The sequence below is a fragment of the Streptomyces sp. P3 genome (assembly GCF_003032475.1).
In the GTDB taxonomy this organism is placed as follows: domain Bacteria; phylum Actinomycetota; class Actinomycetes; order Streptomycetales; family Streptomycetaceae; genus Streptomyces.
In genome coordinates this window covers 634386-748422 of record NZ_CP028369.1, presented here as the reverse complement: position 1 = coordinate 748422, position 114037 = coordinate 634386, and the positions used below count along the sequence as shown (strand labels likewise).

The 114037-nt window shown below is 71.9% G+C and carries 99 protein-coding genes, 4 pseudogenes and 1 riboswitch (2 of these 104 only partly in view); of the genes and pseudogenes, 50 read left to right on the top strand and 53 right to left on the bottom strand.

Going from position 1 to position 114037, the window contains the following annotated elements:
- The 6 genes from C6376_RS03130 to C6376_RS03105 all read right to left on the bottom strand — a co-directional run.
- A protein-coding gene (locus C6376_RS03130; protein WP_107441982.1) for a ribonucleotide-diphosphate reductase subunit beta crosses the window boundary here: on the bottom strand, nucleotides 1-56 show its 5' portion. Its footprint begins 970 nt before the window's first position; only the first 56 of its 1026 coding nucleotides appear in the window; its start codon is at nucleotides 54-56; the stop codon falls past the left edge of the window.
- Nucleotides 56-2431, bottom strand: a complete 2376-nt coding sequence (locus C6376_RS03125; RefSeq protein ID WP_107441981.1) for a ribonucleoside-diphosphate reductase subunit alpha — start codon at nucleotides 2429-2431, stop codon at nucleotides 56-58. Before C6376_RS03125 ends, C6376_RS03130 begins: the two co-directional genes overlap by 1 nt.
- Before the next feature lie 145 nt (nucleotides 2432-2576).
- Nucleotides 2577-2666, bottom strand: a riboswitch (cobalamin riboswitch).
- Between the two features lie 77 nt (nucleotides 2667-2743).
- Nucleotides 2744-3250: a GNAT family N-acetyltransferase gene (locus C6376_RS03120; RefSeq protein ID WP_107441980.1), complete on the bottom strand. Its 507-nt coding sequence runs from the start codon at nucleotides 3248-3250 to the stop codon at nucleotides 2744-2746.
- A 216-nt stretch (nucleotides 3251-3466) separates the two neighbouring features.
- Nucleotides 3467-5095, bottom strand: a complete 1629-nt coding sequence (gene mctP / locus C6376_RS03115; RefSeq protein WP_107441979.1) for a monocarboxylate uptake permease MctP — start codon at nucleotides 5093-5095, stop codon at nucleotides 3467-3469.
- Nucleotides 5092-5367 (bottom strand): DUF3311 domain-containing protein, encoded by a 276-nt coding sequence (locus C6376_RS03110; protein ID WP_107441978.1) that lies wholly within the window; start codon nucleotides 5365-5367, stop codon nucleotides 5092-5094. Before C6376_RS03110 ends, mctP begins: the two co-directional genes overlap by 4 nt.
- A gap of 99 nt (nucleotides 5368-5466) precedes the next feature.
- Nucleotides 5467-6231, bottom strand: coding sequence for a GntR family transcriptional regulator (locus tag C6376_RS03105; RefSeq protein ID WP_107441977.1), 765 nt, complete (start codon nucleotides 6229-6231; stop codon nucleotides 5467-5469).
- Nucleotides 6232-6580: 349 nt separating this feature from the next.
- Between C6376_RS03105 and C6376_RS03100 the strand changes: the two genes are divergently transcribed.
- From C6376_RS03100 to C6376_RS03085, 4 genes are all read left to right on the top strand, one after another.
- Entirely contained in the window at nucleotides 6581-7861 is a 1281-nt protein-coding gene (locus C6376_RS03100) for an extracellular solute-binding protein (RefSeq protein ID WP_107441976.1), read from the top strand.
- Nucleotides 7862-7935: 74 nt separating this feature from the next.
- Complete coding sequence (locus tag C6376_RS03095; RefSeq protein WP_107441975.1) at nucleotides 7936-8919, top strand: carbohydrate ABC transporter permease; 984 nt, start codon at nucleotides 7936-7938, stop codon at nucleotides 8917-8919.
- Nucleotides 8916-9764 (top strand): carbohydrate ABC transporter permease, encoded by an 849-nt coding sequence (locus tag C6376_RS03090; protein ID WP_107441974.1) that lies wholly within the window; start codon nucleotides 8916-8918, stop codon nucleotides 9762-9764. The genes C6376_RS03095 and C6376_RS03090 overlap by 4 nt, the downstream gene beginning before the upstream one ends.
- 7 nt (nucleotides 9765-9771) lie before the next feature.
- Nucleotides 9772-11271, top strand: a complete 1500-nt coding sequence (locus C6376_RS03085) for a glycoside hydrolase family 3 protein (RefSeq protein ID WP_107441973.1) — start codon at nucleotides 9772-9774, stop codon at nucleotides 11269-11271.
- Nucleotides 11272-11366: 95 nt separating this feature from the next.
- Here the strand turns inward: C6376_RS03085 and nagB are convergent, their stop codons facing one another.
- Nucleotides 11367-12152, bottom strand: coding sequence for a glucosamine-6-phosphate deaminase (gene nagB, locus C6376_RS03080; RefSeq protein ID WP_107441972.1), 786 nt, complete (start codon nucleotides 12150-12152; stop codon nucleotides 11367-11369).
- Between the two features lie 511 nt (nucleotides 12153-12663).
- Here nagB and C6376_RS03075 point away from each other — a divergent pair.
- On the top strand, nucleotides 12664-14139 hold the full coding sequence (locus tag C6376_RS03075) for a sensor histidine kinase (protein WP_107441971.1): 1476 nt from the start codon (nucleotides 12664-12666) through the stop codon (nucleotides 14137-14139).
- Nucleotides 14140-14340: 201 nt separating this feature from the next.
- Here C6376_RS03075 and C6376_RS03070 read toward each other — a convergent pair whose 3' ends face one another.
- Together C6376_RS03070 and C6376_RS03065 are read right to left on the bottom strand one after the other, a co-directional pair.
- Nucleotides 14341-14598 (bottom strand): WhiB family transcriptional regulator, encoded by a 258-nt coding sequence (locus C6376_RS03070; RefSeq protein WP_006380970.1) that lies wholly within the window; start codon nucleotides 14596-14598, stop codon nucleotides 14341-14343.
- Nucleotides 14599-14917: 319 nt separating this feature from the next.
- Nucleotides 14918-15886 (bottom strand): diacylglycerol kinase family protein, encoded by a 969-nt coding sequence (locus tag C6376_RS03065; protein WP_107441970.1) that lies wholly within the window; start codon nucleotides 15884-15886, stop codon nucleotides 14918-14920.
- 126 nt (nucleotides 15887-16012) lie between these two features.
- Here C6376_RS03065 and C6376_RS03060 point away from each other — a divergent pair, with 126 nt between their 5' ends.
- Nucleotides 16013-16453, top strand: coding sequence for a hypothetical protein (locus C6376_RS03060; protein ID WP_107441969.1), 441 nt, complete (start codon nucleotides 16013-16015; stop codon nucleotides 16451-16453).
- Nucleotides 16454-16491: 38 nt separating this feature from the next.
- Here the strand turns inward: C6376_RS03060 and C6376_RS03055 are convergent, their stop codons facing one another.
- The 3 genes from C6376_RS03055 to C6376_RS03045 all read right to left on the bottom strand — a co-directional run bounded on the left by C6376_RS03055 (nucleotide 16492) and on the right by C6376_RS03045 (nucleotide 18606).
- Nucleotides 16492-17601, bottom strand: coding sequence for a SigB/SigF/SigG family RNA polymerase sigma factor (locus tag C6376_RS03055; RefSeq protein ID WP_107441968.1), 1110 nt, complete (start codon nucleotides 17599-17601; stop codon nucleotides 16492-16494).
- Nucleotides 17598-18011, bottom strand: coding sequence for an anti-sigma regulatory factor (locus C6376_RS03050; RefSeq protein ID WP_004925829.1), 414 nt, complete (start codon nucleotides 18009-18011; stop codon nucleotides 17598-17600). Before C6376_RS03050 ends, C6376_RS03055 begins: the two co-directional genes overlap by 4 nt.
- 334 nt (nucleotides 18012-18345) lie before the next feature.
- Nucleotides 18346-18606, bottom strand: a complete 261-nt coding sequence (locus C6376_RS03045) for a UBP-type zinc finger domain-containing protein (RefSeq protein ID WP_057603359.1) — start codon at nucleotides 18604-18606, stop codon at nucleotides 18346-18348.
- A gap of 57 nt (nucleotides 18607-18663) precedes the next feature.
- On the opposite strand from C6376_RS03045, the gene C6376_RS03040 reads away from it, so the two are divergent.
- Nucleotides 18664-20262, top strand: coding sequence for a Na+/H+ antiporter (locus C6376_RS03040; protein ID WP_107441967.1), 1599 nt, complete (start codon nucleotides 18664-18666; stop codon nucleotides 20260-20262).
- 70 nt (nucleotides 20263-20332) lie between these two features.
- On the opposite strand, the gene C6376_RS03035 is transcribed toward C6376_RS03040, so the two are convergent.
- On the bottom strand, nucleotides 20333-21238 hold the full coding sequence (locus tag C6376_RS03035) for a 1-aminocyclopropane-1-carboxylate deaminase/D-cysteine desulfhydrase (RefSeq protein ID WP_107441966.1): 906 nt from the start codon (nucleotides 21236-21238) through the stop codon (nucleotides 20333-20335).
- Between the two features lie 156 nt (nucleotides 21239-21394).
- On the opposite strand from C6376_RS03035, the gene C6376_RS03030 reads away from it, so the two are divergent.
- Together C6376_RS03030 and C6376_RS03025 are read left to right on the top strand one after the other, a co-directional pair.
- Nucleotides 21395-22801 (top strand): family 2B encapsulin nanocompartment shell protein, encoded by a 1407-nt coding sequence (locus C6376_RS03030; protein WP_107441965.1) that lies wholly within the window; start codon nucleotides 21395-21397, stop codon nucleotides 22799-22801.
- Complete coding sequence (locus tag C6376_RS03025) at nucleotides 22798-23910, top strand: family 2 encapsulin nanocompartment cargo protein polyprenyl transferase (RefSeq protein WP_173985567.1); 1113 nt, start codon at nucleotides 22798-22800, stop codon at nucleotides 23908-23910. The genes C6376_RS03030 and C6376_RS03025 overlap by 4 nt, the downstream gene beginning before the upstream one ends.
- A gap of 225 nt (nucleotides 23911-24135) precedes the next feature.
- Here C6376_RS03025 and C6376_RS03020 read toward each other — a convergent pair whose 3' ends face one another.
- Nucleotides 24136-24729 carry a TetR/AcrR family transcriptional regulator gene (locus C6376_RS03020; protein WP_107441963.1) on the bottom strand — a complete coding sequence of 198 codons (594 nt, stop codon included), beginning with the start codon at nucleotides 24727-24729 and terminating at the stop codon, nucleotides 24136-24138.
- 120 nt (nucleotides 24730-24849) lie between these two features.
- On the opposite strand from C6376_RS03020, the gene C6376_RS03015 reads away from it, so the two are divergent.
- The gene (locus C6376_RS03015; RefSeq protein ID WP_107441962.1) at nucleotides 24850-25437 is read left to right on the top strand and encodes a dihydrofolate reductase family protein; all 588 of its coding nucleotides are present in this window, start codon (nucleotides 24850-24852) and stop codon (nucleotides 25435-25437) included.
- 53 nt (nucleotides 25438-25490) lie between these two features.
- Nucleotides 25491-25685 carry a hypothetical protein gene (locus tag C6376_RS03010; RefSeq protein ID WP_107441961.1) on the top strand — a complete coding sequence of 65 codons (195 nt, stop codon included), beginning with the start codon at nucleotides 25491-25493 and terminating at the stop codon, nucleotides 25683-25685.
- A 101-nt stretch (nucleotides 25686-25786) separates the two neighbouring features.
- Here C6376_RS03010 and C6376_RS03005 read toward each other — a convergent pair whose 3' ends face one another.
- The 3 genes from C6376_RS03005 to C6376_RS02995 are packed head-to-tail and all read right to left on the bottom strand — an operon-like array spanning nucleotide 25787 to nucleotide 27478.
- The gene (locus C6376_RS03005; RefSeq protein WP_107441960.1) at nucleotides 25787-26578 is read right to left on the bottom strand and encodes a VOC family protein; all 792 of its coding nucleotides are present in this window, start codon (nucleotides 26576-26578) and stop codon (nucleotides 25787-25789) included.
- A gap of 43 nt (nucleotides 26579-26621) precedes the next feature.
- Nucleotides 26622-27056, bottom strand: coding sequence for a VOC family protein (locus C6376_RS03000; protein ID WP_107448747.1), 435 nt, complete (start codon nucleotides 27054-27056; stop codon nucleotides 26622-26624).
- 11 nt (nucleotides 27057-27067) lie between these two features.
- Nucleotides 27068-27478 carry a helix-turn-helix transcriptional regulator gene (locus C6376_RS02995; protein WP_107441959.1) on the bottom strand — a complete coding sequence of 137 codons (411 nt, stop codon included), beginning with the start codon at nucleotides 27476-27478 and terminating at the stop codon, nucleotides 27068-27070.
- Nucleotides 27479-27727: 249 nt separating this feature from the next.
- Here C6376_RS02995 and ppk2 point away from each other — a divergent pair, with 249 nt between their 5' ends.
- Nucleotides 27728-28660: a polyphosphate kinase 2 gene (gene ppk2, locus C6376_RS02985; RefSeq protein ID WP_107441957.1), complete on the top strand. Its 933-nt coding sequence runs from the start codon at nucleotides 27728-27730 to the stop codon at nucleotides 28658-28660.
- A 306-nt stretch (nucleotides 28661-28966) separates the two neighbouring features.
- Here ppk2 and sodN read toward each other — a convergent pair whose 3' ends face one another.
- Entirely contained in the window at nucleotides 28967-29362 is a 396-nt protein-coding gene (sodN, locus tag C6376_RS02980; protein WP_107441956.1) for a superoxide dismutase, Ni, read from the bottom strand.
- A 145-nt stretch (nucleotides 29363-29507) separates the two neighbouring features.
- Here sodN and sodX point away from each other — a divergent pair, with 145 nt between their 5' ends.
- Nucleotides 29508-29942 (top strand): nickel-type superoxide dismutase maturation protease, encoded by a 435-nt coding sequence (gene sodX / locus C6376_RS02975; RefSeq protein WP_107448746.1) that lies wholly within the window; start codon nucleotides 29508-29510, stop codon nucleotides 29940-29942.
- Here the strand turns inward: sodX and C6376_RS02970 are convergent.
- Complete coding sequence (locus C6376_RS02970; RefSeq protein WP_107441955.1) at nucleotides 29846-30475, bottom strand: ABATE domain-containing protein; 630 nt, start codon at nucleotides 30473-30475, stop codon at nucleotides 29846-29848. The two genes, sodX and C6376_RS02970, sit on opposite strands and share 97 nt — an antisense overlap.
- Nucleotides 30476-30680: 205 nt before the next feature.
- Between C6376_RS02970 and C6376_RS02965 the strand changes: the two genes are divergently transcribed.
- Together C6376_RS02965 and C6376_RS02960 are read left to right on the top strand one after the other, a co-directional pair.
- The gene (locus tag C6376_RS02965; protein WP_107441954.1) at nucleotides 30681-31169 is read left to right on the top strand and encodes a sigma-70 family RNA polymerase sigma factor; all 489 of its coding nucleotides are present in this window, start codon (nucleotides 30681-30683) and stop codon (nucleotides 31167-31169) included.
- On the top strand, nucleotides 31166-31897 hold the full coding sequence (locus tag C6376_RS02960) for a hypothetical protein (RefSeq protein ID WP_107441953.1): 732 nt from the start codon (nucleotides 31166-31168) through the stop codon (nucleotides 31895-31897). The genes C6376_RS02965 and C6376_RS02960 overlap by 4 nt, the downstream gene beginning before the upstream one ends.
- A gap of 65 nt (nucleotides 31898-31962) precedes the next feature.
- Here the strand turns inward: C6376_RS02960 and C6376_RS02955 are convergent, their stop codons facing one another.
- From C6376_RS02955 to C6376_RS02945, 3 genes are read right to left on the bottom strand one after another with little or no spacing between them, the layout of a single operon-like run.
- Nucleotides 31963-32724, bottom strand: a complete 762-nt coding sequence (locus C6376_RS02955) for an amino acid ABC transporter ATP-binding protein (RefSeq protein ID WP_107441952.1) — start codon at nucleotides 32722-32724, stop codon at nucleotides 31963-31965.
- Complete coding sequence (locus C6376_RS02950) at nucleotides 32721-33689, bottom strand: amino acid ABC transporter permease (RefSeq protein WP_107441951.1); 969 nt, start codon at nucleotides 33687-33689, stop codon at nucleotides 32721-32723. The genes C6376_RS02955 and C6376_RS02950 overlap by 4 nt, the downstream gene beginning before the upstream one ends.
- Before the next feature lie 40 nt (nucleotides 33690-33729).
- Complete coding sequence (locus tag C6376_RS02945; protein ID WP_107441950.1) at nucleotides 33730-34692, bottom strand: ABC transporter substrate-binding protein; 963 nt, start codon at nucleotides 34690-34692, stop codon at nucleotides 33730-33732.
- Between the two features lie 634 nt (nucleotides 34693-35326).
- Here C6376_RS02945 and C6376_RS02940 point away from each other — a divergent pair.
- The 4 genes from C6376_RS02940 to C6376_RS02925 all read left to right on the top strand — a co-directional run bounded on the left by C6376_RS02940 (nucleotide 35327) and on the right by C6376_RS02925 (nucleotide 38854).
- Entirely contained in the window at nucleotides 35327-36556 is a 1230-nt protein-coding gene (locus C6376_RS02940) for an NADP-dependent malic enzyme (RefSeq protein ID WP_107441949.1), read from the top strand.
- 401 nt (nucleotides 36557-36957) lie between these two features.
- On the top strand, nucleotides 36958-37923 hold the full coding sequence (locus C6376_RS02935) for a zinc-binding dehydrogenase (RefSeq protein ID WP_107448745.1): 966 nt from the start codon (nucleotides 36958-36960) through the stop codon (nucleotides 37921-37923).
- A 122-nt stretch (nucleotides 37924-38045) separates the two neighbouring features.
- A complete protein-coding gene (locus tag C6376_RS02930; protein ID WP_018571396.1) occupies nucleotides 38046-38255 on the top strand; it encodes an HTH domain-containing protein in 210 nt (69 codons plus the stop codon).
- The gene (locus tag C6376_RS02925) at nucleotides 38255-38854 is read left to right on the top strand and encodes a Clp protease N-terminal domain-containing protein (protein ID WP_107441948.1); all 600 of its coding nucleotides are present in this window, start codon (nucleotides 38255-38257) and stop codon (nucleotides 38852-38854) included. The genes C6376_RS02930 and C6376_RS02925 overlap by 1 nt, the downstream gene beginning before the upstream one ends.
- 28 nt (nucleotides 38855-38882) lie before the next feature.
- Here the strand turns inward: C6376_RS02925 and C6376_RS02920 are convergent, their stop codons facing one another.
- From C6376_RS02920 to C6376_RS02910, 3 genes are all read right to left on the bottom strand, one after another.
- A complete protein-coding gene (locus C6376_RS02920) occupies nucleotides 38883-40028 on the bottom strand; it encodes a helix-turn-helix transcriptional regulator (protein WP_107441947.1) in 1146 nt (381 codons plus the stop codon).
- A 1-nt stretch (nucleotide 40029) separates the two neighbouring features.
- The gene (locus C6376_RS02915) at nucleotides 40030-41043 is read right to left on the bottom strand and encodes a DUF4097 family beta strand repeat-containing protein (protein ID WP_107441946.1); all 1014 of its coding nucleotides are present in this window, start codon (nucleotides 41041-41043) and stop codon (nucleotides 40030-40032) included.
- Between the two features lie 166 nt (nucleotides 41044-41209).
- On the bottom strand, nucleotides 41210-41392 hold the full coding sequence (locus C6376_RS02910; protein ID WP_019058231.1) for a DUF6104 family protein: 183 nt from the start codon (nucleotides 41390-41392) through the stop codon (nucleotides 41210-41212).
- A gap of 232 nt (nucleotides 41393-41624) precedes the next feature.
- Between C6376_RS02910 and C6376_RS44665 the strand changes: the two genes are divergently transcribed.
- From C6376_RS44665 to fxsT, 8 genes are all read left to right on the top strand, one after another.
- Nucleotides 41625-42269 carry a CU044_2847 family protein gene (locus C6376_RS44665; RefSeq protein ID WP_107441945.1) on the top strand — a complete coding sequence of 215 codons (645 nt, stop codon included), beginning with the start codon at nucleotides 41625-41627 and terminating at the stop codon, nucleotides 42267-42269.
- On the top strand, nucleotides 42266-44590 hold the full coding sequence (locus C6376_RS02900; RefSeq protein ID WP_107441944.1) for a trypsin-like peptidase domain-containing protein: 2325 nt from the start codon (nucleotides 42266-42268) through the stop codon (nucleotides 44588-44590). The genes C6376_RS44665 and C6376_RS02900 overlap by 4 nt, the downstream gene beginning before the upstream one ends.
- Before the next feature lie 108 nt (nucleotides 44591-44698).
- Complete coding sequence (locus C6376_RS02895; protein ID WP_107441943.1) at nucleotides 44699-45721, top strand: MoxR family ATPase; 1023 nt, start codon at nucleotides 44699-44701, stop codon at nucleotides 45719-45721.
- Nucleotides 45722-45728: 7 nt separating this feature from the next.
- A complete protein-coding gene (locus C6376_RS02890) occupies nucleotides 45729-49223 on the top strand; it encodes an SAV_2336 N-terminal domain-related protein (protein ID WP_173985566.1) in 3495 nt (1164 codons plus the stop codon).
- Nucleotides 49224-49249: 26 nt separating this feature from the next.
- Nucleotides 49250-49465, top strand: a complete 216-nt coding sequence (gene fxsA, locus C6376_RS02885) for an FxSxx-COOH cyclophane-containing RiPP peptide (RefSeq protein WP_107441942.1) — start codon at nucleotides 49250-49252, stop codon at nucleotides 49463-49465.
- A gap of 230 nt (nucleotides 49466-49695) precedes the next feature.
- Nucleotides 49696-50946, top strand: coding sequence for an FxsB family cyclophane-forming radical SAM/SPASM peptide maturase (locus tag C6376_RS02880; RefSeq protein ID WP_301554688.1), 1251 nt, complete (start codon nucleotides 49696-49698; stop codon nucleotides 50944-50946).
- Nucleotides 50946-52439, top strand: coding sequence for an HEXXH motif-containing putative peptide modification protein (locus C6376_RS02875; protein ID WP_107448743.1), 1494 nt, complete (start codon nucleotides 50946-50948; stop codon nucleotides 52437-52439). Before C6376_RS02880 ends, C6376_RS02875 begins: the two co-directional genes overlap by 1 nt.
- Before the next feature lie 133 nt (nucleotides 52440-52572).
- Nucleotides 52573-55614, top strand: coding sequence for an FxSxx-COOH system tetratricopeptide repeat protein (gene fxsT, locus C6376_RS02870; protein ID WP_107441941.1), 3042 nt, complete (start codon nucleotides 52573-52575; stop codon nucleotides 55612-55614).
- Between the two features lie 156 nt (nucleotides 55615-55770).
- Here the strand turns inward: fxsT and C6376_RS02865 are convergent, their stop codons facing one another.
- From C6376_RS02865 to C6376_RS02850, 4 genes are all read right to left on the bottom strand, one after another.
- Complete coding sequence (locus C6376_RS02865) at nucleotides 55771-59568, bottom strand: multifunctional oxoglutarate decarboxylase/oxoglutarate dehydrogenase thiamine pyrophosphate-binding subunit/dihydrolipoyllysine-residue succinyltransferase subunit (protein WP_107448741.1); 3798 nt, start codon at nucleotides 59566-59568, stop codon at nucleotides 55771-55773.
- A gap of 302 nt (nucleotides 59569-59870) precedes the next feature.
- The gene (locus C6376_RS02860; RefSeq protein WP_107441940.1) at nucleotides 59871-60986 is read right to left on the bottom strand and encodes a HAMP domain-containing sensor histidine kinase; all 1116 of its coding nucleotides are present in this window, start codon (nucleotides 60984-60986) and stop codon (nucleotides 59871-59873) included.
- A complete protein-coding gene (locus C6376_RS02855; RefSeq protein ID WP_020130720.1) occupies nucleotides 60983-61723 on the bottom strand; it encodes a response regulator transcription factor in 741 nt (246 codons plus the stop codon). Before C6376_RS02855 ends, C6376_RS02860 begins: the two co-directional genes overlap by 4 nt.
- Nucleotides 61724-61845: 122 nt before the next feature.
- Nucleotides 61846-62532 (bottom strand): spermidine synthase, encoded by a 687-nt coding sequence (locus C6376_RS02850; RefSeq protein ID WP_107441939.1) that lies wholly within the window; start codon nucleotides 62530-62532, stop codon nucleotides 61846-61848.
- A 284-nt stretch (nucleotides 62533-62816) separates the two neighbouring features.
- On the opposite strand from C6376_RS02850, the gene C6376_RS02845 reads away from it, so the two are divergent.
- On the top strand, nucleotides 62817-63647 hold the full coding sequence (locus C6376_RS02845; protein WP_107448740.1) for a rhomboid-like protein: 831 nt from the start codon (nucleotides 62817-62819) through the stop codon (nucleotides 63645-63647).
- Between the two features lie 147 nt (nucleotides 63648-63794).
- On the opposite strand, the gene C6376_RS02840 is transcribed toward C6376_RS02845, so the two are convergent.
- Entirely contained in the window at nucleotides 63795-64814 is a 1020-nt protein-coding gene (locus C6376_RS02840) for a DUF5954 family protein (RefSeq protein ID WP_107441938.1), read from the bottom strand.
- 346 nt (nucleotides 64815-65160) lie between these two features.
- Here C6376_RS02840 and lon point away from each other — a divergent pair, with 346 nt between their 5' ends.
- Nucleotides 65161-67575, top strand: coding sequence for an endopeptidase La (lon, locus tag C6376_RS02835; RefSeq protein ID WP_107441937.1), 2415 nt, complete (start codon nucleotides 65161-65163; stop codon nucleotides 67573-67575).
- A 218-nt stretch (nucleotides 67576-67793) separates the two neighbouring features.
- Nucleotides 67794-68234, top strand: a complete 441-nt coding sequence (locus tag C6376_RS02830; RefSeq protein WP_301554738.1) for a MarR family winged helix-turn-helix transcriptional regulator — start codon at nucleotides 67794-67796, stop codon at nucleotides 68232-68234.
- Between the two features lie 75 nt (nucleotides 68235-68309).
- Here C6376_RS02830 and C6376_RS02825 read toward each other — a convergent pair whose 3' ends face one another.
- Nucleotides 68310-69101 (bottom strand): hypothetical protein, encoded by a 792-nt coding sequence (locus C6376_RS02825; protein WP_107441935.1) that lies wholly within the window; start codon nucleotides 69099-69101, stop codon nucleotides 68310-68312.
- A gap of 368 nt (nucleotides 69102-69469) precedes the next feature.
- Between C6376_RS02825 and C6376_RS02820 the strand changes: the two genes are divergently transcribed.
- The 6 genes from C6376_RS02820 (at nucleotide 69470) to C6376_RS02795 (ending at nucleotide 76888) form a co-directional block, all read left to right on the top strand.
- Entirely contained in the window at nucleotides 69470-72523 is a 3054-nt protein-coding gene (locus tag C6376_RS02820; protein ID WP_254075821.1) for a nitrate- and nitrite sensing domain-containing protein, read from the top strand.
- Nucleotides 72520-73023: a roadblock/LC7 domain-containing protein gene (locus tag C6376_RS02815; protein WP_107441933.1), complete on the top strand. Its 504-nt coding sequence runs from the start codon at nucleotides 72520-72522 to the stop codon at nucleotides 73021-73023. The genes C6376_RS02820 and C6376_RS02815 overlap by 4 nt, the downstream gene beginning before the upstream one ends.
- Complete coding sequence (locus C6376_RS02810; protein WP_107441932.1) at nucleotides 73020-73442, top strand: DUF742 domain-containing protein; 423 nt, start codon at nucleotides 73020-73022, stop codon at nucleotides 73440-73442. Before C6376_RS02815 ends, C6376_RS02810 begins: the two co-directional genes overlap by 4 nt.
- Entirely contained in the window at nucleotides 73423-74067 is a 645-nt protein-coding gene (locus tag C6376_RS02805) for an ATP/GTP-binding protein (RefSeq protein WP_107441931.1), read from the top strand. The genes C6376_RS02810 and C6376_RS02805 overlap by 20 nt, the downstream gene beginning before the upstream one ends.
- 24 nt (nucleotides 74068-74091) lie before the next feature.
- Nucleotides 74092-75345, top strand: coding sequence for a styrene monooxygenase/indole monooxygenase family protein (locus C6376_RS02800; RefSeq protein WP_107441930.1), 1254 nt, complete (start codon nucleotides 74092-74094; stop codon nucleotides 75343-75345).
- Between the two features lie 67 nt (nucleotides 75346-75412).
- On the top strand, nucleotides 75413-76888 hold the full coding sequence (locus tag C6376_RS02795) for a hypothetical protein (protein ID WP_107441929.1): 1476 nt from the start codon (nucleotides 75413-75415) through the stop codon (nucleotides 76886-76888).
- Here C6376_RS02795 and C6376_RS02790 read toward each other — a convergent pair.
- The 10 genes from C6376_RS02790 to C6376_RS02745 all read right to left on the bottom strand — a co-directional run bounded on the left by C6376_RS02790 (nucleotide 76861) and on the right by C6376_RS02745 (nucleotide 87206).
- Nucleotides 76861-78189 (bottom strand): NlpC/P60 family protein, encoded by a 1329-nt coding sequence (locus C6376_RS02790; protein ID WP_254075820.1) that lies wholly within the window; start codon nucleotides 78187-78189, stop codon nucleotides 76861-76863. The two genes, C6376_RS02795 and C6376_RS02790, sit on opposite strands and share 28 nt — an antisense overlap.
- 103 nt (nucleotides 78190-78292) lie before the next feature.
- On the bottom strand, nucleotides 78293-78655 hold the full coding sequence (locus C6376_RS02785; RefSeq protein WP_107441928.1) for a hypothetical protein: 363 nt from the start codon (nucleotides 78653-78655) through the stop codon (nucleotides 78293-78295).
- A gap of 14 nt (nucleotides 78656-78669) precedes the next feature.
- Nucleotides 78670-79320 carry a TetR/AcrR family transcriptional regulator gene (locus C6376_RS02780; RefSeq protein WP_107441927.1) on the bottom strand — a complete coding sequence of 217 codons (651 nt, stop codon included), beginning with the start codon at nucleotides 79318-79320 and terminating at the stop codon, nucleotides 78670-78672.
- A 35-nt stretch (nucleotides 79321-79355) separates the two neighbouring features.
- Complete coding sequence (locus C6376_RS02775; protein WP_107441926.1) at nucleotides 79356-80294, bottom strand: diiron oxygenase; 939 nt, start codon at nucleotides 80292-80294, stop codon at nucleotides 79356-79358.
- A 94-nt stretch (nucleotides 80295-80388) separates the two neighbouring features.
- Nucleotides 80389-81843: a penicillin-binding protein 2 gene (locus C6376_RS02770; RefSeq protein WP_107441925.1), complete on the bottom strand. Its 1455-nt coding sequence runs from the start codon at nucleotides 81841-81843 to the stop codon at nucleotides 80389-80391.
- Nucleotides 81840-83396 (bottom strand): FtsW/RodA/SpoVE family cell cycle protein, encoded by a 1557-nt coding sequence (locus C6376_RS02765; protein ID WP_254075819.1) that lies wholly within the window; start codon nucleotides 83394-83396, stop codon nucleotides 81840-81842. The genes C6376_RS02770 and C6376_RS02765 overlap by 4 nt, the downstream gene beginning before the upstream one ends.
- A gap of 53 nt (nucleotides 83397-83449) precedes the next feature.
- Nucleotides 83450-84118, bottom strand: coding sequence for an SH3 domain-containing protein (locus C6376_RS02760; RefSeq protein WP_107441924.1), 669 nt, complete (start codon nucleotides 84116-84118; stop codon nucleotides 83450-83452).
- A gap of 70 nt (nucleotides 84119-84188) precedes the next feature.
- Complete coding sequence (locus C6376_RS02755) at nucleotides 84189-85583, bottom strand: ATP-binding protein (RefSeq protein ID WP_107441923.1); 1395 nt, start codon at nucleotides 85581-85583, stop codon at nucleotides 84189-84191.
- Entirely contained in the window at nucleotides 85580-86395 is an 816-nt protein-coding gene (locus tag C6376_RS02750; RefSeq protein ID WP_107448738.1) for a hypothetical protein, read from the bottom strand. Before C6376_RS02750 ends, C6376_RS02755 begins: the two co-directional genes overlap by 4 nt.
- A gap of 301 nt (nucleotides 86396-86696) precedes the next feature.
- On the bottom strand, nucleotides 86697-87206 hold the full coding sequence (locus tag C6376_RS02745) for a dual specificity protein phosphatase family protein (RefSeq protein WP_107441922.1): 510 nt from the start codon (nucleotides 87204-87206) through the stop codon (nucleotides 86697-86699).
- Between the two features lie 110 nt (nucleotides 87207-87316).
- On the opposite strand from C6376_RS02745, the gene C6376_RS02740 reads away from it, so the two are divergent.
- On the top strand, nucleotides 87317-88120 hold the full coding sequence (locus tag C6376_RS02740; RefSeq protein ID WP_107441921.1) for a nuclease-related domain-containing protein: 804 nt from the start codon (nucleotides 87317-87319) through the stop codon (nucleotides 88118-88120).
- A 275-nt stretch (nucleotides 88121-88395) separates the two neighbouring features.
- Here C6376_RS02740 and ligD read toward each other — a convergent pair whose 3' ends face one another.
- Entirely contained in the window at nucleotides 88396-89277 is an 882-nt protein-coding gene (ligD, locus tag C6376_RS02735; RefSeq protein ID WP_107441920.1) for a non-homologous end-joining DNA ligase, read from the bottom strand.
- A 60-nt stretch (nucleotides 89278-89337) separates the two neighbouring features.
- Here ligD and C6376_RS02730 point away from each other — a divergent pair, with 60 nt between their 5' ends.
- Entirely contained in the window at nucleotides 89338-90471 is a 1134-nt protein-coding gene (locus tag C6376_RS02730; protein WP_107448737.1) for a Ku protein, read from the top strand.
- A 286-nt stretch (nucleotides 90472-90757) separates the two neighbouring features.
- Here the strand turns inward: C6376_RS02730 and C6376_RS02725 are convergent, their stop codons facing one another.
- On the bottom strand, nucleotides 90758-92173 hold the full coding sequence (locus C6376_RS02725) for an acyltransferase (RefSeq protein ID WP_107441919.1): 1416 nt from the start codon (nucleotides 92171-92173) through the stop codon (nucleotides 90758-90760).
- Nucleotides 92174-92581: 408 nt separating this feature from the next.
- On the opposite strand from C6376_RS02725, the gene C6376_RS02720 reads away from it, so the two are divergent.
- The 3 genes from C6376_RS02720 (at nucleotide 92582) to C6376_RS02710 (ending at nucleotide 97276) form a co-directional block, all read left to right on the top strand.
- Nucleotides 92582-93754, top strand: coding sequence for a sugar MFS transporter (locus C6376_RS02720; protein WP_173985852.1), 1173 nt, complete (start codon nucleotides 92582-92584; stop codon nucleotides 93752-93754).
- 305 nt (nucleotides 93755-94059) lie between these two features.
- Nucleotides 94060-95916 carry a glycoside hydrolase family 35 protein gene (locus C6376_RS02715; protein ID WP_107441918.1) on the top strand — a complete coding sequence of 619 codons (1857 nt, stop codon included), beginning with the start codon at nucleotides 94060-94062 and terminating at the stop codon, nucleotides 95914-95916.
- A gap of 259 nt (nucleotides 95917-96175) precedes the next feature.
- On the top strand, nucleotides 96176-97276 hold the full coding sequence (locus tag C6376_RS02710; protein WP_107441917.1) for a LacI family DNA-binding transcriptional regulator: 1101 nt from the start codon (nucleotides 96176-96178) through the stop codon (nucleotides 97274-97276).
- A 145-nt stretch (nucleotides 97277-97421) separates the two neighbouring features.
- Here the strand turns inward: C6376_RS02710 and C6376_RS02700 are convergent, their stop codons facing one another.
- Nucleotides 97422-98252, bottom strand: coding sequence for a hypothetical protein (locus C6376_RS02700; protein ID WP_107441916.1), 831 nt, complete (start codon nucleotides 98250-98252; stop codon nucleotides 97422-97424).
- A 347-nt stretch (nucleotides 98253-98599) separates the two neighbouring features.
- Entirely contained in the window at nucleotides 98600-99250 is a 651-nt protein-coding gene (locus C6376_RS02695; protein WP_107441915.1) for a dihydrofolate reductase family protein, read from the bottom strand.
- Nucleotides 99251-99679: 429 nt separating this feature from the next.
- Between C6376_RS02695 and C6376_RS02690 the strand changes: the two genes are divergently transcribed.
- From C6376_RS02690 to C6376_RS44965, 3 genes are all read left to right on the top strand, one after another.
- Nucleotides 99680-100321: a hypothetical protein gene (locus C6376_RS02690; protein WP_107441914.1), complete on the top strand. Its 642-nt coding sequence runs from the start codon at nucleotides 99680-99682 to the stop codon at nucleotides 100319-100321.
- A gap of 247 nt (nucleotides 100322-100568) precedes the next feature.
- Nucleotides 100569-103676, top strand: a complete 3108-nt coding sequence (locus C6376_RS02685) for a helix-turn-helix transcriptional regulator (protein WP_107441913.1) — start codon at nucleotides 100569-100571, stop codon at nucleotides 103674-103676.
- A gap of 163 nt (nucleotides 103677-103839) precedes the next feature.
- Complete coding sequence (locus C6376_RS44965) at nucleotides 103840-104487, top strand: hypothetical protein (protein ID WP_254075818.1); 648 nt, start codon at nucleotides 103840-103842, stop codon at nucleotides 104485-104487.
- A 24-nt stretch (nucleotides 104488-104511) separates the two neighbouring features.
- On the opposite strand, the pseudogene C6376_RS44960 reads toward C6376_RS44965, so the two are convergent.
- Nucleotides 104512-104623: pseudogene (locus C6376_RS44960) on the bottom strand (IS5/IS1182 family transposase); the annotation flags it as partial.
- Nucleotides 104624-104695: 72 nt separating this feature from the next.
- Here C6376_RS44960 and C6376_RS02670 point away from each other — a divergent pair.
- Nucleotides 104696-105079 (top strand): hypothetical protein, encoded by a 384-nt coding sequence (locus C6376_RS02670; RefSeq protein WP_107441912.1) that lies wholly within the window; start codon nucleotides 104696-104698, stop codon nucleotides 105077-105079.
- A gap of 432 nt (nucleotides 105080-105511) precedes the next feature.
- Nucleotides 105512-105991 (top strand): hypothetical protein, encoded by a 480-nt coding sequence (locus tag C6376_RS02660; RefSeq protein WP_107441911.1) that lies wholly within the window; start codon nucleotides 105512-105514, stop codon nucleotides 105989-105991.
- A 57-nt stretch (nucleotides 105992-106048) separates the two neighbouring features.
- On the opposite strand, the pseudogene C6376_RS44955 reads toward C6376_RS02660, so the two are convergent.
- The 3 genes and pseudogenes from C6376_RS44955 to C6376_RS02650 all read right to left on the bottom strand — a co-directional run.
- Nucleotides 106049-106153: pseudogene (locus C6376_RS44955) on the bottom strand (IS5/IS1182 family transposase); the annotation flags it as partial.
- Between the two features lie 231 nt (nucleotides 106154-106384).
- Nucleotides 106385-107125: a hypothetical protein gene (locus C6376_RS02655; protein ID WP_107441910.1), complete on the bottom strand. Its 741-nt coding sequence runs from the start codon at nucleotides 107123-107125 to the stop codon at nucleotides 106385-106387.
- A 307-nt stretch (nucleotides 107126-107432) separates the two neighbouring features.
- Nucleotides 107433-108244: pseudogene (locus tag C6376_RS02650) on the bottom strand (transposase family protein); the annotation flags it as partial.
- A 323-nt stretch (nucleotides 108245-108567) separates the two neighbouring features.
- Between C6376_RS02650 and C6376_RS44950 the strand changes: the two are divergent.
- Nucleotides 108568-108762, top strand: coding sequence for a hypothetical protein (locus tag C6376_RS44950; protein WP_254075817.1), 195 nt, complete (start codon nucleotides 108568-108570; stop codon nucleotides 108760-108762).
- Nucleotides 108763-108959: 197 nt separating this feature from the next.
- Here the strand turns inward: C6376_RS44950 and C6376_RS02640 are convergent, their stop codons facing one another.
- The 3 genes from C6376_RS02640 to C6376_RS02630 form a co-directional block, all read right to left on the bottom strand.
- The gene (locus C6376_RS02640) at nucleotides 108960-109325 is read right to left on the bottom strand and encodes a type II toxin-antitoxin system death-on-curing family toxin (protein ID WP_254076326.1); all 366 of its coding nucleotides are present in this window, start codon (nucleotides 109323-109325) and stop codon (nucleotides 108960-108962) included.
- 24 nt (nucleotides 109326-109349) lie between these two features.
- On the bottom strand, nucleotides 109350-109547 hold the full coding sequence (locus C6376_RS02635) for a hypothetical protein (RefSeq protein ID WP_107448734.1): 198 nt from the start codon (nucleotides 109545-109547) through the stop codon (nucleotides 109350-109352).
- 137 nt (nucleotides 109548-109684) lie between these two features.
- A protein-coding gene (locus C6376_RS02630) for an IS5 family transposase (protein ID WP_107441902.1) occupies nucleotides 109685-110502 on the bottom strand; the annotation gives its coding sequence in 2 pieces (ribosomal slippage) (nucleotides 109685-110160 and nucleotides 110160-110502; 819 coding nt in all).
- Between the two features lie 157 nt (nucleotides 110503-110659).
- On the opposite strand from C6376_RS02630, the gene C6376_RS02625 reads away from it, so the two are divergent.
- A complete protein-coding gene (locus tag C6376_RS02625) occupies nucleotides 110660-111217 on the top strand; it encodes a hypothetical protein (protein ID WP_216825569.1) in 558 nt (185 codons plus the stop codon).
- Here C6376_RS02625 and C6376_RS02620 read toward each other — a convergent pair.
- Nucleotides 111144-111965: an IS5 family transposase gene (locus tag C6376_RS02620; protein ID WP_254075816.1), complete on the bottom strand. Its 822-nt coding sequence runs from the start codon at nucleotides 111963-111965 to the stop codon at nucleotides 111144-111146. The two genes, C6376_RS02625 and C6376_RS02620, sit on opposite strands and share 74 nt — an antisense overlap.
- 785 nt (nucleotides 111966-112750) lie before the next feature.
- Here C6376_RS02620 and C6376_RS02610 point away from each other — a divergent pair.
- A complete protein-coding gene (locus tag C6376_RS02610; protein ID WP_107441908.1) occupies nucleotides 112751-113173 on the top strand; it encodes a hypothetical protein in 423 nt (140 codons plus the stop codon).
- A 383-nt stretch (nucleotides 113174-113556) separates the two neighbouring features.
- Nucleotides 113557-114037: pseudogene (locus C6376_RS02605) on the top strand (IS1380 family transposase) (its annotated part continues 684 nt past the right edge of the window); the annotation flags it as partial.

The window sequence follows — 114037 nt, the reverse complement described above, 5'->3', positions numbered from 1 at the left end:
AGCTCGAAGCCCGGGTCGAGCAGGTTCTTCTCGGTCTTCTCGGGTGCGGTGGTCATTACTGGCAGGCCTCGCAGGACTCGGGGTTCTCCAGGGAGCAGGCGACGGCGTCGGGGTCGGCGGCCTGCTGCACGGGGATGGTGTTCTCCGGCTGCGCCTGGGCCTGAGCGGCCCGGGCGATCCGGGTGGCCGGGCGCGAACGCAGGTAGTACGTCGTCTTCAGCCCCGACTTCCACGCGTACGCGTACATCGAGGAGAGCTTGCCGATCGTCGGCGTCTCCAGGAACAGGTTCAGCGACTGCGCCTGGTCCAGGTACGGGGTACGGGCTGCGGCCATGTCGATCAGGCCGCGCTGGGGGATCTCCCACGCCGTGCGGTACAGGGCCCGCACCTCGGCCGGGATCCACGCGAAGCCCTGAACCGAGCCGTTCGCCTCGCGCAGCGCCTCACGGGTGCGTGCGTCCCAGACGCCGAGCTCCTTGAGCTCGCGCACCAGGTACGAGTTGACCTGGAGGAACTCGCCGGACAGCGTCTCGCGCTTGAACAGGTTCGACACCTGCGGCTCGATGCACTCGTAGACGCCCGCGATGGAGGCGATGGTGGCGGTGGGCGCGATGGCGAGCAGCAGGGAGTTGCGCAGCCCCGTGGAGGCGATCCGCTCGCGCAGCGCCGCCCAGCGCTCGGGCCACGCGAACTCGACGCCGTAGTGGTCCGGGTGCAGCACGCCCCGGGCCGTACGGGTCTTCTCCCAGGCCGGCAGCGGGCCGCTCCGCTCGGCCAGGTCGGCGGAGGCCTCGTAGGCGGCGAGCATCACCCGCTCGGCGATGCGGGTGGAGAGGGCCTTGGCCTCGGGCGAGTCGAAGGGCAGCCGCAGCTTGAAGAAGACGTCCTGGAGGCCCATCGCGCCCAGCCCGACCGGACGCCAGCGAGCGTTGGAACGGCCCGCCTGCTCGGTCGGGTAGAAGTTGATGTCGACGACGCGGTCCAGAAACGTGACCGCGGTGCGGACGGTCTCGTCCAGCCGCTCCCAGTCGATGCCGCCGTTCGCCGTGTCGACGAACGCCCCCAGGTTCACCGAGCCCAGGTTGCACACCGCCGTCTCGCCGTCGTCCGTGACCTCCAGGATCTCCGTGCAGAGGTTGGAGGAGTGCACGACATGGCCCGGCTCGGCCGTCTGGTTGGCGGTGCGGTTGGCGGCGTCCTTGAAGGTCATCCAGCCGTTGCCGGTCTGCGCGAGGGTGCGCATCATACGGCCGTACAGGTCACGGGCCGCGATGGTCTTCCTCGCCAGACCGGCGGCCTCGGCCCTGCGGTAGGCCGCGTCGAACTCGTCGCCCCACAGGTCGACCAGGTCGGGCACGTCGGCCGGGGAGAACAGCGACCACGGCTCGTCGGCGTTGACCCGGCGCATGAACTCGTCCGGGATCCAGTGCGCCAGGTTCAGGTTGTGCGTACGCCGGGCGTCCTCACCGGTGTTGTCCCGCAGTTCCAGGAACTCCTCGATGTCGGAGTGCCAGGTCTCCAGGTAGACCGCCGCCGCGCCCTTGCGCCGGCCGCCCTGGTTCACGGCGGCGACCGAGGCGTCCAGGGTCTTGAGGAACGGCACGATGCCGTTGGAGTGCCCGTTGGTGCCGCGGATCAGCGAACCCCGGCTGCGGATCCGGGAGTACGACAGACCGATGCCGCCGGCGTGCTTGGAGAGCCGGGCCACCTGGTGGTAGCGGTCGTAGATCGAGTCCAGTTCGTCCAGCGGCGAGTCCAGCAGGTAGCAGGACGACATCTGGGGGTGCCGGGTTCCGGAGTTGAAGAGCGTGGGGGAGGACGGGAGGTAGTCCAGGCGGCTCATGAGCCGGTAGAGAGCCGCCACTTCGTCCAGCGCGCGGGTGCCGTCGTCCTCGGCCAGGCCGGAGGCGACCCGCAGCAGGAAGTGCTGGGGCGTCTCGACGACCTTGCGAGTGATCGGGTGCCGCAGGAGATAGCGGCTGTGCAGGGTGCGCAGCCCGAAGTAGCCGAAGCGGTCGTCGGCCGCGGTGTCGATCAGCGCGTCGAGGCGGGCCGCGTGGACGCGCACGAACTCCGCGGTGCGGTCCGCGATCAGGCCCTCGCGGTGCCCCACGGCGACCGACGCGGTGAACGACGTGACGCCCTGGGAGGCGGCCTCCGCGGCGATGCCGATGGTCAGCAGCCGGGCGGCCAGCTTCGAGTAGGCGGGGTCCTCGGAGATCAGGCCGGCGGCCGCCTCCGTGGCCAGCTCGCGCAGCTCCGCCTCGTCGGCCCGGGCGGACCGGCCGCGCAGGGCGGCGGCCGCGACGCGGCCCGGGTCGGCGTCGGGCAGATCGGCGGTCAGCTCGGTCAGGGTACGCAGCAACGCGGTCCCGGGACCGTCGGTCCTCAGCTCGGTGACTGAGGCCGGTTCGGCTGGCGCGATGGTCACGTGGGGCACTCCCTCGCTCGGCAAGGGGCCTGGTGCGGGGCGGGAGGCAGCACACGAGCGCGCGGGGGCGTCGCGTCCACCGGCCCACTCCACGAGGCCCGGACGTCAGGGCACCCGGACCGGACGGCCGGGCGCGCTGTCGGCAGGACCTCGGACTGAACAGGCGTGCCCATATGGGTAGGGATGCACGCGAGTACACCGTTGCGGGACAGTTCCGGATTCGCACCGGATTCCCCTGCGGTGACAGCGAGCATGAGCATACATCTTGTGCTCACCCGTCACGCCAGCCCCAGATGTTGTGTCGGGGTGGGTTCAGAGGGTCAACTGGTAGGTGAGGAGAGTGACATCGTCCAGGTGCGGTACGGGGCTCCAGTCCCGCTCGGGTGTGCGGACGAAGCCGAGACGTTCGTAGATGCGGTGCGCGGTGTGCATGCCGCGCTGGCTCGACAGGACGACGGCCGTGCAGTCCCGCGTGGCCCGCGCCCGCTCGAGACAGGCCCGCACGAGCGCCTCCCCGACACCCCTGCCGCGCGCCGTGTGCGTGACCGCGAGCGCACGGATCTCGGCCTCACCGGGCCGCGCGATGTCGGCGACCGGGCCGGGACCGGACACGAAGGTGACGCCGCCGAGCAGCCGGTCGCCGTCCACGGCCACCAGTACCTCGGCGGCGGCCGCCCGCGCGGCGACGTCCTTCAGCACCGGCAGATACGGGTCCTCCTCGCCGAAGTCGAGGAGACCGTCCCGGAGATAGGCCTGGGCGGTGATGTCGCCCAGGGTCTCGTGCTCGCCGGGCGTGATCCGCCGTATCGCGATGTCCATGGCTCCGAGTCTGCCGGACGCCCGGGTTGCGGAGGCTGTCGGGGTGCTTCCACGGAGGCAGGTCGTCGACGTCGCGTGATTCCCCTCGTCTCCCGGTTCGTGGTGCGGTCCTCGCCGCGTCCATCGCCGCCGCCCGCTTGCTGGTCCCGACGGACACGAGACCGGTGCCGGTCTCGTGTCCGTCCTGCCGTCCGTCCTCCGGTTCGTCCTTTCGCCCTAGTGCAACGTGCCCGCGGTCGCCGGGGGCAGCTCCACCTGGACGCCCGGATCGCCCGCGTCAGCCGTGTAGTCCGACGGGTTCGTCTCGTCGACGCCGTCGGGGGCGTTGGCGGCCTTCAGGACGAAGGTCAGGACCACCGTGACGACCACGTTGAGGACGAACGCCGTCAGGCCGATGTAGCCGATCTCGCCGATGCCCGGGATCTCCTTCGCCGAGCCGCCGAAGTGCTTCTGCGTCGGGGAGGCGACCCCGTACGCGGCGAAGGTGCCGTAGACCATGCCGACGGCCCAGCCGGCGAGCAACGCCCAGCGGTGGAACCAGCGGGTGAAGAGGCCGCCGACCAGCGCGGGGAACGTCTGCAGGATCCAGATGCCGCCCAGCAACTGGAAGTTGATGGCCACCGTCTTGTCCATGGTGAGGACGAAGACCAGCGCCCCGACCTTCACCAGCAGCGAGACCAGCTTGGAGACGCGGGTCTCCTCCCTGGGCGTCGCGTCCGGCTTGATGAAGTCCTTGTAGATGTTGCGGGTGAAGAGGTTCGCGGCCGCGATCGACATGATGGCGGCGGGCACGAGCGCGCCGATGCCGATCGCCGCGAACGCCACGCCCGCGAACCAGGACGGGAACATGTCCTCGAACAGCTGCGGGATCGCCAGCTGTCCGTTGGTGACCTTGACCCCGGCCGCGATCGCCATGAAGCCCAGCAGCGCGAGCAGGCCCAGCATCAGGGAGTACAGCGGCAGGATCGTGGTGTTGCGGCGGATCACCTCACGGCTGCGCGAGGACAGCGTCGCCGTGATGGAGTGCGGGTACATGAACAGCGCCAGCGCCGAGCCCAGCGCGAGCGTCGCGTACGTCCACTGGCCCGGTTCGGCCGGGGTCAGCGCACCGCGCGGCTTGCCCGTCGCCGGGTTGGTCTGGCTGAACGCCTCGCCCGCCTTGGCGAAGATGTCGTCGAAGCCGCCGAGTTTGATCGGGATGTAGATGATCGCCACCGCGATCACGATGTAGATCAGCGTGTCCTTCACGAACGCGATCAGCGCGGGGGCCCGCAGACCGGAGGAGTAGGTGTAGGCGGCCAGCACGCCGAACGCGATCAGCAGCGGCAGGTCCTTCACGAACCAGTTGGTGTTCTCGCCGCCGCCGACGCCCATCACGTCCAGCACGGCCTGGATGCCGACCAGTTGGAGGGCGATGTACGGCATCGTCGCGAGGATGCCGGTGACGGCGACCGCCAGCGACAGGCCCTTCGAGCCGAACCGGCCCCGCACGAAGTCCGAGGTCGTCACGTAGCCGTGCTTGTGGGACACCGACCACAGGCGGGGCAGGAAGGTGAAGATCAGCGGGTAGACCAGGATCGTGTACGGCACCGCGAAGAATCCGGCCGCGCCCGCCGCGTAGATGGCCGCGGGCACCGCGACGAAGGTGTACGCGGTGTACAGGTCGCCGCCGAGCAGGAACCAGGTGACCCAGGTGCCGAACGACCGGCCGCCCAGGCCCCATTCGTCGAGGCTGTGCTCGTTCTCGGCCTTGCGCCAGCGCGCGGCCAGGAAGCCCATGACCGTGACGGCCAGGAAGAAGAAGATGAAGACGGCGAGCGCCACGCCGTTCACGCCGTCCTTCACCGCGACGCACCGCCCTTCGCGGACGAGGAGCCCCTACGACCGCGCTGGTCGAGCCGCCACAGCCGGTACGCGACGACCGTGAGCACGGTGGAGATCAGCACCCACAGCATCTGGTACCAGTAGAAGAACGGGATCCCGATGAACGCCGGATCCACCTTCGCGTACGAACCCACCCACAGCATCGCCACGAAGGGCGCGAACAGACAGAGGCCGATGGCGACGCGCAACGGCGTCACCACCGGCCCCCTGGTCACTTCCGGGCTCTCTGACATCGGCGGCTCCGCCCCTCACTCGATCGCCTTGATCACAGATGTAATGCGCAGGCAATGTAAGTGACGGATAAGCCCAGCGGAAGGCCCTCCACAGACCCTCTACTGGGCGGGCCGTTTCAGCCGCGCCACGAACTTGTACCGGTCCCCCCGGTACACCGACCGCACCCACTCCACCGGCAGCCCCGTGCGGTCCAGCGAGTGGCGGGACAGCATCAGCATCGGCAGCCCCACGTCGGTGCCGAGCAGGCCGGCCTCGCGCGGCGTGGCCAGCGAGGTCTCGATGGTCTCCTCGGCCTCGGCGAGATGGACGTCGTAGACCTCGGCGAGGGCGGTGTACAGCGAGGTGTACTTGGCCAGCGACCGGCGCAGGGCCGGGAAGCGCTTGGCCGACAGATGGGTCGTCTCGATGGCCATCGGCTCGCCGTTGGCCATCCGCAGCCGCTCGATGCGCAGCACCCGGCCGCCGGCCGTGATGTCGAGCAGTCCGGCGAGGCGGTCGTCCGCGGTGATGTAGCCGATGTCCAGCAGCTGCGAGGTCGGCTCGAGGCCCTGGGCGCGCATGTCCTCGGTGTACGAGGTGAGCTGGAGCGCCTGGGAGACCTTCGGCTTGGCGACGAAGGTGCCCTTGCCCTGGATGCGCTCGAGCCGGCCCTCCACGACGAGCTCCTGCAGCGCCTGCCGGACGGTCGTGCGCGAGGTGTCGAACTCGGCCGCCAGCGTGCGCTCCGGCGGGACCGGGGTGCCCGGCGACTGGGTCTGCGTCATGTCGAGCAGGTGCTTCTTCAACCGGTAGTACTTGGGCACACGCGCGGTACGGACGGTCGCCCCACCCTCGTTCGCCGCACTGCTGACGTCGGTGCTCATGTCCTGCCTTCCCGGCCTCGGATGCGGGTCACATCGTGGCACGGCCGCGGGCGCTGTCGCCCCGCCGTCCCGTGATCCCCTCTGTATACCGTCGCAACCCTTGCTGGTCTAGTCCACCAGGTCAAATGGTCTACCGGAGCGACGGCCTCCGATGTCGAGGTTTTCGAGGGCTTCTTACTTAAAGGTTCCTGCATATGTAGGTCCCATAACGGCTGGTCGGAGGGGATTCGGCCACCCTTGACAGGCCAGGTGGTCTGAGCCAAGCTCTGCGCACTGGTCTACACCATTGGTCCAGAGATCGAGGTCCCGGCCCGTGGGCGGGGGGTGTGGCATCCCTGAGGAGGATGGCGTGAAGCGCAAGCTGATAGCCGCGATCGGTATCGCGGGCATGATGGTCTCCATCGCGGCGTGCGGGGACGACAGCGGGAGCGGGGACTCGAAGGGCACCGACGCCAAGGAGCTGACCGTCTGGCTCACCGTCGACGCGCAGAACAACTGGCCCGAACTGGTGAAGGCCGCCGACGCGGCGGTGCAGAAGGCGCACCCCGGCGTCAAGATCAACCACGAGTACTACGGCTGGCCGGACAAGAACGCCAAGCTGGACGCCGTCCTCGCCACCGACAAGGCCCCCGACGTCGTCGAGATGGGCAACACCGAGATGCTCGGCTACATGGTCAAGGGCGCCTTCGCCCCCCTCGACGCGGGCAAGTTCGACAACTCCTCCGCCTGGCTCGACGGCCTCAAGGCCTCGGTGACCTACGACGGCAAGACCTACGGCGTGCCGTACTACGCCGGCGGCCGCGTCGCCAACTGGCGCAAGGACGTCTTCGCCGCCGCCGGGGTGACGTCCGCCCCGAAGACCTACGCGGAGCTCACCGCGGCGCTCGACAAGGTGCAGAAGAAGGAGGGCGACAAGTTCTCCGCGTGGTACCAGCCCAGCCGTGACTGGTACGCGGCCATGTCGTTCGTCTACGACGCCGGCGGCTCCATCGCCAAGGAGGACGGCGGCCAGTGGAAGGCCGACCTGTCCTCGCCGGAGTCGATCAAGGGCCTCAACGAGTTCAAGAAGGTCCTCGACACGTACATGCACGGCGACAAGACCAAGGACGAGTCCGACCGCTACATCGTCTACGGCCAGGGCAAGTCCGGCATGATCTTCGCCCCCGCCTGGGAGGGCGCGACCGCCGCCGCCAAGGAGAACGACAAGACCGGCAAGCTCGCCGGCAACGTCGAGAACTTCGTGATGCCCGGCCCGTCCGGCAAGAACCTCCCCGTCTTCCTCGGCGGTTCCGACCTCGCCGTCCCGGTCAAGTCCGACGCACAGGGCCTCGCCGCCGAGTGGATCAACGCCTTCACCGGTCCCGCCGGACAGAAGGGCCTGATCGGCAAGGGCAACCTGCCCAACAACAAGACCGACCTCGCGACTCTCAAGAACGACCCGGCGACGGCGGTCCCGGCCACCGCGGCCGAGTCCAACTGGTTCGTCCCCATGGCCCCCGGCTGGGGCCAGGTCGAGAAGGCCCAGGTGCTCCAGACCATGCTCCAGAGCATCGGCACCGGCAAGAAGACGGTCGAGGCCGCCGCGAAGGACGCGGACACCGCGATCGACAAGGTCATCAACACCAAGTGACCTGAGGGCAGGGCCCCGTGACTCACCGGGCCCTGCCTCCCGTACGACCCGAAGGACCGCTGAGGAGCGCGCGGATGAGTGCCGCAGACACGACCACCCCTGCCAAGGCGCCGCCGCGGCGGCCGTCACCGCCACCGCCCGCGCCACCGGGCGGACCACGGGCGAAACGCACGTCCGCCGGAACCCCCTGGCTGCTCCTCGCCCCCTGCCTGCTGGTGCTCGCCCTGGTGATGGGCTATCCGCTGGTCCGGCTCGTCACCCTCTCCTTCCAGAAGTTCGGGCAGTCCCAGCTGTGGGGCTTCCAGCCGGCCGAGTCGGTCGGGTTCGACAACTTCGCCGGCGTGCTGGGCGACGGCGAGTTCTGGCAGGTCGTCCTGCGCACGATCGTCTTCGCGGCGGGCTGCGTGATCCTCACGATGGTCCTCGGCATGATGGTCGCGCTGCTCCTGCAGCGGGTCTCCGGCTGGGTGAGGACCCTCGTCAACATCGCGCTCGTGGCCGGCTGGGGCATGCCGGTCATCGTCGCCACCACCGTCTTCAAGTGGCTGTTCGACTCCGACTACGGCATCCTCAACGCCGTCCTCAGCAGGCTGCCCGGCGTCGAGCTGATCGGCCACAACTGGTTCGCGAGCGGGCCGCAGGGCCTCGCGGTGATCATGCTGCTGGTGATCTGGGGCGCGGTGCCCTTCGTGGTGATCACCCTCACCGCCGGCCTCACCCAGGTTCCCGCCGAACTGGGGGAGGCCGCCCGCCTCGACGGCGCCGGCGCCTGGGGCGTCTTCCGGTACGTCACCCTGCCCGTCCTCAAGCCGGTCATCGTGATGCTCACGACCCTGTCGGTCATCTGGGACATGGGTGTCTTCCCCCAGGTCTTCGTCATGCGCAACGGCCACCCCGAGGCCGAGTTCCAGCTCCTGACGACGTACTCCTACGACCGCGCCTTCGTCGTCAACGACTACGGCCAGGGCTCGGCCATCGCGCTGATCACCGTGCTGCTGCTGCTCGGGGTGGTCGCCGTCTACATGCGCCAGATGCTGAAGATCGGAGAGGTGGAATGACCAGCGTGCGCACCCTCGCCGCGCCGCGCCGGACGTCACGGCTCGGCTGGAACCTCCTCGGCCTGCTGGTCTTCGCCGTCGCGGGCTTCCCCGTCTACTGGATGCTCAACACGGCGTTCAAGCCGGCGAAGGACGCGATCGACCCGGATCCCAGCCTGCTGCCGACACACCTGACCTTCGACAACTTCGGCCGCGCCCTGCACATCGCCGACTTCTGGGGGCCGGTGGGCCGCAGCCTGCTCGTCTCCCTCGCGGTCGTCGCGATCGGCGTCGTCGTGGGCATGCTGGCCGCGCTCGCCATCTCCCGGTTCGCCTTCCGCGGCCGCAAGATCGTCATCGTCGGCATCCTGGCGGTGCAGATGGTCCCGCTCGTCGCCATGATCATCCCGGTCTTCCTGCTGCTGAACGACCTGGACCAGTACGACAAGCTGTCCGGCCTGATCATCACCTATCTGACCTTCATCCTCCCGTTCACGGTGTGGACCCTGCGCGGCTTCATCGTCAACATCCCCAAGGAGCTGGAGGAGGCCGCGATGGTCGACGGCTGCTCCCGCACCGGCGCCTTCGTCCGGGTCGTCTTCCCGCTCCTGGCCCCCGGCATGGTCGCCACCTCGGTCTACGGCTTCATCCAGGCCTGGAACGAGTACCTGTACGCCCTGATGCTGCTCAGCCAGAAGAACCAGACGGCGACCGTGTGGCTCAGCAACTTCTCCACCAAGCACGGCACCGAGTACGCCCCGATGATGGCCGGCGCCACGATGATGGCGCTGCCGATCGTCGCCCTCTTCCTCCTCGTCCAGCGCAAGATGGCCGCGGGGCTGACCGCGGGCGCCGTGAAGGGATGACGCCCCGATGACGACACTCGCCAACGGCACCGACACACTCACCCGCGACGCCCTGACGGTCCTGCAGCCCGGCTTCCCCGGCCACACCGCCCCCGACTGGCTGCTGCGCCGGCTCGGCGAGGGACTGGCGTCGGTCGGCCTGTTCGGCAGGAACATCGCCTCGCCCGGACAACTCGCCGCCCTGACCGCCCGGCTGCGCGCCGAACGAGGCGACGTCCTGGTCGCGATCGACGAGGAGGGCGGCGACGTCACCCGGCTCGAGGTGCGCACCGGCTCCAGCTTCCCCGGCAACCACGCGCTGGGCGCGGTGGACGACGTCTCGCTCACCCGGGAGGTCGCCGCCGAGCTGGGCCGCCGCCTCGCCGCATGCGGAGTCAACCTCAACTGGGCGCCCTCCGCCGACGTCAACTCCAACGCCGCGAACCCGGTCATCGGCGTGCGCTCCTTCGGCGCCGACCCCGCCCTGGTCGCCCGGCACACCGCCGCCTACGTCACCGGCCTGCAGTCGGCGGGCGTCGCGGCCTGCACCAAGCACTTCCCGGGCCACGGCGACACGGCCGTCGACTCCCATCACGCGCTCCCGCGCATCGACGCCGACCCGGCGGTCCTGGCCGAACGCGAGCTGACCCCGTTCCGCGCGGCCATCGCCGCCGGCACCCGCGCCGTGATGAGCGCGCACATCCTGGTCCCGGCCCTCGACCCGGCACACCCGGCGACGTTGTCCCCCCGCGTCCTCACCACCCTCCTGCGCGACGAACTCGGTTACGACGGTCTGATCGTCACCGACGGCATGGAGATGCAGGCCGTCGCCGCGACCTACGGCATCGAGCGCGGCAGCGTCCGCGCGATCGCCGCGGGCGCCGACGCCATCTGCGTGGGCGGCGGCCTCGCCGACGACGAGACGGTGTGCCGGCTGCGCGACGCCCTGGTCACCGCCGTCCGCACGGGCGAACTCCCCGAGGAACGCCTCGCCGACGCGGCACGGCGGGTACGGGCCCTCGCCCGCTGGACGGCGACGGCAGCCACGGCCGGGACCGGGCAGCGGGACGGCGCAGCGGTGCGCGCCGACGTCGGCCTGATCGCCGCCCGCCGTGCCCTGCGGCTCACCGGCGACGAGGTCTTCTCCCCGCTCACCGATCCGCCGTACGTCGCCGCCCTCACCCCGGTCGCCAACATCGCCGTCGGCGACGAGACCCCGTGGGGGATGGCCGCCGAGCTGACCCGGCTGCTGCCGGGAACGCGGACCGGGAGCTTCGCCGGCCCGGGCGCGGGACACGCCGCGCTGGTCGCGGCGGGGGAGCGGCGGATCGTCGCCGTGGTCCGCGACGAGCACCGGCATCCCTGGATGACGAGCGCCCTCGACACCCTTCTCGCGGCCCGCCCGGACACGGTCGTCGTCGAGATGGGCGTCCCCCAGGCCCCGCCCCGGGGCGTCCTGCACATCGCCACCCACGGCGCCGCCCGGGTGTGCGCCCGCGCGGCGGCCGAGGTAGTCGCGGGACGGTAGGCACGACGACGAGGAAGGCGCCGGGTCCCTGGTCGGGAACCCGGCGCCTTCCTCGTAGCGGCGGTCGCGGTGCGCGGCCGAGGCGGAGCGCCGCCTCAGATCCCCTGCCACTGCGGCTTGTGGGCGTAGGTGTGCCGGAAATAGTCCGCGAGCTTCAGCTCGGACGCGGCGGCCTCGTCGACGACGACCGTGGCGTGCGGGTGCAGTTGCAGGGCGGAGGCGGGGCACACGGCGGCGACCGGCCCCTCGACGGAGGCGGCGACCGCGTCCGCCTTGCCCTCCCCGGTGGCGAGCAGCACCACGTGCCGGGCCTCCAGGATCGTCCCGATCCCCTGGGTGATGACGTGGTGCGGGACCTGTTCGACGTCTCCGTCGAAGAACCTGGCGTTGTCCACCCGGGTCTGCTCGGTCAGCGTCTTGATCCGGGTCCGCGAGCGCAGCGACGAACACGGCTCGTTGAACCCGATGTGCCCGTCGGTGCCGATCCCGAGCAGTTGGAGGTCCACGCCGCCGGCCGCTGCCAGCGCCCGGTCGTAGGCCTCGCAGGCGGCCTGCACGTCGTCGGCCGTGCCGTCCGGACCGAGGAACGCCTCCATCTTCACGCCCAGCGGCTCGAGAACCTCGCGCCGCAGGACGGAGCGGTAGGACTCGGGGTGCTCGGCGGGCAGGCCCACGTACTCGTCGAGCTGGGCGATCCGGGCACGCGAGGTGTCCACGGCGCCGGCGCGCACCTGGGCGGCCAGCGCCTCGTAGACGGGCAGCGGGGTGGAACCGGTGGCCACCCCGAGCAGCGCGTCCGGCTTGCGCCGAAGGAGCTGGGCCATGGCCTCGGCGATGAGCTCGCCGCCCGACCGGGCGTCCGCAACGATGACAACTTCCACGCTGGCCTGCCGTTCTGAGAGGGGCTCCGAGGACCCGGAAGGGCTATGTGGTTTAGACCAATCCAGGGGTTCAATCTAACAGAATCGGGAGCCCCCGTCTCCGGGTGCGGGGCGGGGCGGCCGGGCCGGATCCGAGGCGGGCCGGGGAAATTGACCCGCGCATCCGCCCCGCACGGGAACCCGCACAGGCTAGGCTGCGTGATGGATGGCAGAGCATCCGAACACCCACGACGACGAACAAGCTCCCACACATGGACACCCTTAGTGGTCTAGTCCACAATGGCGGGGGCGCGACACAGAACCTCCGCCTTCCCCGCACAGGAAGGCGGACCGAGGACCCGGAGCTCTCTGCCCTGACTGCCCCGGTCCTCACCTTCGGCCGACGGGACCGCACACCCCGCGGCCGATATTGCTCCGGGCTGCGGTGCCGGGAGGGTTGAGGGTCCCTCTCAGGCGCCGCGGCCCGCGGGTGTTTTCCGGACACTCCGGCTGCCCGGGTACGCTCACAGGCGTGCCCTCCATGAACGAACTCGTACGCCAGCACACCGCGCTCGACGACTCCGACCTCGAGTGGCTCCACCTGCTGGTCTCGGAGTGGCAACTGCTCTCCGACCTCTCCTTCGCGGACCTGGTCCTGTGGGTGCCCACCCGTGACGGCGCGCGTTACGTCTCCGTGGCCCAGATGCGCCCCAACACCGGCCCCACCTCCTACCAGGACGACATGGTCGGTCACCTCGTCCCGCGCGGTCGCCGCCCGCTGCTGGACGCCGCCCTGGACGAGGGCCGGATCGTGCGCGAGGGCGACCCGGAGTGGCGCGAAGAGGTCCCCGTCCGGGTCGAGTCGATCCCCGTGCGGCGGGAGGGCCGCGTCCTCGGCGTCATCGCCCGCAACACCAACCTGCTCACCGTGCGCACCCCGAGCCGACTGGAGCTGACCTACCTCCAGAGCGCCTCCGACCTCGCGCAGATGATCGCGGCCGGCTCCTTCCCGTTCCCCGACCAGCAGATGGACATGGACGCCGCCCCGCGGGTCGGCGACGGGCTGATCCGGGTCGACGGCGACGGCCTCGTCCAGTACGCCTCCCCGAACGCGCTCTCCGCTTACCACCGGATGGGGCTCGCCTCCGACCTGGTCGGTCAGCACCTCGGCCTGACCACCGCCGAACTCGCCCCGACCCGGGGCCCGGTGGACGAGGCCCTCGCCAAGGTCGCCAGCGGCTGGGCGCCGCGCGAGTTCGAGATCGAGGCCAACGACGGGGTCATCCAGTTCCGGGCCATCCCGCTCAAGCCCAAGGGCACCCGTATCGGCGCGCTGGTGCTGCTGCGTGACGTGACCGAACTGCGGCGCCGCGAGCGCGAGTTGATCACCAAGGACGCGACCATCCGGGAGATCCACCATCGGGTGAAGAACAACCTCCAGACGGTGGCGGCCCTGCTGCGCCTGCAGGCCCGGCGCATCGAGTCGGAGCGCGGCCGGGAGGCCCTGGAGGAGGCGGTCCGCCGGGTCGGCTCCATCGCCATCGTCCATGAGACGCTGTCCCAGAACCTGGACGAGCGGGTGGAGTTCGACGAGATCGCCGACCGTGTGCTGGCGATGGTCGCCGAGATCTCCCCGGGCAAGGTCGCCGGCCGGCGCAGCGGACGCTTCGGCATCCTGGACGCCGAGGTCGCCACGCCGCTCTCCATGGTCCTCACCGAGATCCTGCAGAACGCCCTGGAACACGGCTTCCGCGAGGGCGACACCGGCACGGTCGAGGTCTCGGCCGTGCGCGGCGGCACCACCAAGGAGGCCCGTCTCCTGGTCACCGTCCAGGACGACGGCGTCGGGCTGCCCGCCGGTTTCGACCCGCACACCTCGGGCAACCTGGGCCTGCAGATCGTGCGGACGCTGGTGGAGGGGGAGCTCGGCGGGAGCTTCGACATGGTCCCGGCCCCCGACCGCGGGACACAGGTGATCCTCGACATCCCGGTGCGCGCGCACAAGTGAGCCGTGCGGGAGGCGCGCCGGGCGGAGCCCTTCGGCGGACCGCGCACAGCACGAAGCCCCGGACCGTTCAGGGGTCCGGGGCTCGAATGCTCGTTGCCAGCGTGTGCTGCGCATCGGGGGTACTGCGCGCTGCGGCTCGGGGGCGGGAGATGCGTACTCGCTGTACGCGCCGCCAAGCTCAGGCTTGCGGGGCGGGTGTTGTCAGGCGGTTGCCTGGCGGGCCCGGTTGCGGGCGGCGCGACGCTTCATGGCACGGCGCTCGTCCTCGCTGAGACCACCCCAGACGCCGGAGTCCTGGCCGGACTCGAGCGCCCACTGCAGACACTGCTCCATAACCGGGCAGCGACGACAGACGGCCTTGGCTTCCTCGATCTGCAGCAGCGCAGGACCGGTGTTGCCGATGGGGAAGAAGAGCTCGGGGTCTTCCTCGCGGCAAACGGCGTTGTGACGCCAGTCCATGGCTGCTACCTCTCCTTGGTATTACATGCAGGTTGCTTGTGAATGTGAACGCTTTCACGAATCCCTCAACAAGTGAAGGGCCACCAGCCAGGTGCACTGGCGTTGGTCCTGTGTGTGAAGAGGGGTTCCGGTGATCAGTGGATGCCGGTGTTGCGGGCTGTCCCGATCGCCACGTAGAGACTCGCAAACCTCAGCGACGGATACAACCCCTACCGGAAAGTTTTTTTTGATTCCTCGGTGTCGACTAGGTCACAGCCGTACTTCCATGGGGTGGATCCTGGCCTAAACGTTCGAGTGAAAGGACTTCAGCCCTTTCTGCTCACACAATCACACGCAGTGCACGGCGTACGCCTGTGAACGTCACGCTGGTTCGCAGCCCCAGGTGGTCACCGTCCATCTGGAGGGGCAACGGGACCTTCGAATGCAAGGTGAACCGGTCCAGGTCGTGCAGTGAGACAGCATGCTTTCCCTGGGGTCCCCGCTCGGGGGACGAAGTGAGCAACTGGGTGCCATATCGGGCAACCGAGGCCGTTGACAGACGGCTGAGACCGAGTACGTCGAGCCCGGTATCGAACGAGGCCTTAGGTGACGCGTACACCGGGCGATTACCCAGATAGGTCCACGGAGCCGTGTTGCAGACTATGGAAAGCACCAAATCCGTCACCGGTTCGGCGTCCGGCCGCTCCAGGGTGATCGAACCGTGCCGGCGCTGTGATTCGCCCAACAACTGGCGCACGGCCTGGCGGATGTAAAGAGCGTGCGTGGATTTCCTGCCGCGTTCACGCTGCTGCTCCACCCGCCCCACCACCCCGGCGTCGAAGCCGAGCCCGGCGTTGAAGGTGAACCAGCGCGAGGGCACCGCCTCGTCCTCGGTGCCGGGCGTGCCGGCCGCGAGCCCCAGGCCCACCGTGCGTTCGCGGCCCTCACGCAGCGCGTCCAGCAGGGCGCCGGTGGCCTCCACAGGATGGTTGGGCAGGTCCAGGGCCCGGGCGAACACGTTGGTGGAACCGCCGGGGACCACCGCGAATCCGGGCAGGTTCTCCGGATCAGGGCCCGCGTGCAGCAGACCGTTCACGACCTCGTTGACCGTGCCGTCCCCGCCGAGGGCCACCACCAGGTCGACGTTGCCGCTCTCGGCGGCCTGCCGGCCGAGGTCACGCGCGTGTCCGCGGTATTCGGTGGTGACCGCCTCGAGCTTCATCTCACTGGCGAGTGCGTGGATGAGGACGTCGCGCGTCCGTGCACTGGTGGTGGTTGCCGCCGGATTGACCACGAGAAGTGCACGCATGAGTTGCAGCGTACCTACTGGGTGGTACCGGGCACAGGCCGAGGTGGGGATCGGGTAAGAGATCGCGAGGTGAGCCTCGACACGGGCGGACCAGGGCGTTGCGACCGTGCGGGCTACCCTTCAGAGGTGAGCAGTGAGCAGACCCCCACAGTCCCCAAGACCGCAGATCCCCGCCCGCGCCGGCTGACGTACGCCGCCGCGCTCGCCGCCCTCGAAGGGCTGGCGCTGGTGGTCGGCGGGGCCTGGATGCTCGTCCTCGGGATCTCCGCGAACCCGGACGACCGTCAGCAGGCCGTCACCGGCGGGGTCACGCTGATCGTGCTCGCGCTGCTGCCGCTGCTCGCCGCGCGCGGCCTGTGGGGCCTGCGCAGCTGGAGCCGGGGACCCGCCGTCATCACGCAGATCATGGCGCTGCCGGTGGCCTACAACCTGCTGCAGGCCGACAGCATGGCCATCCCGGCGGGCATCGCGCTCGCCGCCGCCGCGATCGCCTCGCTCGTGCTGCTGGTCAACGGGGAGACGACCCGGGCCCTCGGGATCCGGGGGCCCGGCCGCCCGCCGGAGTAGGGACGGAGCGGAGCGGTCGCGGGGCGACCGCTACTCCTCTACTCCTCGACGAGCAGCTTCTCCCGCAGCTGGGCCAGGGTGCGCGCCAGCAGCCGGGAGACGTGCATCTGTGAGATGCCCACCTCCTGAGCGATCTGCGACTGCGTCATGTTGCCGAAGAACCGCAGCAGCAGGATCCGCTTCTCCCGAGGCGGCAGGTCCTCCAGGAGCGGCTTGAGCGACTCCCGGTACTCGACGCCCTCCAGCGCCTCGTCCTCCGCGCCGAGGGTGTCCGCGACCGCGGGGGACTCGTCGTCGGTGTCGGGGACGTCCAGCGACAGGGTGGAGTACGCGTTCGCGGACTCCAGGCCCTCCAGGACCTCCTCCTCCGAGATCGCCAGCTTCTCGGCGAGCTCGTGCACCGTGGGGGAGCGGCCGTGCTGCTGCGACAGCTCGGCCGTCGCGGTGGTCAGCGCGAGCCGCAGCTCCTGGAGTCTGCGCGGTACCCGCACCGCCCAGCCCTTGTCGCGGAAGTGCCGCTTGATCTCGCCGACGACCGTCGGGGTCGCGTACGTGGAGAACTCCACACCGCGCTCCGGGTCGAAACGGTCGACCGACTTGATCAGGCCGATGGTGGCGACCTGGGTGAGGTCGTCCAGCGGCTCTCCGCGGTTGCGGAAGCGGCGCGCGAGGTGCTCGACCAGCGGCAGATGCATGCGGACCAGCCGGTTGCGCATCTCCGCGTACTCGGCGCTGCCGTCGTCCAGCTGCCGCAGCTCGACGAACATCGCCCGCGCCCCGCTGCGGTCCGTCGCCGACGTGGGCGAGGAGGTGTGCTGTGTGCCCGGCACGCTCTGCTCGCCGTCTCGCTCGTGCTCGCTCATTGTCCCGCCCGTCGCCCTCTGTCGAGCCCTCGCCTGCGCTCGGCCCGGGGGCGAGCCCCCGATCCGCCCCTCAGGGGGCGAGCCCTGCACGGCACCGTCCGCCATGCTCGCCTGCACGCAGGACGAGTCGTCCTCCGGATGCGGCCGGGCCTGCTCGGGAATGCCGTCGATGTTGTCCGCCAGGTGTCGGGAACCGTCCGGAGAGACTGGCACGTCGGCGCTCCCGGCCGGCAGCTCCTGTGTGCCGCGCTCTTCGTCCCGCAGCGGCCCGTCCCCGTTCCTCACGCCGGCCCGGGTCCCGCGCCGCGCTGTTTGTAGAGGCTGATCGACACGGTCTTGTCCTCGTCGACGGCGGAGGACACCTTGCCCGCGAGGGCGGACAGGACGGTCCAGGCGAAGGTGTCCCGCGAGGGGGCGTGGCCGTCCGTGGTCGGCGCCGAGACGGTGACTTCGAGCGAATCGTCGACGAGGCGGAAGACGCAACTGAGCACCGAGCCGGGCACGGCCTGCTGGAGCAGGATCGCGCAGGCCTCGTCCACCGCGATGCGCAGGTCCTCGATCTCGTCCAGGGTGAAGTCCAAACGGGCCGCGAGGCCGGCCGTGGCCGTCCGCAGCACCGACAGGTAGGCACCCGCAGCCGGCAGCCGGACTTCCACGAAGTCCTGGGTCGCGGGCTCGCCTGCGATCTGGGACACCCTCACCTCCAAGGTGGTACAAGCTTTTCGGGGCCGAGGGTCGCCCCCCGGGGTAACGCGTGTGTGGTGCAGCGGTGACGCTATCGCGCTCTCACGATTCCTGTCCCCGGGACCCCAACCCCCTGACGTCACTCACAGTAAAGCCGTGAACACGCTCCGTGTCTAGGGGTGTGTGGAGCCAAAGGGGAAGAAGGCGCGCCGGGTTGACGTACCCAGGCGTCGGACGGTCGAACCGTACCCGCCCGGCGGCCGGGACGTCTCATGAGTTCAACGCGCGCGCCGCCCCGGAAGTTCGCCCGGCGACGGACCCGCTCCGGACGGCCCGCCGCAGGGGTCAGACGAGGACGTGGTCGACGAAGCACCAGCGCCAGTTCTCGCCCGGCTCGAACGTCCGCATCACCGGGTGGCCGGACTCCTTGTGGTGCGCCGTGGCGTGCCGGCTCGGCGAGGAGTCGCAGCAGCCGACGTGGCCGCACGTCAGGCACAGCCGCAGCTGTACCGGGTGGGTGCCGTCCCGCAGACACTCGGGACACGTCTCGCCGAGCGGGACGGGTTCGGGGTGGGGCAGCGCGTCGGCGTGCGTGCACTGTTTCATGATTGCCAGATTACGACGGGTGTGCGGACGACCGCGCGAAAAGGAAAGCGGCGAGACATGGACGTGATGCCACTGTTGTTGCTGGTGGCCGGCAGTGCGGCGATCGCGGCGGCGGCCCGGCGCACCCCGGCGCCGGCGCCGCTGCTGCTGGTGGCGGTGGGCCTGGCGGTGTCGTACCTGCCCGGGGTCCCCGACTACACCCTGGACCCGGACGTCGTCCTGCCGCTCCTGCTGCCGCCACTGCTGCACACCTCGGCCACCGACAGCTCCTACCTGGACCTGCGTGCCCAACTGCGGCCGGTGGCGCTGCTGTCGGTCGGGTACGTGCTCTTCGCGACGTTCGCCGTCGGCTGGGCCGCCTACCTCATCGTCCCGGGGCTGCCGCTGACGGCGGCGCTCGTGCTGGGCGCGGTGGTGGCGCCGCCGGACGCGGTCGCGGCTACCGCGGTGGCCCGCCGGGTCGGTCTGCCGTCGAAGATCACCACCATCCTTCAGGGCGAGTCACTGCTCAACGACGCCACCGCGATCACCGCCTACAAGGTGGCCCTCGCGGTCGTGGTCGGCGAAGGCGCCTCATGGGGCGGCGGCATCGAGGAGTTCCTGGTGGCGGCGGTCGGCGGGGTCGCCGCCGGGCTGATCCTGATGGCCCCCCTGCACTGGCTGCGCACCCACCTCGAGGAACCCCTCCTGCAGAACACGCTCTCCCTGCTGATCCCGTTCGTCGCCTACGCGGCCGCCGAGCAGTTCCACGCCTCCGGGGTGCTCGCCGTGGTCGTCGTGGCGCTGTACCTGGGCCACCGCGCGTGGGAGGTCGACTTCGCGACCCGCCTCCAGGAGGAGGCGGTGTGGAAGATGGTCGCCTTCGTCCTGGAGTCGGCGGTCTTCGCGCTGATCGGACTCCAGCTCCCGGTGGTGCTGCGCGGCCTCGGCGACTACGAGGGCATGGACGCCGCCTGGTACGCCGTCGCCCTCTTCCTCGTGGTCGTGGCCGCGCGCTTCCTGTGGGTGTACCCGGCGACCTTCCTCCCGCGGATGGTGTCGGCGCGCATCCGCGCGCGGGAGGACAACCCGACCTGGCGCGGACCGGTCGTCATCGCCTGGGCCGGCATGCGGGGCGTGGTGTCGCTCGCCATCGCCTTCTCCATCCCGCTCACCGTGGAGGACGGCGACGCGCCCTTCCCGCACCGCAACCTGATCCTCTTCCTCACCTTCACGACCGTCATCGGCACGCTGGTGGTGCAGGGCCTGACGCTGCCGCCGCTGATCCGTCTGCTGAAGTTCCCCGAGGCCGACCCGCAGGCCGCGACGCTCGCCGAGGCCAACGCGCAGGCACAGGCCTCGCGCGTCGCCGAGGAGCGGCTGGACGCCCTGCTGGCCGACGAACGCAACACCCTGCCGCCACCTCTCGCCGACCGGCTGCGCAGCGTCCTGGAGCGCCGCCGCAACGCAGTCTGGGAACGCCTCGGGCAGGTCAACACGGTCACCGGGGAGACCGTCGACGACACCTACCGGCGGCTGTCGCGGGAGATGATCGGCGCCGAGCGCGAGGTGTTCGTCCGGCTGCGCGACGGCCGCCACATCGACGACGAGATGCTGCGCACACTGCTGCGCCGGCTCGACCTGGAGGAGGCGGCGGCCTTCCGGGAGGCGACCTGAACGGCAGACGCGGGAAGGGCGGCCGCGGGAAGGGCGGCGGGCAGGTCCGGGTGGGCGAGCCGCCCGGTCCTCACGCGGTGAACGGCGACCCCGTCACGACGGCGGCGAGTCGCGTCCCGGGCGCGAAGGCCCCCTCCTCGGCCAGCACGACCAGGGCATAGAGCGACTTGGCGACATAGAGACGTTCGACGGGCAGGCCGTGGCGGCGCTCGAAATCCGCCGCGAAGGCCTCCAGTTCGGGGGTGACCCGGGCGTATCCGCCGAAGTGGAAGCGTTCGTCGAGGCTCCAGTCGCCCCGTGGGCCCCCGAACGCCTCCTCCTGCAGGCGCCGTATCTCCTCGCCCAGGAAACCGCCCCTGAGTACCGGTATCCCCAGCGCCCGGGGACCGCGGGCCAGGCCCGCGGCCAGGCCCGCGAGCGTGCCGCCGGTGCCGACCGCGAGGGCCACGACGTCGGCGCGGCCCCGCAGTTCCTCACCGAGCGCCCGGCAGCCGCGGACCGCCGCCGCGTTGCTGCCGCCCTCGGGGACGACGTAGGCATCCTCGGCACCGGCCGCCCGCAGGACGGCCGAGAGGGTGTCCGGCTCGGTCTTGCGGCGGTACGTCGCGCGGTCCACGAAGCGCAGCCGCATGCCGTCCGCGGCACACCGGGCCAGCGAGGGGTTCAGCGGCCGGCCGGCCAGTTCGTCGCCGCGCACCACGCCGACCGTGGGCAGCCCCAGGAGGCGGCCGGCGGCGGCCGTGGCCCGCAGATGGTTGGAGTAGGCGCCGCCGAAGGTGAGGAGCGTCCGGCCGGCCGCCCGCTCCAGGTTGGGTGCGAGCTTGCGCCACTTGTTGCCGATCAGCTCGGGATGGATCAGGTCGTCCCGCTTGAGCAGCAACCGTACGCCGTGCCGGGCGAACCGGTCGTCGGTCGCCTCCTGGAGGGGGGAGGGCAGCCGGGGGCGCAGATCGGTCACCCGTTCATTGTCGAACATCGTTCGGTGAAACGTGCCTCTTCCCAGACGCACGATGATCCATTCCCGCTCTTTCGGGTAATAGCACGAGCACACTCCGTAATGGAAGGCTGGCCGCGTGAACGAAGTGCATCGGCGCAGTTCGGCGCCCGTGCATGAATCGGGAGGGCATTTCTCATGTCGGTAGGCGAAGAGGTCCGCACGGAGTCGGGCAAGCCGCAGCAGAGTCTCGGCACCGCGGCCGCGCGGAACCTGGCCACCACGACCAAGTCCGCGCCGCAGATGCAGGAGATCAGCTCCCGCTGGCTGCTGCGGAATCTGCCCTGGGTGGATGTGCAGGGCGGGACGTACCGGGTCAACCGGCGTCTGACGTACGCGGTGGGCGACGGCCGCGTCACGTTCGTCAAGACCGGCGACCGCGTCGAGGTCATCCCGGCGGAGCTGGGCGAACTGCCCGCACTGCGCTCCTACGAGGACGAGGAGGTGCTCTCGGAACTCGCCCAGCGCTGCCGGCAGCGGGAGTTCGCCCCCGGCGAGGTGATCGCCTCCTTCGGCAGCCGGAGCGAGGAGGCCTACCTGCTGGCGCACGGCCGCGTGGAGAAGGTCGGCACCGGCCCCTACGGCGACGACCAGGTGCTCGGGGTGCTCGCCGACGGCGCGTACTTCGGCGACCAGGCGCTGCTCGACGCGGACGCCATCTGGGAGTACACCGCCCGCGCCGACACCGCCTGCACGGTGCTGGTGCTTTCCCGGCAGGACGTCGAACAGGTCGCCGAGCGCGCCGAGTCGCTGGGCGAGCACCTGCGGCGGCTGCGCGCGATCCCCGAACAGCGCACCAACAAGTACGGCGAGAAGGTGGTCGACCTCGCCGCGGGCCACGCCGGCGAGCAGGACATCCCGCACACCTTCGTGGACTACGACGCGAGGCCCCGCGAGTACGAACTGAGCATCGCGCAGACCGTCCTGCGCATCCACTCGCGGGTGGCCGACCTGTACAACCAGCCGATGAACCAGACCGAACAGCAGCTGCGGCTGACGGTCGAGGCGCTCAAGGAGCGGCAGGAGCACGAGCTCGTCAACAACCGGGAGTTCGGGCTGCTCCACAACTGCGAGTACGACCAGCGGCTCCAGCCGCACGACGGCGTGCCCAGCCCCGACGACCTGGACGAACTGCTGAGCCGGCGGCGCGGCACCAAGATGCTGCTCGCCCACCCGCGCGCGATCTCCGCGATCGGCCGCGAGCTCAACAAGCGCGGGCTCGTCCCCGAGACGATCGACGTCGGCGGCAACCGGATCCCGACCTGGCGCGGGGTGCCGATCTACCCGTGCAACAAGATCCCGGTCACCGAGGCCCGCACCAGCTCGATCATCGCGATGCGCCTGGGCGAGCAGGACCAGGGCGTCATCGGACTGCGCCAGTCGGGCCTGCCGGACGAGATCGAGCCGAGCCTGTCCGTGCGGTTCATGGGCATCAATGAACAGGCCATCATCAAGTACCTGGTCACGGCGTACTACTCGGCCGCCGTCCTGGTACCGGACGCGTTGGGCGTCCTGGAGAACGTCGAGATCGGCCGCTGGCGGTGACCTCCGCCGTCAGGCGGAATCCCGGCGGGGCGCGAGAGGGGCGGGGGCCCGCCGGAAACCGGCACGACGACGGCGCCGGGCCGGCCGGCGGGCACCGGGCGGCGGCCGTCCTGGAGGCGTCCCGGGCCTCGGTCGATCCGGCACTGCGGTCGGCGATCGACTCGTTGCCCGGCTCCCTGCGACGGGTCGCGCTCCACCACTTCGGCTGGGAGCACGCGGACGGCACGCCGGCGGCGGGCAACGCGGGCAAGGCGATCCGCCCGGCCCTCGTACTCACCGCCGCCGCTGCGCTCGGCGGTCCGGCTGCTCGCGCGGCGGCCGTCCGGGCGGCCGCGGCGGTCGAACTGGTCCACAACTTCACGCTGTTGCACGACGACGTGATGGACCGGGACACCACCCGGCGCCACCGCCCCACCGCCTGGACCGTGTTCGGCGACGCCGACGCGATCCTCGCCGGGGACGCCTTGCAGGCCCTCGCCCTCGGGATGCTCGCCGCGGACCCGCACCCCGCGTCCGCGGCGGCCGCCGCCCGGGTAGCGGCCTGTGTGGTCGAGCTGTGTGCCGGCCAGCAGGCGGACACGGCCATGGAGAGACGCGGCCCCACCGAGATCACCCTCGAGGAGGTGCTCGCCATGGCCGAGGCCAAGACGGGCGCGCTGCTCGGCTGCGCCTGTGCGGTGGGCGCGCTGTACGCGGGTGCGACGGAAGTCGACGTCGACGCGCTGGACGCGTTCGGCCGGGAGGCAGGACTCGCCTTCCAGCTCATCGACGACGTCATCGGCATCTGGGGCGACCCGCGGCAGACCGGCAAGCCGGCCGGCGCCGACCTCGCCGCCCGCAAGAAGTCCCTGCCGGTGGTCGCCGCGCTCACCTCCGGTACCCCGGCGGCCGGAGAGCTGGCCGAGCTGTACGCGGCGCCCTACCGCCCGGACGACCTGGACCGTACGACGCTGGCCGTCGAACGGGCCGGAGGCCGCGCGTGGGCGCAGGAGCAGGCGGCCGACCGCATGTCCCGCGCCCTGCTCGAACTGACCCGGGCCGTCCCGGACCCGGAGTCGGCAGGCGGTCTGCTGTCCCTGGCCGAGTTCGTGACCCGGCGCAGCGCCTAGACGAGCCGCAAGGGCCTGGACGGGACGCAGCGCCGGGACGAAGGGGGGAGCGCCGCCGGGACGAAGGGGGAACAGGGCCGGCGAAGGGGGGAGCGCCGCCGGGACGAAGGGGGAACACGGCCGGGGCGAAGGGGGTAGCGCGGCCGAGGATCGGGGCGCCGGGGCGCGGAGTACGGTGGGTCGGGAGGTCCGTCGTGCTCCGCCGGGCCGGGCGCTCCTCGGGCTTCAGGGACGCTCCGGGACCACCGTCGCCACGATGCGGTCGATCAGCCCGTCCGGCACCGAGACACCGGGCAGGACGCCGTCCAGGACGGCCGGCAGGGTGAGGTGTTCCAGGAGCAGCCCGAGCATCGCGAGGTAGAGCACCACCACGGTCTCGTCGCCGCCGGGCAGGCCCGCCGCACGGTGGAAGTCCATCCCGTCCTGGAGATCGCCGCGCACCGACGCGGTGAAGGAGGACCGCAGTTCAGGACGCCGGGTCGCTTCCATGCGCATCTCCAGCAGCGCGAGGTAGCCCGTCCGGTCCCGGGTCGCGCGGGCCATCAGGTCGTGCATGAACGCGCCGACCAGCGAGCGGTCGCGCGGCTGTGCCATCAGGGCGCCGAGCACCTCGGGGTCGGGCGCCAGCCGGACGTGGAGCCGGGCGTCGATCTGCCGGAGCAGGTCGTCCCGCCCGGTGAAGTAGTTGGAGGCGGTCCCCACCGGCACCCCGGCCGCCGAGTCCACCGCACGGAACGTCAGCCCCCTGGCCCCTTCGCGGGCGAGCACGTCGACCCCGGCGTCGACCAGAGCCGCCCGACGCTCCGGATTTCCGGCCATGCGGAACCTTCTCTCTCACTTTTCGCGGTTCCCGACCGCGGCGCGAAATCCTCTTGCAACCACTACATCTGAAGTACTACAACTGGAGTGGTTCACGGCAGCCTACGGAAAGAGACCCACTTGCGAAAGCTCACGTACTACATCGCCTGCTCCGTCGACGGCTTCATCGGAGACGTCACGGGCGACGCCACGGCGATGCTCGCGTACGTCGACGAGGAGTTCCTGGACTTCCTGAAGTCCGAGTATCCGGAGACCGTGCCGACCCTCGGCCGGCGCGCCCTGGGCTTCGACGACCTGGAGAACAAGCGGTTCGACACGGTCATCCAGGGCCGTGCCAGCTATGACCTGGCGCTGAAGGAGGGCGACGTCAGCCCGTACGCCCATCTGCGCCAGTACGTCGCCTCCCGCACCCTCGCCGCCTCGCCGAGCCCGGAGGTCGAGATCGTCGGAGAGGGGCTCCTCGACGTGGTGCGCGAGCTGAAGGCGCAGGACGGCGGCCTCGACATCTACCTGTGCGGCGGCTCCCGTCTGGCGGGGGAGCTGTTCGACGAGATCGACCAACTGGTGATCAAGACGTACCCGATCGTCTACGGCTCCGGCATGCCGATGTTCGGCGCCGCCGACTGCGACGTCGCCGGCTTCGCCCTCGTCGACGTGCGCTCCTTCGGCAACGGCGCCGTGGTGCGCACCTACGACCGGGCACGCTGACTCACCGGTGCACGCGGGGAGCGCTCGCGCCCGGGCCGCCCTACCCTGAGGTCATGGACAGGGAACAACGTGTGTGTCCCGCCTGTGGGCAGCCCGTGCAGTCCGTCGTCCGGCGACACAAGACGCTGGGGGCGTGGGTGCCGCGCTGGACGGCGGGGCCGTGCCACAACCCGGAGTGCGAGGCGTACGCGGATGCGGCCGCCGAGCCCGACCAGAAGCCCGAGGCCCCCGCCGCCCCCGCCTCGTGACACCGGCCTCCTGGCACCGGGCCGGGTAGCACCGGACGCCGCCCCCTCCGCCCGCCGTCCTCCGCTCTCCGTCGGGCGGCCGGACCCGGGCCGTCGGGACGTCAGGAGGCGGTCCGCGGCAGGCCGCCCGTCTCCGGGTCGCGTCCGGTCAGGCAGTACAGGCCGCCGGCCGGGTCGCGCATCACCGTCCAGTGCGGCTCGCGGGCGACCAGGAGCGCGCCGAGCCGCTCGTGGCGGGCGCGCACCGCGTCGACGTCCGCCCCGCACGCCAGGTCGAGATGGGCCGAGGCCCGAGCCGCGCCCTCGGAACGTTCCTCGTCGAGTCGCTGAAGCAGCATGCGGATCGGCAGCCCGGCCGGCTGTTCGACCACGTGGAACTCGGACCGCGAGCCCGGACGGGACGACCAGTCGGGCAACAGAGCGCTCCAGAAAGCGACTTCGGCTTCGAACACGGACGGCGCGAGATCCAGGCACACCTGGTCCAGCCGGCTGACCGCCACCACGGGCGGCCGCTGGGCCTCCCCCTCCCACGGCACCGCGCAGAACGACAGCCCGCCGGGTGAGCGCAGCACGGACCATCCCTCGTGCGCGGCGGCCGTCCCCGCCCCCAGCCGCGACGCCTCGGCCACGAATCCGGGCACGTCCTCGACGGCGAGGTCGAGATGGGCGCCGCCGTCACCGGCCGTCACCCCCTGGACCTTCACACAGGCGTCCGCGCCGCCCCGCGGCAGCAGCGTGACGAACTCACCCGCGTCGCCGCGTGGTCCGGACGGTTCGGTGTCGGTGACCGCGGTCCAGAACGCGCACGCCCCCTCGAAGAGGGCGGCGGGCCGGTCGACGAAGGCGTAGGTCCAGCGGACGGCAGGGCCGGGGCGGGCGGCACGGGTGATCATGGGCCGATCGTAGAGGCGGCGGCCGGAACGGGACTCCCCCTTCTCACGTGCCGGAACGCCCGGCGCCGTCCCTGCGCTCCATGAACCGCAGCAGGTTCCCGGCCGGGTCGCGGAACGCGCAGTCGCGCACCCCGTACGGCTGGTCGGTCGGCTCCTGGAGCACCTCGACGCCGGCCTCCTGCACGCGCGCGTGCAGCGCGTCGCAGTCGGCGGTGGAGAAGATGACCCCGCGCAACATGCCCTTGGCGAGCAGCCGGGCGAGCGCGTCCTTGTCGGCGGGAGAGGCGTCGGGGTCGGCGCCCGGCGGTTCCAGCACGATGCTGACGTCCGGCTGGAGCGGTGAGCCGAGGGTCACCCAGCGCATCCCCTCGAAACCGACGTCGTTGCGGACCTCCAGCCCGAGGACGTCACGGTAGAAGTACACGGCCTTGTCGTGGTCGTCCACGGCGATGAAGCACTGGTGCAGCAGCAGGTCCATGGTGTCCAGCCTCACGGGCGTCGGGGCGGTCGGGAGCGTTGCGGCCGGGTGAACTTCCGGGCCACGCACGGCGGGATCACCGCGCTCGGCTCGTGCGACCGCGCCCGGTACGCGCTCGGGGTCTCGCCGACCAGTTCGGTGAAGCGGGCGCTGAACGAGCCGAGCGAGGTGCAGCCGACCGCCATGCACACCTCGGTCACGGTGAGATCGCCCCGGCGCAGCAGGGCCTTGGCCCGCTCGACCCTGCGGGTCATGAGATAGGCGTACGGCGTCTCGCCGTAGGCCTCGCGGAAACTCCGCTGGAAGTGGCCGCAGGACATCAGCGCGGTGCGCGCGAGCGCGGCGACGTCGAGCGGTTCGGCGTACTCACGGTCCATCCGGTCCCGTGCCTGCCGCAGCCTTACCAGGTCCTCCCGTTTCACCCTGCCAGGATGGCACGGTGACGCGCCGGGCGGGTGCGGGGCACCGGTACGGGCTCGCCCGCGGTTCGCAGCGCGTGCACGGGCGTCCGGCCCCCCGGGGGCGACGGACCGGCGTCGCCGGTTCCCGGCCGCCCGGGGGCGTCGGCGTCCGGGGTGCGGCGGGGCGTCGGCGGGCGCATGGTGAACGCATGGCTGGTCACCTCGTCGTCCACACGTGAGCCCGAGGTCCGAGACCGGGAGGTAGAGGGCATGGTGATACCGCCCCCGCAGTCCGAACTGGCCGACCTGCGCGTCGACTACAGCGACCACGACGAACCCGTTCTCATCCGGCCCGACGGGACCCCGGTCGACACCTGGCGCGAGAACTATCCGTACGCGCAGCGCATGGAGCGCCGGGAGTACGACTGGCACAAGCGGCTCCAGCAGATCGAGCTGCTGAAGCTGCAGAGCTGGATCAAGGACACGGGACGCAGACTCGTCATCGTCTTCGAGGGGCGCGACGCGGCCGGCAAGGGCGGCACGATCAAGCGGTTCACCGAGCACCTCAACCCGAGGGGCGCCCGGGTGGTCGCCCTGGAGAAGCCGACCGAGCGGGAGCGGGGGCAGTGGTACTTCCAGCGGTACGTCGAGCAGCTGCCGACCGCGGGCGAGATCGTGCTCTTCGACCGGTCCTGGTACAACCGGGCCGGGGTCGAGCGGGTCATGGGCTTCTGCAGCGACGACGAGTACCGGCGCTTCGCACGCCAGGCGCCGATGTTCGAGCGGATGCTCGTGGACGACGGCGTCGACCTGGTGAAGTTCTGGTTCTCGGTGTCGCAGAGCGAGCAGCGCACCCGCTTCACGATCCGCCGGATCGACCCCGTGCGGCAGTGGAAGCTGAGCCCGATGGACGTCGCGTCGCTGGACCGCTGGGACGACTACACCGCGGCCAAGGTCGCCATGTTCCACGAGACGGACACGGCGTACGCGCCCTGGACCGTGGTCAAGAGCAACGACAAGAAGCGGGCCCGTGTGGAGGCCATGCGCAGTGTGCTCGCCCGGTTCGCCTACGCCGACAAGGACGAGGAGGTCGTCGGCACCCCGGATCCGCGCATCGTGGGTGCGGCGGCGGGGCTGCTGGAGGCGGGTGAGGCCGACACGACGGACCGCGCCCGGCCGCGCTGGCGCGAGCGCGAGGCGTGACCGGCGCGCGCTCCTGCCGCGCGGGGACACACGCGGCGCGCCGGGGAACCTGACCGAACCGTCCGCCGCGCGTCACGCCCGCACCCCGCACCCCGCACCCGACACGGCACCCGCACGACACCGCGCCCGCACCCCCGTACACGACACGACACGGCCCCGCGCCCGCACACGACACCGTGCCGCCGCCCGCACACGACGCCGCACCCGGACCGCGGACGGCCGCCACAGTACGGCGGCCTGCGGGCCGGGTGCGGGGAGAGTGACGCTGCGACCGAAAGAAACGCAGGTCAGATGGTGCGGAGAAGGTCAGGCCTTCTTGGTCTCCCAGAAGATCTTGTCGATCTGGGCGATGAGCTCCAGGGCCGTCTCGCCGGTCTTCGGGTCCGTCGAGGCCTTGGCGGCCGACAGGGCCTTCAGGGCGTCGTTGACGAGCTGGTGCAGCTCCGGGTACTTCTCGAAGTGCGGGGGCTTGAAGTAGTCGCTCCACAGCACGGAGACGTGGTGCTTCGCGAGCTCGGCGCGCTGCTCCTTGATGACGGTGGCGCGCGCCTGGAAGTGCGGGTCGTCGTTGGCGGCCATCTTCTCCTGCACGGCCTTCACCGACTCCGCCTCGATGCGGGCCTGGGCCGGGTCGTACACGCCGCAGGGCAGGTCGCAGTGCGCGCTGACCTTGACCTTGGGGGCAAACAGGCGGGAAAGCATGGAGCGTTCCTTCCTCGTGATCGTCTTCTCAGGTGGGACATTACTCCCTGCGGGAGGGCTTTTCGCGGGTGCCCCCATGGGCTTAGGACAAAAGTCCGGGGTCAGACTGAGACTGGTGGAGGAACGGAGCGGGGAGGTGCCGGGCATGCCGGAACCGTTGCAGGAGACCGAGCGGGGGAGGGCGGCCGCGCCCTTCGGGCTGGCCGAGGTCACCGGTCCGTCCATGGTGCCCACGCTCCACCACGGGGATCAGCTCGTGGTGCAGTACGGCGCCCGGGTACGGCCGGGCGACGTGGTGGTGCTGCGGCATCCCTTCCAGCAGGACCTGCTGGTCGTCAAACGCGCCGCCGAGCGCCGCGAGGGCGGGTGGTGGGTGCTCGGTGACAACGCCTTCGCGGGCGGCGACAGCACGGACTACGGCACGGTGCCCGACGAACTGGTCCTCGGCAGGGTGCGGCTGCGCTACCGTCCGCGGCGGCGGGATCAGCGCTCGCCGCTGGCGGTGCTGCGCTGGGCGCTGTCGGCCGCGAGGCCCGTGGGGGGCGTCCGGTCCGTCTCCAGGCGCTTGCGGGCGCGGTAGGCGGCCACGTTCGCGCGGGTGGCGCAGCGGTCGGAGCAGTAGCGCCGGGAGCGGTTGGTCGAGGTGTCGAGGTAGGCGTTGCGGCACGGGCTCGCCTCGCACAGGCCGAGCCGGTCCACGCCGTGCTCCGTCAGGTGGAAGGCCAGGCCCATCGCCGCGATCGCGGCGTACCCCGCCGTCGCGTTCGAGGGGTGGTCGGCCAGGTGCATGTGCCACAGCGGCCGGCCGTCGTCGTCGCGGACGTCGTGGCCGGAGATCTGCGGGTTCACCGGGAACTCCAGCAGCAGGGAGTTCAGCAGGTCCACCGCGAGGGTCTCGTCGCCGTCGTCGGCAGCCTCGAAGACCGCGCGCAGCCGGCCGCGGACCGAGCGGAACCGGGTGACGTCCGCGTCGGTGGCGCGGCGGGCGGCGGACCGGCTGGCGCCGAAGAGCGCGCGGACGGCCTCGACCGAGGTCAGCGCGTCCTTGCCCCGGGCCGGGTCCTCGCTGTTGACGAGACGCACGGCGTAATCCGAGTAATGGGCAAGTTCCACTTGTAGTCCTTACCGGGGGCTTGGTGGTCGTGCACGCGTCGGGGACGCGGCCGGGTAACGGCTGAGGGTGCTCCCAGGGTATTACGCCCGCGCCGGAAGGAAGGCCTCCGAAATTTCCTGGGCGTCTGCTGCGTCCTGCGGGGCTCCCCACCGCACTGGAAGGGTGAGACGGTCCGCCACCGGACGGACCGGGAGAGGGGGAGGGATGACGCGGGGCGCGGAAGCGGCTCTGCACGCCTTCGTCGCGGGAAGACGGACGGCGTTGTTCCGCAGCGCACTCCTGCTGTGCGGCGACCGCGACGAGGCCGACGACCTCGTCCAGACGACGCTCGTCAAGGTCGTCCTCGGGGCGCGCCGGCACGGGCGGCTGGACAACCTGGAGGCCTACGCGCGCAAGACGCTGGTCAACACCTTCATCGCGGGACGACGCCGGTTCTGGCGGCGTGAGCGCTCCTACGGCGAGCTGCCCGACGTCGCGGCCCGGCCGACGGACCGGGACGCCGGGCTGGTGGTCCGCGCCGCGCTCGCCGCGCTGCCGCCGAAGCAGCGGGCGGTGCTGGTGCTGCGCTACTGGGAGGACCTCGGCGTCGCCGCCACCGCCGAGCTGCTGGGGATGCGGGAGAGCACGGTCAAGAGCCACACGGCGAGGGGGCTCGCGGCGCTGCGGGCCGTGGTACGGGAGGAATTCGTATGAACGAGCAGGACACGGTGCGGGATCTGCTGGGGCTGGCGGTCGACTCGGTCGAACCGCCGGCCGCCCGCAGCGGCGAGAGCGTCTTCGCCCGGGCCGCGGCGCTACGGCGCCGGCGGCGGGTGGCGGTCACGGGTGCGGTGGCGGTCGTGGTCGCCGGGGGGGTCGCCCTCGGGACGGGGGTCCTGCCGGGCGGGACCGGGGGGCAGAACGTGACCGCCGTCGGGGTCGGCGGCTCGGGGGCCCACGCGGGGGCGGCCGGCTTCGCGAAGCTGCTGCCCGCCGGGGTGGGCACGGTGCGCAAGGTCGCACAGGGCTACGTGGGCCTGGAGGGCAGGCTCGTGCGGGGGGAGCGCGGGGCCGGGCCTTACGACGGGGCGTACTCCGTCACGCGGGACACGGGTGTCGGCTACCTCACGGTCGTCGTGCGCAAGCCGGCCGGGACGGCTCGCGTCGCCTGCCCCACGCCTGCTCCGAAGGGGGTGGCGGACTGCGTCACGGAGAAGGTGCCCGGAGGCGGACAGCTGAAGACCTGGCGGTCGCCCGACAAGACCATGCCCAAGTTCTCGTACGCCTTGACGGCTCAGCTGACGTTGAAGGACGGCACCGTCCTGACCGTCACGTCCTGGGTCGACGCCCAGGGCGGGGCACCGTACCGGACGATGTTCACCTACCCGCTGACCCAGCCTCAGCTGCGGCAACTGGCGCTGAATCCGGCACTGTTGCCCTGAGCGCACACACGGGGAAGGGGCGGTACGGGAATCCCGTACCGCCCCTCCTCACGCGTGCCGTACCGCTACAGCACCTTGGACAGGAACGCCTGCGTCCGCTCGTGCTGCGGGTTCGTCAGGACGTCACGCGGGTTCCCCGACTCGACGACCACGCCGCCGTCCATGAAGACCAGGCTGTCGCCGACCTCGCGGGCGAAGCCCATCTCGTGCGTGACGACGACCATCGTCATCCCTGACTCGGCGAGGTCGCGCATGACGTCGAGGACGTCGCCGACCAGCTCCGGGTCGAGGGCCGAGGTCGGCTCGTCGAACAGCATCAGCTTCGGGTCCATCGCCAGCGCCCGGGCGATCGCCACGCGCTGCTGCTGACCTCCGGAGAGCTGCGCAGGGTAGCTGCCGGCCTTGTCGGCCAGGCCGACCCGGTCCAGCAGCTCCCGTGCCCGCTCCCGGGCCTGGGCCTTGCCGACGCCCTTGACCTGGACCGGGGCCTCGATCACGTTCTCCGCCGCCGTCATGTGCGGGAACAGGTTGAACCGCTGGAACACCATGCCGATGTCCCGGCGCTTCAGCGAGACCTCGCTGTCCTTGAGCTCGTACAGCTTGTCGCCCTTCTGGCGGTAGCCCACCAGGTCCCCGTCGACGTACAGCCGGCCGGCGTTGATCTTCTCGAGGTGGTTGATGCACCTCAGGAACGTCGACTTGCCGGAGCCGGACGGGCCGATGAGGCAGAACACCTCGCCGTTCTTGACCTCAAGGTCTATGCCCTTGAGGACCTCGACCGCGCCGAAGGACTTGTGGACGCCCTCGGCCTTCACCATCGCGGTCATGCCGCACCCCTTTCGCGGCCGATCGTGAACAGGTTCGCCCGGATCTTCTGGAAGATCGTGGGCGGCAGGCTACGGCTCGAGCCGCGGGCGTAGTAGCGCTCCAGGTAGTACTGGAAGACGCTGAAGACGCTGGTCATCACCAGGTACCAGATGGAGGCGACGAACAGCAGCTCCATCACGGCGAACGAGGAGGAGCCGATCACCGACGTCGAGCGCAGCAGCTCGTTGTACGTCACCACGTACACCAGCGACGAGGTCTTCAGCATGTTGATGAACTCGTTGCCGGTCGGCGGCACGATGACCCGCATCGCCTGCGGGATGACGATCCGGCGCAGCGTCTTGCCGTGGCTCATGCCGAGCGCGTGGGCCGCCTCGGTCTGGCCCTCGTCGACGGCCAGCAGGCCGGCCCGGCAGATCTCGGCCATGTACGCGGCCTCGTTCAGACCGAGGCCGAGCAGGGCGCACATGAACGGCGTCATGACGTCCGTCATCTCGTCCTTGTAGATCGGACCGAGGTTCAGCATCGGGAAGATCAGCGCCAGGTTGAACCACATCAGCAGCTGCACATACACCGGGGTGCCCCGGAAGAACCAGATGTACAGCCAGGCGACCGTGCTGGTCACCGGGTTCTTCGACAGCCGCATCACGGCCAGCACGACGCCCAGGACGACGCCCAGCACCATGGACAGGATGCTGATCAGCAGGGTGCGCCCGGCGCCCGCGATCACGGTCGAGTCGAACAGCTGGTCGCCGACCGTGTCCCACTGGATGTCACCGTGGGCGAAGGCGTTGACCAGCAGCGCGAGCAGCGCGATGACGATGACCGCGCTGACATAGCGGCCGTAGTGGCGCACCGGGATCGCCTTGATGGCCTCCGGCGGCCCGGAGAACGCCGCGTCCTCGGCGACCGGCGGGGTGTCCTCGGGTGGTGCGCCCGCGGAGGACTTGTCGAGCTTGTCAGTCATGGGGACTGCCCTTCGAAGACTTCAGGAGGTGCGGGGTGGATCACTTGCCGCCGTTGATCGCGGCAGCCTTGATCGCGCCGCTCTCGGCGCCCCACTTCTCCAGCACCTTCTGGTAGGAGCCGTCCTTGATGATCGCGTCGACGGCCTCCTTGAGGGCGTCGCGCAGCTGGGTGTTCTTCTTGTCGACGACGATGCCGAACGGGGCGGCCTCGTACTGCTCGTCGAGCACCTCGAAGGTGCTGCCGTTGCCCGCCTTGCGGGCCATGTCCACGGCGACCGGGTAGTCGTTGACGCCGGCCACGGCGCCGCCGGACTTCACGCGGGTCTGGGCCTCGGTGTCGTTCTCGAAGGACTCGATCTTGAGGGCCTTCTTGCCGCCGTCCGTGCACTTCTTGGACTGCGCCTGCAGGGCCTCCTCGTAGGTGGTGCCCCGCTGCACCGCGACCGTCTGACCGCACAGGTCGTCCATGGTCTTGACGCCCTTGGGGTTGCCCTTCTTGACGTAGATGGCCGTGCCCGCGGTGAAGTAGTCGACGAAGTCGACGCCCTCGCCCAGCTTCTTGCCCTTGTCGTCCAGGCCCTCCTGGCGCTGCTTGTTGTCCGTGATGGACGACATGGCGACGTTGTAACGGCCGGTGTTGACGGCGGTGATCAGGGTGTCGAAGCCACCTGAGGTGAACTGGAAGTCGACGCCGAGCTGCTTGCCGAGCGCGGCGGCGATGTCCGGGTCGACGCCCACGATCTTGCCGCCCTCGACGGACTCCATGGGGGCGTACTCGGCGTTGGTGCCGACCTTGATGACGCCGGACTTCTGGATCTCGGCCGGGAGCTTCGAGAAGAGCGGGGCCTTGTTGGAGCCGCTGGACGACTCGGAGGAGCTTCCGCCGCTCTCGGTCTGGTCCCCGCAGGCGGTGAGCAGCAGGGCGCCCGCGACCGCGAGGGATCCGACCGCTGCCAGGCGGGTGCGCGCGGCGGTCGTGGTTCGGGTGGAGCGTGCGGTCATGGTGGGTTCCTCCGGCGGATGGATGGAGATGCCGATGGGGCGACACAGCCGAGGGGCCGACCATGCCGTTGGGTCGACGAGAACACACACCTTCGGGTGTCGCGACCTCGTGTGATGACGGCATCTTGCCATTCGGACGACTCCATTCAGGGGGGCAGCCATGTCAAAATCGGATAACGGGCGACCCCCGAACCACATCAGTCCGGTACAACACGACCGGACGGAGCCGGACCATCTGCGGGAATCCCCCGTTCCGGCCGAAAAATCTCCGGTTCCTCCCGCAGGGCGATCATCGCGGCGTGGCGCGTCCGGCGACGTGCTTTCTTGTCGAGGCATTGTCAAGAGGACTCACGGAGTTCCGGGCGTCCCCCCACATGAGTCATGTCACTCGCGGCGACCTCTGTCGAAGTTCCACACAGCGAGCGATGTGACCTTGCACCGAATGGACTCGTCGCCGTGGTTCCCGTCCGGTAAGAAGGTTCTTCACACCCCTCATCCGGGGCTCAGGGCGCGTGTGCGGCGCGCCCGACGCGCAGACGCCCGTACGCATCACCTCGGCTCTGCGCGATGCCCGCCCACTTCTCAATCAGGAGTGGCCACCCTCAAACCATGCAGACCTAAGGGGTAAGACACAGTGGCAGCGGAGATCGTCAATCCTCGCAGCGAGAGCGCCGACGGAACGGGCCAGGAGGGCGGTGCGGAGCCCCTCGACCCGTTCGACCCGGTGTTCGCGCTGCACCGTGGTGGAAAGATGGCCGTCCAGGCCACCGTCCCGATCCGCGACAAGGACGACCTGTCCCTCGCCTACACGCCCGGCGTCGCTCGCGTGTGCACCGCGATCGCGGAACAGCCGGACCTGGTGAACGACTACACCTGGAAGTCGTCCGTCGTCGCGGTCGTGACCGACGGCACGGCCGTGCTCGGGCTCGGTGACATCGGCCCGGAGGCCTCCCTCCCGGTCATGGAAGGCAAGGCGATCCTGTTCAAGCAGTTCGGCGGTGTCGACGCGGTTCCCATCGCGCTCGCCTGCACGGACGTGGACGAGATCGTCGAGACGGTGGTGCGCCTCGCGCCCTCGTTCGGCGGAGTCAACCTGGAGGACATCTCGGCGCCGCGATGCTTCGAGATCGAGCGCAGGCTCCAGGAAGAGCTCGACATCCCGATCTTCCACGACGACCAGCACGGCACGGCGATCGTGACGCTGGCGGCGCTGCGCAACGCGGCGCGGCTGAGCGGGCGCGGCATCGGCGAGCTGCGGGCGGTCATCTCGGGCGCCGGGGCGGCCGGCGTCGCCATCGCCAGGATGCTCATCGAGGCGGGCATCGGGGACGTCGCGGTCGCCGACCGCAAGGGCATCGTCTCCGCGGACCGGAGCGACCTGACCGACGTCAAGCGCGAGCTGGCCGGGTTCACCAACAAGGCCGGGCTGAGCGGTTCGCTCGAGCACGCGCTGTCCGGCGCCGACGTGTTCATCGGCGTTTCCGGCGGCACCGTCGCGGAGGAGGCGGTGGCCTCGATGGCGAAGGGCGCGTTCGTCTTCGCCATGGCCAACCCGAACCCCGAGGTGCACCCGGACGTCGCCCACAAGTACGCGGCCGTCGTCGCGACCGGGCGGTCGGACTTCCCGAACCAGATCAACAACGTGCTGGCGTTCCCGGGGATCTTCGCCGGCGCGCTGCAGGTGCGGGCGTCGCGGATCACCGAGGGCATGAAGCTCGCGGCGGCCGAGGCGCTGGCGGGAGTCGTCGGCGACGAGCTCGCGGCGGACTACGTGATTCCGTCACCGTTCGACGAGCGGGTCGCTCCCGCGGTGACTGCGGCGGTTGCCGCGGCTGCTCGGGCCGAAGGGGTTGCTCGTCGCTGACGTGTGCCTCCGAATGGTCCCGTCCGGGAGGGCGGGGCCATTTCTTTGCCCGCCCGCCCGCCCGTTCGGGTGATGACGAGGCGCCGTCCCCGGGGGCTGCCGCCCCCGGACCCCCGCATCGGCCCTGAACGGGCCTCGTCCTCAATCGCCGGACGGGCTGGGGTGGTCGGCCGGGGTCTGGTGGGTGCCGGTGGGTGATGGGCTGGGGTGGTCGACGGGGGTTTGGTCGGTGCCGGTGGGTGGGCTGGGGTGGTCGGCCGGGGTCTGGTGGGTGCCGGCGGGTGATGGGCTGGGATGGTCGGTCGGGGTTCGGTCGGGGTCGTGGGGTGGGAGCGCAAGAGGGTATGTCTCACAGTGCCGTCCGGTTTCGCCGGCCGCCGCCGGACCCTAGGGTCGGTTGCATGTTCGCCGCCTACGCCGCCCGTATCGACCGTGACCAGCCGCTTTCCGGACTGGAGTTGGGGGAGCGTCCGGCCCCCGAGGCCCGGCCCGGCTGGAGCACCGTCGATGTCAGGGCCGCTTCCCTCAACCATCACGATCTCTGGTCGCTCAAGGGCGTCGGCCTCCCGGAGGGCCGGCTGCCGATGATCCTCGGCTGCGACGCCGCGGGCGTCGACGAGGACGGCAACGAGGTCGTCCTGCACTCCGTCATCGGGCAGACGGGGCACGGCGTCGGGCCCGACGAGCCGCGTTCGATCCTCACCGAGCGGTACCAGGGCACCTTCGCCGAGCAGGTCGCCGTGCCGACCTGGAACATCCTGCCCAAGCCGAAGGAACTCTCCTTCGCGGAGGCCGCCTGTCTGCCCACGGCCTGGCTGACGGCGTACCGGATGCTCTTCACCAACGCCGGCGTGCGCCCCGGCGACTCCGTTCTGGTGCAGGGCGCCGGCGGTGGCGTGGCCACGGCGGCCATCGTGCTGGGCAGGGCGGCCGGGCTGCGGGTCTTCGCGACCAGCCGGGACGAGGCCAAGCGCAAGCGGGCGCTGGAGCTGGGGGCCGTCGAGGCGGTGGAGCCGGGCGCACGGCTGCCGCAGCGGGTGGACGCGGTCATCGAGACCGTCGGCGCGGCGACCTGGTCGCATTCGGTGAAGTCCCTGCGGCCCGGCGGCACGCTCGTCATCTCGGGCGCCACGAGCGGCGACCGTCCCTCGCACGCCGAGCTGACCAGGATCTTCTTCCTCGAGCTGAAGGTCGTCGGCTCCACCATGGGCTCGAAGGACGAACTGGAGGACCTGCTGTCCTTCTGCGCCGCCACCGGTGTCCGCCCCGTCATCGACGAGGTGCTGCCGCTCGACCGGGCCCGCGAGGGGTTCGAACGGCTCGCGTCCGGCGACCTGTTCGGCAAGATCGTGCTCACCAACGGCTGAGCGGCGGACCGCGGGTCGGGAGCGGGTCGAGGGCGGGTCCGGGGAATCCGGGCTCGCCTTTCGCATGCCGACGGTGTCAACAATGGTTGACACCGGGCGGATGTCAACGTAAGTTGACATGCATGACCGAAGCAACGGATCTTGCCGAGCGCGCCGGCGACCGTGATCCACGAGTCGGGCTGCGCGCCGTGGCGGCACTGCGCCGACTGCTGGAGCAGTTGGAGGCGGTGCAGGTGCGCAGTGCGCGCAACCAGGGCTGGTCGTGGCAGGAGATCGCCGCGGAGCTCGGTGTCAGCAGGCAGGCCGTGCACAAGAAGTACGGGAGGCAGTGATGTTCGAGCGATTCACGAAGGACGCCCGTGCGGTGGTCGAGGGCGCCGTGGGGCACGCCGAACGGGAGGGCGCGACACGGGTCGAGGAGACGCACGTCCTGCTGTCGCTGCTCGACCGCGAGGGCAGCCGCGGTTCCTTCGCGCTGGCCTCGCTGGGTCTGCCGCCCGGCGGTCGGGCGGGGCTGGTGCGGGACCTGGACGAGACGCGCCGCCGCGGTGGACTCTCCCGGGCCGACGCGGACGCCCTGTCGGGGCTGGGCATCGACCTGGCGGAGATCGTGTCCCGGGTCGAGGAGACGCACGGCGAAGGCGCGCTGGCCGCGGCCGGCCGGGGCGGCCTCCTGCGCGGACGGTCCGGCCGGCGACCCTTCGGCCGCGGCGCCAAGGACCTGCTCACCGGGACCCTGCGGGTGGCCGTCGCCCACAGCGAACGGCACATCGGCGACGAGCATCTGCTGCTCGCCCTGACCGCCCGCCGCGGTGTCCCCTCGGAGATCCTCGCCGACCACGGCGTCACGCACGCGTCCCTGACCCGGGTGCTCTACGGCGACCAGGGGCGAGGGGACGACTCCGGGGCAGCCGGGGCCGGGGCCGGCTGAGGTCACCGGCCCCGGTCGGTGGGGAGCGTCACGCCTTGGGGGTGCGCAGTATCACCCCGATGTGAGCCGCCGCCGTGGACAGGTGGCGGCGCGCCTCGCGGAGTTGGTCCGCCGTGACGCCGTGGTCGCGGGCCGCGTCCCGGATGTCGTCCCGGAAGCGGTCCAGGAGGCGGTCCAGGTCGCGGGCCGGGTCGCCGCCGGTGTCCTCGTGGGCCCAGGCCGGCTCGTACGCTGCGGGGAAGTCCTCCGGGGTGCCGGAGTAGTCCGGGGTGCCCGAGAGGTCCTGGGCGGGGGAGCGGTCCGTCGTGCCGGGGCGTTCCGGACGCCCGGCCGTCTTCCGGTCCGTCGTGCCGGCGGCGCGGCCGAAGCCGAAGTCCCTGCCGTACCCCCTGCCGAAGTCCTTGCCGAACTCGCCGAACTCCTTGGCCAGTTCGGTCAGGCCCTCGCGGACGCCCGTCGGCCAGTCACCCCGGGCGAAGTGGTCCTGGACCTGTTCCTGCACCCGGCGGGCGATGCGCTGCACCTCTTCCTGAGCCTGGCTGCGGGCGTTCTCCTGTGCCTCTTCGGCCTGGCGGCGTGCCCGCTGGGCCTCGTCGCGGGCGCGGCGGCTCTCGTCCTTCGCCCGGCGCGCCTGTTCCTTCCACTCCTGCTTGACGCGGCGCATCTCCTCCTTGGCGGCACGCCAGGCCTCACTGTCGCCGTACTCGCCGCTCTCGCCGTTCTCCCCATGGGGCGCGTGGGTTCCGTGGTCGCCGGGCTCCGCCGCCTTCGGGCGGCCTGCGCCCCGGCGTGCCTCGGAGGCCGCCGCCCGCATCTCGCGGCGCAGATCGCCCGCCGCCCCGCGCACGTCGGCCCGGATCTCGGCGGCCAGTTCGGCGACCGACTCGCGGATCTCCAGCTCCAGGTCGGCCAGTTCGCCGCTGCGGTCCGCGAGTTCGGCACGGCCCGCGTCGGTGATCGCGTAGACCTTGCGGCCGCCCTCGGTGGTGTGGGTGACCAGACCCTCGGCCTCCAGTTTGGCCAGCCGCGGGTACACCGTGCCCGCCGAGGGGGCGTAGAGGCCCTGGAAGCGTTCCTCGAGAAGGCGGATCACCTCATAGCCGTGGCGCGGCGCCTCGTCCAGCAGCTTCAGCAGGTAGAGGCGGAGACGGCCGTGGGCGAAGACGGGAGGCATGTCAGAACACCTTCTTGTCGGTCGTGCTGTCGGCCGGGTCGCTCGCGGAGCCCTCGGCGCCCGGGCCGGAAGCGGCATTGTCCCCCGGTTCGGCGGACGCGCCGGCGCGCTCCTGCGGCCCCCGGTCCGCCCTTGGCGTCCGCGCGCGCCCGTCCTCCCGCGCATCCGTCGTCCCGTGCCCCGCCGAGTCCGCCGAGTCCGCAGCGTCCTCCGTCGGAGGCCTTCTGAGCAGGGCGATCGAGCCGGAGATCGTGGTCGCCCTGAGCTTGCCGTTGCCGGCGCCCAGCCGGCCAGTGATGCGCTTGGCGCCCCACTGGCCGCTGACCCGCAGGTCCTCGAAGGCGTTGGAGACCGAGCCGCTCGCGGTGTTCGCCTCCACCTGCGCGTCGGCCGGATGGGGCAGCCGGATGGCGATTTCGCCCGAGACGCTGGTCAGGTCGATCCGCGTGGGACGGCTCGCGGGGTCGAGGTCGACGATCATCGACCCGCTCACGGAGTCGGCCTTCACGGAGGAGCCGGCCTCGACCACGGTCAGGTCCCCGGAGACGGAGTTGAAGCGCAGGTCGCCGGTGAGGGCCTGCGCCTCCACGCTGCCCGAGACGGTGTCGGCGCGCACCGGACCGGCGAGACCGACCAGGGTGGTGTCCCCGTTGACGCCCTTCACCTCGGCGTGGCCGTCGATGCCGGAGACCACCGCGGCGGCGCTCACCACGCCCACCTCCACCCGGGTGCCGACCGGCACGGCGAGCGAGACGACGGCCCTGCGACGCCAGCCCTTGCGGTCGAGCCATTTGAGGAAGCCCTTCCAGGGCAGGTCCTCGTAGGCCACGGTCAGGGTCCCGTCGCGGTGGCTGACCACCAGCGGCGGGCCGTCGACCTCGGAGACCTCCAGGCGGGCGGGGCCCTCGTCGGTGCCCACCACGTTCACCGTGCCTTCGACGATGCGTACGTGCAGTTCGCTCACGGGTTCGTCGAACGAGAGTTTCCCCGGTTCGGCGACGGACCACTCGGACATGGTGCGGACCTCCTAGAACGGCACACGACGCGACGCGTCGGCGACGCGCCATATCGCGTCTCCCGTAAAACACGATATATCGCGGTCGTCGAAAGTCAAGAAAGGAAAAAAGGGGCGTCCGAGACGCCCCTTCCCACGCGGCGGCCGCCGGGCCGCCGTGCACCGCCTACTCGTCGTCCTCGTCGTCGTCCAGCCGCGCCAGCCATGTCGCCAGCCGCTCCACCGGCACCTCGAAGTCCGGGTTCAGGTCGACGAACGTTCTCAGCTGCTCGGCGAGCCACTCGAAGGTGACCTCCTCCTCGCCGCGCCGCTTCTCGAGTTCCTCGATTCCGCGATCGGTGAAGTACATGGATCGTGCTCCGTGGGTCGGTCGCAGGGGTAGGGGCCCTCCGTCGGGGGAAGGACCCTTGTTCCTGCGAGGGGAGGAAGTGCTCCGCTCTCCGTGGGGGAGGGGTCAGGAAAAGGATAGGCGCAGGGGGGCGCGGGCCTGTGGGCCGCAGGCTCCCCGCGCGGACGGATCCCGCTGCCGGCCCGCGCACCCGCGGGAGGGGCAGGAGGGACTGGGGGAACGGGGGAGTGGCATGAGCGGTGAGGACGTGACACGGGTGGCGCGCGTCGCGCTGCCGGACGGGACGCCCGTCTGGGCCCGGATCTCGGACGCGGGTGAGCTGTCCGCGCCGTCCGGGCGGCTGTCGTACAGCGACACCGGGTTCGCCGAGCGGGTGGAGGCGAGCGTGGAGAGCCTGCACGCGCTCGTCACGGGGGTCGCACGGTCGCTGGCGGAGCCGCTGCGGGCGGTGCGGCCGGACGAGGTGAGCGTCGAGTTCGGCATCGAGCTGACCGCCAAGGCCGGGAAGGTCGTCGGCCTGCTGGCCGACGGTGAGGCCAAAGCCGGCATCACGGTCACCCTGACCTGGAACAGCGGTCCTCCCGACCTCGACGCGCCGCCGGCCGGCACGACCGCCGGCACGGACGCCCGCGCGCGTGACGGCTCCTCGGCCCATTCGTCGGCAGCACCGGCTCCACCGGCTCCACCCGCCTCGCCGCCCCCGCCGCCCTTACCCCCGTCGCCGGTCTCGCCGCCGCCGCCCACCTCGCCGCCGCCACCTGTCTCATCCGCCGCCCCCGCCGCATCCGGCGTCGACGGGACGCGGCGCGCGGGCGCGTCCCCCGGCGCGCCGATGCACGGGGGGGCCGACGGCGCCGTCGGCGGGGGCGGAGCATGACGGGCGGGCACGCCCCGGGCGCATCGAACGCGTTCGACGCGGCCCGCCGTGCGCTGCGTGGACTCGTCGTGGCGGCGACCGTGCGCATTCATCGCCCGGTGGTCGGGTATGCCCTGGATGAGCCCGGGACGTTCCTCGGCAGCGGCTTCTTCGTCGCTCCCAACTGGGTTCTGACCTGCGCACACGTGGCCTGCGGCGGGGAGGGGGGCAAGGTTGCCGTGGTGTATGAGACGGCTCCGGGACGGGGTGCCTCGAGCGCGCCCGGCAGGGTGGTGGCGACGCTGCCCGAGCGTGCCGGGCGGGCCGCGTCCGCCGGCAACTGGCCGGCTCCGGACCTGGCGCTGGTGCAGTTGACCGAACCGGTCGACGACCACGAGTGCGTGTACGTCTCCGAGCGTCCGGCGGCCTACTACGGCGAAGGCCGGGTGCTGTACGCGGGCTGGACCGAGAACGAGGGCCGGTTGCAGGTCCTGGACGGCACGCTCACGGTGCAGGGGACGATCGGCGGCTGGTCCTCGGACGTGCAGATGCGGCTGGGCGACAACGACCTGCCCTACGGCGTCTCGGGCGGGCCGGTGATCGACCCGGTGCGCGGCGAGGTGATCGGCGTCCTGAAGGCGCGCTCGGACCACCGGCCGGGCGGCACCTCCACCGGGATCGAGCAGCTGCGCACCCTTCGGGTGCCCGCGGAGGCGGTGCCGGCCGAGCACAGCGACCTCTACCAGGCGGTCTTCCACGCCCATGACCGCTACCACCGCGACCGGCAGCGCCACCCGGCCTCCCGGCGGCAGACCTGGACCGACGTGCAGGGCAGGCTGGGCGCCCGACCGGGCCGCACTCTCAGTCCGGACGAGCGGATCCAGCTGCTGGGCCGGCTCGCCGAGCTCCCGCCGCCCGAGAGCACCCGAGGTCTGCTGGACATCCTCGACTCCCTCCCCGACCTCCAGGGTCCCGTTCCGCTGCCCGCACCGCGCGGCTGGCGCGACGGTCTCGGCGCGCTGTACGAGAGCGCGAGTGACGACGGGGCGCTGGAGCTGGTGCTCGACTACGCGATGCGGGCGATGTCCGCGCCGCGCCCGTTCGTCGTGCCCAGCACCCCGGACGCCGAGAAGGCCCTGTGGGTCTGGGTCTGGCAGGCCGCGCAGCGGCTGAGCGCCCGCTACCGGTCCGGCCTCGCCGAGCAGCGGATCGCGCGGCTGCGCCGGCGGGACGGGACGGGGCACGACGCCCCCGACACGGTCTCCGGAGGCGCGCCCGCCGTGGACGGTCCCGGCGGGCGCGGGCGCGGGCGTGGCCGGCGGCGCGGGCAGGGCGCACCCGCGCGTGCCCGTGGCGGTGCCCCGGGCAGCGCGGCCCGGCCCTCCGCCCTGCTCGAGCTGGTGCGGCGCGGCTGGGAGCCGGACCGCTGCGACTGGTCGGTCTGCGTGACCGTTCCCGGCGGCGAGGCCGTACGGCTGCACGAGGCGGAGCGCACGCCGCTGGCCGAGCTGCCCGGCCTCCTCGCCGGACCGCTCGCGGAGGCCTTCCGCCACTGCGACGAGCCCGGCAGGCCCGCGCTGCTCCAGGTGGCGCTGCCGCACGCGCTGCTCGGCCTCGAAGTGGACGCCTGGCAACTCCCACCGGACGAGGCACCGTTGGGGACCCTGCGGCCCGTCGTCGTGCGCTGCGCGGACCGCGACCGGCTGCCCGACGGGGCGTTCGGGGCGTACGACGACGCAGGCGACGACGACGCGGGCCACTGGCGCGACCCGCAGGACCCGCAGGACCCGCAGGACTGGCGGGGCCCTGAGGGTGAGGGAAGTCCGCAGGCCCCGCGAGACGCCGAAGAGCAAGGCCAGTACGGCGAGTACGACGAGGACGTGGACGCGGAACGCCGGGCCCGCTGGCGCTGGCTGCACGCGCACCGCGCGCGGGCCGAAGTCCTCGACTGCGACGAGGGGTTGCGCAAACCCGTGCCGACCGTGGAGCAGTTGCGCGCCCTGTCGCACGGTACGGTCCCGGTGCTCTGCCGTTACGGCGACCTCCGTTACGAGGACGACGCGGAGGCCCTCGCCCGGATCGTGCTCGGCGGCTACGGCGTGGCCCTGTGGCGCCGACGGCGCGGCCGGTCGGACGCGGTCTGCGGCGAGTTCCACCGCGGCACGATCGACGAGATCGCCGAGCCGCCCACCGCGCAGCACCTTCCCGAGGCCGTCCACGACCTCCGGGTACGACTGCGCGAGGGCCGCACGGAGTCCTTCTGGGCCGACGGCGTGGCCCTGTTGTACGACGATCCCCACCAGCCCCTCCCCGGAACGGGTGACCTGCTGGAAGCCCCTTGAGGCACCCGTCCGCGGGGCCGGCCGGCCCCTTACCAGGCACCCCCAGGATGGATAACGTGATGCACGTTCGGACCGCCGCGGCAGTGGACGAGTGACGAGGACCGGATCATGACCGAATCCAGTGAGTGGCTCATCTACCGAGGCGCCGGCGAACCGCACGACGGAATCGAGCGGCTGCCCGACCCTCCCCCGTGGCGGGACTTCACCAGCCGGGACGCGGCGGGGTCGGGCGACGGCTCCCAGGACCGCAGGCTCGGCGCGCACCGGCATCTGGCGGAACTGCACCGTCCGGGCGCCGAGGAGCTGGAGATGATCAACGCGGCGCTGTATCTGCGCCGTCCGCTGCTCGTCACGGGCAGTCCCGGCGCGGGCAAGAGCACCCTGGCCCACTCGGTGGCGTACGAACTCGGCCTCGGCGGCGTGCTGCGCTGGTCCATCGTCAGCCGGTCCGCACTGCAGGACGGGCTCTACCACTACGACGCCATCGCCCGGCTCCAGGACGTGCAGATCGCCGCCCAGGGCGGGTTCGGGTCGGCGGCCGGCTCGCCGGGGGCGGTCGAGGGCATCGGCAGCTACATCCGGCTGGGGCCGCTCGGCACCGCCCTGCTGCCCTCCGACACGCCGCGCGTGCTGCTCATCGACGAACTGGACAAGAGCGACATCGACCTGCCCAACGACCTGCTGAACGTCCTGGAGGAGGGCGAGTTCGCGATACCCGAGCTGGAGCGGATCGCCGACCGGCTGCCGGACGGCGAGGCGGAGGTGCTCACCGCCGACGGCGTGAAGGTGCGGGTGCGCGACGGGCGGGTGCGCTGCCGCGCCTTCCCGTTCGTCGTGCTCACCAGCAACGGGGAGCGCGACTTCCCGGCCCCGCTGATGCGCCGGTGCATCCACCTGGAGCTGGGGCGCCCCGACCACAACCGGCTCGCCACCTTCGTCCGCGCGCATCTCGGTGACGAGGCGGCCCGCGCGGGGGACGATCTGATCACGCGGTTCCTGGAGCGGTCACGCAGTGAACTCCTCGCCGCGGACCAGCTGTTGAACGCGATCTACCTCACCGACGCGGCCGCGCCGCCCAGTCGTGACCGGCTGGCCGACCTGCTCATCCAGCGACTCGACCGCCCGAGGTGAGGGCCTGATGCCCGACGCAGCGGCCCGCCACGGCCCCGTCCCGCCCGACGACCACCACCGTCACGACCATCACCGTGACGATCAGGACCACCACGGCGATCCCTCGGCCTCCCCGCCCCCGACCTCGGCATCGACCCCGGCACCGAACCCCGCCACGGCCCCGGCCCCCGACGAGGGCGACCCTCTCGCCGAACTGGTCGCGCGACTGCGCGGGGTGGGGCTCGATCCGGACGTGGAGCAGTTGTGCGACGCGCTGTGGCTGGCGCGGTGGACCCGGCCGGCGGACGTCTCCGAAGCGGAGGAGCCGCCGACCGCGGCCGAAGGCCGGCCCGCGTTCCGGCCCGACGGCGGCCAGGGCGGGGGCCAGGACCCAGGGGGGCGGGGGGAGCGGCCCGAGCGGCCGGAGCCGCCGCCGCAGGAGGTGGGCGCCGACGGACGGGTGAGCCTGTACCCGGTGCCTCAGGACGGAGTCCCGCGCGCCCGTGGCGCGGGCCGGGCCGCCGCGCTGCCGGTGGGCGTGCCCGCCGCCCCCGCGCTGCCCGCCCCGCTGGAACTCCAGCGCGCGCTGCGGCGGTTGCAGCGCTACCGGAGCCCGGCGCCGCCGCTGCGCATGCGGCTCGACGAGACGGCGACGGCGGAGCGCAGCGCACAGGCGGGCGGTCTGATCATGCCCGTCCACCGCGCCGTGGTCCGGGGCGACGCCCGGCTCCAACTGGTCCTGGACGCCTCGTCGTCGATGCGGGTCTGGGACCGGCTCTTCCTCGAACTGGAGCAGGTCTTCAGCCAGTTGGGGGCCTTCTCGGACATCAAGGTCAGCCATCTGCACCAGGGGCCGGACGGCGCCCCCGCGGTCAGCCGCAGCCCCGACGTGTACGCGGCGCCGCTGCACTCCACGGACCGGCTCAGCGACCCCACCGGCCGCCGGATCGTGCTCTTCGTGAGCGACTGCGCGGGCCCGCTGTGGCACAGCGGACAGGCGCACCGGCTGCTGCACCACCTCTCCCGGCAGGGCCCGGTCGCCGTGCTCCAGCCGCTTCCGCAGCGCCTGTGGAACCGCACCCGACTGCCCGTGGTCTTCTGCGAGTTGAGCCGCGGCGAGACGCTGGGCGGGGCTGCCGCGCTGCGGGTGCGCACCCCCTCCGGCGTTCCGGCGGAGGCCCACCGCGGGGCGCTGCCGGTGCCGGTGCTGCCGCCCGAGCCGGTGGCCCTCGGCGCCTGGGCCAGGCTGCTGTCCGGGGCCGGCGCGGGGCCGGTGCCGGGCGCCGTGGGCTGGGTGCGCGCCGACCAGCCGCCCGCCCCCGCAGGGCGCGCCGACCGGCGTCGCACCCCGTTCGAGCGGGTCAGCAGGTTCAGCTCCAGCGCCTCCCCGGCCGCCGGACGGCTCGCCGTGTACCTGGCCGCCGCGCCCCTGTGCCTGCCGGTCATGCAGCTCGTCCAGCGCACGATGCTGCCCGACTCGGGACCGTCGGAGCTCGCGGAGGTGCTGGTCGGCGGCCTGCTCACCCGCGAGTCGGAGGAGTACGCCGACGACGGCGCCCAGTGGTACCGCATCGATGCGGACGTGCGCGACGCCCTGCTGTCCCGGCTCGGCCGCGACGAGGCCATGCTGGTGCTCAAGCACTGCTCGGAGTACATCGAGCAGCGGTTCGGCAAGGGCGGCCCCAACTTTCCGGCGCTGGCCCTCGCCCAGCTCGGCGACGGCGGCGCCGGCCGCCCCTACACGCCCGCCACCGGCGCCGCGGGCCGCGCCGACCGGGCCGATCACGGGGACAACGGCGGCAACGGCGAGGAGGCGCCCGTGCCGCAGCCCTTCGCCGAGGTCGCCGCGCGCGTGCTGCGGCGGTTCATGCCGCTGCCCGAGCAGTTCGAGACGCCCGGCGGCCGCACCGGGCAGGGGCGTTCCGAGGAGCGGCCGACGCACCAGGCGGTCCGCCGGGCCCGCACGCTGATCGAGCGCTTCGACCGCGAGGGCATGATCCAGGACGCCATCGACGCGGTGCAGTTGCTGCGCGGCGCCACCGAGCACGAGCGACCCGCCGGGGCGGACCCCGAACTGTGGGCCGAGTACGCGCAGTGCACGCTGCGCCTGTGGGAGGTGCAGGGCGGCGACGACCTGCTGCAGGAGGCGGAGGCGGCCGCGGAGCGCGCCGCGGCTCACCCGAGGCGGCTGCACGAACGGGCCGTCCTGGCGCGCGTGCTGCACGCCGCGGCGACCGACCGCAGACGCCGCGCCGACCCGGCCGGCGCCCTTGACCTGCTGCGCCGCGCCGACCGCGAGTACGCCGTCGCCTGCGCGGCACCCGACCTCGACCACCACCAGGCCCTCGGACTCACCCTGGAGCGGGTGCGGGCCCTGGAGGCGCAGTGGCGGCTCGGCGGGGACAGCGCGCTGCTGCAGGGCGCCGTCGGCATGCTGGAGGCCTTCGCCGACGTCTGGCCCGACCGCCGGCAGCGGCCGCCCGAACTCCCCCTGGAGCACGGCCGTGTCCTGCTGCGCCTCTCCGGCGCCACCGCCGACCCCGTGCAGGCCCGCCTCTACGCCGAGCAGAGCGCGCAGTCGCTGCGCACCGCCCTCGACACCGGGGAGGCGCCCGACACCGCGGAGTCGGCACGGGCGCGGGTGCGCGTCCTGCTCGACCTGGTAGACGCGCTGCTCCGGGCGGGCGGTCCGCTGGACGACGCCCAGGCCCGCGTCGACGAGGCCCTCGCCCTGGTCCGCGAACAGGGCCGGCGGGCGGCGCTGCTGGCGCGGGCCGGCCGGATCGCGGTCGCCCGCCACCGGGAGTCGGGCGACGCGGCGGAGCTGGAGACGGCCGCCGACCGCTTCGCGCAGGCCGCCCAGCGCATGTCCCGCGACGCGCCCGCGCACGCCGATGTCCTCGCCGAGTGGGGCGAGGCGCTGCTGCGGCTGGCCGGACTGCAGTCCGGGGCGCGGGGCCAGGGCACGCTCTCCCGGGCGATCCGCGTGCTGCGGGACTGCCGGATGGAGACCCCGGCGGGCAGTGCGCAGGTCGCCCACCGGCTGCTGCTGCTCGGCCGTGCGCTGATGCTGCGCTACCGGGGCCGCGGGGACCGCGTCGACCTGCGCGAGGCCGAGCACCTCTTCGGACTCGCCGCCGACGACGCGGCGGACCCGCTGCTGGCCTCCCGGTGCCGTCTGGAACTCGGCCAGGTCCAGTTCGAGGCCTACCGCAGCCTGCGCCGCCCGGCCCGCCTCGACCTGGCGGTCGACGCCTTCCGCGACGCGGCGGAGTCGGCCCGGGAGGCCGAGGGGGCGGCCCCCACGGAACGCCGACGACACGAGGCCGTCCGGACGGGTGCGCAGGCGCACCACTGGCGGGGTATGTCCTATGAGGCGGCCTCGCGGCCGAGGGCCGCCCGGGAGGCCTACCGGGCCGCCCGGACGGAGTGGTCGCGGCTGCCGGAGGGCGGCCTGGTCGCAGACGGTCCGACGGCCGCCGAAACGGCGGAGCGGCTGGCCGAGCTGGAGCGTGTGACGTGAGCCGAGCGGGTTGGGGAGGAACGGGCATGGACGTACGGGGCGAGTCGGTGGCGGGGACGGCCACGCGCGACGTCGGCGGGGGAGAGCCCGGCGCGGGAGAGCCGCTGCCGGATCTGCTGGCGCTGGACCTCGCGGAGTTGCGGACGATCGGGCATCCGGTGCTGCGTGAGGTGGTGGAGGACCTGCGGGAGCGGGCGGCAAGGTCGAGCGAGACCCTGTGGGGGTTCGACTCCGTGCTCTGACCGCTCTCACCCCAACTGCCGCCCATACCGGACAGGTTCGAGTATTCGGAAGCCGGATTCGGTCTTATCTGCGCGTGACTCGGACAAGTTCGGTCAGACGGGGTTTGTGTCCGCGGTGCGCCCGGGCATGCGCCCCGTGCGGCGCAGGCGCGGGCGCCGTGTTCGCGGGGCACGCGGCAGCGCGGGCCGAAGGGCGGCTTCAGGGCGGCTGTAGGCATGGGGGTGCTGGAGTGTCCGGACAGGCCTTCCGGCAGTTCATCGTGAAGATGCACGGCCGCTGCAACCTCGCCTGCACCTACTGCTACCTCTACGAAGGCCCGGACCGCACCTGGCGCACCCGCCCCGCCACGGTGGCCCCCGACGTCCTCGACCGCACCGCGGCCCGCATCGCCGAGCACGCCCGCGCCCATGTCCTGACGGACCTCTCCCTCGTCCTGCACGGCGGCGAACCCCTGCTGGCCGGCGCCGAGACCCTGACCCGCTTCACCGACCTGGTCCGCGGCCGCGTCCCGGCCGGCTGCACGGTCCACGCCGTCGTCCAGACCAACGCCACCCTGCTCACCGCGCGACGGCTGGCCGTCCTCGCCGACGGCGGCATCCGGATCAGCGTCAGTCTCGACGGAGGTCGCGCCGCGCACAACGCGCGCCGCGTCGACCACGCCGGCCGCCCCTCCTGGCCGGCCGCCGCGCGCGGCGCCCTGCTGGCCGCCGAGCACGCGCCGTCGGCGTACGCCGGCATCCTCACCGTCGTCGACGCCACACTGGACCCCGTGGAGACGTACGAGTCCCTCCTCGGCCTGCGTCCCCCGGCTCTCAACTTCCTGCTGCCGCACGGCAACTGGTCCGCCCCGCCGCCCCACTGGGCCGGCGTCCGGCACGGGGAGTGGCTGTGCGCCGTCTTCGACCGCTGGTGGGACGCGGGCCGGCGGGAGACCCGCGTGCGCCTCTTCGAGGAGTGCCTCGCCCTCCTGCTGGGCGTGCCCTCCGCCACCGAGTCACTGGGCCTCGCGCCCTTCGACGCGGTCGTGGTGGAGACCGACGGATCGATCGAGCAGACGGACTCCCTGAAGTCCGCGTACGACGGCGCCGCGCACACCGGCCTGGACGTCTTCCGGAACACCTTCGACGACGCCCTGCGGCACCCCGCGGTCGAGGCCCGGCAGGCGGGCACGGCGGCCCTCGCACCGCAGTGCCGCGCCTGCCCCCTGCTCACGGTCTGCGGCGGCGGCCACTACGCCCACCGCTACCGGGCCGGACACGGCTTCCGCAACCCGTCGGTGTACTGCGCCGACCTCCAGCGACTGATCCGCCACATCGCCGCCCGGCTCGCCGCGCACACGGCCGTCGCCGCCGCCCCCGCCGGCCGTACCGCCCCTGACGCTGCCGTCGCCGCCGCCCGTACCGCTCCGGCCGCAGCCCCTGCCCACGTCGTCCCCGCGCCGCACCACCTGCCCGCCGTCCGCGAAGGAGGCGCTCCGTGATCCGGTCCGCGGTCCCGGAACGCGGGCTCGTGGAGCTCGGCCGCACCCGAGGGGGCCCCGACACGCTGGCGCTCCTGGCGCGCGACCAGGACACCCGGCGGCTGCTCCTCCTGCGCGCCGTCCTCGACGCGGCCGACGCGGCGGACCCGGCGGTCTGCTCCACGGCACGCAAGGCACGGCTGCGCGAGGACTGGGCCCTGCTCACCGAGGCCGACCGGTCCCGCCCGCCCGCGATCCGCCCCCGCCCGCCCGGCGCGCCCGACGGCCCCCGCCCGCCGGCAGATCACCCCCACCCTTCCCGCGCCGCGCACCCGCCCGCCCGCGCCTGCCTCTTCCACCCGCTGACCGGCCCCTGGGCGTTGAGCTGTCTGCGCGGGCTCGACGAGCGCGGCGGCCCCGCGGACGAACACCGGGCCCGCCGGCTGCGCCAGGACCTGGCCCACTTCAGCGCCCTCGCCGCGGTGGCCGCCGCCCGCGCCGGCATCCCCTTCACCGTGCGGCTCACCGCCCGCGCCGGAGTGCTCGCCCTGCCCTCCCTCGGCGCGCTGCACACGGCCACCGGCGCGGACGCCCCCGTCGACGTAGCCCACCGCGCCGGGCGGCTGACGCTTCGCCGGCCCGACGCGCCGGACGTCGTCGTCCACCTGGAGAGCGGCATCGGCGCCTGGTCCGCCGCCCTCGCCTGGACGCCCGTGCGCACCCTGCCCGGCCTGCTGCCCGCTGCCGCACCCCTGCCGCTGGACGACGTGGACCCGTACCGGACCGCGCCCGGGCCCGGCCACCGCGGCCTCAGCGGACCGGCCGTACTCGACGACACGGACCACAAACGCTGGCTGCAGGCCTGGTCGGGCACCGAGGCGGCCCTGCGCTCCGGCGGCGCGCACCGGGTGGCCGAGGCGGTGGCGCTGCTGCGCTGCCTGGTCCCGCTGGAGAGCCCGCCGGGCGCCGACGGGCGCGACACCTGCAGCGCGACCCGGCACGAGGCGTTCGGCGCCCTGCTCGCCAGTCCCCCGCAGGACGCCGTCGCCCTCGCCGCCACCCTCGTCCACGAACTCCACCACGCCAAACTCGCCGCCCTGGGCGATCTGGTGACGCTCCATCACGCCGGTCCCGAGGCCCGCTACTTCGCCCCCTGGAAGACGGGCCCCCGGCCGTACGACGCCCTGCTGCAGGGGGTGTACTCCCATCTGGCCCTCGCCGACTACTTCCAGCACCGGGCGCTCGTCGCCGCGCCGCCCGACGCCGTGTACGCGTGGTCCCGGCACGCCCGCTACCGCGCCCAGGTGAAAGCGGCGCTGCCGGCGCTCGTCGGCTCGCCCGACCTCACCGTCCGCGGACGCCGGTTCGTCGACGAGATGGCCGCCGCCTACGAACGCATGGCCGAACATCCGGCGCCCCGCAGCCACACCGCCCGGGCCGAGGCCTACGTGAAGGCCGCGCGCGCTTTGTGGACACAGCGTCATACTCCGGCGCTGCCACGCCCGAAAGAATGAGGATGGCCTGCGAGGGGCCGTCCGGTGAGCGAAGATCGTCGGGCCGAGGCGCGCGCGGAAGAGGTCGGCGGACTTACGCGCGCCGCGCCGAGGTCCTAGGATTTTCGAGGTACTACGTGCTGGAGGCCGCTGCATGTCTGGAGCTCGTACGCCGGTCGGGGCAACCGGGAGAGGGGCCGCGAGGCAGGCGGTCACGATCCATTTCGCGGGATTCAACCGGGCCTGGGCGGCATGGATCGGAGACCGGCTGCAACGCCGCGGCGTGCGCGTGGTGTACCTGCGCTGGGACTCCCCGGCCGAGGTGCCCCTGGTCGATCTGCTGCGCGACCTGGAACTCGCCGAGGGCCGCATCCTCATCGTCGTCAGCGAGTGGTACTTCCAGCTCGGTCCCCGTACACAGGAGGAGTGGAACGCGGCACTGCGCGAGGTCGTCGCCCCCGACCCGTCCCGGTTCGCCGCCGTCTCCGTGACGACGGCCTCCGTACCGGCCGCGACCGCCGTCCTCGCCCCCGTCGACCTGACCAACATGGGCGCCGAGGAGGCCGAGCGCCGCCTGCTCGACCGGCTCGACCTGCCCTTCGAGCCGCAGCCCGACCTCTCCGACGGCGCCCGCCGCGGCCCCCGCTTCCCGGCGGCGATGCCCGAGGTCTGGGGCGGGGTGCCGCGCCGCAACACCCGCTTCACCGGCCGCGAGTCGCTGCTCAACGACGCCTACCACCTGCTGCAGGGCGCGGAGCCGGGCGCCGGCGTGGTCACGCTGCACGGCATGTCAGGAGTCGGCAAGACCCAGACCGCCGCCGAGTACGTCTACCGGTTCGGCTCCGAGTACGACGTCGTGTGGTGGGTCAACGCCGAAAAACGCGTCACCTACCGTCGGCTGCTCGCCGAACTCGCCCCGAAACTGGGTCTGCAGACCGGCCAGGAGTACGGCGAACGACTGCGCGCCGTCCGTGACTCGCTGCGCCGCGGCGACCCGTACGGACGATGGCTGCTGATCCTCGACGGAGCCGACGAGCCGGACCAGATCTGGGACCTGGTGCCCACCGGGCCCGGCCACGTCATCATCACCTCCCGCAACCCCGAATGGACCGAGCACAACAGCAAGTTGCTCGAGGTCCCCGTCTACGCCCGCGACGAGTCGGTGGCGTTCATCAGGCGCCGCGCGCCACGGCTGTCCGAGGGGGAGGCCGACCAGCTCGCGGACGCGCTGGAGGACCTGCCGCTGCTGCTGGACCAGACGGCGGGCTGGCTCAACGACTCCGACCTGTCGGTGCGCCAGTACATCGCCCTGCTGGACGGCGGCATCGACAGCGACGTGGTGAAGGTGTCGGCGGACTTCCCGCTCGCCTTCCAGACCGCCTGGTCGATACTGCTGAACAAACTCCGCGAGACCGTCCCCGAGTCCGTGGACCTGCTGCGGCTGTGCACCTTCTTCGCGCCCGGCTTCATCCCCGTCCGGCTGCTGCGCGAGATGTCGAGCGACGAACTGCCCGAACAGCTCGCCGGACTGCTCAACGACCCGCTGCTGTGGAACAAGGCGATCAACCAGCTCCGCCAGTACTCCGTCGTCCGTCTGGAGTCCCACGAGGCGGTCGGCGACGAGGGGGCCGGCTCCGGGGAGTCGCTGTACCTGCACCGTATGGTCCACCAGATCGTGCACAAGGACATGCCGGACGCCGACCGCAAGGAGTTCATCGACGTCGTCCGGCTGGCCCTCGCCGCGGCCGACCCGCGCAGGCCCACCGACCCCGACCTGTGGCCCGGATACGCCGAGATCGTGCCGCACCTGAAGTACGCCGACGTGCTGCAGACCCAGGAACCGACCGTCCAGCGCCTGGTCTTCAACTGCCTGCGCTACATGTACTTCTCCGGCGAGTACGTCGCCGGCATCAAACTCGGCGAACGCGCCATGAAGGCCTGGCGCGAACTGCTCGGCCCGACGCACCCCCGGATCTGGGAGCTGACCTACCACTACACCAACCTGCTGCGGGCCGTCGGCGACTACGCCGCCACCGAGGCCCTCAGCCGGGCCGCCTCCGAACACCTGAAGGCGGAGCGCGGCCCGCAGGACCTGGAGCATCTGCGGGCCGCCGCCGGCCTCGCCGCCGACCTGCGCGGCCTCGGCCGCTACGACGAGGCGCTGGAACTCTCCCAGTGGGTCCTGGTGGCCTACCGAGACCTGCTGGGCGACCAGGACTCGCGCAGCCTCAACTCGCTCAACAACCTCGCCGTCTCCCTGCGGCTGCTCGGCCGCTACCCGGAGGCCCTGGAGCACGACCGGCGGACCATGGAATCCCGCCGCCTGCTTCTGCGGGCCCGCCATCCGTGGACCCTCGGCTCCGAGATCTCCTACGCCATCGACCTGCGGCTGCTCGGCCGCTACGCCGAGGCCGAGTCCATCCAGGCCAAGAACGTGCGCGAGATCCGGCTCGTGATGGGCCCCGACAACCCCCAGACCCTCAAGGCCGAGCACAACCTCGCGCTGTGCCGCTACCGCCTGGGCGAGCGGGACCGGGGCCGCGACCGCGGCGCCGAACGCGAGGAGCCCGGGGAGCTGCTCTCCAGCGTGCTGGAGCGCGGCGAGCGGGTGCTCGGCGAGACGCATCCGCTGACCCTGATCTTCGCGACGGCCCAGAGCTGCTATGCCCGCGAGCACGGGGACATCGACCGGGCCCGCGAGCTCAGCGAGGCCGTCGTCGCGCGGTACGAGGTGATGCTGGGCGACGAGCATCCGTTCGTCGCCGGGGCCCGCGCCAACCAGGCGCTGATCCTGCGCAACGTCGGCGAGCGGGAGGCGGGCCACGTCCTCCTCGAGCAGGCGCTGGCCGCGATGACCGACGCCGTGGGGGAGCACCATCCCTGGACGCTGGGCTGCGCCCTGAACGCCTCCGCCCTGCGCAACATCGTCGGCGACACCGAGAGCGCCGCCGAGCTCAGCCACGACACGGTCGGCCGGGCCGTCGAGACGCTCGGGCGCACCCACCCGCTGACCCTGTCGGCGCGTATCGCGCACGCGGCCGACCTGCGCGGACTGCGGGACCGGCGGCAGGCGGAGAAGGTCGAACAGGAGGCCCTGTCGGACTTCGACGCGACACTGGGCAGCAAGCATCCGCACACCGTCTCGGCCCGCTCCCGCAACCGGCCCTACTGGGACTTCGAACCCCAGGTCATCTGAGGCCGGCGCCGTCCGCACGGACAGAGCGGCACAGCGGCGCACGGACGCACAGACGCGCGGATGCACAGACGCCCACGGCGAAGCGAAGGGCCCGCCCCCCGATACCTCCGGGGGGCGGGCCCTTCGCCGTGGATCACGCCGTCGACGGTCAGCGGGTCACGCCTCGAAGACCTCGCGGACCAGCTGCTCCTGCTCGGCCTGGTGACGCTTCGCCGAGCCGACGGCCGGGGACGAGCCGTGCGGCCGGGAGATGCGGCGCAGCCGCTCACCGTGCGGGATGTCGGCGCCGACCGCCAGGTCCAGGTGGTCGATCAGGTTCAGGGCGATGAACGGCCAGGCGCCCTGGTTGGCCGGCTCCTCCTGCACCCACAGGTACTTCTCGGCGTTCGGGTACTTGTTGACCTCCGCCTGGACCTCGGCGCCCGGCAGCGGGTACAGCCGCTCGAGGCGGATGATCGCCGTGTCCGTGATGCCGCGCTTCTGCCGCTCGGCCTCGAGGTCGTAGTACACCTTGCCGGCGCAGAAGACAACCTTCTTGACCGCGTTCGCCTCGACCGACGTGTCGCCGATGACCGGGCGGAACTGGCCCGTGGTGAACTCCTCCGCCTTCGACGCGGCGGCCTTCAGGCGCAGCATCGACTTCGGGGTGAAGACGACCAGCGGCTTGTGGTGCGGGTTGTGCACCTGCCACCGCAGGAGGTGGAAGTAGTTCGACGGGAGCGTGGGCATCGCGACCGTCATGTTGTTCTGGGCGCACAGCTGGAGGAAGCGCTCGACGCGGGCCGAGGAGTGGTCCGGGCCCTGGCCCTCGTAGCCGTGCGGGAGGAGCAGGGTGACGCCGGACGTCTGGCCCCACTTCTGCTCGGCCGCCGAGATGTACTCGTCGACGACCGTCTGCGCGCCGTTGACGAAGTCGCCGAACTGCGCCTCCCACATCACGAGCGCGTCCGGGCGGGCCAGCGAGTAGCCGTACTCGAAGCCCATGACCGCGTACTCGGACAGCAGGGAGTTGTAGACGTTGTAGCGCGCCTGCTCCTCGGCGAGGTACTGGAGCGGGGTGTGCTCCTCGCCCGTCTCGCGGTCGATGAGGACCGCGTGACGCTGGCCGAAGGTGCCGCGCTGGGAGTCCTGGCCGGACAGCCGGACCGGCGTGCCCTCGAGGAGGAGGGAGCCCACCGCGAGGGTCTCGCCCATGCCCCAGTCGATCGTGCCGTCCTCGACCATCGACGCCCGGCGCTGCAGCTGCGGCAGCAGACGCGGGTGGACGTGGAAGTAGTCGGGGATGTTGACCTGCGACTCGGCGATGCGCTTGACGGTCTCCGTGGAGATCGCGGTGTTCACGGCGACCGGGAACTCCGCCTGCGGGTCCGACACCGGGCCCGCGCTCGGCTGGGCCGTGACGGCCTCGCGGACCTCCGTGAAGACCTTCTCCAGCTGCCCCTGGTAGTCCTGCAGCGCCTGCTCGGCCTCTTCCAGGGTGATGTCGCCGCGACCGATCAGGGACTCGGTGTAGAGCTTGCGCACCGAGCGCTTCTTGTCGATCAGGTCGTACATCAGCGGCTGGGTGAAGGCCGGGTTGTCCGACTCGTTGTGACCGCGGCGGCGGTAGCAGATGAGGTCGATCACCACGTCCTTGTTGAACGCCTGGCGGAACTCGAAGGCCAGCCGCGCGACGCGCACCACGGCCTCCGGGTCGTCGCCGTTCACGTGGAAGATCGGGGCCTCGATCATGCGCGCCACGTCCGTGGCGTACATCGAGGAGCGGGAGGACTCCGGGGCGGCCGTGAAGCCGACCTGGTTGTTGATGACGATGTGGACCGTGCCGCCGGTGCGGTAGCCGCGCAGCTGCGACATGTTCAGGGTCTCGGCCACCACGCCCTGGCCCGCGAAGGCCGCGTCGCCGTGCAGGGCGACCGGCAGGACCGTGAAGTCCGAGCCGCCCTTGTTGATGATGTCCTGCTTGGCGCGGGCGATGCCCTCGATGACCGGGTCGACCGTCTCCAGGTGGGAGGGGTTCGCGGCCAGCGAGACCTTGATCTGCTCGCCGTCCAGGCCGGTGAAGGTCCCCTCGGCGCCCAGGTGGTACTTCACGTCGCCGGAGCCGTGCATCGACTTCGGGTCGAGGTTGCCCTCGAACTCGCGGAAGATCTGCGCGTACGACTTGCCGACGATGTTGGCGAGGACGTTCAGCCGGCCGCGGTGGGCCATGCCGATGACGACCTCGTCGAGCCGGGACTCGGCCGCGCTGTCCAGCACCGCGTCGAGCAGCGGGATGACGGACTCGCCGCCCTCCAGGGAGAAGCGCTTCTGGCCGACGTACTTGGTCTGCAGGAACGTCTCGAAGGCCTCCGCCGCGTTCAGCCGGCGCAGGATGCGCAGCTGCTCCTCGCGCTCCGGCTTGGTGTGCGGGCGCTCGATGCGGTCCTGGATCCAGCGGCGCTGCTTGGGGTCCTGGATGTGCATGAACTCGACGCCGGTGGTGCGGCAGTACGAGTCGCGCAGCACGCCGAGGATGTCGCGCAGCTTCATCAGGGACTTGCCGGAGAAGCCGCCGACCGCGAACTCGCGCTCCAGGTCCCACAGGGTGAGCCCGTGCTCGGTGATGTCGAGGTCGGGGTGCTTGCGCTGGCGGTACTCCAGCGGGTCGGTGTCGGCCATGACGTGGCCGCGGACCCGGTAGGAGTGGATCAGCTCGAAGACCCGGGCGGCCTTGGTGACGTCGTCGTCGTGGCTGGCGTCGATGTCCTTGAGCCAGCGGACCGGCTCGTAGGGGATGCGCAGTGCCTCGAAGATCTCGTCGTAGAAGCCGCTCTCGCCGAGCAGGTAGTTCGCGACGATCCGCAGGAACTCGCCGGAGGCCGCGCCCTGGATGACCCGGTGGTCGTAGGTCGACGTGAGCGTCATGACCTTCGCGATGCCGAGCTTGTTCAGGGTGTCCTGGCTGGTGCCCTGGAACTCCGCCGGGTAGTCCATCGAGCCGACGCCCATGATGACCGACTGGCCGGGCATCAGACGCGGCACGGAGTGCACGGTGCCGAGGCCGCCGGGGTTGGTCAGCGAGACGGTGACGCCGGTGAAGTCGTCCATCGTCAGCTTGCCGTCGCGGGCGCGGCGGACGATGTCCTCGTAGGCCTGCCAGAACTCGAAGAAGTTCAGCGTCTCGGCCTTCTTGATGCCGGCGACGACGAGCTGGCGGTCGCCGTTGGCCTTCACCAGGTCGATGGCCAGGCCGAAGTTGACGTGCGGCGGCTTGACGAGGGTGGGCTTCCCGTCCTTCTCCGCGTAGTGCCAGTTCATCGACGGCATGGCCTTGATGGCCTGCACCATCGCGAAGCCGATCAGGTGCGTGAAGGAGATCTTCCCGCCCCGGGCGCGCTTGAGGTGGTTGTTGATGACGATGCGGTTGTCGAACAGCAGCTTCACCGGGACCGCGCGCACGGACGTGGCCGTGGGCAGCTCCAGCGAGGCGTTCATGTTCTTGGCGACCGCGGCGGACGGGCCGCGCAGCGTCACGAACTCCGGGCCCTCGGGGGAGGCGGGCGCCGCGGCTGCGGGCGCGGGCTTCGCGGCGGCGGCCGGCCTGGCCGCCGGGGCCGCCTTCGCCGGGGCGGGAGCGGCGGCCGCGGGCTTCGGCACGGCGGCCGGGGCCGGGGCGGGAGCCGGAGCGGCGGCGGGGGCCGGCTGGGCCGGGGCGGCGGACGCGGGGGGTGCGGTGGTGGTCGCTGCGGCCCCCGCGGCCGCAGTACCCGCCGTAGCCGAGGGGGCAGCGGCCCCTGGCTTGTAGTCGGCGAAGAAGTCCCACCAGGCGCGGTCTACCGAATTCGGGTCCTGGAGGTACTGCTGATAGATCTCGTCGACGAGCCACTCGTTCGGTCCGAACGCGGCAGCGGGGTTCTTGCCCGCTTGGTCTGCGTCGGTCGAGATGCTGGAGTTACTGGGGGACTGTGGCGACACGGCGGCAACCGCCCTCTTCCGCTTCACAAGGTGATGGACAGCGGGAATAAAGGCTACGCCCCCGGGAGGGGGAGAGTCAGGCCGGGCCCGTCCATCGTCGCGTAAGTCACATCGGAGAGTGCGTTTCGAGGCCGGAAATGGCGGGAAACAAGCGCGGTTGCGCGTCAAAAGGGTGTGTTGATGCGTGTCACGCACGACGGGCGTACGGACTCTTCGCCGGTCTGCGGCGGCGCTCTGCCTGATCACACGTGTCCGACAGGGCGAACGCCGGTGGATCTTGCGGCTCCGCTTCGAACTTTACGTCAACTCGAGATGGAGGGATCTCCCGGAAGAGTGACAAGAATCCGGCAGCCCCGCTCGGATTCGGCCACTCCGATCCGGCCTCCGTGAAGATCGACCGCCCAGCGGGCGATCGCCAGCCCCAGCCCCGTACCGCCGTCACTGCCCGGCCCGTGCGGCCGGCGGACGGCTCCCCGGTTGAACCGCTCGAACACGCGGCGCCACTCCGAACGCGGAATGCCGGGCCCCTCGTCCAGGACCTCGATCTCCAGCGACTCCGGCAGCGGCCCGCGCCGCGCCTTCACCGTCACCCGTCCGTGCGGCGGGCTGTGCTTGACGGCGTTGTCGATCAGGTTGGCGACGACCTGGTGGATGCGCTCGGGATCGGCGTGCGCGGTCAGCTCCGGCGGGGTCACGTCCAGGTGCAGATGGACGTCCGTGCGGGTGTGGTTGCCGCCCGAGCCCATCGTGGCGCGCGCCGAGGCGACCATGTTGGCCTCCTTCAGCACGCCCGACAGGTACGGCCACACCTCGAAGCGCCGCCTGCGCAGCGGGACGACGCCGTTGTCGAGGCGGGACAGGTCCAGCAGGGTCTCCACCAGCCGCCCGAGCCGCTCCGTCTGCTTCAGCGCCGTGCGCATCGTCTCGGTGTCCGCCTCGGCGATGCCGTCGACGACGTTCTCCAGGACGGCGCGCAGACCCGCGATGGGCGTGCGCAGCTCGTGCGAGACGTTGGCCACCAGCTCCTTGCGCTGCCGGTCCTGCGCCTCGAGCTCGTCCGCCATGACGTTGATCGTCTGGGCGAGGTCGCCCAGCTCGTCGCGGCGGTTCTCGCTCACCCGGCGGGTGTAGTCGCCGTGCGAGATGGAGCGGGCCACCGTGTTCATCTCGTCCAGCGGCGCGGTCAGCGAATGCGCCACGAACTGCGTGATGAGCAGCGTCGCCACCATCGAGAAGACCGTGATGAAGCGGAGCTCCGTCTTGGTGTGCACCGCGATCATCGACAGACCCGTGGTGATCAGCACCGAGATGACGACCAGCGCACCCAGCTTGGTCTTGATCGAGAACGGGCGCACGCGGCCCCAGGGCTCCCCGGTCGCGGGAGCGGGGCTGCCGGGTCCGTCCTGCCCGCGGCTCATGGCGTCGGGGTCTCCAGCGCGTAGCCCACGCCGTGCACCGTGCGGATCCGCTCGGCGCCGATCTTCCGTCGCAGCGCCTTGATGTGGCTGTCCACCGTGCGGGTGCCGGAGGCGTCCGCCCAGTCCCAGACCTCGGCGAGGAGCTGCTCACGGGAGAGCACCGCGCGCGGGGTGTTCGCCAGGCAGACCAGCAGGTCGAACTCGGTGGGCGTGAGGTGCACGTCCTCCGAACGCACCCGCACCCGGCGCTGCGCGTGGTCGATCTCCAGCTCGCCGAGCCGCAGGATGCCGCTGCGCGGCGTGGTCGCCGCGATCGCGGCCCGCTCCACCCGGCGCAGCAGCACGTGCACGCGCGCCGCCAGCTCCCGCATGGAGAACGGCTTGGTCATGTAGTCGTCGGCGCCCACGCCGAGCCCGACCAGCATGTCGGTCTCGTCGTCGCGCGCGGTGAGCATCATCACCGGCACCGGGCGGGACGCCTGCACGCGACGGCAGACCTCCAGGCCGTCGAAGCCGGGCAGCATGATGTCGAGGATCAGCAGGTCGGGCTGCCAGGCCTCCGCCGTGTCGACGGCCGCCGGGCCGTCACCCGCCGTTTGCACGAGGAATCCCTCGGCGCGCAGGCGGGCCGCGATGGCGTCGACGATCGTCGGATCGTCCTCGACCACCAGGACGCGCCGCTGCGCGCCCGGTGTGGCGGTCGCCGTGCTGTTGTGTGCGGTGTGTGTCTGCTCCATCGCCCGCCCCTGAGTGTGCTTTCCGGAACCAGTGGGGTGATCCCATGTCTGCGCATGACTGCGGTTGACGCGTAAATGATCGGCGCCAGGGGTGCAGCGTACGGGGAGTCACCACGGCTTTGCTATCCAGGCCGGACGGCGAGATGCACGACGTCCGGCACTCCTCGGGCAACCGGGATCTCTTCGGTACGCACCTGTTGGAACCCGGCATTCCGCAAGGTTCCCTCGAATTCCGGAGAGGGCCGGGCAGACCATACGGCCAGTACGCCGCCCGGTCTCAACACCCGTGCGCAGCCCGCGAGTCCGACGGGGGAGTACAGGCTCTCGTTGCCTTCGGTGACGGTCCAGTCGGGCCCGTTGTCGATGTCCAGGCATACCGCGTCGAATGTGTCACGAGTCTCATGGACGTAGTCGAGCAGGTCCGCCGCCACGATCGTCGATCTGGGGTCGGCGAGCGCCGGACCGGAGAGGGCGGCCAGCGGGCCGCCGAGGTGCCAGTCGATCACGGCCCGTTCGCGCTCCACGACGGTGATCCCGCCCCAGCGCGGGTCGGCCGCCGCGTGGCTCAGCGAGAAGCCCACGCCCAGGCCGCCGATCAGCAGACGCGGGGCCGCGCGGTCGTCGAGCGCCGCACGCGCCGCCTCCACCAGCAGGCGCTCCGAGCGGCCGTCCGAGGTGTCCATCAGGAAGCAGCCGTTGGCGATGATCTGGAGCAGCTTCCCGTGCCGGCGCAGGACCACCTCGCCGTAGGGGCCCTCGCGACGGTCCAGCACTTCCGGGGCGTCGGACACGTCGTACGGGAGAGGCATGGGTCCATCCTGGCAGTCCGCCGGCTCCCGGGCGAGGGAAATCCGTGTGCGGCGGCTGCAGTTGACGTACGGACGTTCGGGTCGGTTCGGGTCGCATGAGAATCGGCCGAGAGGAGTCTCAGAGGTTTCTGTGAATCGGCCCGGGCGTGGCGTGGATCACAGACAGCGGGCGGGCGGGGCACGAAGGGTGGGGCGGAACGGAAGGAGCGCCTCAGGTGGAACGCACGACCTCACCCACGCGCCCGCCCCTGCCCGGCGCCGCAGGGCTCCCCGGCCGCACGCGGATCCCCGGCGTGGCGGGACTGCCCGACACCGCCGGTCTGCCTGACACCGCCGGTCTGCTGGACGGCATCCCCTGCCAGCGTGGCGCACGGCCCGCCCCGCTGGTCGCGGAACGGCCCGGCGAGCGGTGCGCAGAAGGTCCGGCCGAGCCGTCGGCGCGGACGGGCCCCGCTCCTCGCCCCCGGCGCCCGGCCGGGTTCCGGGTGCGGGTCCCTGTGCCCTTCACGCTCGCCTACGCGGCCCTCCTCGCCGTCACTTCGTACGTCGCCGAGCATGCCGACCCCGCCCTCGTGTACGCCCTGTACCAGGGCTCCAGCACCGATGTGGCGCACCTGCTGCAGACGCCGGCGCTGGTGCTGGTGGCCAGCGCGCTGTGGGTGGCGGGCGGCTTCGTCTCGCCCTTCACCCTCGGTTTCGTGGTCGCCCTCACCGCGTTGGAGCGGCGGATCGGCGGGGCCCGCACGGCGGTCGTCTTCCTGCTCGGACATGTGCCGGCCACCCTCGCGACGGAGGTCCCGGTGGGTCTGGGCGTGCTGGTGGGGTGGCTGCCCGACAGTTCGCTCCACCGACTCGACTACGGAATCAGCTTCGGCGTCGCCGCGAGCGTCGGCGCGCTGGCGGGGCTGCTCGGGCCGTGGCCGCGCGCTCTTCTGCTCGTCGCGTTCGGCGGGATGCTGCTGCGGGACCTGATCGCCTACACCGATCCGCTGACCAACTGGGGCCACCTGATCGCGCTGGTGACGGGCGTCGCCGTCTGGCCGTGGGTCCGGCGCTGGGACCAGAGGGGCCGACCGGTGCGCCCTCGGCCCACGGCGCCCCTGTCCGCGGCGTGAGCGTGCGAGCGGCCGCCCCGTGAGCGCCGGCCCCGCCCCGGGCGTCAGCCGGACGGGCCCTGGCCGGACAGGTGTCGGCCGGACATTCTGGCCGGGCGGGTTCCGGTCGGACAGGTTTCGGTCGGACAGGTGGCGGCCGGGCGGGTCTCAGTCGTTGAACCGGACCGTGCCGTCCTCGCACAGGGTGGGGTGCAGCTTCATGGGGCCGTACTCGTCCACGTCGGACGGGCGGGGCGGTTCGGGGCCGTCGGGGCCCAGCCGGACCATCCGTTCGACGCGGCAGATCCGGAACAGACGGCCCTCCACGCTCGCCTCGTCGGCCCGGCCGGCCGCCCTGAACGCCTCGGCGGCCCGCGCGTAGAGGGCCTTCTTGCGCTCGTCGAAGCGGTAGAGCATCGCCCAGACGCGGGCCATCCCCTCGTACAGCGCGCGGCGCGCCTCGTGCGGGGTGGCGGCCAGCGAGCCGAACGGCGTCCAGTCCGTGCCCTCGCGCTCCGCCACCGAGAAGCCCACCGGCAGCCGGACCACGTCCGGGTGGGTCAGCGCCGCCCGTGCGGAGTCCTCGCGGACGTCGGAGGGGAAGCGGGCGCCCGTGTACGTGAAGTCGCGCAGTCCGAGCCGCAGCGCGCCCGCCATCGGCCCCTCGTCCCGGCCGGGGTCGAGGGCGAAGCCCACGTCCGGCGACGGCGCGGTGCCCGGGTCCTCCCACGACGCGCCCGGCGCCTCCGGGTCGGTGGGCCGCGGCGGCTCCAGCCCGTCGTCGCCGGTCCGGGCGAACTCGTCGCCGCGCACCACCCGGTAGCGCACCCCCAGCGCCTCGACCTCGTCGGCGGGGGCCCGTTCCAGCACGGCGACGGCGGTCAGCAGCTCGCGCCGCGCGGCCGGATCGCCGGCGCCGTCCTTCGCCTGGAACCACAGGTGCGAGTTCAGTCCGTCGCGGGCCTGCTGGGGCATGCCGTCCACCACCGGCTTGAGCAGCCGCCAGCACGGCCCCTCGGCGGCCGGGTCCAGCGCGGCCACGCCGAAGACGGGCCCGCGCAGCGCGATGTGCGGGTAGCGCCTGGACGCCTCGACGGCGTCCGCCTCGGTCACCCAGGCGACGGGGTCGTCCCGGAGGACCAGCTCAGCGTGGAGGGCGTCCAGACGTCGCTTCCAGTCATCGGTCATACGCGCATTGTGGTCGGGGTGAAGGGGTGCTTCGGGGCGAATGCCGGAAGTGGGCGGGGTACGGGCAGGGGGCGCGGGGGGCGTGGCCCGTCGTGCGACGCCGCGGGGTGCGCCCCCTCGTCCGGCGAACGTCGCCTCCGTGCGTCCCCCGTGAACTCCGCGCTCGCCGGCGACGTCTCGACGCACCGCGCAGCGGCCTCGTACAGTGCCCGCCCCTCACCCGTCCGGCGTCCCCCGCCGGAGCAGTGATGATCGCCCACAGCGAACGCAACGGGTTGTGGGGAACATTCGGAGGCTCATGTGCATTGAGTCGGCGTAGCTCAACTTGACTGCCGAAGGGGAGATCATGGCATCGACGTCCGCTCCGCTCACTCTGCCCGTGCTGCCTCTTGATGACGAGGTCGTGCTCCCCGGCATGGTGGTTCCGCTGGACCTCAACGACGCCGACGTACGCGCCGCGGTGGAGGCCGCCCAGGCCGCCGCCCGTTCAACACCGGGCAAGCCTCAGGTACTCCTGGTGCCGCGTATCGACGGCACTTATGCGAGCACCGGTGTGCTCGGCACCGTGGAACAGGTCGGCCGGCTGGCCGACGGCGACCCGGGCGCGCTGATCCGCGGCCGCGGCCGCGTGAAGATCGGCGCCGGCACCACCGGGCCCGGCGCGGCACTGTGGGTCGAGGGGACGAAGTCCGACCAGACCGTCCCCGAGCCGCTGCCCGGTCACGTCGCCGAACTGGTCAAGGAGTACAAGGCGCTCGCCACCGCCTGGCTGCGCAAGCGCGCCGCCTGGCAGGTCGTCGACCGGGTCCAGGCCATCGACGACGTCTCCGCGCTCGCCGACAACTCCGGCTACTCGCCGTTCCTCACCACCGAACAGAAGGTGGAGCTCCTGGAGACCGCCGACCCGGTGGCCCGTCTGAAGCTCGCCACCCAGCAGCTGCGCGACCACCTCGCCGAACAGGACGTCGCCGAGACGATCGCCAAGGACGTCCAGGAGGGCGTCGACAAGCAGCAGCGCGAGTTCCTGCTGCGCCGCCAGCTGGAAGCCGTCCGCAAGGAGCTGCGCGAGCTGGGCGGCGAGCAGGAGGGCGAGGAGTCCGACGACTACCGCGCCCGCGTCGAGGCAGCCGACCTGCCCGAGAAGGTCCGCGAGGCCGCCCTCAAGGAGGTCGACAAGCTGGAGCGGTCCAGCGACCAGTCGCCCGAGGGCTCCTGGATCCGCACCTGGCTGGACACCGTCCTCGAACTGCCGTGGAACGAGCGCACCGAGGACCGGTACGACATCCAGGACGCCAAGTCCGTCCTCGACGCCGAGCACGCGGGCCTGGAGGACGTGAAGGAGCGCATCACCGAGTACCTGGCGGTGCGCAAGCGCCGCGGCGAGCGCGGTCTGGGCGTGGTCGGCGGCCGGCGCGGCGGCGCCGTCCTGGCCCTCGTCGGCCCGCCCGGCGTCGGCAAGACCAGCCTCGGCGAGTCCGTCGCGCACGCCATGGGCCGCAAGTTCGTCCGTGTCGCCCTCGGCGGCGTCCGAGACGAGGCCGAGATCCGCGGCCACCGCCGTACCTACGTGGGCGCGCTGCCCGGCCGGATCGTGCGGGCGATCAAGGAGGCCGGGTCGATGAACCCGGTGGTCCTCCTCGACGAGATCGACAAGGTCGGCTCCGACTTCCGGGGAGACCCGGCGGCCGCCCTCCTCGAGGTGCTCGACCCGGCGCAGAACCACACGTTCCGCGACCACTACCTGGAGGTCGAGCTCGACCTGTCGGACGTGGTGTTCCTGGCCACCGCCAACGTGCTCGAAGCCGTCCCGGAGGCCCTGCTCGACCGTATGGAGCTGGTCCGCCTGGACGGCTACACCGAGGACGAGAAGGTCGTCATCGCCCGCGACCACCTGCTCCCGCGCCAGCTGGAGCGGGCGGGCCTGGACAAGGACGAGGTCACCCTCGACGAGAGCGCACTGCGCAGGCTCGCCGGCGAGTACACCCGAGAGGCGGGCGTGCGCACCCTGGAGCGGTCCATCGCGCGGCTGCTGCGCAAGGTCGCGGCCCAGCACGAACTGGGCGAGCGGAAGCTGCCGTTCACCATCCGCGACGAGGATCTGCGCGCCCTGATCGGCCGGCCGCACCACGTGCCCGAGTCCGCTCAGGACCCGGCCGAGCGCCGGACCGCCGTGCCCGGTGTCGCGACCGGTCTCGCGGTCACCGGCGCGGGTGGCGACGTCCTGTACGTCGAGGCGTCGCTGGCCGACCCGGAGACGGGCGCGGCGGGCCTGACGCTGACCGGTCAGCTCGGCGACGTGATGAAGGAGTCGGCGCAGATCGCCCTCAGCTTCCTGCGCAGCCACGGGGCCGAACTGGAGCTGCCGGTGGGCGACCTGAAGGACCGGGGCGTGCACATCCACTTCCCGGCGGGCGCGGTCCCCAAGGACGGCCCGAGCGCCGGCGTCACCATGACGACGGCCCTCGCGTCCCTGCTGTCGGGCCGGCTCGTCCGCACGGACGTGGCGATGACCGGCGAGGTCTCCCTCACCGGCCGGGTCCTGCCGATCGGCGGTGTGAAGCAGAAGCTGCTCGCCGCGCACCGGGCGGGCGTCACCACCGTGATCATCCCCAAGCGCAACGAGCCCGACCTGGACGACGTCCCCGCGGAGGTGCTGGACACGCTCGACGTCCACGCCGTCACGGACGTCCGCCAGGTGCTGGAGCTGGCGCTCGCGCCCGCCGCGAACGGCGCGACGCCGGAGGTTCCCGTGGCGGCGTGACGGACGCCGTGGGAAGGACGAGGGCCCGGGACCCGTGGGGACCGGGTCCTCGCCGTGCCCGGGCTGCCGCGGCCCTGCGAGCCGCCGTCCGGGGCCTGCGAAATACTGAGGAGCTGCGCCGATGGCAGCGACCGGCGACAAAGGGCAGAGGTGCTGACGTGCACGAGGACACAGACGGCGACGGACGCGAAAACGAGTCCGGCGCACCGTCGCGAGGGGTGGAGCGGGACGACCGGGAGTTCCTCTCCCTGGAGCGGGAGCTGACCGTGCTGTTCCGCCGGGCCCGCGCCAACCAGGGGGAGATGGCCCGCGAGGTCCATCCGGACCTGGAGTCCGCCGCCTACGGGCTCCTCGTCCGGTTGGAGGAGTGCGGCCGGCAGCGGGCCACCGAGCTCGCCGCCTACATCGGCGTCGGCAAGGCCACCATGTCGCGCCAGTTGCGTGCCCTGGAACAGCTCGGCCTGGTCGCCCGCGCCCCGGACCCGGCGGACGGCCGGGCCTGGCTGGTCGACCTCACCGAGGAGGGCCGCACCCGGGTGAGCCGGGTCCGCGAGGCCCGCCGTGAGCGGTACGTCAGCAACTTCTCCCACTGGGACCGCGTCGAGGTCGAGGAGCTGGCACGACTGCTGCACCAGCTGAACCGGGGCATGGAGAAGTAGCCCCACCGGCTCCGTCCCGGGACCGCCGCAGCCGCAGCCGTCGCGCCGGCGTGGCCGGTGCCCGCGCGGTCCCGGTCACGGCTGCGCGTACACCACCGTCGCGTCGTCGTGGGTCTTCGCCCGGCCGAGCAGGGGCCGTCCCGCCGCCTCGTCCGCCCGCTCCAGCTCGCGCACCCGCTCCACGAGGGTCCGCGCCCCCTGCTCGTCGACGAGCGCGAACAGGTCCCCCCAGTCACCCTGGCGGAACAGCTCCGCCCAGCGCCCGGCCCCGTCCGACAGGGCGGCCAGCGAACGGACGTCCCCGCGCGGCACGCGACCCGTCACCGCGCGGGCCGCCACCGCCGGGTCGGCCGCCGCCGTGAAGAAGCCGCCCTCCCGGTTGCGCAGCGTGCCGTCGACGACGTCGGCGCTGCGCAGCAGGGCGCGCGGCACACGGGCCAGCCGGTCGTCCCGGACGGCGGTCACCGCGCCGTCGGGCGAGGCGAGCAGCAGCGTCGCGTCGCACAGGACCAGGTACTCCACGGTCCGCGGCGACCAGCGCGCCAGGACCGCCGTCGCCTGTGGCGTACGCGGGTGAGAAAGGTCACAGGTTTCCGCGTGGGCCTCGGCGGTACGTGCGATGGCGAGGGCGAGTGCCTCGACCAGCGGAACATCCGCGAGCGAAACGGTCAGTTCGGTCAGGGCGCCGCCCAGCCGTGCCGTGAACCAGGGGACCGAATGCAGACAGCCCCCGCCGCCCCGCGGCGGAGTCACCCCGTCCAGGAGGACGAGCGAACCTCCCTGCCCGGAGGCGGCGAGCCCGACACTCGCGAAGTCCTCGTTGGGGCGGGCCCGATCCCCGGCCTCCGACACAAGTTCCGTACGCATCAGGCCAGTCTGCACGAGCCCTTCACAGCCTTCGCGAAAGGCTGGCAACACATGCTGAACGGGTACGCCGCCGCAGGTCAGACGCCTGTTTTGGGCGGGAATGAAGCACTCCGGGAAGGCGTGTCGGCGAATACTGCCAAAGCCCGCCGCCCACGTCCAACCGGGCGCCCGGACGGGGTTGCTGCACACGCCAGAGGAACTTGCCCGCCAACTCCCCTCCGATGTTCACTCCTTCGGGTGGCGGGGCAAGCGATGCGCGGCCCCTGCCCACCGGCACTGGGAGGGTCGGGAGCCGAACCGGACGTAGGCGTCAGTTGACAGAACGTCACATCCGGCCCCTGGAACACGAGTCAGGAATGCGAGCACCGGTGCAGAAGACGCGGCCTCGGCGTACAGGCAGGCAGACGGCCTCCGAGGGGGGCGCGGAGCGCACCCCCGTCGGCAAGGGCCGTCCGACCCATGTGCGCAACCGGCTGATCGTCGCGGTGGCCGTGGTGGCCGCCGCCATCGCCGGCGCAGGCGCCCCCTCCGTCCTGGCCGCGTCCGGCCGGCTGAAGGACTCCCAGGACCTGGTCACCCTGGCCGAGCAGACCCAGGACGCCCTCGCCCTCGCCCGGTCCCTGGCGGACGAGCGCGACGAGGTCACCGCCTACGTGGCGGCCGGCCGCGCCAAGTCCAGGGCCCCCTCCACGCAGAGCAGCACCAGGGTGGACCTCCAGGTGCGCGAGCTCACCGCCGAGACCGACGTCTCCGCCGCACTGCGCGCCGCCCTCGCCGCGATCCCCTCCGCACGGCAGTCCGCCCGCACCGGCAAGAGCACGGCGCTGCAGGCGCACCAGGACTACTCCGAGGCGATCGCCGCGCTCCATGTGCTCGCCGACCGGCTGGCGGAGAACACGCCGGCGCGCGCGGGCTCCGGCGCGTACGCCCTCGCCGAACTCGACACCGCCGTCCAGCAGGCCTCCGCGACCCGGGGTCTGCTGCTCGCGGCGCTCAGCGTGCCGACCAGGAACGAGACGGACTACGACCCCGTCACCGGCCGGACGAGCACCGAGAAGGTCTCCAGCGACGCGGACGCCGAACGGCGCGACGCCCTCACCGCCGCCGCACAGCAGGCACGGCTGCGTTCCGACGCGGCCCTGGCCGACTTCCGCGAGGGCGCGCCCGAGGAGACGCTGGCCTCGTACGACTCCACCGTGACCGGCGGGGACGTCGACACCGCCGAGGCCTACCTCGCGTCCCTCACCGACCAGCCCAGGCTGAGCGACCGCGAACTCGACACCTCCGTCAGGAAACTGGACGCCGCGCTCTCCGCGCGCGTCGACCTGATGCGCGGGGCCGAGGCCTCCCTGTACGGCCACCGCGCCGAGGATCTCGCCCGGCTGCGCGACGACGACGTCACCGGCCTGGAGATCCGCGTCGCCGTCCTCGGCGCGCTGATGCTGCTCGCCGTGGCCGTCGCCACGGGCATGGCACGCAGCCTCACCCGCCCGCTGTCCGTGCTGCGCCGCGGCTCGGCCAGGCTCGTGGGAGCGGAGAACCCGGCGGCCGAGGAACCGGTCGTGTTCACCGGCCGCAACGACGAGTTCGCCCAGGTCGTGCGCTCCGTCAACGCCCTGCACGAGCACGCCGCCATCCTCCACGAGCGGGTCGCCACGCTGGAGTCCGACCGCAAGCACCTCGTCGGACAGCGCCAGCGGATGGCCGACGCCCGGGAGGAACTGCGCGCCGAACTCGGCGACGCGGCAGCCCAGCTGGACGGCCTGCGGGACAGCATCAGCGGCACCTTCGTCAACCTCGCCCTGCGCACCCTGGGTCTGGTGGAGCGCCAGCTCGCCGTCATCGAGGGCCTGGAGGAGCGCGAGCAGGACCCCGACCGGCTGGCCACCCTCTTCAAGCTCGACCACTTCGCCACGGTCATGCGCCGCCACAGCGAGAACCTGCTGGTGCTGGCCGGCACCGAGCACGTCCAGCAGCACGCCGGTCCGATCCCGCTGGTGGACGTGGTCCGCGCCGCGGTCAGCGAGATCGAGCGCTACGAGCGGGTGCGGATCTCCGCGCTCCCGCCGCACGCACACGTGGCGGGTTTCGCCGCGGACGACCTCTCGCACCTGCTGGCCGAGCTGATGGAGAACGCCACCTCGTTCTCCCCGCCGGACCTGCCGGTCGAGGTCTCCGGCTGGCTTCTGGAGAACGGCGAGGTCATGCTCTCCGTCCAGGACGAGGGCATCGGGATCACGGGCGACCGGCTGAGCCGCCTCAACGCCCGCCTCGCCGAGTTCGACCCCGAGACGCCGTACGACCAGGAGGGCGAGGACGGTCTCGGCCTCGGCCTGTACGTGGTGGCCCGGCTCGCCCACCGGCACGGGGTGCGGGTGCGGCTGCGCGAACAGAAGCAGGGCGGCGTGGCGGCGGTCGTCGTCCTGCCGGCCCCGCTGCTGGCCGCCGCCCCGGCCGCCGCGATCCCGGCGACGTCCCCGGCCTCGGCCGCCACCCAGGGCTTCACCCTGCCCGGCGCGGACGCGGAGGCCAACTCCAACGTCCTGCCCGGCCGTTCGCCGTCCGCGGACCCGCTGGTCGCCCTGGCGGAGCGGGCGGTGCGCGAGGCCCGGCCCCCGGCGGAGGAGCAGGCGCCCGCGTCGGCGCCCGAGCCCGAGCCCGCGTCGGCGCCCGAGCCCGCGCACATGCCGACCCCCGAGTCCCTGCCCGCGCCCGATTCGACGCCGACGCCCGACTCGACGCCCGACCCGGAACCCGGACCCGGGCCGGCGCCCGAACCCACGTCGACGCCGACGGCGGAGCCGGTGGCGCACCCGCCCGCCGAGAGGCCGGCCGAGACGACGATGGAACTCCTGCTGCCGAGCCCGCCGGAAGCGCCGAACCCGGGGGAGGAGAGTGCCCGGTGGGACGACGACGACCCCGCCCCCGCCGGGCCGGCGCCCGCCGCACCGGCCACCGGGCCGGCGCCCGCCGCACCGGCCACCGGGCCGGCGCCCGCCGCACCGGTCCTGCCCGGGGCCCGACGGGCACCGGACAGCACCCCCGACAGCACCCCTGCCACCGACACCGACCTCGACACCGAGACCGAGGCGGAGCACACCCGCACCCCCGACGCCCCGGAAGAGCCCGTCACCGACAAGGGCCTTCCGAAGCGCACACCCAGGATCACCGCACCCGCACAGGCCCCGCGCCGGCGGACCGCCTCCGTCGACGCGGACGCCCTCCGCCGCCGTCTGGGCGGCTTCCGCCGGGGGGCGGAAGCCGGCTACCGCGACGTCGAAGCGGAGATCGCCGAACGAACGGGCCAGAACCGGGTCCCGTCACCTTCCGCGGAACCGAACGCACCGCACCGAGCAGCACGAGAAGCACACGCACACGCCGAAGAAGACACGGGGGGCACAGTCGAGGAGGCAAGCAGTTGACCGCGCCCAGTACCTTCGGACTGAGCAGTGAAGCCCGTAACCTGCACTGGCTGTTGAGCAACCTCGTGGAGGAGGTCCCCGGCATCCGGTCCGTCGCGGTCGTCTCCTCGGACGGCCTGCTGCTGCTCTCCTCGGACCCCGGCCGCAACGCCGCGGCCCGGCAGGCCGGGGAGAGCCGACCCACCGGGCCCCGCGGGTCCTCGGCGGACCTCGCCACCATCGTCTCCGGCATCGGCAGCCTCACCATCGGGGCGGCCCGGCTCATGACGTTCGGCGGGGTGAAGCACACCATGGTCGCCATGGAGGAGGGCAGCCTCTTCGTCATGGCGATCAGCGACGGCTCGCTCCTCGGAGTGCACGGCTCCGCCGACTGCGACATGAGCGTGGTGTCCTACCACATGGCTCTCTTCGTGGGCCGTGCCGGACATGTGCTCACCCCGGAACTCCGCAGCGAACTACGGCAGTCCCTGGAGTCCGAGACGACCGGGAGTCCGCGATGAGCACCGGCCCGAAGAACCTCAGGCAGCAGCTCCCCGTCCGAGGCGGCGACCGCAAGCCGGCCCGGGTGCGGCCCTACTCGCTCACCGGCGGGCGCACCCGTTTCGGCCATGTCCTCCTCGTGGAGACGTTCGTCGCGGCACTCGAGGCCCCCGAAGAACGGCGGGAGTTGACGGGAGGGTCGCTCAAGTCCACCGTCATGCCCGAACTGCGGGCCATCGTCGAACTGTGCCGCCGGATGCGCACGGTGGCCGAGATCGCCGCGCTGCTGAGGATGCCGCTCGGCGTGGTCCGGGTGCTCCTCAGCGACCTCGCGGACCAGGGAAAGATCCGTGTGTACGGCACCGGTACCGCTCACGGTACGGGCCGTCCCGACCGCGCTCTGCTGGAAAGGGTGCTGAGTGGACTCCGTCGTCTCTGACGCCGCCTCCTCCCCCGGCGTCACCCCCGCCGTCGAACCCGACGAACCCCTGCAGCCCTGGCAGACGGACCGCACCCGGGCCCCCGTCGCCACGAAGATCGTGGTGGCGGGCGGCTTCGGAGCCGGCAAGACCACCCTGGTCGGCGCCGTTTCGGAGATCGAGCCCCTCCAGACGGAGGCGCTGATGACCCAGGCGAGCGAGGAGAGCGACGACCTCACCGGCACCCCGGAGAAGGTCACCACCACGGTCGCCATGGACTACGGCCGGCTCACCCTCGACGACGACCTGGTGCTCTACCTGTTCGGCACGCCGGGCCAGCAGCGGTTCTGGTTCATGTGGGACGACCTGGTGCGCGGCGCGATCGGTGCGGTCGTGCTGGCCGACACCCGCCGTCTGAAGGACTGCTTCCCCGCCCTGGACTACTTCGAGAGCTGCGGCTTGCCGTACGTCGTCGCCGTCAACCACTTCGACGGGAGCGACCTGTTCGAGCCGGCGGACGTACGGGAGGCGCTGACGGTCCCCCCGCACATACCTGTCATGATCATGGATGCGCGGCGCCGGATCTCGGTGATCGAGACCCTCCTGGCCCTGGTGGGCCACGCGCTCGACGAAACCCCCGAGTAGTCCTCATTTAGGAGCCATCCCCGCATGCGGAAGATACTCGTCGTCGGAGCCGGCCAGTCCGGACTCCAGCTCGCCCTCGGCCTCCAGTCGCACGGGTACGAGGCCACCCTGATGTCGAACCGGACGGCGGACGAGATCCGCTCCGGCCGCGTCATGTCGACGCAGTGCATGTTCCACACGGCCCTGCAGCACGAGCGCGACCTCCAACTGAACTTCTGGGAGCAGCAGGCCCCGAAGATCCAGGGCCTCGGCGTCTCGGTCGCCGCCCCGGGCTCGCACGACCCCGGCCCCACCCAGCGCGCGATCGACTGGCTGGGCCGGCTCGACGGTTTCGCCCAGTCCGTCGACCAGCGCGTGAAGATGGCCGGCTGGATGGAGACGTTCGCCCAGCGCGGCGGCCAGCTGGTGATCCACGGCGCGGCGGTCTCCGACCTCGACTACTTCTCCCGCGCCTACGACCTCGTCCTGGTCTCCGCGGGCAAGGGCGAACTCGTCCAGATGTTCGGCCGGGACGCCGAACGCTCCCCCTACGCCGAGCCGCAGCGTGCCCTCGCCGTCGCCTACGTCCACGGGCTGGGCCCACGCCCGGAGCACCCGGACACCGAGGCGGTCCGCTGCAACCTGGTGCCCGGCGTCGGCGAACTGTTCGTCATGCCGACGCTCACCACCTCCGGCCGCGCGGACATCCTGTTCTGGGAGGGCATACCCGGCGGCCCCCTGGACGTCTTCAACGGCGTCAAGGACCCGGCCGAGCACCTCTCCCTGACCCTGGAGCTCATGGAGAAGTTCACGCCCTGGGAGTACGCGCGGGCCACCAGGGTGGAACTGACGGACGCGGGCGGCACGCTCGCCGGCCGTTACGCCCCCACGGTCCGCAACCCGGTCGGCCGCCTCCCCGGCGGCGGCCTGGTGCTGGGCGTCGCGGACGTCGTCGTCGCCAACGACCCGATCACCGGCCAGGGTTCCAACTCGGCCGCCAAGTGCGCGGCCGCCTACCTCGCGTCGATCCTCGAGCGCGGGGAGAAGGAGTTCGACGAGGAGTGGATGCGCGCCACGTTCGACCGGTACTGGGACACCGCGCAGCACGTCACCAAGTGGACCAACGCGATGCTGGCCCCGCCGCCGGAGCACATCGTCAACCTGCTGGGCGCGGCCGGACAGCTGCCGCCCGTGGCCGATCGCTTCGCCAACGCCTTCAACGACCCGGCGGACTTCGAGAACTTCTTCTACGAACCGGCGAAGACGGGCGCCTATCTGGCGGAGGTCACCGGGGCCTGAGACACGGTCCGGCGGGAATTCACTCAACGGCCGCGAGCGGGCCCGGACACGCTGCCATACTCGCCCGATGCCGTTTCTTGAAGAGAAGTTTGCCGGCCTGCATCGTGTCGGAAGACGTTCCTTCGACGAGACCGAGCGCAACCTCGTCGGAGTGAACGGCCCGCACGTCCTGCCCCACAACGAGACCGGAGTGATCGGCTGGGGCACCTCCTGGCGCATGCAGGGACATCTGCTCATGGCCCGGCGAACCGGCCGGCCCGACTACGCCGAGCGGCTCGCGCGACTCATCGACCAGGTCCTCCTGGCGCGCGACGACGTGCGGGGCGTGAGCGACTTCCGCGGCCGCAGCCTGCCGGTGTGGAGCACCGCCCACAAGTTCACCGCCGCCTCCGTCGTCCTGCACGACACGGACGGACGGCCGGCCCTCGAGATCACGGTCTGTCCGCCGCACGCCAGAACCGCCAGGGTCGCCGTCCACCCGGACGGCGACCGGCACTTCCGCATATCCGTGACCGGACCGCAGCGGACGGACGTCGAGGTGGCGGGGCTCAGCCTCGACCCGCTGGACGAGCGTCGCGCGGACCGGATCCTGTACGCCGCGTACGAGCAGCGCACGGCGGTCACCGCCCGGCTGCTGCCGTCCGAACGGCCGGGCCGCAGACCCCGGCGGCCGCGTCCCGGCGCCTTCGCCGTGCAGCCCGCCATGGTCTCGCTCGCCGCCCAGACCGGCATGATCACCTACCCCATGGCCGGACTGGCCCGGCTCGCCCGCGAACGCCCGGAGGCCGTGCCCGCCTCGGTGCGCGGCCGCCTCGACGGCTACCTCGAGGCGGTGGACCGGGCGATGCGGGTCCACGACGAGCAGTGGGGCGCCACCGACGACGGGCGCGGCTTCTACCGCTGGCTGCCCGACGAACCGGTCTCCTTCGCGGGCGCCGAACTGCCCACCAACGAGTTCCTCGCCATGGGCCGTACCGCCGTCCAACTGGCCGTGGCCACCGGCGAGGCCCGCTGGCGCGACCGCGCCGCCGCCATGGCCCGGGCCCTGCACGGCGACCTCGCCGTCTCCGACGGCGTGGCCGTCTGGCCGTACTGGCCCGGCTTCGGCCGCGTGTACCAGGGGTGGGAGGCGACCGGTTCCGCCAAGACCGACGGCTCCGGCGTCCGCCCCTCCTACCGCGCGGTCACCGTTGCCGAGGACGTCACGCACGCCCTGATCGACATCGACTTCCTCTGCCTCTACCACGACGCCCCCGGCCTGCCCGAGGTCTTCACCCAGGCCGACATGCGGGCCGTGGCGAACACCTTCACCCGCAACGTCGTCGAGCGGCGCGGCCGCGGCCGCGCCCTGCGGATGCGTCACGACGTCGGCGGCCAGGGGCGTCGCGGCACCGACCGGGAGCAGGCCCACGTCGCCGCGTGGCTCCCGCTGCGCCGCTGGTCCCGTGAGGTGCCCCGGCTCGTCCGCGCGATACGGCCGGCCACGCCGCCGCTCCCGCTGATGGGCGTGGACTCCTACTGCGCGGCTCTCCTGACGTCCTGACCGGCCCCGGCGCCCGGCCCGTCGTGCGGGCCCGCCGTCGCCGTGCCGCGGACCTCCGGCGGCGCCGAGCCCCGCGGCGACGCGCCCCACCGGTCCGGGCGCACCGCTCCCAGCACCGGATGCGACGCGATCGGCGAGACCTTGATGGTCTCGCCGGTCCTCGGCGCCTGGACCACCCTGCCCCCGCCCAGGTACAGCGCGACATGCGTGGCCTCGGGGAAGTAGACGACCAGGTCGCCGGGGCGCAGCTCCCTCAGCGGGATCCGCGGCAGGCGCGCCCACTGCTCCTGGCTGGTGCGGGGGATCGGCGTCCCGGCGTGTCCCCAGGCCTGCGACGTCAGGCCCGAGCAGTCGTACGATCCCGGTCCCTGAGCGCCCCACACGTACGGCTTCCCGAGCTGCCGCACCGCGTACCGGACGGCCCGCTCGCCCTCCTCCGAGGGCTTGCGGTCGTCCTCGCCGAGCGCACCGGAGGCGATCAGCCTCTGCTGCGCCCGCGCGACGCCGGCCTTCTCCAGCCTCTCCAGAGCGGCGAGCCGGTCGGCCGGGAGGGAGGCCAGCAGCTTCTCGACGGCGGCCAGCCGCCCGCGTACGGTGTCGCGCTCCTTCTTCCTGCGCGCCGTCAGGGTGAGCTGTGCGTCGAGGGCGGCCCGCGCCCGGCGCGCCAGAGCGTCGGCCCGGCGTTCGCCGCTCGTCAGCCGGCCGACCGTCACGGCCCGCTCGCGTGCCAACTGCCCGATCAGATGCCCCTGGTCGAGGGCGTGCTGCGGATCGCGGGCGAGCAGCAGCCGCACGTACGCGGAGATGCCGGTGCTGCCCTGGTACTGCTGGCGGGCCAGCCGGCCGGCCGCTCCCCGGCTGTCGTGCAGCGACAGCCGCGCCCGCACCAGGCGGGCGTCCAGCCGCCCGGTCTCGGCGCGCCGCCGCGCCAGCTGTTCCTCGGTGGTGTTGTAGGCCTCGGTGGCCCGTTCGGCCTCGCGGTACAGCCGCTGAAGCTCCGTCAGCAGCTCGGCGGCGGTCCGCTCGCCGCCGCCCCCGTCCGCATCGCCCGGAACGCTGCCGTCCGCGCCGCCCGGAACGCCCGCGTCCGCGCCTCCGTCGGCATCGGCGTCGAGGCCGGCGTCCGGCTTCTCGGCGGCCGGTGGAGCGCTCCGGTCCGGGGGCGCCGGCGCGGTCGCCGTCGGCCCGCCCGGTTCCGGAGGTTCCTGCGCGGCCGCGGCGCATCCCGGGGCGAGCACGGTCTGGGCGGCGAGCGCCGCCGTGGCGACCGTACAGGCCAGACGCAGCAGCCTTCCTGACACGTCATCACCTCCGCTGCGGGGTGGCCCCTCCAGCCCGCAGGGCGAGCTTCGGACGGATCCGCGCGGTCCGCGCGCCGAGCGTGCGCGGTTCGGCGCAACGGGGTCACCCGTCGGCGTCGTCCCGCCGTCCGTCCGGCGTGGCGTCGGGCGTGGCGCGGCTCGGCGCGTCCGGCGTGCCGCCGGCCTTCGGCCCGGACGTCGCGTCGGGTTTCGACCAGGGCCAGCGCGGCCGTCCGCCGTCCTTCCCCTCGGGATCGAACGCGTACTTCCAGCCCTGGGGCAGCCCGAGCCGCTTGCCGTGGCCACGGGGCACCCGCCGGTAGACCAGGACGGTGGGCGGGCCGCCGGCCGGGTCCGGGACGGGGATGCGGTACGTCTTCGGCGGATGCCCGGTCGGGCCCAGCAGCACGGGCAGCACCCGGCCGTCCATGGGGCCGCCCTCGAAGGGGGTGTCTTGGCTCTTCACGCCCCCAGTGTCGATCAGGTCTCCGCGGCCAGCGCACCCCGTACCAGCTCGGCGGTCTGCGCGTCCCGGGCCGCGGTCACCATGAGGACGGCGACGAACTGGTCGACCAGCCAGTCCCGCAGCTCGTCGGCGGGCGGCTGCTGGTCCTCGTCGAGCCAGATCAGCGAGGCCGCCTCGACCGCGGTGATCCACATGCGGACGGTCATCCGCAGCCGCGGTCCGGGTTCGGCCACTCCCAGGTGGCTGTAGATGGCCTCGGCGGCGCCCCGGCGCACGCCGTCCACGATGGCCGTCGTCCGGGACGTCTCGACCACGCTGCCGCCCTGGAGGAGGGCGCTGAAGCCGGCGTCGTGACGGCCGACGAAGGTCAGATAGCGGTCGAGGACACGGGCGAGGCGGGGGAGGAGGGGCCCGTCGTGGGGTTCGTCGAAGCAGTGGTGCAGCTCGTCGGCGGCGGAGCGCAGGGCGGCCTCGTAGAGCTGCTGCTTGCCGCCGGGGAAGTACCGGTAGACGAGCGGCCGGGAGACCCCGGCCGCCTCGGCCACGTCGTCCAGCGAGACGTCCTCGGGGACGCGGTGCGCGAACAGCGAGAGCGCGGCCTCCAGCAGCTGGCTGCGGCGCTCCTCCACGCTGAGGCGACGGTAGGCGGGGGCGGCGGGCGTCATGACGTGCAGCGTAATCCCCCGCCCCCGGGCCGTGCCTACGGCAGCAGGCCGGACGACCGCCACAGCCGGCGTCCGACGCCCCGCAGCACCCCGATGTCGTCCAGGAAGTCCGTCAGCCGCTTCGAGCCGGTCTGCATGATCTCCCGGCGGTGCCCGCTCGCCCGGACCTGCGCCATGGCCTCCCGGCGGTCCAGGCCGACGTTCGTGTAGACCTCCGGATTCACGAAGGCCACCGAGAACACCCGGGCGAACTCACCCGACGTGACCCTGGTGAACTCCTGGGACCAGCGCGGGGCGGTCACCATCTGCCGGCGCAGCTCCTCGCGGGCGTAGCGCACGTGCCGGGCCTCCTCCACGACGTGGATCCGGGTGACGCCCCGCACCAGCGGCTGGACCCGCTCGTCCGGGAAGGTCAGCCGCTGCATCCAGTCGAGGACCTCCTCGCCGAGCAGCGTCGCGGTGAAGGAACCGGGGGTGGTGGAGATCGTCTTGAAGACGCGGCCCAGGTTCTGGTGGGCGCGGCTCACCGGGTACCAGGGCGTGTCGCCGTGCGAGATCAGCCGGGCGAACATCTTCGAGTGCCGGCACTCGTCCTCGATCTCGGTGAGCGCGTACCGCACGTGCGCGCTCGTCGCCGCCTTGTCGTAGATGTGCCGGACGAGCAGCTGCATGAGAATGATCTCGAACCAGATCCCCAGCGAGGCGAGCGCGGCGGCCTCGTGCTGGGACAGCAGGATGCGCTGCTCCTCGCCCATCCGCCGCCACAGCGGCGTGTCGTACAGCGACACGAGCTCCGGCGGCCAGAACCACTTGCCCTCCTCGAAGGGGGCGTCCCAGTCCAGTTCCTGGTCCGGGTCGAAGGAGTGCTTGGCGGAGGACGCGAGCAGCCGCTCGGCCACCTGTTCCCGGTCCTTGAGCAGGCCCAGCGCGTCCCGCAGCCCTTCCACCGCGTCGGCATCCGTGAGGGTCGTCATGCACTTATGAGACTGCCTGTCAGCAAGCCCGTCAATCCCCTGTGCGGAATTGCCCGCACCGGGCGGCCGAGGTCCTCCGGAGCACCGAAAGCCGTCAGTCCAGCACCGCCTCCATCACGGCACGCGCGATCGGGGCCGCCATCCCGCCGCCGGTGATGTCCCCGCGGCGCGCCGACCCGTCCTCCACCACCACCGCGACCGCGACCCGCGGCTCCATGTCCCGCATGTCCTGCGCCCAGGAGACGAACCAGGCGTAGGGGATGCCCGCGTTGCCGAGGCCGTGCTGCGCGGTGCCCGTCTTGCCGCCGACGACCGCGCCCGGGATCGCGGCGTTCACACCGGTGCCCTCCCGCACCACGTCCGTCATCAGCTCGCGCAACCGTCGCGCCGTCGAGGGCAGCATCGCCTGCCGCGACGGACGGGGTGTGGTGGTGGACACCGTGACCCCGCCCCGGCGCGTCGTCCGCTCCACCAGGTACGGCGTGCGCACCTGACCGCCGTCGGCCACCGCCGCCGACACCATCGCCATCTGCAGTGGAGTGGCCCGCGTGTTGTACTGGCCGATCGAGGACAGCGCCAGCTGGGCCCGGTCGAGCGAGGTGTCGAAGGTGCTCGGCGCGACGGCGAACGGGATCCGCACGTCGGGGTCGTTGAAGCCGAACGCCTGCGCCGTCCGGGTCATCCGGGCCAGACCGGTGTCCACGCCGAGTTTCGCGAACACCGTGTTGCACGACCACTCGAAGGCGTCCCGCAGCGGGGCGTCCTCGCAGCCGTCGCCCTCGTTGGTCAGCCGCGTCCGCGTCCCGGGCAGCCGGTAGGGGGCGGGGGAGTCGGTCGCCGCGTCCAGGTCGGCGATCACCCCGGCGTCCAGCGCCGCCGCCGCGGTGACCACCTTGAACGTGGAACCCGGCGGATACGTCTGCCGCACCGCCCGGTTGAGCATCGGCCGGTCCGGGTCGCCGTTGAGCCGCGCCCAGGCCCGCTCCGCGCGGGCGTCGTTCCCGGACAGCGCGGCCGGGTCGTACGACGGACTCGACACCAGCGCCAGCACCCGGCCCGTCGACGGCTCCACCGCCGCCACCGCACCCTTGCGCCCGTCCAGCCCCTCGAACGCGGCCCGCTGGGCCCTCGGGTTCAGCGTGGTCACCACGTCGCCGGCGGCCGGCCGGCCGCGGGTGACGTCGTCCCACAGCGGGAACGAGGCGAGCGCAGGGTCCGAACCGGACAGCACGCCGTCCCCGCTGTGCTCCAGGAACGTCGTCCCGTACACCTGCGAGGCGAAGCCCGTCACCGGCGCGTACAGCGGCCCGTCGCGGTACGTGCGCTCGTAGCGCAGTTGCTCACCGGTGTCCCGGGAGCCGGTGACCGGGACCCCGCCGACCAGGATGTCGCCGCGCGGCTGGGCGTAACGGGCGATGGCCGCCCGCCGGTTGGCCGGGTTGCCGTCGTACGCCTCGGACCGGACGACCTGGACGCGCGTGGCGTTGACCAGGAGCGCCGCCAGCAGCAGGGCGCAGAACGCGGCGGCCCGCCGGATGTGCCGGGTCACCCGGGCCTCCGTGAGGTGTGGTCGGCGGCTCGGCCGCGCGCTTCGCCGAGTCCTTCGCCGCGCGCGTGGGGGCCCGCCTCGGGGCCCGCCTCGCCGTGCGCTTCGTGTCCCGCGGCGTCGTGTGCGTCGGGTCCCGCCGGGTCGTCCGTCCCGTGTCCCGCGTCGCCGTGCGCCGCGTGGCGCGCCTCGTCGTACGGCCGCCGCGCCGAGTCGCTGACCCGGATCAGCAGTGCCACGATCGCCCAGTTGGTGACGACCGAGGAGCCGCCCTGCGCCAGGAACGGCATCGCCATGCCGGTCAGCGGGATCAGGCCGGTCACCCCGCCCGCGATCACGAACACCTGGAGCGCCACGATCGAGGCGAGGCCGGCCGCCAGCAGCCGTCCGAAGGGGTCGCGCAGCGACAGTCCGGCCCGGAAGCCGCGTTCCACCAGCAGCCCGTACAGCAGGAACAGCGCCGACAGCCCCGCCAGGCCCAGTTCCTCGCCGGCCGTCGCCAGGATGAAGTCCGACTTCGCGGCGAAGCCGATGAGGACGGAGTGACCGAGGCCGAGCCCGGTGCCGAGCGTCCCGCCGGCCGCGAAGGAGAACAGCGACTGCGCGAGCTGGTTGGGGCCCTGGCCGGCGTCGATGGAGGCGAACGGGTGCAGCCAGTCCTCGACCCGGCTGTGCACGTGCGGTTCGAGACGTCCGACGGCGACCGCGCCCAGCGAGGCGAGCAGCAGGCCCATGGCGATCCAGCCGGTGCGGCCCGTGGCCACGTAGAGCATCACCACGAACAGGCCGAAGAAGAGCAGGGAGGTGCCGAGGTCCCGTTCCAGCACCAGCACGCCGACGCTCAGCAGCCAGATCGCGACGATCGGGCCGAGCACGCGCCCGGTCGGCAGCTGCATGCGCGTGAAGCGCCAGATCCGCCGGCCCGCGTACGTCAGCGCCGTGCGGTTGGCGGCCAGATACGCCGCGAAGAACACCGCCAGCAGCACCTTGGCGAACTCGCCGGGCTGGATGGAGAACCCGGCGACCCGGATCCAGATGCGCGCCCCGTTCACCGGCGGGAAGAGGACCGGGAGGGTGAGCAGGGCGAGCGCCGCGACCACGCAGACGTACGCGTACCGCTGCAGCACGCGGTGGTCGCCCAGCACGGTCACCACCACGATGAACAAAGCCACCCCGACGGTGGACCACACCAGTTGGGCGGGCGCGGCCCGGTCGCCGGGCGTCTCCAGGTCGAGCCGGTAGATCAGCACCAGGCCGATCCCGTTGAGCAGCACGGCGATGGGCAGCAGCAGCGGGTCGGCGCACGGTGCGCGCCACCGCACCGTGAGATGCGCCAGCAGCGCGAGGACCCCGAGCCCCGCGCCGTAGCCGGCGGCGCCGGGCGGGACGGCGCCGAGCTTCGCCAGGCCGACCGCGCAGTAGCCGTACACCGAGAGCAGGACGGCCAGGACGATCAGGGCGAGCTCGACGCCACGGCGCCGGGGGAGGCCTGCCGCGGGAGCGGGCGCGTCGGCCGCCACCACGGTCGTTCCCGCTCCGACTCCGGTGTTCGTCATGTCCGGAACTTACCCAAATGTGGCTCCTTGTTGAGCCGTGACGGGTGGTCGTGTCAGCACCAGCGCGGCGCCGCTCCGATGGTCTCGATGTAGCGCGCCGAGCCCCAGGCCCAGGTGCCGTCCGTCAGGAGATACCAGTGCGTGTTGCCCTGCACGTTCTGACCCGAGGTCCTGCAGAAGATGGAGACGATGTCTCCGCGGTGGACGACCCGGATCACCTGACTCGCCCGGGTGGGCGCGCTGCGCAGCAGCAGTTCGCTCGCGGTGACGCGCCCGCGCGAGCGGCGGCCGTCGTTCTGGTGGCTGCCCGACTGCCATTGGCTGCCCCCGGACTGGCTGCCCCCGGACTGGCTGCCGCCGGACTGGTTGCCGCCGGACTGCCACTGGTTGCCGCCGGACTGGTTGCCGCCGGACTGCCACTGGTTGCCGCCGGACTGGTTGCCGCCGGACTGCCACTGGTTGCCGCCGGACTGGTTGCCGTTCTGGTCGCCGGACTGCCAGGCGTCGCCGTCGCCGCCCTCGGCCTGCCAGTCGTCACCGCCGTCACCACCGCCGGACTGCCGGGCGTCGCCGCCCTCGTGCTGCCGGTCGTTCGTTCCACCCTGCCGGGCGTGGACGCCGTCCCCGCCGTCGGCGAGTGCCGGGGTGACGGCGACGGAGGCGGCGAGGGCGCCGGCCGCGGTGACTATGGCGAGGCGGGTGAGAGTGGAACGCAGGGACATGGCGATACCTCCACAAAGAGGGTGAAGCTGACTTATCGCCACACTAGGAGCGGTTCGTGCACGCCGCCCGTCACGCTGCGCCATCGGGGAGGCCGCTCGCGGCCGGAGGCGTCTGAGGCAGCGTCAGGGTCGCCACCGCGCCGCCGTCCGCGGCGTTGGCGAACGTCAGCCGCGCCCCCAGCACCTCCGCCTGTCCCACCGCGATCGTCAGGCCGAGTCCGTGCCCCTTCGCCCCGCCTTCGGTACGGAACCGCTGCGGCCCGTGGGTGACGAGGTACTCCGGATAGCCGTCCCCGTGGTCCCGCACGGTGACCGTCGGCCCGTTCACCGTCAACACGACCGGCGCCCGTCCGTGCCGGCGCGCGTTGGCCAGCAGATTCCCCAGCACCCGTTCGAGGCGCCGTCGGTCGGTCTCGACGCGTGCGTCCCGGACGACGGTGACCGCGATGCCGGCCGTCGGGCTCCCGGAGCCGCCCGAGCCGCCCGGACGGACCGAGCCGCCCGAGCCGCTGCCGGCAGCCGTCCCGCCGGCCGCACCCGAACCAGCCGCGCCGCTCGAGCCGTCCGAGGCCTCGGCCGTCCGCACGACCCGCACCACCAGCGCCGTCAGGTCCTCGGCGTCCAGCTCCAGCCGCTCCCGCCCGGTGTCCAGCCGGGAGATCTCCAGCAGGTCCTCGGTGAGGGTGCGCAGCGCCGCCACCCGGTCGCGCACCAGCTCGGTGGGCCGTCCCGGCGGCAGCAGTTCGGCCGCCGCGTGCAGCCCGGTCAGTGGCGTCCGAAGTTCATGCGCCACGTCGGCGGTGAACCGCTGTTCGCTCAGCAGCTTGCCCTGCAGCGAGGACGCCATCGAGTCCAGGGCGGCGGCGACGGTGCCCACCTCGTCCCGCGGCCGGCCCGGTTCCCTCGTGCGCGGGTCGTTCACGCGGGCGTCCAGATCGCCGGCGGTGATCCGCCGGGCCACCTGGGCGGTGGTGTGCAGCCGCCGCGTCACGCGGGTCACCGCGACCGCGCCGACCAGCAGCGTCGCCCCGATCGCCAGCGCCGACGACCACAGGATCGCGGTGTCCAGCGCCTCGATGGTGCGGGCGCTCTGCGAGTAGTCGACGGCGACCGCGAGGGCCCGCCCGCCGTCCACCGGACCCGCCGCCCACATCGTGGGCCGTCCCTCGCGGTCGGCGACGATGGTGCCGCGTTCCCCGGCCGCCGCCAACGTCCGCAGCGAGGAGGGCAGTCCCGGCGGGTCGACGCGCGCTCCCCAGCCGAGCGTGTCCCCGGTCTCGAACGCCGCCGTCGCCTCCTTCAGCCTGGACAGCGCGAGGCCGCGGGCCTGGCCGACGGTCTGGTTCGTCACCGAGACGTGCACGAGCACACCGAGCAGGGCGGCCAGCGCGCAGCACATCACGGTGATGAAGACGGCCGCCTTCACGGCGAGCGTGCCGGCCCACGAGGGCACCCCCAGTCTCATCGGCCGCTCGCGGGTGAGGCGGCGGCGGGGGAGTCGGACCCCCGGCCGGACGGGGGCGCCGGCGAGGTCGCGGAGGAGGCGGTCGGAGGGGGCGTCGTTCCCGGGGTGGGGGCGGAGGCGGACGACCGCGGCGTGTGCTTGCGGTCGCCGGTGCGCAGCATCTCGTCGTGGGTGAGCAGCATGGCCTGCTGCTGCTGGTCCCAGGTCCACTGCAGGCGGTACTCGTACCCGGCGACCTCCGAGGGAGCGCGGATGATCACGGACCGCGCGGCCAGCTCGACCCCGCTGACCGCGTCCTCGTAACCCATGATCTGCACCAGCCGGTTCTTGCGGACGGTGTAGACGCGGACCGCCGTGAGGTTGCCGGGCAGCTGCCGGAAACCCAGCGTCATGTCGGCGTGACCGTCCCCGGTGAGGTCGCGGTAGTACGCCTTGAGGACGGGGCACCCGGCCGCCTTCGCGCCGCTCCTGCCGCAGTCCGCCATCCGGCGGGCCGTCTCCGCGAACGCTCCCGCACCGTAGTCGCCCGGATTCCGGGCGATCTCCCGGCGGACCACCGAGACCGGGTCCACCGCCCGGATGTCCCCGCCGGGCACGGTGACGCCCCGCACCACCTCGGTCTCCACCTCGCCGATGTCGAAGGCGGGGCGGGAGGCGGGGGTCAGGTCCGGCCAGAGCCGGTCCGGGCTGATCGCCGTCGGCGTGGCGCCGGCGCCCTTCAGCTCTCCGGCGTCTCCGCAGCCCGCGACGACCGAGCCCAGCAGGACGACGGCGACGGCGGCGAGCGCGGTCCGGGCGCGGCGGACCGGCACGCCGGAGCGTCCGGGACCGCCGAGACGACCGTGCGGGCCGGACGGACCGGAACCGCTCGGGCCGGACGGACCGGGGTTGCCGGGGTCGGCGGGACGACTGCGGAACACGGGACTCCTGTGACTCCTCGGGCCTGCGACCGGTGACCGTGACGGTGGTGACGGCCTGCGACCGGCGTCGATACCGGCCCCCGCACACCTTAATTCGTAAGGAAGTCCGATTTGCGTACCGGTGGGCCGGAAGGATGAGCCGATGCCGAGTCGGTGCCGAGCCGTTGCCGAGGCGCTGACCACGGCGAAACGATTACTCGGCCAACTCCTCGAGCAGTCGGGCCGTCGCCAGTCCCACGCGCAGGTACTCCACGAACAGCTCGTTGTGCAGGGCCCACGGTGAGCGCCGTGACCGTATCAGCCGGATCGCGTCGTCGGCCGAGCGCCCCCGGAGCACCAGCGCATGCGCGACGACCAGCCCCGACCGGTTGTAACCGCTGTAACAGCGCACGAGGACCGTCCGCCCCGCGTCCAGTGCGTCACCCGCGGCCTGCGCCAGCCGGATCACCCCGGCGAGCTGGGTACCGTCCAGCGGTCCGTCGGGAATCGGCCACACATGGTGCTCCACACCGGGTCCGGGCCCGTGTCCGGGCCTGGCCCGGGTCAGCGTCTGGACGAGATCGAACTCGTCCCGCACCACGGCGAGCTCCCGCTCTCCGGAACGCCCCCGGAACCCATGACCGCCCATCCACAGCCCGGGCACGATCTCGCTCCACGGACGATCCGGCTCCGGTACGTCGGGTCGCTTCCTGCCAGTCCGCAACGGCGCCTCCCCGAACGCGCTCTCTGGGCTCTGCCCAACTTGCTCCACGGGTAACCGCCTTCTTGCCCCGGAGCGTCCCTCCTGTTCCCATGGTCGTGGGGTGATGGTGCATGAACGGACTGCGCGTCATACCGACCTGGAGGCATGGCCGGGAGCGGCTCTACGTCTGCCTCACGGACGGCAGGAACATCGCCTGGTACGACCGTGAGGCGGCCAGGATCAATGTGATCGTCGACGACCGCAGGGAGGACGTCCTGGAGGTCCTCGGCCCCTTCGTCACCGGCCCGGTCACGGTCGGCCCGCCCCCCGTCCCCACGCCCGCGGAGCTGGCCCGGCTCGCCCTCCATCCGGACGACGACCTGGCCCCCAACCGCCCCGGCGAGGCCCTCCTGGTCGACCTCGACCGCGACCCCGGCCCCGCCCACCGGCTGCGCACCGATCCGCGCCGGCGTTCCCTCGCGGCGGAGCAGACGGTCGGCGATGCGCTGGACCGTCTCGACGGCGCGGGCTGGCACACGCTGCACTCCCTCCCGCTCCCGGGCGGCGACCGGCTCCACCACCTGGCCATCGGCCCGGCGGGCCTGTTCGCCGTCCACGCGCTGTACGCCCGTAAGCACCGGGTGCGGATCGCCGACCCGGTGGTCGGGCTGGGGCGCCGGCAGCCGGAGCCCCTGCTGCGCAGAATCCGGGACGACGCCGACCGCGCGTCCCACGCGCTCACGGCCGAGGTCCGTCCCGTACTCGCCCTGGTGGGCCCGACGGACGTCGCCTTCACCGGCCCCCCGCGCCAGGTCCGCGTCCTGACCGACACCGACCTCCCCGACCTGGCCCGCCTGGGCGGAGTCCTCAAACCGGCAGACGTGGAGGCCCTCCACGCGATGGCCAGAGACCGCAAGACCTGGTCAGAAGCCTGACACCCCCCACCCCGTCGCCTGCCCGGCGTCCAGGAACCGGACATCCTGTCATCGGCCCGTCCGGCGACGCCGGGGCGGGTCCCACCCGTTCAGCCTGCCCGGCGTCCAGGAGTCTCGAGGCACCCTGCCCATCAGCCCGTCCGGCGTTCGAGGACGAGGCCCCTTCAGGGCCGATACGGGGGTCGGGGGCAGCGCCCCCTGACGGGGCCGAAGGGGCGGCGCCCCTGATCACGGGTAGGGGCGGCGGGGGCGAAAAAGCCCGAGCCCCCGCCCCCTCACGGCACCACCCCCGCCCGCCCCTCCTCGAACAACGCCCCCGCCAGATCGCCGAAATCCCGCACCCGCGAAGCGACATCCCCCGCGAAGAACGTGAGCGCCCCCGCCGACCGGCACTCCTCCACCTCCTCCCAGGTGACCGGCGCCGAGACCGTCGGCTCCGCCCGCGCCCGCAGCGTGTACGGCGTGGCCGTCGTCTTGCGCGCCGCGTTCTGACTCCAGTCCACGAACACCTTCCCCGGCCGCAGACTCCGCGTCATGCGATGCAGCACCAGACGCGGAGCAGCCTGCTCCGCTTCCACGGCCAGCCGCTTGGCGTACTCCGTGACCCGTTCGGACGAGGCCCCCCGCACCGCCGCCAGCAGGTGCAGCCCCTTGGACCCGGAGGTCTTCGGATACGCCTCGATCCCGTCCTGAGCCAGCCGCTCCCGCAGCCACACGGCGACCTCGCAGCATTCGACGACCGTGGCGGGCGCGCCGGGGTCGAGGTCGAAGACGAGCCGGTCGGCGGTCTCCGGCTCCTGCATCACCCACTGGGGCGTATGGAACTCGGTGACGAGATTCGCCGCCCACACCAGACTCGGCAGATCCTGCACGACCACCATCCGGGCCGGCCCCTCCGACCGAGGCACTTCGGCGGTGGTGACCCAGTCGGGCGTCCCCGGTGGCACGTTCTTGGCGAAGAAGACCTGGCCGCCGGGCCCGTCCGGGTAGCGAAGGAAGGACAGCGGCCGGTCCCGCAGATGGGGGAGCAGGACGTCCGCCACGGTCGCGTAGTAGTGCAGCACCTCGCCCTTCGTGAAGCCGGTCGCCGGGTACAGCACCTTCTCCAGGTTGCTGAGCGCGAGCCGCCTGCCCTCCACTTCGGTGATCGGCGTCATACCATGAGAATCACACAAAACGCCTTATACCACCTCATGTCATCCACGCTCGGCCGGAAGGTGCTGCACGTGAGATCCATCTGGAACGGCGCCATCTCCTTCGGCCTCGTCAGCATCCCGATCAAGCTGGTGAACGCCACCGAGAACCATTCGATCTCCTTCCGCCAGATCCACACGGAGGACGGCGGCCGCATTCGCTACCGCAAGGTCTGCGAGCTGGAGGAGCGCGAGGTGACGTCGGCGGAGATCGGCAAGGGCTACGAGGACGCGGACGGCACGATCATCCCGATCACCGACGAGGACCTGTCCCACCTTCCGCTCCCGACCGCCAAGACCATCGAGATCGTGGCCTTCGTGCCGGCCGACCGGATCGACCCGCTCCAGATGGACGCCGCCTACTACCTCCAGGCGGGCGGCGCCCAGGCGGCCAAGCCGTACACCCTGCTCCGGGAGGCACTGAAGCGCAGCCACAAGGTCGCGATCGCGAAGTACGCCCTCCGCGGCCGTGAGCGCCTCGGCATGCTCCGCGTGGTCGGCGAGGCGATCGCCATGCACGGCCTGCTCTGGCCGGACGAGGTCCGCGCGCCGGAGGGCGTCGCCCCGGACACCTCCGTCACCGTCCGCGACAACGAACTGGACCTCGCGGACGCCCTGATGGACACCCTCGGCGAGGTCGACCTGGCGGACCTGCACGACGAGTACCGCGAGGCGGTGGAGGAGGTCGTCGCGGCGAAGGCGGCCGGCGAGGCGCCCCCGGAGGCCCCGGTCGCGCCGTCCAGCGGCAAGGTACTGGATCTGATGGCGGCCCTGGAGAAGAGCGTCCGGGCGGCGAAGGAGTCGCGTGGTGAGGCGTCGGACGCCGCACAGGAGCCGGGGGCCGCCGAGAAGGCTGAGGTCAGACGTCTGCCCCAGCGCAAGTCGGCCGGCGCCTCGCCCAAGCAGACGGGCGGCAAGAAGTCGACGTCGACGGCGAAGAAGTCCACGGCCGCGCCGCGGAAGTCGACGGCGCAGTCCACCCGGGCCGCGAAGAAGGCGACGGCGAGCGGGAGCACGGCCAAGAAGAGCGCGGCGAAGAAGACGACGACGACGTCGACGGCGAAGAAGGCGACGGCCGGGACTAGCGCGAAGACGACCGCGAAGACGGCGGCCAAGAAGACGGCGAAGAAGGCGACGCCCCGCAAGCGCCCGGCCTGACCACCCGTTCCCGCGTCGGCACGCCTCCGACCGGCCTGACCACCCGCTCCGCCCCCGGCGCGCCTTTGGCCGGCCCGGCCGGCTGGGCCGGCACCGCGCACGACCAGCCGGCCGGGCCGGCACCCTCCCGCCTCCCACGACCAGCCCTCCGGCGTGCCCCCACACCTAGCGACCGGCCCGGCCCCCCACAGGTCGTCGACCGACCGGGCCGGCGTCCCTCCACAGCTGGCGACCGGCCGGGCCGGTGTCGTCGCGCAGCTCGCGATCGGCGGGCCGGCGTCGTCCGTCAGACGACCCGCTGCAACTCCCCGTCGTCCCCGGGGTCGTGGCCGATGTCGCCCGGGCCCTCCCGTTCGTCGCCGCCCAGGTCCTTCCCGCCCTCCGTGTCGTCCACGCCGTGCGGGTCGCCGCCCCGGCGGGGGAGGGCCAGTAGCGCCGTGCCCGCTCCCAGCCCCACCGCCGCCGGGGCGGGAAACGCGCCTCCGGGTGCGAAACCGTGGCCCGCGAAGTAGGTCAGCGCACAGACGCTCACCCCGAGCCCCGCCCATACGCGCCAGGCCGCCGCCTCGCGCAGCCCGGCGTCGGGCCGGACGGCCCTCTCCACGGAGGCCAGCCTTCGCTCCAGCGGACGCAACGCCCGGACCGCCCCGGCCAGAACCGTCCCCAGCACCAGCAACCACGGCACGCGCCAGGCCCACCAGCCGGCCGAGCCGTACCGGGGTTCGGGGGCGAGGCCGGTGAGGTAGAACGCGGCGGCGATGATCAGTACGGGCAGCATGTGCCACAGGTAGAGCGTCATGCTGCCGGCCCCCAGCACCCGCACCGCCCGTTCTGCCCGCTCCCGTTCCAGCGCCCTGCGGACGGCCGGCGCGATCCACAGCGCCACCCCCACCTGCGCCACCGCCCAGGCCAGCAGGGCTGCCGACGGCGGATCGGTGTTGCTCAGCTCCTGGCCCGTCACCAGGATGAGGCCGACCGGAAACGGCCCGGGTCCGACAAGAGCGGCGAACACCGCCCCGCCGCCCAGCGCCAGAGCGGCCGGCGCCCGCCACCCGCGGCCGGTCAGCAGCCCTTCCCGCCAGCAGAAGCCGAGTTGGTAGACGACGCCCCACACGAGCAGGTAGTTCACCGCCCCGACGGCCTCGACGAGTACGGAGCGCGACGACCCGACGGCCGCGACGAACACGCCGACGCCGAACCCGACGATGCCCATGACCACGGGCACGCGCGGGCCCCACCGTTCGTGCAGGGCGTACAGCGTCGGCGTCAGGGCGCTGAGCAGCAGGTACACCGGCAGGAACCAGAACTGCATGGCCATCGCCCATCCCACGAGCGCGAGGGTGGCGGGATCCACGCCGAGCGGGGCGCACACGCCGACGGCGAGCAGCACGAGACCGCTGTACGCGGCCGTGGGCAGCAGCAGGCGCACCGCCCGCTGCCCCACCCACCCGGCGGCGCTCGCGCCGGCCTCCCGGCTCCGTGCCCAGGAGCCACCGGCGGCGTGTCCGCCGGCCAGGAAGAACAGCGGCATGATCTGGAAGCCCAGCGTCAGCCACTGCGTCCAGGGCAGTGCGAGCAGCATCTCCGGCGCGGTGAGGGTCCCGTCCGGGTGCCGGACCAGCCCGGTGATCAGCCAGTGCCCCAGCACCACGAGCAGGATCGCCCAGGCTCGCAGGAAGTCGACGTACCGGTCTCGGCTCATGCCCCGCATGCTGCCGCCGTCGCCGACTCCCTTACAGGCCGACCGCGTTGTCGCAACCAAGCCGTGCCCTGACGACTCCCCGCACCGAGCGCCGGGGCCGGTTCCGCGGGACTCCGCCGCGCTCTTGACGCCCCGCATGTTACCGGTAACATCGACGGTCGTCGGAGCATCACACCGCACCCCACGACGCCGTGGGCCGTCCGTCCTGGAGTCCGCGTGACCGACCACCCCACGGCACAGCGCGCCCCGGCCACCGACTCCCCGTCGCCCACCCGGGCCGGGCTCGTCGCCGCCGAAGCGGGTCCCGTCGCCGACGCCCAGGCCGGGCCCGTCGCCGCAGCCGGCCCCGGCACCGTGGAGGCCGGCCCCGGCACCGCAGAGGCCGGCCCCGTCTTCACGACGTCCGCCGTGGTCGCGTCCTGCTTCGGGTTCGTGCTCATCGGCGTGCTCCAGGCCCTCTACGGGCCGTCGATCCCCGCCCTCCGCGAGGAGTTCGGACTCTCCCCCTCCGCCGCGGGCCTCGGTCTGAGCGCCCACTTCGCGGGCGGGGTCGCCGGTGTCCTCCTCTTCGACCGCCGCTTCGGACGCACCGGCAACCGCAGGATCCTCGCCGTCGCCTACCTGTTGATGGCGGCCGGGGCCGCAGGGTTCGCGCTCGCCCCCGACTGGCCCCTCGCCATCCTCGCGGCCCTTCTCGCCGGCATCGGCTTCGGCGGTATCGACTACGGCCTCAACCGACTGTTCGCGACGGGCTTCGGACGCCGTTCCACCGCGATGCTCAACATCCTCAACGCCCACTTCGGCGTCGGCGCGATCCTGGGGCCGGCCCTGATCGGAATTGTCGGTTCCGAGCACTACCCGGCTCTCTTCCTGGTCTTCGCCCTCGCCAACCTCCCCCTGCTGCTCTGCCTGCGGGGCGTCAGGGACCACGCCCCCCAGCCCGCATCTGCCGACACCGCGTCCGCCGACACCGCGTCCGCCGAAACGGAGGCCCGAGCCCCCTACACCGGGGCAGGCACGCCCGTAGGGGCGGCCCTTCGCTCCGTCCTCGCCGTGTTCGTCACCCTCTACGTCCTTCACGTGGGCATCGAGGCAGGTGTGGGCGGGTGGGAACCCACCCACCTGGAGTCCGTCGGCTACGGCGCGGGGGCGGCCGCCACCGCTACCAGCGTCTACTGGCTGATGATGACCGTCGGTCGCTTCCTGGCCGCCCCGATCGCCCTGCGCCTCTCCGCCCAGACGATCATCACGGTCTCCTGCGCCGGCATGACGGCCTGTCTCCTGCTGGCGGCGATCCCGGACGTCGCCCCCTACGCCTACGCCGGCGTGGGCCTCTTCATCGCACCGATCTTCCCCACCGGCCTGCCCTGGCTCAGCCGGGTCGCACCGGGCGCCCGCCGGGCAGGCGCGATCGTCATGGCCGCGTCCATGCTGGGCGGCGTGGCGGCGGGCCCGGCACTCGGCAAGATCATCGAGTGGTCGGGCGTCCGGGCCGTCCCCCTCATCCTCGCGGCCGTCTCGGCAGCCTGCCTGGCGGCCACCCTCTGGCTCACCCGGACGACCCGCCGCCCGTCCCCCTGAAAAAACCCGGAACGCACCCACAATCCGTACCCGCCCCCGCATCCGTAGAGCAGCGGCTTCCGCTGCCGGATCCGTACCCGCCCCCACATCCGCTGCCGCTCAAGCAGAGGGAGCGGATCGCGACGGCGAGGCGAAGCGAGGCTCAACCCTCCACCTGCACGCCTACCACCTGCACGCCCTCCAGCCACACGCGCCCCGCCCCCGCAGGTACCCCCTGGGAGGCCCGCCCCATGCCTCATCCACGCCCACCCGTGTCCCACGCCTCACCCACTCACCCCCAGGCCCCACCCCACCGAAGGGACCTCATGCCCGCCCTCACCACCACCTCCGACGGCTTCCTCCTCCACGGTGAGCCCTTCCGCATCCTCTCCGGGGCGATGCACTACTTCCGCGTCCATCCCGACCAGTGGGCCGACCGGCTGCGCAAGGCCCGTCTCATGGGCCTGAACACCGTCGAGACGTACCTCCCCTGGAACCTCCACCAGCCCGAACCCGGCACCCTGGTCCTCGACGGCCTGCTCGACCTGCCCCGCTTCCTCCGGCTGGCCGCGGCCGAGGGCCTGCACGTCCTCCTCCGCCCCGGCCCCTTCATCTGCGCGGAGTGGGACGGCGGCGGCCTGCCCCACTGGCTCACCACCGACCCCGACATCCGCCTGCGCACCAGCGACCCGCGCTTCACGGACGCCGTCGACCGCTACCTCGACCTCCTGCTTCCGCCGCTCCTGCCGTACTTGGCCGCGTCGGGCGGCCCCGTCATCGCCGTGCAGGTGGAGAACGAGTACGGCGCGTACGGCGACGACATCGCCTACCTCGAGCACCTCGAGCAGTCCCTGCGCTCGCGGGGCGTCGAGGAACTGCTCTTCACCTGCGACCAGACCGCCGGCGACCACCTGGGCAACGGGACGCTGCCCGGCGTCCTCGCCACCGGCACCTTCGGCAGCCGTGTGGAGGAGTCGCTGCGCCGGCTCCGCAAGGCGCAGCCCGAAGGCCCCCTGATGTGCTCGGAGTTCTGGATCGGCTGGTTCGACCACTGGGGCGGCCCGCACCACGGCAGGGACGCCGAGGACGCCGCCGCCGACCTGGACCGGCTCCTCTCCGCGGGCGCCTCCGTCAACATCTACATGTTCCACGGCGGCACCAACTTCGGTTACACCAACGGCGCCAACCACCATCACGCCTACGTGCCCACCGTCACCTCCTACGACTACGACGCCCCGCTCACCGAGAGCGGCGACCCGGGCCCGAAGTACCACGCCTTCCGTGAGGTCATCGCCCGCCACGCTCCGGTCCCGGACGAGCCGGTTCCGGCCCCCTCGCCCAAACTCCCCCCGACCACGGTCCGGTTGACGCACCGCAGGCCCCTCATCCCGCCGGCCGGCCGCCCGGTCCGCGCCACGGACCCGGTCTCCGCCGACGACATGGGCCGGCGCGCCGGCTACACCCTGTACCGGACGACCGTCCCCACCCCGGGGGACGGCCTGCTCCACTTCGAGGGAGGAGTGGGGGACCGGGCCCAGGTCTTCGTGGACGGCGCCCCGGCCGGCGTCCTGGAGCGCGAGCGCTACGAGGAGACCCTGCCGGTCCACGTCCCGCGCGCGGACGCCGTCCTCGACGTGCTCGTGGAGAACATGGGCCGGGTCAACTACGGGCCCCGCATCGGCGTCCCGAAGGGCCTGCTGGGCCCGGTCACCTTCATGGGACGACCCCTTCAGGACTGGGACTGCCACGCCCTCCCGCTCGAGGACGCCCCCTCCACCACGACCCTGACCGCCGCCCCCTCCACCCCCGAGACCGCCGACCCCGGGACCGTCGACCCGGAGGCCGCCGACCCCGAGGGCGCGCCCCCCGGGACCCTCACCTCCCGGGTCCCCGTCCCCGAGGCCTTCGCCTCATCCGGTCCCGCGTTCCACCACGGAACCTTCGACGTGCGGATCCCGGCCGACGCCTTCCTGTCCCTTCCCGGCTGGACCAAGGGCCAGGCCTGGATCAACGGCTTCCACCTCGGCCGCTACTGGAACCGCGGCCCTCAGCGCACCCTCTACGTCCCCGCCCCGGTCCTGCGCAGCGGCGTCAACGACCTGGTACTCCTCGAACTGCACGGAGCCACCACGTCCGACGCCCACCTCACCGACGTCCCCGACCTGGGCCCGACAGGCCCCTGACCCGTCCTGCCTTCCCCGCCCCGCCCCACACCACCCCGTTTCCTCCGACCGCCCCACGTCCTCGGCCGGCTCCGCCGTCCGTCCGCCCCTCACCCGTCCGTCCGCCCGAACGCCGCCCGGCCTATCCTGTGGATCCGCCGGGCGGTCCAGCACGACTGCCCGGACACGCCCGCCCCCGCAAGCGGTACCCTCCCCACCCCCGGCCCGCGCCCGGGCCCCGCCGCCCTGTCCGGCCAGTCCACAGGAAGAAGCCCCCACCATGACCGGTAGCGCTGCCGACGGCCCGGCGCCCAGGGGACGCAGCAGACGCAACTTCGCCGGGGCCCGCCCGGTGATGGACGACGTCGCGAAACTGGCGGGCGTCTCCAAGCAGACGGTCTCCCGGGTGCTCAACGACCACCCGGCCGTCCGCGCCGAGACGAGGGAGGCGGTCCGGACGGCGATGCGCGCGCTGGGCTACCGCCCCAGCAGCAGCGCCCGGTCGCTGGCCAGCGGCCGCACCCGCATGCTCGGCGTGATCTCCTTCGACGCGGCCCGCTACGGCCCTGCCTCGACCCTGACCGCGATCAACACCGCGGCGCAGGAGGCGGGCTACCTGGTGAGCTCGATCGCGCTGGACACCGCGGACCGGGACACGGTGGTGCGGGCCGCCGACCGGCTGTCGGCGGAGGGCGCGGACGGCGTGATCGCGATTGCCCCCCAGGTCCGTCTGGCGCGCGCCCTCGCGGAGGCCCACCTCGACACCCCCCTGGTCGTCATGGACAACGACCTCGGCGACGGCACCCCCATGGTCACCTCCGACGCGCGCACCGGCGCCCGCAAGGCGACGCGGCACCTGCTCTCCCTCGGCCACTCCACGGTCCGCCACCTCGCAGGCCCGGCGGGCTGGACGTCGGCGGACCGCCGGGCGGACAGCTGGCGCGCCACACTCGAGGCTGCGGGGGCCGAGGTGCACGTCCCCCTCATCGGCGACTGGAGCGCGGACTCCGGCTATGACCGGGGCCGCGAACTGGCGAGGGACCCTGGCCTGACCGCGGTCTTCGTCTCGAACGACCAGATGGCCCTCGGTGTTCTGCGCGCCCTCCACGAGGCGGGCCGCCGCGTCCCCGAGGACGTCAGCGTGGTCGGCTACGACGACATCCCGGAAGCCGCCCACTTCCTTCCCCCGCTGACCACGATCCGCACCGACTTCACCGACATCGGCACCATCGCCCTGCGCGTCCTCCTGGCCCGGATCGACACCCCGCCCCAGCCTTCCCGGGCGCCGGAGCCCTCCCTCACCCTCATCCCGGTCGACCTACGGGTGCGCCACAGCACGACTGCCCCGCCCCGCCGAACGCCCCCGCGCCCGACCGTCTGATGCGCGGGCCTCCGGGCCTACGGGCTTGCTGGCCTACGGGCTTGCGGGAGGCTGTCCCGGCGACCGGCGACCGGCGACCGGCGACCGGCGACCGGCGACCGGCGACCGGCGACCGGCGACCGGCGGCCGGCGACCGGCCGCCGGCTCACGCGGGATCGTGGATCCGGTCCTTCGCCCACCACAGGAACGCGGCGGCGTGCTGCTGGTTGGCGAACCCGTCGCCGGCGAGGGTGTGCAGAAGGTCGTTGCTCCAGAAGACGAGCCGGCCGAGGGTCCAGTTCACCGACTCCGGTGCGGGCAGCTCCAGTCCGTAGACGATCCGCGCGATCTCGCGCTTGCCGCCCGCCTCCGTCGTGTACTTGAGGATCGACAGGAAGCGCTCCGGCTCCACCACGCAGAGCACCCTGGTGAGAAGGGCCTCCTTGAAGCCCGTCATGGCGAACGGCTTCGCACCGCTCAGCAGGTGGTCCAGCCGGTCCTCGCGGGGTACGTCGTCCGGTCCGTGGAGAAGGTACTCGACGGTCTGCCGGGTCGACTCGGCGGCCGCGTCGTCGCCGAGGACGTTCCACGCGCTGTTGAACGTGGCCTGGTTGCCGGGGTGCGCTCCGACGTCGGAGTTCGCGAAGTCCTTGAGGGCCCTCGGATCACACGTGTACAGCCCTTCACGGGAGAAGATCCTCCGGTACTTCTCCCAGTAGGCCGCCACGTCGGGATCGAAGCCGGGCCGGGTGGCGAGGTAGCGGGCCTTGAGCCGGTCGACGCGTTCCAGCACCCCGGGCTCGACGTCCTCGGCTTTCGGGAAACGCGCCTTGAGGTCGACCAAGGAGCGGGGAGGCTGCTTCCTCGGCTCGACGAGTGCGCCGTGCTCCCACTCGAAACCGCACCGGTGCCGGACGAGCCGACGCCCACCCTCCAGCCCGCGGACCAGCTCGATGTCCTCATCGTCGCTGCACAACGGGCACATCGCCAACGCCATGGCCACCCTCCCGCACGACGCCGCAGCGCACGTGAACCAGAACATGCGGCACCACCGGAAGCCGCCCCTGCGAAAGCATGAGACGCGCACGACGGCCGCGCGGTTCGCCGGCCACGGTCCGCCGACGGAAACGACGGACACCCCGCCCCCGGGCCGGACACCCCGCCCCCCTCGCGTCGGTCCACGCCGCCGCCCCGGGCTTCGCCGTGGACGACCTCTGTGACGTCTCCACAGCATGACCGCACATCCGGAGCCCGACCGCCCCTGCCATCGGGCCAGCGCGGAAGAGGTCTCGCGTCTCGCCTCGAGGCCCGGACGGGAAGGCTCGAGGAAAGTCGGCCGCGGCTTCAGTCGTCGTGGCCGTGGCCGAGGCCGCGGTCGGGTGCGCTCATGTCCCCCGTCCGGGGCATGCCTTCGGCAAGTCCGTAGCGCAGGTACACGGTGCCCTTCGGGCTGGTCGCCGGCGGTTCGAGGAGGGTGAGGTTCATGGGCACCGCGCCACTGCCGAACATCTTCTTCCCGACGCCGAGCACGATCGGGTGCACCCAGAGGTCGAGACGGTCGAAAAGCCTCTCCCGCAGGAGCGTCTGCACCAGGTCCAGGCTCCCGACGACCTTCACGTGCTCGTGCCGGTCGCGGATCTCACGCACCGCACCGGGCAGGTCCGGGCCGAGGTGCGTCGAACCCGCCCACGAGAGGTCGGGCGTGCCGCGGGAGGCGACGTACTTCGGGACGCTGTTGAAGAGCGTGGCGATCTCGTTGTCCACGCCGCCCTCCTGGTGCGGCCAGTACGCGGCGAAGATGTCGTACGTCCGCCGGCCGAGCAGAAGGGCGTCCGTGCCCTGGTACGCGGCGGCGATCTGCGCTCCGGCGACCTCGTCCGACAGCGGCGCCTGCCAACCGCCGAACGGAAACCCCTCCGGGTCCTCGTCCGGGCCGCCGGGAGACTGCGCGACGAGGTCCAGTGATGCGAACATCTCGATGTCGATGAGGCCCATGCCATGCTCCCGATGAGTCACGAGGTTCGTCCGTCTCGGTCGGCAGGTAGACCTGTGGACCCGGGCGAACTCATCGCCGCGACGGCATCGGCTTCGTGGTCGAGTCGCCCGCCCGGTACCGGGACACCGCACCGGTACTCCCTCTCACCTCACGATAGAACACGGGCCGCGTCCCGACCCGGTGAAACCCCGCCCGGGGCGTCACCGCAGGTCACCGGGGCGACCGTCGCCGGTTGGAACGCGCCCGTCCGGTGAGCCACGGGGGCGCCGTCCGCCGCTGCTCCACCTCGTTGCCCGACCGCGCTGGTCCACCGCGCGCTCCACCGCGACGCACATCCGCGCTGCTCGACCGCGACGCAGGCCGCGCTGATCGTGGCCACGGCACTAGGGTCGTCGTCAGGTGATCGGTCACGACTGGGGTGGGCACGGATGACGACCTGGCAGGAGTTGCAGGCCGAGGTGGCGGACCGGCTGGCCGCCGCGTCCCCGGACGAGCGCGTGGTGTTCGCCGTCGGAGTGGCCGAGCGGCTGATGAGGGCCCAGGAGGCCTTGCCGGCCCATGAGCAGGCGGAGTACGCCCTCGGTCTCCGACCGACGCTCAACGCCCTGTGGGAGGCGGCGTTGGGCAATATGTCGGCGTTCGGAGAGATCAAGCACGGGCTGGGTGAGCACCTGCTGAGCGAGTACTGCCACAACGACGGGCAGGCCGGCCCCGGTGACGCCGACGGGCCGGCCGCGGCCGCCGTGCTCCACACCGCGGTGGCCTACCTGTTCGGCGCGGGCGATCCGATCCAGGTGGTCAGCAGCCGCGCCGTCGAAGCCGCGCACGAGCGCGCGAACGCGGGCGAGCGCTTGCCCACGGGCGAGCGCTCGCCCACGGGCGACAGCAACGCCGTCGACCCTGACGAAATGCTCATCGCCGAGTTGCACCGGCAGGTGCGTGACCTGACCCTGATCGGTCAGCACAGCGGATCCCTGCGCCACGCGAGGCTGGGCCTCGACATCGACACCTCCGCCCGACTGCACCGCGCTCTCCGCATCCCCCTGTCGACCGTCGGGACCGACGTGTAGACGCCCCCACCCGCACCCCGACACCTCTCACCCCGCAGGCCGGTGAGCCGCACCCCACTGCGGCCGCATCCCGCAGGCCGGTGAGCCGCACCCCCATGGCACCGCACCCCATGGCACCGCACCCCACGGAGCCGCGACACCCCGCCGCGACCGAGCTCGATACATGTCACCCGATATGTGTTCAGTAGCCCCTTCTAGGATGGGCTGAGGGGAACCGGGACCGACTGGGCGGGCAGGGTGCGCGAGCGTGACACAACTGGTGGGCAGAACAGCGGAACTCGTAAGGCTCGACGCCCTGTTGGCCGGCCCGGACCTGCCCGACGCACCGGCGGTGGTCGACATCGCCGGCGAGCCCGGCATCGGAAAGAGCCGGTTGCTGGGCGAAGTCTGCGCCAGGGCCCGCCGGTACGGACTCGTGGTGCTCCGCGGCCGCGCCACGGAGTACGAACAGGACGTCCCCTACCAGGCTTTCGCCGACGCGCTCGCCGACGTCGACCCCGGGGTCATCGCCGCGGATCCCGCGCTACCCGAACTGGAGTCGGTGCTGCACGGCATCGGGCAAGCGGTGCCGGGCGGCACGTCCGACCCGGGCGCCGTCGCCCGCTTCGGACTGCACCGTGCGATCAGCGCGTTCCTCACCCGTCTGGGCGAGCGAGGTGTGGTCCTGGCCATCGACGACCTGCACTGGGCGGACCCCGCGTCACGGGAACTCGTGGATCACCTGATCCGGCACCCCGCCCGCGGCCGAGTCCTCCTGGTCGTGGCACGGCGGGCCCGGCAGACCCCCACGTCCCTGACCGCGGCCCTGGCGCGCGGCACCGGCGGCGGCGACGTCCTGCACCTCGCACTGGGCCCGCTCCCCGAGGAGGAGTCCATCCGGACACTGGCCGCCGGCGTTCCCGGGCGCGAGGCGAAGCAGTTGTACGCCGCCAGCGAAGGCAACCCCTTCTACCTGCTCGCCCTGCTGCACGCGTACCGGGGCGGAGCCCGACTGCCCAGCGTCCTCACCCGGTCCGACTCGACGGACGAGGTCGGGGTGCCCCACGGCCTCGCGGTCCTGCTGCTCGACGAGCTGACCGCGCTGACCGCGCCACAACGCCGAGTCGCCGAGGCGGTGGCAGCACTGGGCGCTCACGCCACACCCGCCATGGTGGCCGAGGCGATCGGCCTGCCACCCGGGGAGACGACGGAGGCGGAGGAGAGGCAGAAGGCAGAGACGAGAACGGCTGGGACGAGGGAAGGGGAGGAGACGGCCGGGCCGAACGGGTTCAAGGAGCCGATGGAGGTCACGGAGCCGACAGAGGGCGCGGGGGACACGGGGGTCACCGAGTCGACAGCGGGCGCGGACACCACGGGGGTCACTCAGGTCACGGAGCCGACCGAGGTGACGGACGTGATGGAGGTGACGGACGTGATGGAGCAGATCCGCACACTGGCGGCGCGGGACGTGCTGCGCGCCGGGCCGGGCGGCAGATGGGTGCTCCGCCACCCGCTCGTGCGGGCCCTCGTCTACGAGAACATCGCGCCGGGGCGGCGTGCCGGGCTTCATCGTCGGGCCGCGCGGGCACTGGCCCGCAGCGGTGCTCCCGCCACCGAGCGGGCCCACCACGTCGCACGGTCGATGACCGGCTGGGACGCCGACGCAGCCGCCGTGCTGGAGGAGTCCGCCGCCCAGTGCGCATCGACCGCGCCGGCCACCGCCGCCCACCTGCTGCACGTCGTCCTCGCGCACCTGCCGGACACGCCCGAGTACGACCGGCGCCGAGGCGAACTCTCACTGGCGCGTGCCCGGGCGCTCGGCGTCAGCGGCAGCCTCCGCGAGAGCCGCGATCTGCTGCACCACCTGATCGAGACGTCGGGCCAGGATTTGCTCCCGCTGCGCACGGAGGCCGTCGCCTGGTGTGCCGTGATGGAACGGCACCTCGGCCACTCCCCGGAGGCCACCGCTCTGCTGCGCCGCGAGCTGTCCCGTAGTCCGAGCCCGTCACCCGGGCAGGCGGTCTCCCTCAGGCTCGCCCTCGGCATGTCCGCCCTGCTGACGGCGTCCTATCCCGAGGCCCGCGCGGACGTCACGGAAGCCGTCTTTCTCGCCCGAGCATGCGGCGACTGCGCGGGTGAGGCGGCCGCCCTCGCCCTGGCCGCCCTGGGTGAGGCGTACGAGGGCGAGACGGCCGCGGCCGTCCGGTTCACCGACGCCGCGTCCCGGCTCACGGACGCCTTGACCGACCCCGGCCTCACCGACCTGTGCGAGTCGCTGAGCTGGCTGGCCTGGGCGGAGGTACTGCTGGAGCGCTACGACGACGCCGAACGGCACTTCAGCCGGGGGCTCGACATCGCCCGGCGCGGCGGCCGGCTCCACGTCCTGCCGCACCTGCTGACGAGCAGGGCGTTCGTGCATCTCACCACCTGCCGTCTGCCGTCCGCGCTGGAGGCGGCCGAGGAGGCGGAGACGCTCGCCCGGGCAGCGGGCAGCCCCGACCTTCTGGCGTTCACCCTCGCCATCAAGACGCTGGTGCTGCTGCTGTGCCGTCCTCTCGGGGACGTCAGTGCCCTGGCCACCGCTGAGGAGGCCGTCGCGGCGACCAGCGGGAGCAAGGGCTGGTGGCCTGCCCTGGCGTGGTGCATGCTCGGGCACACGACGTTCGTGAGCGGCGACGCGCACCGCGCTCAGGAGGCCATCACGACGGCCGGCGGGGGCCGCGAACTCCCCCTGCTGCAACCGTCGATCCGTCCCGGGCAGCTCGACACACTCACCGGCGCGGCCCTCGCCACGGGCGACCTCGACCAGGCCCGACGCTGGGCCGCACAGGCGGCGCGCGAGGCCGACCGGCTCGGTCTCGACGGTCAGCGCGCGGCCGCCCGGCGAGCCGAGGCATCACTGGCCGAGCACCGCGGCGACACGGACAAGGCCGTTCGCCTCCTCGTCGCGGCCGCCGAGGAGTACGCCCGCTGCGGCCAGCGCCTGTGGGAGGCGTACTCTCTGCTCCGCGCGGCGCCCCTGGTACGGCGCAGCGGCCAGGGCGAGCGCGCCGCCGCCCTGTGGCACCGCGCCCACCGCATCGCCCTCGCCGGCGGCGCTCGTCTGCTCGTGGACCTGGCCGAGCTGATCCGCCCCGAGGTCATGCCCCGGTCACCCGCGGTCCCGGCGGAACTGGCGGGACTGACGGCACGGGAGGTCGAGGTGGCCGGACTGCTGGCGGAGGGCCTCAGCAACCAGGACATCGCCGCCCGGCTCCACCTCAGCCGACGCACCGTCGAAACGCACCTGTCGTCGGTCTATCGCAAGCTCGCCGTGCCGTCCCGTTCGGCACTGACGCGCCTCATGACCCGCATCGGCCTCGGCGTCGGATCGTGAGCCGGGCGCGATCGGATGTGGTGTTTCCTGCCCAATTTCCGGGCGCCGGCCGCCTCGTCCCGCCCGAGTTCGTTCATCGCGTGTCGAATATTGAGTGAGTACTCCTACGCAGGTGAGTACGCGTGCTCACGTGGTCGCCGCGGCCTGCTCGGAGACTTGGCGTATGAGACGAACCTCTGCACCGACCGGCACGACCGCCCGCTCCCCGCGCCGCCCGCGGCAAGCGCTCACGTCGACGGCTCTGGCGGCTCTGGCAATTCTGGCGCTCGCCGCCTGTGGCACCGAGAGGACGGGCGCCGAAGGAACGCGGGGAGACCTCGCCGACACCGCCGGATCCACCACGGGCGTGGCCTTCACGGAGATGCTGGGCAAGGTCGCGCGGCAGTGCCCCCCGAGCGCTCCGCCGGAGGCGCCGCCGTCCGGTCCGGCGGAGACCGCGCCGCCCGGGGAGACCCCGCCGAGTGACGCGGTCGAGCCGATCGCCCCCACGGCGGGGCCCGAGGTGGAGTTGAACGCTCGCGACTGGTGCGCGGGCAACCTCCACGAGGAGCGCATCGCCCGGGCGCTCTGGGACCTGGCGGATCCCACCCCCGCCAAGGTCAGGAAGATCCTGAACGACCTCGGCTACATCGACGAGCGCATCCACGACCTCAAGCAGTCCGGCACGACCACGCGGTTCTTCCTCGACCTGCGTGACCAGGGCGGACGGCTCTGCCTGGACGGCTCCGCGGCCGCCCACCAGACCGTCGTCGACAAGTGCGCCGCCCCCGTGACCGGCCCGTTCACGCCGCCGGAGGCGACGAAAGCCTGATCACCGACTCCGGCCCCCGGGCGGATCCGCACCCTCACGACGCAACGCGCCGATCGACTCGCTGAACTGACGCAGGCTCAACCCAGTGAGCGGGCTTGTCCAGGAGGGCTCCGACGGCCGTGATCACACCAGCCACGGCGAGATCATTTCAGTTGCCCTCGCCTGTTTCTCAGGCCGATCCTGTTGGCTCGGTCAACGAGGAGGACACGTGGGGCCAGTTCTGTTCCCAGGAGACGACGACACCAGCAGCCCGGACGTGTCCTGGTCCTACACCGGCTTCGGAGTGTTCCGGCGGTGGCTGGCGCAGGCCGAGGGGTTCGAACTGAAGGAGATGGACGGCTTCGGTGGACAACGCCCCTGGAACGAGGTCTCCACCACCCTGGCACCACTCCTCGATCATCCCGACGACGACGGCCCCGACCTGACACCGATCCAGTGCGCCGCAGTCCTGCCCCGCCTGCAGGAGATCGCCGACCAGCCGCAAGAGGGAAGCATCGCCCCGCTCCTCCAACGACACCTCGACGACGTCCGCCAGTTGGTGGTCGTCCTGCGGCTCTGCATCGAGAAGGACGTCGACCTCCTCTTCGGCTGATGTCGACCGGCGCCACCGGCTCACTGTGACCAGCAGTTACGGGCAATTCCTAGCTGACAGGGTGGATGTCGATCACTTGCCGATCGGGCCGGGCGAAGTGTTCGGCATCAACACAAAGCACCGCCACAAAAGGGCCGCACGGGTCGGCGACGATTCCGTGAAGGTCGACCACGGAAAGCCGACGCCCTACGCACGCCAGAGCCGGGCGGAGGCCAATCGAGTAGCACGGGTGCTTGAGCGCTGTTGCCGGCGCCGCTCTCAGGGGTGCTGACGCCCGAACAGGTCCAGCTGGTGTACGGCGTTGCTCGCCATCGACAGGCTTGGGGCCAGGCCTGAGCCAGCCCGTCCCAGACCGCGTTCGAGATCTCATTGGGCAGCCGGCACGTCGCGACGCCATCGCTCGTTGTCCCAGGCAGCACCTACGGTTCGCGCATGAACGTTCCCGAGGTCATCCCGATCAGACATGAGCCTGACCACCGTACGCGCACTATAGGGCGGTGGCAGGATGGCCAGTTCTTCGGATCGGTGACTGCTGCGTTCCCCGAGGGCTGGAGTGGCGACGACTGGCAGGTTCAGAAGCGCTGGTGCGCTGTGCTCCACCAGTTCGACGGGGCCGGTCGGCATCTGGACTCGCTCATCCAGTTCACGGGCACCACAGCAGACGGCGAAAAGAAGGCGATCGCTGCAGCCCGGCAGCTACTTGCTGAGTGGCTGGACGCCTTGCCGGGGCGGCAGTACCAGGACATCGCGATCGCACCGTTCGCCGTTCGGTTCGAGGGAGCCCTGTTCGGCCTGGTCCTGGAGGAAGGCGAGGACGAGGACGACGAGGCAGGCGACGACGATGTGCGGGCCGAGTTCTGTCCCGACGGCCTGGGCTTCTACGCTCCCTGGAACGGCGACTACGACACCTGAGCCCGAGCTGGTGAGAGGTCGCGGGCCGCTCCGGACTGCTGCTCGGCCCCTAGCCGGCCGACGGATCATCACGCCGATCATTGCCCAGCGGATCATGGTCTCCGAGCGCTTCGGGCTGGTCTCGTAGTCCCGCTCGAGGCGCCCGTGGGCGGTGATCCATGAGGTTCCGCTCGACCGCCCAAGACTTCCCGCCGCCCGCCCTTCGGCCCCATCCGCGCTGGCGGAAGCAACGGCTCCACCAGCGCCCACTGATCGTCAGTCAGGTCCGACGGAGACCCACCCCTGTCACCACTCACCCAAAACCCAAAGAACCCATAGTCACCAGGACACGGCAGATCTCAAACAGGTCTCAGCGAGGGGTCAGTCATCCCTGCCGGAGGTGGGTCACCCGTTTCAGCGGGTCGCAACGGCATCCGCGACACTGAAGACAGCGTCGCACTCGGCGCATTGCGCTTTACCGAAAAGACAGGTCAACTTGCCCGCGACATCGGCCTGGTTGTCGGCGAGCGCGCGACTGTGCAGTCTTTGGGCAAGTCCCTCCAGCGCTGAGGAGTCTGCAGGCTGAAGGGGGATCTTCTTTGCGGCGGCCTCGTTCATGTACATGCTGTCTGTGGTCGAGAAGAAGCCGTACTCACCGAAGGCTATGAAGTTCTCGGCGCTACACGCGGGGCAGGGCACTTCGTACTCGTCATCGTTCAGGCCGTCGAGTTGTTCGCCCCAAACTTCGACATCCTCGAAGCCGAGGAGTGCGGCGAGCAAGTAGACATAGGTTCCGGGGTCATCGCTGAGGCTCGGATCCCGAAGGGCTTCCTCGGTCAGGTGCAGCAGATCGGACATCTCCGAGGCGTAGGCCACGTGGGGATCTTGCTGGCCGTATGGCTGGTCGGTGCTGGCCGCGATGGCGCCGGCCAGCAAGAGTGGTGCCTGTCTGTCCGCAGGCGACCACTGGCGCGCCAGGTCTCGTAGGGCCGGCAACGCCGCGTGGCTTGCCGAGTAGACGGTGCCCTGATGGCACAGTCGGGACCAGAGCTCGGTCCAGTCTGAATCGTTCGGGGCTTGGCGTACCGCGTCGAGCAGACCGGGGATGTCTTCTGCCGTGCCGTAGGCGTGGTGGAGCTGCGACCAGTTCGTCATGCCAGCGATCTAAGCAGCCGAGGACTGCGGACTTCACGGCTGGGGCGTGCCGGCCTCCCTGTCTCGGATGCAAGGCGAGCCCGGGTCGGAAAGGAGTCGGCGACCTGCGGCGATGCTTCAACATCGGGGCCATGCCTCGTCCACCGACCCCGACATACGGCCGCTCCGAGCGACATCCGCCTGCACAGACGCCAAGACCCCGTCCTCGGCGAAAGCGCTGGTGGCGGGGTCTTTGGGCACCTCATGCAAGGTCCCCCGGCAGGATTCGAACCTGCACACACGGCTCCGGAGTGATTGAGGTCTTTCGGCGTTGCCGCTCCAGAGTGAGCACGGCCGCGGAGATTGACGACATTCGATTCGGACTGCACCGGGACTTGCGGAGGATCCCCCAGGATTTCAGTCGTGCGACGCCGCGTTCGACCGGTGCCCGTGCCGTGGCCAGCGCTCGGCTGATGGTTTGCTGGGTCGGGGTGAGGTCACGGCCCGGCCGGCGTCTGAGGGGTGTCGTCACCCACGGGCCGGCATCGATGGAGGCGCGGTCGGCGAGGATCGGGACGCCCTGGCCTTCACAGATCCGGATGATTCGGTGGGCCCGGGCCGCAGTGAGATCGTGCGCGCGGCCGGGCATCGTCGGCGAGATCCACAGCAGCCGCCCGGCGGGGTCGGTCACCACCTGCACGTTCACCCCGTGTCGACGGTGCTTGATGCCCCTGTGTGCGTCAAGCTGCGGTCATCAGGGTTGCTGAAGTATCAGGCTGCTGGTGACGCGTGAGAGTAGTCGGCCCAGATGTCGCCGACCCGGTCGCACGCGGCAAGGGTGCCGTCGAGCAGGACGTAGTCCGGGTCCGTCTCGCGCAAAGCACGCAGCAGGCCGGGAGCCCGGTCGGCGAGCAGGTCGACGACGGCTGTCGTGTAGGCGTGGGCGATGCCGACGGAGATGCCGAACCCGGCAGCGAACTGGGCGAGGGTGTCATGCCGACGCAGGTACACCAGGCCGACCAGGGGACGCTGGTGCGGTGGGAGCTTGCAGCGGCGGTCACCCTCGCGGGTGACGATGAGCATGGTGACCCACTCGACCAGGGCGTGAGGCAGGTCGAGTGCGGCAGAATACGGAACCAACGCGGCTCCTGTGCCTGTGGGTTGAGACTTCGAACACCTCCTTCAACGGCACGGGAGCCTCGTGCGTTACGCATGGACCCACTGACACCAGGTCGCTCCGACAATCGGCGGCCGACGCGGGCATGACGATCGCCACGCGAGTGGTGAAGACTGGATAGATGCGACCTCACGCCCCAGGCGGACTCCTGTTCGTAGCGCTCGGTCTCATCCTTGTCGCCGCCGGCTACGTCTGGAGAGGACATGTCCTGCGTCCCCTCTCGGCGAAACGCGTCCAGGCAGCGGTGATCCGGGATCGTTCCAGAAACCTGCTGCGCTCTGCGGACATGGCAATCGCCGGAGCGCGCCGACGGGCCGCACACGGCGAACCGGCCATCGTCACGGTCGGAGACGTGACCAGGGTGGCGCGCCGGCACTACGGGTACCTCTTCGTGGGGCGCGAAGAAGCGGCTGCCGCCCTCCGCCAGCGCTATGAGGCCGCCGACTGCCTGGTGGACTGCATGACCGACGCTTTCAACTGACTGCCTCCCCGGCAAGTGCTTGACGCCAGAGGCGCCTGAGCTGTCACCTGATAGGTGGTCACACTGAAAATGCTCATCGTGCTGATCACACCGCAGGGCTGTTCCGACCTGCGGTGGAGATAGATAGGGGCGGTGTGGTGGTGCTTGGTGTGTCGGAGGTGTGTCGAGGCTTGGTAGGGCGGCGCTCGACTCCTGTGCTAAGCAACGAATAGCCTCAAGCGGTTGGCGATCTCCGGGTTCGACAACTGAGACTGAGCCACTGCCAACACGAACTCCTCAGCCGCGTCCTCGTCCAGGGGTTCCTTCAGCGGATGCCCGTTGATGTGTAGGAAGACGGCGGCTGATGCCCACCCAGTGCGCTTGTTCCCGTCTACCAGGCTGTGATTGCTGGAGACAGAGTGCAGCAGAGCTGCTGCCTTGTCGAAGAGCGTTGGGTAGGCATCCTCGCCGAACACGCTGGCCTGAGGGCGAGCGACGGCGCTTTGCAACAGCCCCCAATCGCGTACGCCAACACGGCCACCAAGAGTGATTTCCGCGATCTGGATGACGTCATTGGCGTCCAGGTACTCGGTTATGGCGACGGTCCCCTACTTAGTGGCGAGGCGCTCGTTCAGGCCTGCGGAGATACGGGCAGTCCTGATGGCGGCAGCGGTCACCTTGCGTCGGTGGACCTCAGCCAAGACGGCATCGTGCGCCAGTGTCTTCATGCTGACATCCTCCTTCGCTGCCTGGTCGCGGAGCGTGGCCATCTCGTCGTCAGTGAAAGTGACGTTCAGTGCAGGCATGGTCAACTCCCATCCGGTACCTGTTCTGGTACCAGAATAGCACCGCCGTCAAGCCCCCAGCCTCGTCATCGCTGGTAAATGATCAAGAAAGTCAGAGAATGTGCAGGTCAGAGGCTTATGAGCATTAAGACGGTGTCCTACGTGGTGAGGCGGACGAATCGCTTGTAGCAGCACATTGCTGCGGCGAGGCCGAGAAAGGCCAGGTAGTTGCGTGGATCGCGTTCATAGCGAGGGCTGAGTCTGCGGTAGCCGGACAGCCACGAGATCGTGCGCTCGATCACCCACCTTCGTCGGCCCAAGCGTTCGCTGGACTCGATGCCCTTGCGGGCGATACGCACGCCGATGCGCTTGCCCCGTAACCATTTCCGTAGGTGGGGAATGTCGTAGGCCTTGTCCGCGTGTAGGCGCTGAGGCTTGAAGTAGCGGCCGTTGTGGGGGTCGTGTCTCGTTTGGTGACCGGCCACCATGGGCTTCAGCCCTTCGCTGTCGTGGACGTTGGCGGCGGAGACGCCGACGACCAGGGGCAGTCCGTTCGCGTCCGACAGAACGTGCATCTTGGAACCCGGCTTGCCCCGGTCCACGGGGCTCGGACCTGTGTGTCTGCCCCCTTTTTAGCCCGCACGTGGGCGGAATCGAGCACCACGCGGGAGACGTCGATGAGGCCCGCGTCGTCGAGCCGATGCAGGACCGCCTCGTGCAGCCGGCCCCATACCCCGGCCCGCGACCAGATCAGGAATCGGCGATGGGCCGTCGACTTCGATATCCCGAAGCACGGCGGCAGGGCCCGCCAGGCGCACCCGCTGACCAGCACATAGACGATCGCCGCGAACAGCGTCTCATCAGGCGCGTTCGGCGTTCCACCGCCCTGCGGCCGCACCCGGTCCTCCGGAATCAACGGCCTGGCGAGCTCCCACAAGCCGTCCGGAACAATCCAACTCCACTTACCCCGCCCCATGAACAGACCAACGAGCGATCACCACGTAGGACACCGTCTAAGAAGCCGTTGTCTTTCCGGATGTGATCACTGAGTTTCCGCTGCTCAGGCATGGTTCCGGTGTCGTCGTGGGAGCGTTCGGGCGATCAGTTCGTCCTGGATGATGCGGAGGTGGCCGGTGGCGTCGGTGATGGGGTTGCTGGAGGAGCGGGAGGCCGTTGCCCGGGTGCGGGTGGAGGAACTTCAGGTGGAGGCGGACCGGATCTTGTCCGAACTCGCCGCGGCCGAGGCGGTGTTGGAACGCCGGGCGATCGCTCGGGCGGAGCTGGCCGAGGCCCTGGCCGCCCCTGGTGATGCGGCGGATGCGGCCGTGCGGGAGGCGCCAGAACCGGTGCCGGAGACCACAGCGGTGAAGGTCCCGGTTGCGGGGTCGATCGTGCCGCACTTCGGGGAGGGGACGACGGTGGAGGCGCTCGCGCCGGATTACCGGCGGATCGTGGAGGTGGTGGAGTCCGGTCCGGGAGGCGGTGAGGGGGTGCCGGCGAAGGAGATCGCGTCCGGGCTGGGGCTGGAGTTGGTGCCGGCGAAGATCGAGGGGGTGCGGTCCAAGGCGAGGCGCCTGGCCGAGCGGGGCTGGCTGGCGGTGTCGCCGTCTGGACGGTTCACGCCGCGGCAGTCCACTGTGACCGCTCCTGCCGGGGCCGGGAGGCTGTCCGGGCAAGACGGCGGCTCATGAGCATGGCCTGCGAGAAGTAGATGAACGCCTCGCTGGAGGCGGGCAGTGTCTCGAAGTCGCGCACCAGGCGCCGCGAGCGCATCAGCCATCCCAGGGTGCGCTCGACCACCCACCTTCTCGGCAGCACCACGAACCCCTTCATGTCGTCGCTGCGTTTGACGATCTCCAGCGTGAGCTGGAGTTTCTCCTTCGCCCAGTCGACCAGGCAGCCGGTGTAGCCGCCGTCGGCCCACACCAGCGTGATCGTGCGGAACCGCGCCCGCAGATGGGGCAGCATGACGCGGGCGGCCTGCCGGTCGGTCACGTGTCCGGCCGTCACCAGCACCATCAAGACGAGGCCGATGCTGTCCGTGATGACGTGCCGGCGCCTTCCGTTGATCTTCTTGCCGCCGTCGTAGCCGCGTGAGGCGGCGGGCACCGAGGAGGCGCCCTTCACCGACTGCGAGTCGATGATCGCTGCCGTCGGCTCTGGCTGACGGCCCTCGGCCTCACGGACCCTTCCGCGCAGCCGGTCGTGGAACTCCCGGGCCAGGCCCGCCCGTCGCCACCTGCGAAAGTAGGCGTACACGCGGTCCCATGCCGGGTAATCGACAGGCAGGGAGCGCCACTTGATCCCATTGTCGGTGACGTAGAAGATCGCGTCCAGCATCTGCCGGTGGCAGTAGCCCTCCGGCTGTCCGCCCCGGCCCTCCAGCCAGGCCGGGACCGGCATCGCGTCGCGCACCACCGCCCATTCCTCATCCGTCATGTCGGAGGGATACACCGGCGCCCTCTCCGGGCGGTCGGCCGCGTTCCCGAACCGGTGAGCGAGGCAATCGCACGCCGACACGCGGGAGTTGGACGGGAACAGGTCCGTCACGCAAGACTGGGACAACAGGGCCTCCTGGCGCTCGAGTTGGCTTCGCAACCCTCGTGCTGCACCGGAGGTCCTGCTTTCATGCGCCCGCGCGGCCAAGATCACTCGACCTGGGACCCCGTTCGATCAGAACCGCGCTCATGATCGATAGGCATACGGCTTCTAAGTGTTGGGCTTGGTAAGGCCCCCTGGGTTGGTCGTGCCAGTCGTCTGATTGAAGTCGCTGGCATGCTGTCGCGACTCTGACCGATCGGCGCTCCGTGAGCGCGGCTAGCCACGTGCCCACTACCGGCCGGAGCGCGAGCAGGGGGCGCTGCTGGAGCGTCAGCACGGCTCCGGAGCACAATCAGGGTTTGGCTTTGTGGATGGCCTCTGACCAGCAAGGTTCTTGACCCTAAAGGCGGTCGCCACACAGCTCAGCGTGCGCGTGTACCAGGAGCGTCAGATAGCGGCACCGGCACCGCTTTCGGGGGTGTTGACGGCTGAGCAGGTGTACGGCGTCGCTTGTCATCGCCAGGCTTGGAGTCGGGCCTGAGCCGGTGTTCTCAGGAGGTGCCGACCTTCCTCGCGGTAGCTGTAGGTGGCCTCCGGAGTTGGCCATCGTCGGGTTGGCCTGTCAGTGTCGTCTCTTACGCTCCGCTCTTGAAACAAACAGTTCGAATGCAGAGGGGACGCGGATGGGCGGCAACGCATGGACCCACACTGGCCCGTATCAGCGTGATCTGGCGGCCGCGTTCCGGCAGGCCCAGGAAGACGAGCTGGCGCGGGACAATCACGGTTTCGAGGGCCGGTCCGTCGAGGAACTGTGGCGTGACCCGGAGTGGCATGAGTACATCTTCACGGGTGGCACGGGCACCGTGCTGGACTTCCCTCTCATGATCGAGGCTGCGGACACCGACGACGGTCCGTTCATGCGGCCGCTGACCGATGGTGAGGTGCGTGCGTGGGCTCCACACGGCCGGCCCACCTACGCGGAGTGGGACGCCGCTCTCGACTCCGAGCAGTTGGACTTCCCAGGCCGCGCCCAGGGGAACTGCACAGTGCTCTACCGAGACGGCAGGCCCATCCACATCGGCTACTGGGGGGTCACTGCCGACTAGGGGGATCGGTGCCGTTTTGCGATGTGGCCCCTGCGCCCGTCCAAGGGCCACATCGTTTTGCGGGGCTCACCTGCGACGATGCTCCAAGATCCCTCCACGCCTCGTCCACAGACCGCGACATAGAGCCGCTCCGAGCGGCACACGCCTGCACATAAGCCAAGACCCCGTCCTCAGCGAAAGCGCTGGTGGCGGGGTCTTTGGGCACCTGATCCAAGGTGCCCCCGGCAGGATTCGAACCTGCGCACACGGCTCCGGAGGCCGTTGAGGCTCAGTTCGTTCATCCAGGTCACTAGCCTCGCCGTTTCACTTGGGTACAACTGGCTTTGAGGCGGAAACACGAAAGTGCCTTCCTGACCTGGGACGATGAACCTTGTTGAGGGGTTCTGTCGGTCCAAGCGGAGGGCACTTTCTACGTGCAGACTATCGGGTTGCGTCCCAAGGTTCGTGTCAGTGCCGATGGTTCGGGGTGGTCGGGCATGCCGGAGCACGGTTGCTGGCGGATCTTGCTGATGCCACCGGGCTGACCGCCGCGTACTCCGCCGCTCTCCGGCGGCTTCGGCCGCGCGGGACCGGGCACGACCCGGGCCGGGTCGCCACCGATCTCGCGGTGATGCTCGCCGACGGCGGTGAGGCGATCGCGGACCTGGCCGTGTTGCGGGACCAGGGCGAGGTGTTCGGCCCGGTCGCATCCACGCCCACGGCTTGGTGACTGCTCGCCGACACCGACGAGGCTGCACTCGCTTCGCTGCGAGCGGCCCGCGCTTCAGCCCGGGAAGCCCTTGGATGCAGGCCGCCGAGACCGGCGAGGGCATACCTGCCGCTCGGGCCGGCGGACAAGAACTTCCCGGCCTGGTCCTGGACCTC

Coding starts and splice junctions, on each gene's coding strand:
- C6376_RS03065 (WP_107441970.1), bottom strand. CDS start 15,886: ATGCGTGCACTTCTCGTGGTCAATCCGGCGGCAACCACCACCAGTGCA.
- C6376_RS02910 (WP_019058231.1), bottom strand. CDS start 41,392: ATGTACTTCACCGATCGCGGAATCGAGGAACTCGAGAAGCGGCGCGGC.
- ppk2 (WP_107441957.1), top strand. CDS start 27,728: ATGGTGATACCGCCCCCGCAGTCCGAACTGGCCGACCTGCGCGTCGAC.
- C6376_RS03005 (WP_107441960.1), bottom strand. CDS start 26,578: ATGATCACCCGTGCCGCCCGCCCCGGCCCTGCCGTCCGCTGGACCTAC.
- C6376_RS03030 (WP_107441965.1), top strand. CDS start 21,395: ATGTCGGTAGGCGAAGAGGTCCGCACGGAGTCGGGCAAGCCGCAGCAG.
- C6376_RS02775 (WP_107441926.1), bottom strand. CDS start 80,294: ATGACGACCCTCACGGATGCCGACGCGGTGGAAGGGCTGCGGGACGCG.
- C6376_RS03035 (WP_107441966.1), bottom strand. CDS start 21,238: ATGTTCGACAATGAACGGGTGACCGATCTGCGCCCCCGGCTGCCCTCC.
- C6376_RS02825 (WP_107441935.1), bottom strand. CDS start 69,101: ATGCGTACGGAACTTGTGTCGGAGGCCGGGGATCGGGCCCGCCCCAAC.
- C6376_RS03095 (WP_107441975.1), top strand. CDS start 7,936: ATGAGTGCCGCAGACACGACCACCCCTGCCAAGGCGCCGCCGCGGCGG.
- C6376_RS02655 (WP_107441910.1), bottom strand. CDS start 107,125: ATGACGAACTGGTCGCAGCTCCACCACGCCTACGGCACGGCAGAAGAC.
- C6376_RS02895 (WP_107441943.1), top strand. CDS start 44,699: ATGACCGAATCCAGTGAGTGGCTCATCTACCGAGGCGCCGGCGAACCG.
- sodX (WP_107448746.1), top strand. CDS start 29,508: ATGCCGGAACCGTTGCAGGAGACCGAGCGGGGGAGGGCGGCCGCGCCC.
- C6376_RS02800 (WP_107441930.1), top strand. CDS start 74,092: ATGCGGAAGATACTCGTCGTCGGAGCCGGCCAGTCCGGACTCCAGCTC.
- C6376_RS02900 (WP_107441944.1), top strand. CDS start 42,266: ATGACGGGCGGGCACGCCCCGGGCGCATCGAACGCGTTCGACGCGGCC.
- C6376_RS02935 (WP_107448745.1), top strand. CDS start 36,958: ATGTTCGCCGCCTACGCCGCCCGTATCGACCGTGACCAGCCGCTTTCC.
- C6376_RS02725 (WP_107441919.1), bottom strand. CDS start 92,173: ATGAGCCGAGACCGGTACGTCGACTTCCTGCGAGCCTGGGCGATCCTG.
- C6376_RS02945 (WP_107441950.1), bottom strand. CDS start 34,692: ATGACCGCACGCTCCACCCGAACCACGACCGCCGCGCGCACCCGCCTG.
- C6376_RS03105 (WP_107441977.1), bottom strand. CDS start 6,231: ATGAGCACCGACGTCAGCAGTGCGGCGAACGAGGGTGGGGCGACCGTC.
- C6376_RS02955 (WP_107441952.1), bottom strand. CDS start 32,724: ATGACCGCGATGGTGAAGGCCGAGGGCGTCCACAAGTCCTTCGGCGCG.
- C6376_RS03120 (WP_107441980.1), bottom strand. CDS start 3,250: ATGGACATCGCGATACGGCGGATCACGCCCGGCGAGCACGAGACCCTG.
- C6376_RS03010 (WP_107441961.1), top strand. CDS start 25,491: ATGGACAGGGAACAACGTGTGTGTCCCGCCTGTGGGCAGCCCGTGCAG.
- C6376_RS02795 (WP_107441929.1), top strand. CDS start 75,413: ATGCCGTTTCTTGAAGAGAAGTTTGCCGGCCTGCATCGTGTCGGAAGA.
- C6376_RS03040 (WP_107441967.1), top strand. CDS start 18,664: ATGGACGTGATGCCACTGTTGTTGCTGGTGGCCGGCAGTGCGGCGATC.
- C6376_RS02620 (WP_254075816.1), bottom strand. CDS start 111,965: ATGACGGATGAGGAATGGGCGGTGGTGCGCGACGCGATGCCGGTCCCG.
- C6376_RS02715 (WP_107441918.1), top strand. CDS start 94,060: ATGCCCGCCCTCACCACCACCTCCGACGGCTTCCTCCTCCACGGTGAG.
- C6376_RS02660 (WP_107441911.1), top strand. CDS start 105,512: ATGAACGTTCCCGAGGTCATCCCGATCAGACATGAGCCTGACCACCGT.
- fxsT (WP_107441941.1), top strand. CDS start 52,573: ATGTCTGGAGCTCGTACGCCGGTCGGGGCAACCGGGAGAGGGGCCGCG.
- C6376_RS02840 (WP_107441938.1), bottom strand. CDS start 64,814: ATGACCGATGACTGGAAGCGACGTCTGGACGCCCTCCACGCTGAGCTG.
- C6376_RS03085 (WP_107441973.1), top strand. CDS start 9,772: ATGACGACACTCGCCAACGGCACCGACACACTCACCCGCGACGCCCTG.
- C6376_RS02950 (WP_107441951.1), bottom strand. CDS start 33,689: ATGACTGACAAGCTCGACAAGTCCTCCGCGGGCGCACCACCCGAGGAC.
- ligD (WP_107441920.1), bottom strand. CDS start 89,277: ATGACGCCGATCACCGAAGTGGAGGGCAGGCGGCTCGCGCTCAGCAAC.
- sodN (WP_107441956.1), bottom strand. CDS start 29,362: ATGCTTTCCCGCCTGTTTGCCCCCAAGGTCAAGGTCAGCGCGCACTGC.
- C6376_RS02695 (WP_107441915.1), bottom strand. CDS start 99,250: ATGGGCCTCATCGACATCGAGATGTTCGCATCACTGGACCTCGTCGCG.
- C6376_RS02700 (WP_107441916.1), bottom strand. CDS start 98,252: ATGGCGTTGGCGATGTGCCCGTTGTGCAGCGACGATGAGGACATCGAG.
- C6376_RS02915 (WP_107441946.1), bottom strand. CDS start 41,043: ATGTCCGAGTGGTCCGTCGCCGAACCGGGGAAACTCTCGTTCGACGAA.
- C6376_RS02610 (WP_107441908.1), top strand. CDS start 112,751: ATGGGCGGCAACGCATGGACCCACACTGGCCCGTATCAGCGTGATCTG.
- lon (WP_107441937.1), top strand. CDS start 65,161: ATGGCATCGACGTCCGCTCCGCTCACTCTGCCCGTGCTGCCTCTTGAT.
- C6376_RS02850 (WP_107441939.1), bottom strand. CDS start 62,532: ATGCCTCTCCCGTACGACGTGTCCGACGCCCCGGAAGTGCTGGACCGT.
- C6376_RS03110 (WP_107441978.1), bottom strand. CDS start 5,367: ATGTCAGAGAGCCCGGAAGTGACCAGGGGGCCGGTGGTGACGCCGTTG.
- C6376_RS02860 (WP_107441940.1), bottom strand. CDS start 60,986: ATGAGCCGCGGGCAGGACGGACCCGGCAGCCCCGCTCCCGCGACCGGG.
- C6376_RS03020 (WP_107441963.1), bottom strand. CDS start 24,729: ATGGCCGGAAATCCGGAGCGTCGGGCGGCTCTGGTCGACGCCGGGGTC.
- C6376_RS02740 (WP_107441921.1), top strand. CDS start 87,317: ATGAACGGACTGCGCGTCATACCGACCTGGAGGCATGGCCGGGAGCGG.
- C6376_RS03045 (WP_057603359.1), bottom strand. CDS start 18,606: ATGAAACAGTGCACGCACGCCGACGCGCTGCCCCACCCCGAACCCGTC.
- C6376_RS02690 (WP_107441914.1), top strand. CDS start 99,680: ATGACGACCTGGCAGGAGTTGCAGGCCGAGGTGGCGGACCGGCTGGCC.
- C6376_RS02925 (WP_107441948.1), top strand. CDS start 38,255: ATGTTCGAGCGATTCACGAAGGACGCCCGTGCGGTGGTCGAGGGCGCC.
- C6376_RS03000 (WP_107448747.1), bottom strand. CDS start 27,056: ATGGACCTGCTGCTGCACCAGTGCTTCATCGCCGTGGACGACCACGAC.
- fxsA (WP_107441942.1), top strand. CDS start 49,250: ATGGACGTACGGGGCGAGTCGGTGGCGGGGACGGCCACGCGCGACGTC.
- C6376_RS02710 (WP_107441917.1), top strand. CDS start 96,176: ATGACCGGTAGCGCTGCCGACGGCCCGGCGCCCAGGGGACGCAGCAGA.
- C6376_RS02755 (WP_107441923.1), bottom strand. CDS start 85,583: ATGAGACTGGGGGTGCCCTCGTGGGCCGGCACGCTCGCCGTGAAGGCG.
- C6376_RS02810 (WP_107441932.1), top strand. CDS start 73,020: ATGAGCACCGGCCCGAAGAACCTCAGGCAGCAGCTCCCCGTCCGAGGC.
- C6376_RS03070 (WP_006380970.1), bottom strand. CDS start 14,598: ATGGACTGGCGTCACAACGCCGTTTGCCGCGAGGAAGACCCCGAGCTC.
- C6376_RS02760 (WP_107441924.1), bottom strand. CDS start 84,118: ATGTCCCTGCGTTCCACTCTCACCCGCCTCGCCATAGTCACCGCGGCC.
- C6376_RS02765 (WP_254075819.1), bottom strand. CDS start 83,396: ATGACGAACACCGGAGTCGGAGCGGGAACGACCGTGGTGGCGGCCGAC.
- C6376_RS44965 (WP_254075818.1), top strand. CDS start 103,840: ATGAGACGAACCTCTGCACCGACCGGCACGACCGCCCGCTCCCCGCGC.
- C6376_RS02855 (WP_020130720.1), bottom strand. CDS start 61,723: ATGGAGCAGACACACACCGCACACAACAGCACGGCGACCGCCACACCG.
- C6376_RS02920 (WP_107441947.1), bottom strand. CDS start 40,028: ATGCCTCCCGTCTTCGCCCACGGCCGTCTCCGCCTCTACCTGCTGAAG.
- C6376_RS02890 (WP_173985566.1), top strand. CDS start 45,729: ATGCCCGACGCAGCGGCCCGCCACGGCCCCGTCCCGCCCGACGACCAC.
- C6376_RS44950 (WP_254075817.1), top strand. CDS start 108,568: ATGGCAATCGCCGGAGCGCGCCGACGGGCCGCACACGGCGAACCGGCC.
- C6376_RS02780 (WP_107441927.1), bottom strand. CDS start 79,320: ATGACGCCCGCCGCCCCCGCCTACCGTCGCCTCAGCGTGGAGGAGCGC.
- C6376_RS03090 (WP_107441974.1), top strand. CDS start 8,916: ATGACCAGCGTGCGCACCCTCGCCGCGCCGCGCCGGACGTCACGGCTC.
- C6376_RS44665 (WP_107441945.1), top strand. CDS start 41,625: ATGAGCGGTGAGGACGTGACACGGGTGGCGCGCGTCGCGCTGCCGGAC.
- C6376_RS02930 (WP_018571396.1), top strand. CDS start 38,046: ATGACCGAAGCAACGGATCTTGCCGAGCGCGCCGGCGACCGTGATCCA.
- C6376_RS02965 (WP_107441954.1), top strand. CDS start 30,681: ATGACGCGGGGCGCGGAAGCGGCTCTGCACGCCTTCGTCGCGGGAAGA.
- C6376_RS02635 (WP_107448734.1), bottom strand. CDS start 109,547: ATGCCTGCACTGAACGTCACTTTCACTGACGACGAGATGGCCACGCTC.
- C6376_RS02960 (WP_107441953.1), top strand. CDS start 31,166: ATGAACGAGCAGGACACGGTGCGGGATCTGCTGGGGCTGGCGGTCGAC.